This window comes from Kitasatospora sp. NPDC085895 (assembly GCF_040702125.1).
Classification (GTDB): domain Bacteria; phylum Actinomycetota; class Actinomycetes; order Streptomycetales; family Streptomycetaceae; genus Kitasatospora; species Kitasatospora arboriphila.
On record NZ_JBFBJY010000010.1, the window covers coordinates 1 to 114970 of the forward strand.

Here is a 114970-nt window from a genome sequence, read left to right on the forward strand (position 1 = left end):
ACGGCAACTCCAAGATGAGCCGCAACATCGTCGTCGAAGCCCTCTGGCGCGTCACCACCTGGGGCATCGGCTCCCGCATCGACAAGATCACCGGCGCGGTCTCCGGTGCGGTCGCCGGCGGAGCGAAGAACGCGGGCGGGAGCGCGGGCGGGAGCGCGGGCGGGAGCGCGCGCAGCAAGGCGGACGCGAACTAGTGCCGCATCAGGCAACGTTCGCCCTGGTGACGACTTCGCGTAGCCGTTCGTCGGCGGCGTGCTTGTTCCGCCAGATGATGTAGCGGCGGATCATGCTGCCCTGCTCCTTGTGGCTGGAGTGGTCGGTGCCGTCGAGGGCGAAGTAGCGCAGGGCGGTGAACTGGGCCTCGATCCGGTTGAGCCAGGAGCTGTTGGTCGGGGTGTAGGCGATCTCCACGTTGTTCGCCACCGCCCACGCCCCGACCCGCTGGCAGCGCTTGGTCGTCAGGTGCGGCGAGTAGTTGTCGCAGATGATCGCGATGTGCATGTCCGCCGGGTGCAGCGATCGCAGGTAGCGGCAGAATTCCAGGAACTTGGAGCGGTTCTTGGTCTTCTTGACGTGGCCGTAGAGCTGGTCCTTGCCGAGGTCATAGGCGGCGAACAGGTGCCGGACCCCGTGCGGTCGGGTGTAGGTCGCCCGTCTTCGGGGCCTGGGATCACGGTCGGGGTCTTTGTGGCGGCCGCCTCGCTCCGCCCACTGCCGGCCGGGGTGGGGCTGGAGGTTGAGCGGCCCGAACTCGTCGAGACAGAAGACGACTTCGGGCTCACCTTCTTCGGGTATGACCTCGCCGTCGGCGATCGCGTAGAGGTGTTCGACGCGGGCCTTCTTGGCCGCGTAGTCGGGATCCTTCGAGGTCTTCCAGGTCTTCACGCGTTGAAAGGAGACGCCCTCCTCGCGGAGCAGGACCCGAAGGCCCTCGTGGCTGATGTCGTCGACCACCCCCTCGGCGACCAGGAAGTCGGCCAGCTTGGCCAGGCTCCAGGTCGAGAACGGCAGGCCGTGCTCGGCCGCCTGGACCTGGCGATCTTCTTGATCTCCCGGCGTTCGGGCAGCGTGAAGGTCCTCGGCCGACCGCCCCGGTACTTCGGATAGAGCGAGTCGAAGCCGTCGGCGTTGAAGTTGTGGATCACGTCGCGGACCCGGTCGGGGCTGGTGAACGTCACCTCGGCGATCTTCGCCACGGGCATGCGCTGGGCGGAGAGCAACACCATCTGGGCCCGCCGCCAGGTGACCACCGAACCGGTGCCCCGGCGGACGATCCGCAGCAGTCGTCTGCCCTCGTCGTCATCGATCTCCCGGACCTGTACGCGTTCAGCCACGTGATCATTCTGACCGCCCGGAGCCACCAGCCGCAGCATCCGGGCGCCTCGTCACAAGAGGGCGAAGGTTGTCTGATGCGGCACTAGGCCCTCGCCCGTCGGAGCGGGTGCGGGGCACCACCGGCGGGGCGAGCATGGGGCTGGGTCACGCAGGGTGCCCGCTCGCGGAGGGAGCCGGTGTGGCAGCGTCGCAGCAACCGGGGATGCGGGCCAGGGCGGCCGAGAAGGCCAGGTCGCTCAAGGCGGTACCCGACCGCGTGCCGCTGATCGGCCGCGCGCTGCACCAGGTCGTCCGGGTCAATCTGCTGGACTGCGCCACCCGTCTGGCCGCACAGGCCTTCCTGAGTGCGCTGCCCGCGCTGATGGCACTGGCGGTGTTCGCCCCGGCCTCGATCAAGGAGGGCGTGGTCTCGTCCCTGCGCGAGCAGCTCGGCCTGAAGGGGGCGGCGCAGCAGCAGGTGGCGCAGTTCCTGGACACCGGGCACGACGACGGGGTCTCGCAGAGCTTCGGCGCGGTGGGCGTGATCATCACCCTGCTGTCCGCGACCGCGCTGAGCCGCGCCGTGCAGCGGGTGTGCGAACGCTGCTGGGAGCTGCCGAAGGCCTCGCACCGGATCACCGCCTGGCGCTGGCTGACCTGGCTGCTGGTGTGGCTGGTCGTGCTGGTGTTCCAGCACGCGCTGCACGACGGCTTCGGCGCGGGTCTGTGGCTGGGCATCCCGCTGACCTTCGTGATGGACGCCGCGCTCTGGTGGTGGACGCAGCACCTGCTGCTCGCCGGGCGGATCGCCTGGCGGCTGCTGCTGCCGGGCGCGCTGCTGTGCGGGGTGGCCGTGGTGGGGGTGGCCGCGGCGGCCGCGGTGTACCTGCCGCACGCGGTGACGCAGAGCGTCAGCCGGTTCGGCCCGTACGGGGTGGTGTTCACGCTGCTGTCCTGGCTGATCGTGATGTTCACCGCGGTGACGTTCGCGATCGCGCTGGGCCGGGTGCTGACGCAGGAGCCGGGGGTGGCGGCGCTGCTGGGCGTCGAGCCGACCGCCCCACCGGGGTCCCTGGCGGGCACCGGGACGGCGGGAGCACCGGCGGGCGCGGGGTCGGCCGGAGGGGCCGGAGGGGCCGGCACGACGGGTACGGCGGGAACGGCCGGAGCCGGGCCGGGGGCCGCGGGGGAACAGAACGGCGGCTCCCCGCCGGGCTCCGCGGCGGGCCCGGCCCCCGGTTGAGGCGCCGGACACGGCGAGGCCCCGCCGTTCCCGCCACGAGGGCGGGGACGGCGGGGCCTCGGTTCCGGTCCGCGGGTGTCCGGTCCGCAGGTGTCAGAGGATGCGGGTCAGCCTCGACAGGATGGACGGCGGGGCCAGGTCGCCCTGCAGGGTGACGGGCACCTCGATCCGGCCCTCGCCCTCGCCCGCGGAGAGGGTGCCGACCTGGGTGCCTGCCTTCACGGTGTGGCCGAGCTTGGTGGCGTCCAGGGTCAGCGTGGCGGTGATGCCCGACCAGCCGGCGACGGTGAGCTCCTTGGCCGCGACGATCGGCACCGAGCCGCCGAGTCCGTCTTCGACCCGGCCCACGACCTGGCCCTGCTTGGCGAGGGTCTCGCCCCGGAGGCCGTTCTGCACCGACTTGATGATCTTCAGGCTGGGCGCCTGGGCGACCTTGGCCAGGTCGACGCCGGCGACGGCCGGCTGCCGCAGGGTGACGCCGATGATCGTCCGCTTGGTGCCGCCGATCTCCTTGACCGCGGCCCACATCAGCGCGGACTGCGCCGCGGTGGAGGAGCCCGTCTTCACGCCGATGACGCTGCCGCGCTCGGTGAAGACCAGGTCGTTGGTGTTCGGGATGCGCACGTTGTTGTACCGCATCTCCGGCTCGGCGACGATCTGCCGGAAGACGTCGTCCTGCATGGCCTTCTCGGCCAGCTTGAGCTGGTCGGTCGCGGTGCTCTTGGTGTCGTCGTTGTAGCCGGCCGGGTCGGCGTAGGTGGTGCTGCCCATGCCGAGCTTGGCGGCCTCGGCGTTCATCTTGGCGACGAAGGCCTCCTCCGAGCCGGCGTCCCACCGCGCCAGCAGCCGGGCGACGTTGTTGGCCGAGGGCAGCATCAGCAGCTCCAGCGCCTGGTACTGGCTGAGCTCCTGTCCCTCGGTCAGCTGGGCGCGCGACTGGTCCTTGTCGGTGGACTCGGTGGCGGCCGCCTTGTCGACCTTGATCTTCGGGCCGCTCTCGCCCTTCTTGAGCGGGTGCGCCTTGAGGATCAGGTAGGCGTTCATCACCTTGGTGACACTGGCGATGGACACCGGCGTCTGCTCGCCGGAGGTGCCGACGGTGCCGACCCCGATCACCGCGGCGGCGGACTGGCCCTTGGCCGGCCAGTCCACGGCGAGCTGGTCGCCCTGGAAGGTGAAACCGGTGGGCAGGCCGAGCTCGGTCTCCGGGTCCGGGAGCGGGCGCAGCAGTTGGACGACCACCAGGATGCCGAGCACGAAGGCGAGGAAGACGCTCCAGATCGCCGTCCGCTTGGCGGCGCGGCGCAGCGGGCTGGCCGGACGGGCGCTGAGGGTGGCGAGCACCTCCATCGCCTCGATGGTGTTCTCCGGCAGCGGGACAGGCGCCGGCACGGGGGCCGGGTCCGGCGCGGACAGCGGAGGCGGAGGCGGCGGCGGGGTCGGGGTCGGCCGGGACTCCGGACGTGCCGGGGCGGGGCGGGGCTCCGGCTCGGCCGCAGGGGCCGAGGCCGGGCTGCCGGCCGGCTTGCGGGTGTCCTTGAGGGCGGCACCGGCCACCTCGCGGCTGTCCCGCATGGCGAGGCGCGGGTCGGTGGACTTCCCCGAGGGCTTGTCGGGGTCCTCGGCCGGGGCGGCGGGAGAGGCGCCTGCGGGCGTACGGGCCTCGGGAGGCAGGCGGAGCGCGCGGGTCGCGTTGTCGACGCGGAGGCGCAGCGCGCGGGTCGCGTTGTCGACGGGGGCGGCGGCCTCCGGGCCCTTCGCGGGCTCCTTCTCGCTCTCGCCCTCGGCCGCACCGGCGTCGGTGCCGGCGTCGCCGTCAGTGCCGGTGCCGGTGTCGGTGTCCTTGTCGGCGGCCGGGGCAGCGGTCTTCTCGCCGGCGGTCTTCTCGCCGGCGGCCGGCGCCGACGGGGCGTCGGCGGCCTTGCGGGCCTCGGCGGGGAGCCGGAGCGCGGTGGTGGCGTCCGGGGCGGGCGTCGCCGCGGACGCCTTCCCGGCGGCGCTCTTCTCCGCGCCGTTCTTGTCGGCGCCGTTCCCCTCCACACCGCTCTTCTCCGCGCCGCTCTTCTCGGCGGGCTTGCGGGTCGCGTCGGCGGGGAGCCTCAGCATGGTGGTCACGTCGCTCGGCGGCTGGTCGCCGACCCCGGCGACCTCGGCGGCCTTGGCGGAGCCGGCGGCGGGGGCGGGGGCGGCGGCCTTCCGGACCTCCGGGGGGAGACGCAGTGCGGTGGTGGCGTTGTCCACCGGCAGCCGGAGCGTGGTGGTGGCCTTGTCCCCGGCCGGAAGGCGGAGGTGGACGGTGGAGCCGCCCGCAGCGGCCGCCGCGACGGCGACCTCCTCGTCGGAGTCGGAGTTGGAGTCGGAGTCGGAGTCGGCACCGGAGTCGGCGTCACTGTCGGCGTCCGCGTCCCCGTCGGACGCGCCGTCGTCCTCTGCTTCCCCGTCGGACACCGCTTCCCCGTCGGACGCTTCCTCGCCCTCGGACGCTGCGTCGCCGTCCTCGTCCTCCGGCCGGTCGGCCGCGGCGTCACCGGCGTCCGGCTCCGCAGCCTCCGGCTCGGCGGCGTCGGACCCGGCAGCCTCCGGCTCGGCGGTGGCCGCGGGCTCGGTCCGGTCCGCGGACTCGGGAGCCTTCGCCGGCTCGGTGCTGCGCACCGGTGCGGTCCCCTCCTTCGTCTCCGAACCCTCGGCCGCCCCGTCGCGCCGCCCTGTGTCGGGGGACTCGCCCACTGACCCTCTCCTCCTCGTCCGCCCGGCGGACCGGCTGCCCGCCTCGGCCGGCGGGCCGAGGGCCGCGCCGATCCTTCATTTTTTCCTACGGGTTCTCGTCCCGTCGGGATGTCTGTACAGTCTCCGCCACCGGTGGCGCGTCAGTCGCGCACACCCCGCCCGACCGGCCGTTTTTCTGCCCGTCCGGGCCCGTCCCCGGCTCAGACGCCGGGCCGCGGGGCACCGGTTCCAGCCTGCCGTGCCAAGGTCACGATTCGGAGGCGTACTCGACAAGCCTGTGTGAGAGGCGTCACGCTGTCTGTCATCCACGCGGGGAGGCTTGGATGGGCAGGAGCCGCAGAACAATTCCCGAGGAGCTGTTGCTGCTCGCACTGGACCCGGCCACGGGTACCACTGCGCAGCCCCAGACCCTCGACCTCGGACTCGCCGGGGCACAGCTGGTCGAGCTGTCCCTGGCCGGACGCATCGCCCCGGACGGGGACCGGATCGCCGTGGTTCTCGCACGGCCGACCGGTGATCCGACCCTCGACCACGCCCTGGAACTGCTGCGACGGCGCGGCAGTGCGGTCCGGGCGTCGCACTGGATCGGCGGGCCCCGGTTGGGCCTGCGGCAGACGTACCTGGCGCACCTGGAGCGCTGCGGCATGGTGACCGCCGTGGCGGGCCAGATGTGCGGAGTGCTGCCGACGACGCGTTACCAGGCGTCGGACGACTGCACCAACGCCGCGATCAAGCAGCGTCTGGACACCGCGATCCGCACCGGCGTGCCGCCGGACCCGCGGACGGCCGCGCTGGCCGCGCTGGCGCACGCGGTGGGTCTGGGCAAGCACCTCTACCCCGGCAACGAGGGCCGTTCCTCGCGGTCCCGGCTGCGGGACCTGATCCGCTACGACCCGCTCGGCGGGATGGTGGCGCACGCGGTGATGGACGTGCAGAACGGTCTGCCGGCCCAGCAGAACCGCGGTGCGGCCCCGGCGGCGGGCGGGCGTCCTGCGCCGGCGAGGCCGGCCGCGGGCGGGCACCCGGTCGTCACCCGGGTGGGCGCGCGTTGATCGGCCCGCGCCGTAGGTGAGTGCGTGAGGGGCGGCCCGTCCGGCAGGAAGACTGCCGGACGGGCCGCCCCTCCGCGTGTCACCCGCCGTCCGGGCGTTCGGGGCGCCGTGGCGGGGTAGGAGTGCGGACACCGCGCCGGGGCGGGCTTTTACCGCGCGCGACGACCAAGTGCAAGGCATGCCATCCCGATTACACACTTTTCCGATGATCTGTTCTAGTCCGCTGGGAGGATTCGCCCGCATGGAGCAGAGACAAGATGGCATGCTCTCCACGTCAGGGGGGGTTGGTACCAATTTCCACACTGTTCCGAGGCGCAGCGCTGCCGTCTGTGCCAGAGGTCCGGCCGGAGGTCGATGTGTCCGCCAGCGTCAATCCCACCGTGCGCCGCCGCAGGCTCGGCGCCGAACTCCGGCGCCTGCGCGAGCTCAAGGGCATGACCGCGGAGGAGGTGGCGGGCCGCCTGATGGTCTCCCAGTCGAAGATCAGCCGGCTGGAGAACGGTCGGCGCAGCATCAGCCAACGTGACGTCAGGGACCTGTGCGACGTGTACGAGGTGACCGACGAGCGGGTCCGCGCCGGGCTGATGGAGATGGCCCGCGAGTCCCGCCAGCGCGGCTGGTGGCACGAGTTCGGCGACATCCCGTACAGCGTCTACATCGGTCTGGAGGCGGAGGCCTCCTCGATCCGGGCGTACGAGTCCTCGTTCGTGCCGGGACTGCTGCAGACCCGGGAGTACGCGGCGGCCGTGGTCGCCGGCACCTTCCCGGACTACGACGCCCAGGCGGTGCAGCGCCGGGTGGAGGTCCGGATGAAGCGTCAGCTGCGGATAGACGGCGACAGCGAGGACCGGCTCGGCAGCCTGTGGGTCGTCATAGACGAGGCGGTGCTGCGCCGCGAGGTCGGCAGCCGGGCGGTCATGGCGGACCAGCTGTGCCAGCTGCTGGTGCTCAGCGAGCGGCCGTACATCAACCTTCAGGTGATCCCGTTCAGCCACGGGGCGCATCCGGGCATGAGCGGCACATTCTCCCTGATGGAGTTCCCCGAGTCTGCCGATTCGACCGTTGTCTACTTCGAAGGGGTGACGAGCGATCTCTACCTGGAGAAGGAGGCCGACGTGCGCCGCTATACCAATCTGTATGACCACCTGCGGGCCGCGGCGCTCAGTGTCGCGGACAGTCGGTCACTGATGCACACCATTGCAGAGGGGTTCAAGCAATGACCACCACGTCCACGACCAATCTGACCTGGCGCAAGAGCAGCCACAGCGGCGGCAACGGCGCCTGTGTGGAGATCGCCGTCCCGGACACCCGCTCGATCGCGGTACGCGACTCCAAGGACCCTGAGGGCCCCCGACTGGAGTTCTCGAACGCCGCCTGGGCCGCCTTCACCACGGCCGTCGCGGCGGGTGCCTTCGGCGAGGTCTGACGGCGGTGCCGCGACGCGCTACCCGGCGGTCCTCACCCGACCGGGTAGCGCTCCGCCCAGCCCGCGGTGCCGTGCAGTTCGGGCCCGTGCACCAGTTCCAGCGCGAAGTCGTCCGCCATCTCCAGGATCGTGCCGCGTCCCTCCAGCTCCGCCACCAGATCGGCGGGCAGCGCCGTCTCCCCGTGCAGCGCGCCCAGCAGGTTCCCGCAGATCGACCCGGTGGAGTCGCTGTCGCCGGAGTGGTTGACGGCCAGCAGCAGCCCTGACCGCACGTCCTCCGCCACCAGCGCGCAGTAGACGCCGATGGCCAGTGCCTCCTCCGCGACCCAGCCCTCGCCGAGCGCCTCGACCCGCTCCGCGGTGGGCTCGCCGGCCCGGACGGCGTCCAGGGCGGCCCGCAGGGCCGCGGTGGTCTCCTCGTGCGCGGGCCGCTCGGAGAGCAGCGCCAGTGCGAGGTGCACGCCCTCCTCCGGGGTGCCGCCGCGGGCCACCGTGTGGACGATCACCGCGAAGGCGCCGGCCGCCAGGTAGCCGGTCGGGTGGCCGTGCGTCAGGACGGAGCACTCCACCGCGAGCTGGAAGACCAGGCCGGGGTCCCAGGCGGTCAGCAGGCCGAACGGCGCCGCCCGCATGACCGTGCCGCAGCCCTTGGAGTGCGGGTTGCGGGGCGCCTCGACGGTGCCCAGCTGGTCGGTGTCGGGCCCGGAGAGCCCGGTGAGGCAGGCCTGGCCGGGCGCCCGCTGGGCGTAGAGCCACTCCTGGCGGCCCAGCCAGCCGAGGTCTCCCCGGCGCTCGTCCGGGCCCCAGTCCTGCTGGGTGGCGTACCAGCGCCGGTAGGCCTTGTGGACGTCGGTCGGCGGGTGCCAGGTGCCGGCGTCCCGGCCGATGTGCGCGCGGATCAGGCCGTCCAGGGTGAACAGGCTCATCTGGGTGTCGTCGGTGACCGCGCCGCGCCGCCCGTACGCGGGCACGTAGCCGGTCACGCCGAGCGGTCCGTGCGCGGAGCGGATCTTCTCCAGGGAGTCGAACTCGATCCCGGCCCCGAGCGCGTCGCCGACCGCCCCGCCGAGCAGGCAGCCCCGGACCCGGCTGCGGAAGTCCTGCTGCTGCGCACGTGACCACAGGGGCATCACGGGTCTTCGCCTTTCGTCCGGGGCGGGCCAGCGGCCGCGGCGGGCCGGGAGCCTGCACTGTATTCGAAGAACCGTAGGGGCAGGCGCCGGGGTGGCGGACCTCCACGCCTCCGGCACCAGCCCTCCGGCCGTCCCGTGTCCGTCCCGCGGCCGCGCACGGTCCTGCCGCGCGCCGCCGCGCGCCGCCGCGGACGGGCTACGACCGGGGGCCGATCCGACCCTGAGACCGCCTCAGGGTCGGGTGCGACGACGGGCGTACCCGGATCCAGCCCTGCGGGGCGATGCCCGGACGGCCCGCAGCGCCTCTAATGGAAGGGCAAGCAAGCGACGACTCGGAGGGGTTGAACGAGATGGCGGAGCAGGAGCAGGGGGCGCCGAACCGGTCCGGCCGCAGGACGCTGGTGCGGGTGGCCGTTCCGGTCGCGGTGGTGGCGGCGGTGGCCGCCGGTGTCGGCCTGGTGCCGGCGCTGGCCAGCGACTCCGGCCCGAACCTGCCGTCGGTGACGGCGGAGCAGCTGGTGGCGAAGGCGCTGGGTTCGGACACCGAGGCGCTCTCCGGCACCGTCCAGATGAAGGCCGACCTGGGGGTCCCGTCCCAGCTGCTCGGCGCGGCGGGCGGGTTCGCGCAGGGCGCGGGCGGCTCCGGTGCGCCCGGCGGTTCCTCGGGTTCCGGCGGCGCGCAGCCGCAGGCGAAGCTGGCGGAGCTACTGGCCGGCCAGCACACCCTGCAGGTCGCGGTGGACGGACCGGACCGGCAGCGGATCGGCCTGGTGGAGGACCTGGCCGGCTACGAGCTGGTGCACAACGGCACGGACGTCTGGGCGTGGGACAGCTCCTCCAACGAGGCCGTGCACCTGACGGCCCCGCAGGGTGCCGCCGGGAAGCGGTCCGAGCGGCCGTCGGTGGCTCCGGTGACCCCGCAGGACGCGGCGAAGCGGTTCCTGGCCTTCGCCTCGGGCAGCACGACGGTCGCGGTGGACGGCACCATGACGGTCGCCGGCCGGGACGCGTACCGGCTGACGCTGACCCCGAAGGGGCAGGGCTCGACGATCGCCCGGGTGCGGATCGCGGTGGACGCGGAGCACGGGGTGCCGCTCTCGGTGCAGGCGACGGCCGCCTCCGGCGGTCCGGTGCTGGACGTGCACTACAGCAAGGTGTCGTTCGACCGGCCGGCCGCCTCGGTCTTCGCCTTCACCCCGCCGAAGGGCGCCAAGGTGACGGAGCACCGGGCCGGCGACGGGCCGGCCGGGCACGGCCTGCCGGACGGCACGTCGCTCGGCAAGCCGTCCGGGAAGCCGGCCGGCGGCGCGCCGGACGTGCAGGTGACGGGCGAGGGCTGGACGACCGTGGTGTCGACCCGGCTGCCGCTCGACGAGGTGTCCGGGCAGGCCGGCGGCCACGGCGCCAAGGGCGGGCCGCAGGGCGCGCTGTCCCTGGTGAAGGCGTTCGGCAAGCCGGTCGGCGGCGGCACGCTGATCGGCACCAAGGTGGTGAACGTCCTGGTGACGGACGACGGCCGGGTGTTCGCCGGTGCGGTGACGCTGCCGGTGCTGCAGCACGCGGCCGGGGTGAAGTAGCCGTGGCCGGCGCCCCTTCTGCGGAGCGGTCGGGCCCGGCGGAGCGGTCGGGGGGTCGGGCCTTCGCGGGCCCGGCCCCCGCCGGCGCGTCCGGGGACGTGATCCGCACCCGCGGCCTGACCAAGCGCTTCGGCGACCGGACGGCGGTGGACGGGCTGGACCTGGTGGTGCCGCGCGGCAGCGTGTTCGGCTTCCTCGGCCCGAACGGCTCCGGCAAGACGACGACGATCCGGATGCTGATGGGCCTGATCGCGCCGTCGGCGGGGTCGGCGTCGGTGCTGGGGGCGCCGATGCCGCAGTCGGTCGGCGCGGTGCTGCCCCGGGTGGGGGCGCTGATCGAGGGCCCGGCGCTGTACGGGTTCCTGTCCGGGCGGGCCAACCTGGTGCGCTTCGACGCGGCCGATCCGACCGCCGATCCGCGGACGAGGGAGCAGCGGGTGGCCTCCGCGCTGGAGCGGGTCGGGCTGTCGGCCGCGGCGGGCCGCAAGGCGCGCGGCTACTCGCTGGGGATGAAGCAGCGGCTCGGGCTGGCGGCGGCGCTGCTGCGGCCGCGGGAGCTGCTGGTGCTGGACGAGCCGACCAACGGCCTGGACCCGCAGGGCATGCGGGAGATCCGCGCGCTGGTGCGGGAGCTGGCGGCGGACGGCACGACGGTGTTCCTCTCCTCGCACCTGCTGGACGAGATCGAGCAGGTCTGCACGCACGCCGCGGTGATGTCGCGCGGCCGGCTGGTGGTGCAGGGCACGGTGGCCGAGCTGGCCGCCCGGGCGCAGGGCCGCCTGGTCGTGCGGACGGCCGACGTCGAGGAGGCCGTCCGGGTGCTGAAGGAGCACGGGGTGACGGACCTGCGGCCGGCCGACGGGTCGGTGGACGGTCTCCCGCCGGAGGGCGAGGACGCGCTGCCGGCGGTGTGCGCGGCCCTCGTCGGTGCGGGGGTGCGGGTGCGCGGCTTCGCGGTGGAGCGGGGCACGCTGGAGGACGCCTTCGTGGCGCTGACCGGGGAGGGTTTCGATGTCGCGGGCTGAGACGGTGCCGCAGGGTGCCGCGGTGGCGGCGGGCCGGCCCCGGGCGGGAGCGGCGGGGTACGCGGCGCTGTTCACCAGTGAACTGGCGATGACCTTCCGCCGGGCGCGGACGATCGCGATGCTGGGCGTCCTGGCGGCGCTGCCGGTGCTGATCGGCGTCGTGGTGCGGGTGCACACCGGCGGCAGCCGCGGCGAGGGGCCGGCGTTCGTCGCCCAGGTGACCCAGAACGGGCTTTTCCTGGTCTTTACGGCCTTGGCCGTCACTTTGCCCGTCTTCCTGCCGATGACGGTGGGCGTGGTGGCGGGGGACGCGATCGCCGGCGAGGCGGCCACCGGGACGCTGCGCTACCTGCTGGTCGCGCCGGCCGGGCGGACGCGGCTGCTGGCGGCGAAGTTCACCGCGGCGCTGGTGTTCTGCCTGGCGGCCACCGGGGTGGTGGCCCTGTCGGCGCTGGCCACCGGGGCGGCGCTGTTCCCGCTGGGCGAGGTGACGCTGCTGTCGGGGGACGCGATCGGGGTCGGCGAGGCGCTGCTGCGGGCGGCGCTGGTGGCCGGGGTGGTCGCGCTGTCGCTGGCCGGGCTGGTGGCGGTCGGCCTGTTCGTGTCGACGCTGACGGGCAGTGGCATCGCCGCGATGGCGACCACGGTGGTGCTGGTCATCACGGTGCAGATCCTGGACGGCTTCCCGCAGTTGCACGCGGTGCAGCCGTTCCTGTTCACCCACCGGTGGCTGAGCTTCTCGGACCTGCTGCGCGAGCGCATGTACTGGGACGGCGTGCTGGAGAACCTGGGGCTGCAGGCGGTCTACGTGGCGGTGTTCGGCTCGGCGGCGTGGGCGCGCTTCACCGGACGGGACATCACGGTCTGATCCGGCCGGCCCGGCCGGACCGGGGCCGACGGCCCGTCAGCGGACGGGGACCATCCGGGAGGCGGCGGCCGCGCAGGCCAGCACCGGCAGCTGGGCGGGGGCGATCAGGAAGAGCGGCGACCACTCGGGGCAGACCAGGCGGACGCCGGCGGTCAGGCCGTACAGCCGGGCGCGGTGGGAGCCCTTGAGGTCGACCCGGTCGAGCCGGTACGGGCCGTCGAGGGTTATCGCGGGGCGGCCGTGGCGCTGCCACTCGATGCGGACGGTGCCGCCGCTGGGGGTGCCGGTGACCAGCAGGTCGCCGCTCTCGGCGGCGTCGAGCTCCCGTCGGACGGCGGGCAGGCGCAGGGCCGCGCCGCGGGCGAGGAGGTCGTCGGCGGCGTCGTGCAGCGTCTGGGCGGCGCGTCCTGGACTCGTGGCGACACGGCGGAACGGCCGGGCGAGCTGCCCTGTGAGTTGACCCGTGAGGTGGACCATCACAACCCTCCTGTGGCCGTGCGGGCGCCCGCACAGAACGGGGTTTCCGTCGGCCGGCGGCGGTGGCACCCCGGACGTTAGCAGTCCGAGACCTGGGTTGAGGAGATCCGGCGGGGACTTCTTCACAGCGGGATTCCCGGTGCGAACGACCCCTGCGCGGAGCGCGTTCGAACGGTCTCAGCGGGTGACGGCCGAGGCCGTTCCGGGGGTGGTTCCGGGGGTCTCGGGGACGCCGTCCGCGGGCAGTGCGGCGGCTGCCGCGGCCGCTGCGGCGAGGGCGGCCCGGTCGGCCCGGATCCGGCGCAGCGCGTCGAAGGTGAGGACGGCGAGGGCGGCCCAGACGAGGGCGAAGCCGGCCCAGCGGGCGGGCGGCATCGACTCGTGGAAGACGGCGATCCCGATGAGGAACTGGAAGACCGGTGCGAGGTACTGCAGCAGGCCGAGGGTGGTGAGCGGGACGCGGACGGCGGCGGCGCCGAAGCACAGCAGCGGGACGGCGGTGATGAGGCCGCTGATCATGAGCAGCCCGGAGTGCGCCCAGGCGGAGCTGCCGTCGACGGCGTGGCCGAAGCTGCCCTCGCCGCGCACCTGCAGCCAGATCAGGAAGCCGAGGGCGAAGGGGAACATCGCGGCGCTCTCGAGCGCGAAGCCCTCCATGCCGCCGAGGGCGACCTTCTTCTTCAGCAGGCCGTAGGTGGCGAAGCTGAGGGCGAGGGCGAGGGCGATCCACGGGGGCCGGCCGTAGCCGACGGCGAGGACGACGACGGCGAGGACGCCGATCCCGACGGCGGCCCACTGGGCGCGGCGCAGCCGCTCGCGCAGCAGCAGGACGCCGAAGGCGATGGTGACGAGCGGGTTGATGAAGTAGCCGAGGCTGGTCTCGACGACGTGGCCGGAGTTGACGCCCCAGATGTAGACGCCCCAGTTGACGGAGACCACCGCGGCGGCCAGGCCGACCATGGCGAGGCGGCGGGGCTGGGCGAGCAGCGGGCGGATCCACGCCCAGCGGCGCTGGACGAGCAGCATCAGGAGCACGGCGACGAGCGACCAGACCATCCGGTTGGCGAGGATGTCGACGGCCCCGGCGGGCTCCAGCAGGGGCCAGAAGAGCGGGAAGAGGCCCCACATGCCGTAGGCGGCGGCGCCGTACCAGAATCCGCGGCCGGTGTCGTGCTCGTCCTTCATGCCGCTCCGTCCCTCACGCGCGCAAGTACCGGCTCGACGGTAGCGGCGGAAGCGGAAGATGTCACGCCCGTATCCACACTTTGGTCATGACAGTTGCCTTACGCACCCGGTTCCGGGCCGGGGTCTCCCCCGCGGCCGCCCGCGGGGTCGAGCGCGGCCAGCCCGTCGAGCACCCGTTGCAGGCCGAAGGCGTAGGCGTGGGCCGCGCTGGAGGCGGCGCCGTGGGCCTCGCCGGCCGCGGTGCCGATCCGGGCGGCGGTCGGGAAGCGCCCGGGGTCGAAGACCTTGGCGAGCAGGTCGGCGTTGCCGGCCCACCACTGCTCGTCGCTCATCGCGCTCTCCTGCTCGGCGGCCCGCTCGTCGGCGGCGGCCCGGGCACAGCTGTGCACGAAGCCGAGCACGAAGGAGAGGGCGGCGTCCGTCTCGACGTCGCCGAGGCCGAGCCCTTCGAGGGCGCACAGCTCGTACTCGTACTTGGCCATCAGGCCGGGGCCGAGCGGGGGGCGGCCGGTGGCGACCTCCGCGACCCAGGGGTGGGCGGCGAACAGGGCGGCGTTGTCGTCGGCGACGGCGGCCGTCCGGGCCCGCCAGCCGCCGTCGGCGGGGGTGCGGCGGGGCATGGCGGCGTAGACGGTGTCGAGCATGAGGTCGAGGAGTTCGGCCTTGCCCGGCACGTAGGTGTAGAGCGCCATCGGGGAGAGGCCGAGCCGCTGGGCGACGGCGCGCATGGTGACGGCGGCGACGCCCTCGGCGTCGGCGAGGGCGATCGCGGCGGCGGCGATCTCGGGCACCGTCCTGGCCTGCCGGGGGCCGCGGCGGCCGGGCCGCTCCTCACCCCCGCCCCAGAGCAGCGCGAGGGTGCGCGCCGGATCACCTGCACTGCTGCGGTCGCTCGACATGGCCGGAATTCTCCCACCGCTTTTCTCCGTACTATGTATAGTGTACGTCGTACGGAGAATGGGAGGCGCATGACTGCGTTCGACGGAGAGTTCGACGGAGAGTTCGACGGCGGGGTCGACGGAGAGTTCGACCGACAGGTGCGGCGGCTGACCGCCCTGGGCTACCCGGCCCTGGCCGGGCTGCCGGAGGAGGGCTTCACCGCCCTGCTGGAGCCGCTGCGCGCGGCCGCCGGCCCCGGCGCACCGCCGGAGGGCGGCCGGGTGCCGTTCGTCCTGGTGGTGACCGGGGAGGTGGTGCCGATCGAGAAGGTGGTACCGCTGACCACGCTCGCCGGCCGCAAGCGCCCGGGGGTCGTGGACCGGCACTACCCCGAGGGCGACCTCGCCCGCTTCGCCCCGACCGTGGCGCTGCCGAACGGCCGGGCCTACCTGCTGCTGGACGTCGACCGCGGCGAGGAGTTCTGCGGCGCCGTTCCGCGGGACGCGATGGCCGTGGTCGCCGACCGCGGCCGCACCCCGCTGACGATCGAGGAGGGCCTCGCCCTGGTCGTCCAGTACCCGGAGCTGCTCGCCACCAACAAGTGCTTCTCGCTCGGCGCCTCGCGCTGCGGCGACCGCCGGGTGCCCGCGCTGTGGATCAGCAAGGGCGCCCCCAAGCTCGGCTGGTGCTGGGAGGGCAACCCGCACAGCTGGCTCGGCATGGCCTCCGCGGGCGGCCGGGCCTGAGGCCGGAGGGGCGCACCGCGGGCCCCGGGGGTGCACCCCCGGGGCCCGCGCCGACGTGCGGTCAGACCACCGTCCAGGTGTCGTTGCCGGTGAGCAGGGCGCCCAGGTCGCCGGGGCCGCGGTCGGCGGCGGCCCGCTCCAGCTGTTCGGCCATCAGGTCGTCGTAGACCGGCCGCTCGACGGAGCGGAGCACCCCGATCGGGGTGTGGTGCAGGGTGTCGGCGTCGGCGAGCCGGGTGAGGGCGAAGGCGGTGGCGGGGCCTGGGGTGTGCGCGTCGTGGACGAGCACCTCGGCCTCGTCCTCCGGGGTGACGGCGGCGACGGCGAGTTCGCCGCCGGGGCCGCGGAAGACGCCCTGGTCGGTGCCGAAGCGGATCGGCCGGCCGTGTTCGAGGCGGATCAGCGCCTCGTCGCGGGTGCCGGGCTCCTTGAGGACCTCGAAGGCGCCGTCGTTGAAGATGTTGCAGTTCTGGTAGATCTCCACGAGGGCGGTGCCCTGGTGCTCGGCGGCGGCGCGCAGCACGGACTGCAGGTGCTGGCGGTCGGAGTCGATGGTGCGGGCGACGAAGGTGGCCTCGGCGCCGATCGCCAGCGAGAGCGGGTTGAACGGCGCGTCCAGGGAGCCCATCGGCGTGGACTTGGTGATCTTCCCGACCTCGCTGGTGGGCGAGTACTGGCCCTTGGTGAGGCCGTAGATCCGGTTGTTGAACAGCAGGATCTTCAGGTTGACGTTGCGCCGCAGGGCGTGGATCAGGTGGTTGCCGCCGATGGAGAGCGCGTCGCCGTCGCCGGTGACCACCCAGACGCTGAGGTCGCGCCGGGAGGTGGCGAGGCCGGTGGCGATCGCCGGCGCTCTGCCGTGGATGGAGTGCATCCCGTAGGTGTTCATGTAGTACGGGAAGCGTGAGGAGCAGCCGATGCCGGAGACGAAGACGGTGTTCTCGCGGCGGACGCCGAGTTCGGGCATGAAGGACTGGACGGCGGCGAGGATCGCGTAGTCGCCGCAGCCGGGGCACCAGCGGACTTCCTGGTCGGTCTTGAAGTCCTTGGCGCTCTGCGGACCGTCGGCCTTGGGCACCAGGGAGAGCGATCGGAATTCGGTCATCGCTGGTCCTCCGCGTCGAGGGTGCCGATCGCCGCGTGCAGCACATCGGCCAACTGGGCGGCCTTGAAAGGAAGTCCGCGGACCTGGTTGTAGGACTGGGCGTCCACGAGGTACTTGGCGCGCAGCAGCAGCGCGAGCTGGCCGAGGTTCATCTCGGGGACGATGACCTTGTCGTAGCCGTGCAGCACTTGGCCCAGGTTGGCCGGGAAGGGGTTGAGGTGGCGCAGGTGGGCCTGGGCGATGCGGCCGCCGTCGGCGCGGACCCGGCGCACGGCGGCGGTGATCGGCCCGTAGGTGGAGCCCCAGCCGAGGACCAGGACCCGGGCGTCGCCGTGCGGGTCGTCGACGTCCAGCGGCGGGACCTCGATGCCGTCGACCTTGGCCTGCCGGGTGCGGACCATGAAGTCGTGGTTGGCCGGGTCGTAGGAGATGTTGCCGGTGCCGTCCTGCTTCTCGATGCCGCCGATCCGGTGCTCCAGGCCGGGGGTGCCGGGCACCGCCCAGGGGCGGGCCAGGGTGCGCGCATCGCGCTTGTAGGGCCAGAAGGCGCGGCTGCCGTCGGGCAGTTCGTGGTTCGGCTCGGTGGCGAAGTCGACGGCGAGGTCGGGCAGTTCGTCGACGGCGGGGATGCGCCAGGGTTCGGAGCCGTTGGCGAGGTAGCCGTCGGAGAGCAGGAAGACCGGGGTGCGGTAGGTCAGCGCGATCCGGGCCGCCTCCAGGGCGGCGGTGAAGCACTCGGCGGGGGTGGCCGGGGCGACGACGGGCACGGGTGCCTCGCCGTTGCGGCCGAACATCGCCTGCAGCAGGTCGGCCTGCTCGGTCTTGGTGGGCAGGCCGGTGGACGGGCCGCCGCGCTGGATGTCCACGACCAGCAGCGGCAGTTCGAGGGAGACGGCCAGGCCGATGGTCTCCGACTTGAGGGCGACGCCGGGGCCGGAGGTGGTGGTGACGCCGAGCGCGCCGCCGAAGGCCGCGCCGAGGGCGGCGCCGATGCCGGCGATCTCGTCCTCGGCCTGGAAGGTCCGCACGCCGAAGTTCTTGTGCTTGGACAGCTCGTGCAGGATGTCCGAGGCCGGGGTGATCGGGTAGGACCCGAGGAACAGCGGCAGGCCCGAGCGTGTCGAGGCGGCGATCAGACCGTAGGAGAGCGCCAGGTTGCCGGAGATGTTGCGGTAGGTGCCCGAGGGCAGTGCGGCCGGGGCGATCTCGTAGGAGACCGCGAAGTCCTCGGTGGTCTCGCCGAAGTTCCAGCCTGCACGGAAGGCCAGGATGTTGGCCTCGGCGATGTCCGGCTTCTTGGCGAACTTCTGCCGCAGGAAGGTCTCGGTGCCGCCGGTCGGGCGGTGGTACATCCAGGAGAGCAGGCCGAGCGCGAACATGTTCTTGGCGCGTTCGGCGTCCTTGCGGGCCAGGCCGCTCTCCTTGAGCGCCTCCAGCGTCAGGGTGGTCAGCGGCACCTTGTGCAGCCGGAAGGCGTCCAGCGAGCCGTCGGCGAGCGGGTCGGCGGCGTAGCCGACCTTCGCCAGGGCCCGCTTGGTGAACTCGTCGGTGTTGACGATGATCTCGGCGCCGTGCGGCACGTCGGGCAGGTTGGCCTTGAGCGCGGCCGGGTTCATCGCCACCAGCACGTTGGGGGCGTCGCCGGGGGTCAGGATGTCGTGGTCGGCGAAGTGCAGTTGGAAGCTGGAGACGCCCGGCAGGGTGCCGGCGGGTGCCCGGATCTCGGCCGGGAAGTTCGGCAGGGTGGAGAGGTCGTTGCCGAAGGACGCCGTCTCCGAGGTGAAGCGGTCACCGGTGAGCTGCATGCCGTCGCCGGAGTCCCCGGCGAACCGGATGATCACCCGGTCGAGCCGCTGGGTGGGCTTGACGGGACGCCCCTGCCTGGCCGAAGGAGGCGCCGAGCCGGCCCGGCCCTCGCCCCCGTCCGAGCCGTCCACTGCCTCTGACTGATCGACCTGACTGGTCACTGCCGCGGACCTCCTCGTGGGCGCCAGCCGCGGGCGTGAGCCGTGTGCCCCGTCCGCCTGGTGCACCACTCGCATCCTAAGGCGGACGGGGATCACCGGACCGGAACTCGGGCACGTGGAGTCGCTCGATGCGCCATCTTCGATCGCCGGGCAACCGGGAGCGGACGGGTGCGGTCAGGAGTTCAGGTAGGTGAGCACCGCGAGCACCCGGCGGTGGTCCTCGGGGCTCTGGCCGAGGCCGAGCTTGAGGAAGATGTTGCTGACGTGCTTCTCCACGGCGCCGTCGGAGACCACCAGCTGCCGGGCGATCGCCGCGTTGGTGCGGCCCTCGGCCATCAGCCCGAGCACCTCGCGTTCGCGCGGCGTGAGGCCCTCCAGGACGTCCCCGCGGCGGCTGCGGATGAGCAGCTGCTGGACGACCTCCGGGTCGAGCGCGGTGCCGCCGCCGGCCACCCGGACGACCGCGTCCACGAACTCGCGGACGTCGGCGACCCGGTCCTTCAGCAGGTAGCCCACGCCGCGGGTGGAGCCGGCCAGCAGCTCGCCGGCGTACCGCTCCTCCACGAACTGCGAGAAGACCAGCACCCCGACCCCCGGGTACAGCCCGCGCAGGGTGACGCAGGCGCGCACGCCCTCGTCGGTGTGGGTGGGGGGCATCCGCACGTCGGCCACGACCACGTCCGGCAGGGCCTCGGCCTGCGCGAGGTCGTGGAGGGTCTTCAGCAGCGCCTCGCCGTCGCCGACGCCGGCGACCACCTCCAGCCCCCGGTCGGTGAGCAGCCTGGTGAGGCCCTCCCGCAGCAGGACGGAATCCTCGGCGATCACGACGCGCAGCATTGGTGACGAGCCCCCTTCGACACGGTGGGCCGCCCCCGTGACCGGCCCTCCCACCCGAAACTCACATGGTACGGATCGCGACCGCGTCGCAGAGCCCCTGCAGGGCGGCCTTGGCCGGGCACTCCGGCAGCGGGCCGAGCAGCGCGCGGGCCTCCTCGGCGTACCGCAGGGTCTCCCGGCGGGCACGCTCCAGGGCGGGGTGGCGGCGCAGCAGGCGCAGCGCTTCGCCGTGCAGCTCGTCGTCCTCGGCGAGGTCGCGGTCCAGGAGCTCGCGCAGCCGCAGGTCGGCGGGGTCGTCCTCGTCCACCGGGGTCTGCTTCAGCAGCAGCACCGGCAGGGTGGGGACGCCCTCGCGCAGGTCGGTGCCCGGGGTCTTGCCGGACTCGTGGCTGTCGCTGGCGATGTCGAGCACGTCGTCGGCGAGCTGGAAGGCGGTGCCCATGCGCTCGCCGTACTGGGTGAGGATGTCGACCATCCACGGCTCGGCGCCGGACATCAGGGCGCCGAAGCGGCAGGAGACGGCGACCAGCGAGCCGGTCTTGCCGGCGATGACGTCCAGGTAGTGCTGCAGCGGGTCGTCGGCCGGGCGGGGGCCGGCGGTCTCCAGGATCTGGCCGGTGACGAGGCGCTCGAAGGCGTCGGCCTGGATCCGGACGGCCTCCGGGCCGAGGTCGGCGAGGACCTGGGAGGCGCGGGAGAAGAGGAAGTCGCCGGTGAGGATGGCGACCGAGTTGTCCCAGCGGGAGTTGGCGCTGGGGGCGCCGCGGCGGACGGGGGCCTCGTCCATGACGTCGTCGTGGTACAGCGTGGCGAGGTGGGTGAGCTCGACGACGACCGCGGCCGGCACCACGCCGGGCGCGTACGGGTCGCCGAACTGGGCGGCGAGCATGACCAGCAGCGGGCGGAAGCGCTTGCCGCCGGCCTCGATGAGGTGGCTGGCGGTGACGGTGATGAACGGAACCTCGCTCTTCACCGCCTCGGCGAGCGCGGTCTCGACCGCGTCCATCCCGGTCTGGACGTCACGGGTCAGATCGCGGTCCTGCACGCTCAGCCCGAAGGGCCCCACGACGGTCACGAAGACCACTCCTGTCCCTGGTCGTTCCCAGCGGCCTGGTCCCCCTGGTCGCCGCCTCTGCGCGTACTGCTGCACGCACTAGGCAGCGTATCCGGTCACGAGTGGATCACAGCACGGGCATGTCCCCAAGCAGCGCGTCGGGGTGCTCGGGAGGGCCGTCCGGAAGACCGTTCGGGCGCCCGGACGGACACGGGCGGGTACGGACGCGCCCGGCCCCCGCCGAGCGGCGGGGGCCGGGCGTCGGTTGCCGGGCAGGGGGCCGGGCGACCTAGCGGACGAAGAGCGAGGCCTTCGACGCCAGGTCGAGGAAGTACTGCGGCAGCAGGCCGAGGCCGAGGGTGACCAGCACGCCGACGCCGATGGCGGTGGCGGTGAGCGGGCTGGGCACGGCCACCGAGGGGCCCTGCGGCTGCGGGTCGGAGAAGAACATCAGCACGATGACGCGGATGTAGAAGAACGCCGCGACGGCCGAGCTGAGCACGCCGACGATCACCAGCGGGGTGGCGCCGCCGGCCGCCGCGGCCTGGAAGACCGCGAACTTGCCGGTGAAGCCGCTGGTCAGCGGGATGCCGGCGAAGGCCAGCAGGAACAGTGCGAAGACCGCCGCGACCAGCGGGGAGCGCCGGCCGAGGCCGGCCCAGCTGGACAGGTGGGTGGCCTCGCCCTTGGAGTCCCGCACCAGGGTGACCACGGCGAAGGCGCCGAGCGTCACGAAGGAGTAGGCGAGCAGGTAGAAGAGGACGGCGCTCAGGCCCTGCCGGTTGGTGGCGATCACACCGGTGAGGATGAAGCCGGCGTGGGCGATCGAGGAGTAGGCGAGCAGCCGCTTCACGTCCTGCTGGGTGACCGCCAGGATCGCGCCCGCCACCATGGTGAGGATGGCGACGCCCCACATGACCGGCCGCCAGTCCCACTTCAGGCCGGGGAAGGCCACGTAGAAGAGGCGCAGGAACGCACCGAAGGCGGCGGTCTTGGTGGCCGCGGCCATGAAGCCGGTGACCGGGGTCGGGGCGCCCTGGTAGACGTCCGGGGTCCAGGCGTGGAACGGCACGGCGCCGACCTTGAACAGCAGGCCGACGGCCAGCATGGCCAGGCCGATCAGCAGCAGCGCGTCGTTCTGGGTGGTGACGGTGAGCGCCGGGGTGACCGGGGCGACCCCGGAGACCACGTCGGCGATGTCGCCGAGCTGGACGCTGCCCGCGTAGCCGTACAGCAGGGCGGTGCCGAAGAGGAAGAACGCCGAGGCGAACGCGCCGAGCAGGAAGTACTTGAGCGCCGCCTCCTGGGAGAGCAGCCGGCGCCGCCGGGCGAGACCGCACAGCAGGTAGAGCGGGAGGGAGAGCACCTCCAGCGCCACGAACATGGTCAGCAGGTCGTTGGCGGCGGGGAAGAGCAGCATGCCGCCGACGGCGAAGAGGGTGAGCGGGAAGACCTCGGTGGTGGTGAAGCCGGCCCGGGTGGCCTCGCGCTCCTGGTCGCCGCCGGGGACGGCGCCGCCCTGGGCGGTGAAGGAGTCGACGCCGTGCCCGCCCCGGCGCGGCTCCAGCCGGCGCTCGGCGTAGGTGAGGACGGCCATCACCGCGGTCAGCAGGATGACGCCCTGCAGGAAGAGCGCCGGGCCGTCGATCGCGACGGAGCCCATCGCGAGCAGGCCGGCCTCGGTGGTGGCGTGGCCCTGGGCGGCCAGCACGACCACCGCGGCGAAGGCGCCGACGAGGCCGAGCAGCGAGACGCCGATCTGGACGCCGTAGCGGGCCCGGCGGGGCACGAAGGCCTCGGCGAGGATGCCCACGACCGCGGCGGCGAAGACGATCAGCATCGGGGAGAGCTGGCCGTACTCGATGTGCGGGGCGGGGATGCTCGCGCTGTTGCCGCCCGCGGCGGCGAGCCACAGGGTGGGGCTCATTCGTGCTCACCTCCGGTGGTGGCGGCGACCGGGTGGGCCGGTGCCGGGTCGGTCTGGTGGACCTGGGAGAGCGTGGCGTCCACGGCCGGGTTCACCATGTCGGTGAGCGGCTTGGGGTACACGCCGAGCAGCAGGGTGAGCGCCACCAGCGGTGCCACGACGGCGAGTTCGCGGACCTTGAGGTCCGGCATGCCCTCCATCCGGGGCTTCACCGGGCCGGTCATGGTGCGCTGGTACAGCAGCAGGGCGTACAGCGCGGCCAGCACGATGCCGAAGGTGGCGGCGATGCCGATGGCCGGGTACCGGCTGAACGTGCCGACCAGCACCAGGAACTCGCTGACGAACGGCGCCATGCCGGGCAGCGACAAGGTGGCGAGTCCGCCGATCAGGAAGGTTCCGGCGAGCACCGGGGCGACCTTCTGCACGCCGCCGTAGTCGGCGATCAGGCGCGAGCCGCGGCGGGAGATCAGGAAGCCGGCGACGAGCATCCATGCGGCGGTGGAGATGCCGTGGTTGACCATGTAGAGGGTGGCTCCGGTCTGGCCCTGGCTGGTCAGCGCGAAGATGCCCATGATGATGAAGCCGAAGTGCGAGATGGAGGCGTAGGCCACCAGCCGCTTGATGTCCTTCTGGCCGATGGCCACCAGGGCGCCGTAGACGATGCCGATCAGCGAGAGCACGAGGATCGCCGGGGCGAAGGTCTTGGAGGCGTCCGGGAAGAGGCCGAGGCAGTACCGCAGCATCGCGAAGGTGCCGACCTTGTCGACGACCGCGGTGATCAGGACGGCCGTTCCGGCGGTGGACTCGCCCATCGCGTTCGGCAGCCAGGTGTGCAGCGGCCAGAGCGGCGCCTTCACCGCGAAGGCGAAGAAGAAGCCGAGGAAGAGCGCCTTCTCCGCGGTCGGGTCGATCGCCAGCTTGCCGTCGGCGATCGCGCCCGTGAGCGTCGGCAGGTCGAAGGTGGCGAGGTCCTGGTCGGCGGCGACGACGTACAGCCCGATCACCGCGGCCAGCATGACCAGGCCGCCGAGCAGGTTGTACAGCAGGAACTTCACCGCGGCGTAGGAGCGCTGCTTCCCGGCGTCGGGCCCGCCCGCCCGGTCGCCGAAGCCGCCGATCAGGAAGTACATCGGGATCAGCATGGCTTCGAAGAAGACGTAGAAGACGAAGACGTCGGTGGCCAGGAAGGACACCAGCACCATCGCCTCGACCGCCAGGATCAGGGCGAAGAAGCCCTGGGTACGGCGCTTGGCCTCGAAGCTGCCCTCGGGGGCGGGGGCCGGGTCGGGGTCGTGCCAGGAGGCGAGCATCACCAGCGGCACCAGGACGGCGGTGAGCAGGACGAGGACGGCGCCGATGCCGTCCACGCCGAGCGAGAAGGAGATGCCGAAGGAGCGGATCCAGCTGTGGGACTCGGTCAGCTGGTAGCGGGGGCCGCCCGGTTCGAACCGGGCGGCGACGACGGCGGTCAGCGCGAGGGTGGCCGCCGAGACGGCCAGGGCCACGGCCTTGGTGGTGCGCCGGCGGGCCTCGCTGTTGCCCGCCGGCAGCGCGGCGGTGACCACCGCGCCCGCGGCGGGCACGGCACAGGTCGCGGTCAGCAGGTAGCTCATGGCCGGCCTCCCCGCAGAGCCTCAGCAGTCATGGTGTGACCTTCCATCAGACCGACCTCATGAGCAGGGTGGTGGCGACCAGCACGAGCGTGCCGCCGAACATGGAGAGCGCGTACGTGCGGACGTAGCCCGTCTGCACCCGCCGCAGCCGGCTGGAGACGCCGCCGATGGTGGCGGCGAGGCCGTTGACGAAGCCGTCCAGGCCGCGGCTGTCGAACCAGACCAGGGTCGCGGCGAGCGCCGAACCGGGACGGACCAGGACGGCGTGGTTGAAGTCGTCCTGGAGCAGGTCGCGGCGGGCGGCCCGGGTGAGCGCGGAGCCCACCGGCGGGGTGACCGGGATCCGGCTGCGGCCGTACATCGCGTAGGCCAGGCCGACGCCGGCCAGCATGCAGACGGTGGTGAGCACGGTGACGGCGGCCGCCGGGATCGGCGGGTGGCCCTCCTCGAAACCGGTGACCGGCTCCAGCCACTTCAGGAAGGCGTCGCCATAGGTGAACAGCGCACCGGCGAAGACCGAGCCGACCGCGAGGACCACCATCGGCAGCGTCATGACCTTGGGCGACTCGTGCGGGTGCGGCTCCTCGCCGGTCTCCGGGTCGGCCTGCCAGCGCTTCTCGCCGAAGAAGGTCATCATCATCACGCGGGTCATGTAGAACGCGGTGACGGCCGCGCCGACCAGGGCGCACAGGCCGAGGATCCAGCCCTCCGTGCCGCCCCTGGAGAACGCCGCCTCGATGATCTTGTCCTTGGAGAAGAAGCCGGACAGGCCGGGGAAGCCGATGATCGCCAGGTAGCCGAGGCCGAAGGTGGCGAAGGTGATCGGCATGTACTTCCGCAGGCCCCCGTAGTGGCGCATGTTCACCTCGTCGTTCATGCCGTGCATGACCGATCCGGCGCCGAGGAAGAGCCCGGCCTTGAAGAAGCCGTGGGTGACCAGGTGCATGATCGCGAAGACGTAGCCGATCGGGCCGAGGCCCGCGGCCAGCACCATGTAGCCGATCTGCGACATCGTCGAGCCGGCCAGCGCCTTCTTGATGTCGTCCTTGGCGCAACCGACGATCGCACCGAAGAGCAGGGTGACCGCGCCGACGACCGTCACCACGAGCTGGGCGTCGGGCGCCAGGTTGAAGATGTCCGCCGAGCGCACGATCAGGTAGACGCCGGCGGTCACCATGGTCGCCGCGTGGATCAGTGCGGAGACCGGGGTCGGGCCCTCCATGGCGTCGCCGAGCCAGGACTGCAGCGGCACCTGGGCGGACTTGCCGCACGCGGCGAGCAGCAGCATCAGCGCGATCGCGGTGAGCTTGCCCTCGCTCGCGCCGTCGGCGGCCCCGAACACCGGGCCGAAGGCGAAGGAGCCGAACTCGACGAACATCAGCATGATCGCGATCGACAGCCCGAGGTCGCCGACGCGGTTGACGATGAACGCCTTCTTGGCGGCCGTCGCCGCGCTCGGCTTGTGCTGCCAGAAGCCGATCAGCAGGTACGAGGCGAGGCCCACGCCCTCCCAGCCGACGTACAGCAGCAGGTAGTTGTCGGCCAGCACCAGCAGCAGCATGGCGGCCAGGAACAGGTTGAGGTAGCCGAAGAACCGGCGGCGGCGCTCGTCGTGCGCCATGTAGCCCGTCGAGTACACGTGGATCAGCGTGCCGACGCCGGTGATCAGCAGGACGAAGGTCATGGACAACTGGTCGAGCTGGAAGGCGACGTCGGCCTGGAAGCCGTTCACCGGGATCCAGCTGTAGAGGAATTCGCGGACGGGGCGCTGGTCGGTGGGCCGGCCGAGCATCTCGGCGAAGAGGACCAGGCCGATCACGAAGGACGCGGCCGCCGCGAGGGTGCCGAGCCAGTGGCCGAACCGGTCGAGCGCGCGCCCGCCGAGCAGCAGCAGGGCGGCGCCGGCCAGCGGGACCGCGACCAGCAGCGGAATGAGTGAGTTCACCGTGGGCCCTCCGCCTACAGCTTCATCAGGTTGCTGTCGTCGACCGAGGCGGTGTGCCTGGTCCGGAAGATGCTCACGATGATGGCGAGGCCGACCACGACCTCCGCCGCCGCGACCACCATGGTGAAGAAGGCGATGATCTGGCCGTCCAGGTTGCCGTGCATCCGGGAGAAGGTGACCAGCGCCAGGTTCGAGGCGTTGAGCATCAGCTCGACGCACATGAACAGCACGATCGCGTTCCGCCGGATCAGCACACCGGACGCGCCGATGGTGAACAACAGGGCGGAGAGGTAGAGGTAGTTGACCGGGTTCACGCCTCGTCCTCCTTCTTCTCCTTCGTCGGTACCGTCTCCAGCGCGGCGCGCTGCTCGGGCGTCGCCGGGCGGGCGGAGGACGGGCGGCCCAGCCAGTCGGCGGTGGACTCCTCCAGCTCCGCCATCCGCTGCAGCATCTCCTGGCTGACGTCGCGGACCTGGCCGCGCTCGCGCAGGGTGCCCATCACCGAGTCCTCGGCGACGGTGCCGTCCGGCAGCAGGCCGGGGACGTCGACCGCGTTGTGCCGGGCGTAGACCCCGGGCGCGGGCATCGGCGGCACCTGCAGGTTGTCCTTGACCCGCTGGGCGGCCAGCTCGCGCTGGGTCTTCGGCTTCTGCACGTACTCGCGGTGGGTCAGCACCATCGCGCCGATCGCCGCGGTGATCAGCAGGGCGCCGGTGACCTCGAAGGCCCACACGTACTTGGTGAAGATCAGCCGGGCCAGGCCCTGCACGTTGCCCTCGGCGTTGGCCCCGGAGAGGCCGGTGAAGCTGTGCAGCTTCGCGTTGGCGAGGCCGGCGATCAGCAGTACGCCGAAGCCGAGCCCGCAGAGCACCGCGGCGAACCGCTGGCCCTTGAGCTGCTCCTTCAGCGAGTCCGCGCTGGTGACGCCGACCAGCATGACCACGAACAGGAAGAGCATCATGATCGCGCCGGTGTAGACGACGATCTGCACCACGCCCAGGAACACCGCGCCCTGGGCCATGTAGCAGACCGCGAGCGCCAGCATCGTCGCCGCCAGGCAGAGCGCGCTGTGCACCGCCTTCTTCATCAGCAGCATGCCGAGCGCACCGCCGACGGCGATCACCGCGAGGATCCAGAACTGGACGGCCTCTCCGGTGGAGGTCATGGCTGCACCTCCTTCTCGTGCTGGTGCCGCTCCTGCTGCACGGTGCCGGGCGCGGCCTGGGTGATCTCGCCCCGGTAGTAGGCCTGTTCGTCGGCCCCGGGGTAGATGGCGTGCGGGCTGTCGACCATGCCCTCGGTGAGGCCGACGAGCAGCTGCTCCTTGGTGAAGATCAGGTCGGCCCGGGTGGAGTCGGCGAGCTCGTACTCGTTGGTCATGGTGAGCGCGCGGGTCGGGCAGGCCTCGATGCACAGCCCGCAGAGGATGCAGCGGGCGTAGTTGATCTGGTAGACCGCGCCGTACCGCTCGCCGGGCGAGTAGCGCTCGTCGTCCCGGTTGTCGGCGCCCTCGACGTAGATGGCGTCGGCCGGGCAGGCCCAGGCGCACAGCTCGCAGCCGACGCACTTCTCCAGGCCGTCGGGGTGCCGGTTCAGCTGGTGGCGGCCGTGGAAGCGCGGGGCGGTGGGCTTCTTCTGCTCCGGGTACTGCTCGGTGAGCCGCTTCTTGAACATGGCCTTGAAGGTCACGCCGAAGCCGGCGGCCGGGCCGAGGATCGACGGCCTGGCTGTCGCGTCGTGCCCTGAGGTGTCGTCCGATGACACGTCGGCTCAGCTCCCTTCGGTGTGGTCGGCCCCGTTGAGGGCGTCCTGGAGTTGCGGGGCGCGGCTGCGCCGGCGCGGGACGGGCGGCAGTTCCTGGCCGGGCAGCGGAGGCACCGGGTAGCCGCCGGCCATCGGGTCGAACGCGGCGGGCGGGGCGGGCTCGGCCGCGGCGGGCTTCTTCCGCAGCAGGTCCCAGACCAGGGCCAGCAGCAGGACGGCGGCGATCGGGGCGCCGACGTACAGCACCACGTTGGCGAAGTCGTAGCCCTCGTTGCGCAGGGCCCGGACGCTGGCCACCATCACCAGCCAGACCAGCGAGACCGGGATGAGGACCTTCCAGCCGAGCTTCATGAACTGGTCGTAGCGCAGGCGGGGCAGCGTGCCTCGGAGCCAGATGAAGAAGAAGAGCAGCAGCTGGATCTTGACGATGATCCAGAGCATCGGCCACCAGCCGTGGTTGGCGCCCTCCCAGAAGGTCGAGATCGGCCAGGGGGCGCGCCAGCCGCCGAGGAAGAGCGTCGAGGCGACGGCCGAGACGGTCACCATGTTGACGTACTCGGCGAGCATGAACATCGCGAACTTCAGCGAGGAGTACTCGGTGTTGAAGCCGCCGACCAGCTCGCCCTCGGCCTCCGGGAGGTCGAACGGCGCCCGGTTGGTCTCGCCGACCATCGCGACGATGTAGACGATGAACGACACCGGCAGCAGTACCGCGAACCAGGTCGGCTGCTGGGAGGCGACGATCTCCGAGGTCGACATCGAGCCGGAGTAGATGAAGACCGCGGCGAAGGACAGGCCCATCGCGATCTCGTAGCTGATCATCTGGGCGGAGGAGCGGATGCCGCCGAGCAGCGGGTAGGTCGAGCCGGAGGACCAGCCGGCCAGCACGATGCCGTAGATGCCGACGGAGGCGGTCGCCAGGATGTAGAGCAGGGCGATCGGCAGGTCGGTGAGCTGCAGCGGGGTGCGGGTGCCGAAGATCGACACCTGGTCGTCGGCCGGCCCGAAGGGGATCACCGCGAAGGCCATGAACGCCGGGATCGCGCTGACGATCGGGGCGAGGACGTAGACCGCCTTGTCGGCCCCGGTGACGACCAGGTCCTCCTTGAGGGCCAGCTTCACGCCGTCGGCGAGCGACTGGAGCATGCCCCAGGGGCCGTGCCGGTTGGGGCCGATCCGCAGCTGCATCCAGGCGACGACCTTGCGCTCCCACACGATCGCGATCAGCACGGTGCCGACCAGGAACGCGAAGACGAAGACCGCCTTGAGCAGCACCAGCCACCAGGGGTCGCGGCCGAAGAAGACGAGCGTGTCGTAGGCGGCGAGCATCTGGGGCTCGGCGAGGGTTCGCATCACGCCTCCTGTGCCGGTGCGATGGTGACCAGGTGGCCGACGGTGGTGCCCAGGGCGCGGTGCGCGCCGCCGGGGGTGGAGTTGAGGGGCAGCCAGACGGTGCGGTCGGGCATGTCCTCGGTGACCTCCAGCGGCAGGACGACCGAGCCGGCCGGGCCGGTGACCCGCAGCGCGGCTGCGGCGCCGATCTCGGCGGCGGTGGCCGCGGAGAGCCGGGCGACGGCCGGGTGCCGGGTGCCGGCGAGGTGCTCGTCGCCCTCCTGGAGGGTGCCGTTGTCGAGCAGCAACCGGTGGCCCGCCAGCACGGCCTGGCCGGTGGCCGGGCGGGGCAGCGGCGCCGGGTGCGCGGAGGGGGCGGCCGGGCGGTCGCCCGTCCACGGGGTGAAGCCGTCGAGCTCGCGGCGGGCCGCGGTGACGTCCGGCAGGCCGAGCGGCCGGCCGAGCGCGTCGGCCAGCATGTGCAGCACCCGCACGTCCGGGTGCAGGTGGCGCTGCATCAGCTGGTCGGCCTTGAGCGCGGGCTCGAACAGCCGGACCCGGCCCTCCCAGTCGAGGAAGGTGCCGGCCTTCTCGGCGACCGCGGCGACCGGCAGCACCACGTCGGCGTGCGCGGTGACGGCGGAGGGCCGCAGCTCCAGCGAGACCACGAACGCGGCCCGGGCGAGCGCCTCCTCGGCGAGCGCCGGGTCGGCGAGGTCCTCGACGCCGACGCCGCCGACCAGCAGCGCGTCCAGGTCGCCGGCCGCGGTGGCGGCGAGGATCTGGTCGGTGTCGCGGCCGAGCCGGGACGGCAGGTCGGGCACGCCCCACGCGGCGGCGGCCTCGGCGCGGGCGGCGAGCACGGTGACCGGGCGGCCGCCGGGCAGCAGGCCGGGCAGCGCGCCGGCCTCGACGGCGCCGCGCTCACCGGCCCGGCGCGGCACCCAGGCGAGCGAGGCGCCGGTGGCATGCGCGAGCCGCAGGGCGGCGGTGAGGCCGCCGGCGGTGGTGGCGAGCCGCTCGCCGACGAGGATCACCGAGCCGGGCGAGCGCAGCGCGTCGGCGGCCCGGCCGGCGTCGTCGGCGAGCACCTCGTCGCCCGCGAGGGCGGCCAGCCACTCGGCCTCGGTGCCGGGGGCGGCGGGCAGGAGCGCACCGCGCAGCTTGCCGAGGCCGCGGGTGGCGTGGGAGGCGATCGCGTAGACGCGCTGGCCCTTGTCGCGGACGGCCTTGCGCAGCCGCAGGAAGACGATCGGCGACTCCTCCTCGGGCTCCAGGCCCGCGAGCAGGACGGCCGGGGCGTCCTCCAGCTGCTGGTAGGTGGGGCCGGTGCCGTCCAGGTCGGTGCCGCGGCCGGCGACGGCGGCGGCCAGGAAGTCCGCCTCCTCGCTGCTGTGCGGGCGGGCCCGGAAGTCCACGTCGTTGGTGCCGAGCACCAGGCGGGCGAACTTGGCGTAGGCGTAGGCGTCCTCGACGGTGGCGCGGCCGCCGGCGAGCACGCCGGTGCGGGCGCCGCGCAGTCCCTCGGCGGCCCGGGCGAGCGCCTCGGGCCAGGAGGCGGGGGCGAGTTCGCCGTCCTCGCCGCGGACCAGCGGGGTGGCGATCCGGTCGCGCTGCTGGGCGTAGCGGAAGGCGAAGCGGCCCTTGTCGCAGCTCCACTCCTCGTTGACCTGCGGCTCCTCGCCGGCGAGGCGGCGCATGACCTTGCCGCGGCGGTGGTCGGTGCGCAGCGAGCAGCCGGAGGAGCAGTGTTCGCAGACGCCGGGTGAGGAGACCAGGTCGAACGGGCGGGAGCGGAAGCGGTAGGCAGCGGAGGTGAGTGCGCCGACCGGGCAGATCTGGATGGTGTTGCCGGAGAAGTAGGAGCGGAAGTCGTCGCCCTCGCCGGTGCCGACCTGCTGGAGGGCGCCGCGTTCGACGAGGTCGATGAAGGGGTCTCCGGCGATCTGCTGGGAGAAGCGGGTGCAGCGGGCGCAGAGCACGCAGCGTTCGCGGTCGAGCAGGACCTGGGTGGAGATCGGGACGGGCTTGGGGTACGTCCGCTTGACGCCGTCGAACCGGGTGTCGGCGTCGCCGGTGGACATCGCCTGGTTCTGCAGCGGGCACTCGCCGCCCTTGTCGCAGACCGGGCAGTCCAGCGGGTGGTTGATGAGCAGCAGCTCCATCACGCCGCGCTGCGCCTTCTCGGCGACGGGCGAGCTGAGCTGGGTGTGGACGACCATGCCCTCGGCGACGGGGATGGTGCAGGAGGCGACCGGCTTGCGCTGGCCCTCGATCTCGACGATGCACTGGCGGCAGGCGCCGGCCGGGTCGAGCAGCGGGTGGTCGCAGAAGCGCGGGATCTGGGTGCCGATCTGCTCGGCGGCGCGGATGACCAGGGTGCCCTTGGGCACCTGGACCTCGACGCCGTCGATGGTGAGCGTGACGAGGTCGGTGGCCGTGGACGAACCCGCGGCGGAGTCGCCGGTCGTTGCAGTGGTCACGCGTGCACCTCCCTCTCGGTGGCGGACTCGTGGGCGTGGTGCCGGCCTGCCCAGACGGTGGAGGCGGCGGGGTCGAGCGGGCAGCGCCGCTCGGTGAGGTGCTGCTCGTACTCCTCGCGGAAGTACTGGAGCGAGGAGACGATCGGGCTGGCGGCGCCGTCGCCGAGGGCGCAGAAGGACTTGCCGTTGATGTTGTCGGCGATGTCGAGGAGCTTCTCCAGGTCGCCGCTCTCGCCCTGGCCGGCCTCGATCCGCTTGAGCAGCTGGACGAGCCAGTAGGTGCCCTCGCGGCAGGGGGTGCACTTGCCGCAGGACTCGTGGGCGTAGAACTCCGTCCAGCGGGTGACGGCGCGCACCACGCAGGTGGTCTCGTCGAAGACCTGGAGGGCCTTGGTGCCGAGCATGGAGCCTGCGGCGCCGACGCCCTCGTAGTCGAGCGGGACGTCGAGGTGCTGGTCGGTGAACATCGGGGTGGAGGAGCCGCCCGGGGTCCAGAACTTGAGGCGGTGGCCGGCCCGGATGCCGCCGCTGATCTCCAGCAGCTGGCGCAGCGTGATGCCGAGCGGTGCCTCGTACTGGCCGGGGTTGGTGACGTGCCCGGACAGCGAGTAGAGGGTGAAGCCGGGGGACTTCTCGGTGCCGAGGCCCTTGAACCACTCCTTGCCGCGGCTGAGGATCGGCGGCACGGAGGCGATCGACTCGACGTTGTTCACCACGGTCGGGCAGGCGTAGAGGCCGGCGATCGCGGGGAACGGCGGCCGGAGCCGGGGCTGGCCGCGGCGGCCCTCCAGGGAGTCGAGGAGGGCGGTCTCCTCGCCGCAGATGTAGGCGCCGGCGCCGGCGTGCACGGTGATGTCGAGGTCGATGCCGGAGCCGAGGACGTCCTTGCCGAGGTAGCCGGCCTCGTAGGCCTCGGCGACGGCGGCCTGCAGCCGACGCAGCACCGGGACGACCTCGCCGCGCAGGTAGACGAAGGCGTGGCTGCAGCGGATCGCGTAGGAGGCGATCACCATGCCCTCGATCAGCGAGTGCGGGTTGGCGAAGAGCAGCGGGATGTCCTTGCAGGTGCCCGGCTCGGACTCGTCCGCGTTGACGACGAGGTAGTGCGGCTTGCCGTCGTTCTGCGGGATGAACTGCCACTTCATGCCGGTGGGGAAGCCGGCGCCGCCGCGGCCGCGCAGTCCGGCGTCCTTGACGAGGGCGATGACGTCGTCGGGCGGCATGGCGAGGGCGTTGCGCAGGCCGGTGTAGCCGTCGTGGCGGAGGTAGGTCTCCAGCGTCCACGGGCGGTCGTCGTCCCAGCTGGCGGAGAGGACCGGCGTCAGGAGCTTCTCGGCCGGTTCGGCGGAGGTCATCACGCTTCGGTCCCTTCGTGGCGGGGGGCGACCACCTTGGTGCCCGGGGTGCCGGGCAGGGCCTCGCCCTTGGCGAGCTTGAGGCCCGCGAGGGAGGGGGTGCCGCCGGCGCCGGACTCGTCGACGGCGCCGGGGCGCTCGTCGGGGAAGCCGGCGAGGATGCGGGCGGTCTCCTTGAAGGAGCAGAGCTTAGCGCCGCGGGTGGGGTGGACCTCCCGGCCGGCGCGCAGGTCGTCGACGAGCTGCTTGGCGCTCTCGGGGGTCTGGTTGTCGAAGAACTCCCAGTTGACCATCACCACGGGGGCGTAGTCGCAGGCGGCGTTGCACTCGATGTGCTCGATGGAGATCTTGCCGTCGTCGGTGGTCTGGTTGTTCTCGATGCCGAGGTGCTGCTTGAGCTCGTCGAAGATCTGGTCGCCGCCGAGGACGGCGCACAGGGTGTTGGTGCAGACGCCGACGTGGTGCTCGCCGGCCGGCCGGCGGCGGTACATGGTGTAGAAGGTGGCGACCGCGGTGACCTCCGCGGTGGTGAGGTCGAGCTGTTCGGCGCAGAAGCGGATGCCCGTCGGGGTGACGCAGCCCTCCTCGGCCTGGACGAGGTGGAGCAGCGGCAGCAGCGCGGAGCGGGCGACCGGGTACCGGCCGATCAGTTCGCGGGCGTCGGCGGCGAGCCGCTCGTGGACGTCCTGCGGGTACGGCTTGGCCGGCAGTGCCGGCAGTCCGAGTTCGACGTTGGTCACCGGTCCACGCCTCCCATCACCGGGTCGATCCCGGCCACCGCGACGATGACGTCGGCGACCTGGCCGCCCTCGCACATCGCCGCCATCGTCTGCAGGTTGGTGAACGAGGGGTCGCGGAAGTGGACCCGGTAGGGCCGGGTGCCTCCGTCGCTGACCACGTGCACCCCGAGTTCGCCCTTGGCCGACTCGACGGCCGCGTAGGCCTGGCCGACGGGCACCCGGAAGCCCTCGGTGACCAGCTTGAAGTGGTGGATCAGGGCCTCCATCGAGGTGCCCATGATCTTCCGGATGTGGTCGAGGGAGTTGCCCATGCCGTCGGGGCCGACGGCGAGCTGGGCGGGCCAGGCGATCTTCTTGTCGCCGACCATGACCGGGCCGGGCTTCAGCCGGTCGAGGCACTGCTCGACGATCCGCAGGGACTGCTTCATCTCCTCCAGCCGGATCAGGAACCGGCCGTAGGAGTCCGCGGTGTCGGCGGTGGCGACCTCGAAGTCGTAGTCCTCGTAACCGCAGTAGGGGTCGGTCTTGCGCAGGTCGTGCGGCAGGCCGGTGGCGCGCAGGATCGGGCCGGTGGCGCCGAGGGCGAGGCAGCCGGCCAGGTCGAGGTGGCCGACGTCGACCAGGCGGGCCTTGAACACCGGGTTGGTGGTGGCGAGTTTGTCGTACTCGTGCATCCGGGAGCGGAACAGCGCGACCGCTTCGCGGATCTTGTCGACGGCGCCGGGCGGGAGGTCCTGGGCGAGGCCGCCGGGGCGGATGTAGGCGTGGTTCATCCGCAGGCCGGTGACCAGCTCGAAGACGTCCAGGATGAGTTCGCGGTCGCGGAAGCCGTAGATCATCAGCGTGGTGGAGCCGATCTCCATGCCGCCGGTGGCGAGCGCCACGAGGTGCGAGGAGATGCGGTTGAGCTCCATCATGAGGACACGGACCACGTTGGCGCGGTCGGGGACGTCGTCGGTGATGCCGAGCAGCTTCTCGACGGCCAGGCAGTAGGCGGTCTCGTTGAACAGCGGCGTCAGGTAGTCCATGCGGGTCACGAAGGTGGTGCCCTGGACCCAGGTCCTGAACTCCATGTTCTTCTCGATGCCGGTGTGGAGGTAGCCGATGCCGCAGCGGGCCTCCGTCACCGTCTCGCCGTCGATCTCCAGGATCAGCCGCAGCACGCCGTGGGTGGACGGGTGCTGGGGGCCCATGTTGACGATGATCCGCTCGTCGTCGGCGCGGGCGACGGACTCGACGACCTCGCCCCAGTCGCCGCCGGTGACGGTGAAGACGCGCCCTTCGGTGGTCTCGCGGGCGCCGGCCTCTTCGTAGTGGTGAGTGGTCATCAGCTGTACGACCTCCGCTGGTCGGGCGCCGGGATCTGGGCGCCCTTGTACTCGACGGGGATGCCGCCGAGCGGGTAGTCCTTGCGCTGCGGGTGGCCCAGCCAGTCGTCCGGCATCATGATCCGGGTGAGGGCGGGGTGGCCGTCGAAGACCAGGCCGAAGAAGTCGTAGGTCTCGCGCTCGTGCCAGTCGTTGGTCGGGTAGACGCTGACGACGGACGGGATGTGCGGGTCGGTGTCCGGTGCGGTGACCTCCAGCCGGATCAGCCGGGTGTGGGTGATCGACCGCAGGTGGTAGACGGCGTGCAGCTCGCGGCCCTTGTCGGTCGGGTAGTGGACGCCGCTCACGCCGAGGCAGAGCTCGAAGCGGAGCGCCGGATCGTCGCGCAGGGTGCGGACGGCCTTCAGCAGGTGCTCGCGGGCGACGTGGAAGGTGAGTTCGCCGCGGTCGACGACGGTCTTCTCGACCACCTCGGCCACGTCGAGGCCCTGCTCCTCCAGGGCGCCCTCGAACTCGTCGGCGACCTCGTCGAACCAGCCGCCGTAGGGGCGGGTGCTCGCGGGCGGCAGCGCGACGGGGCGGGTGAGGCCGCCGAAGCCGGAGGTGTCACCGGTGCCCTGGGCGCCGAACATGCCCTGGCGCTTGCCGATCACCTCGACGGGGATCTCCTTGCGGGTGGCGGGCACGTCGTTCTGCTCGGTCATCGCAGCAGCCCCCGCATCTCGCTGACCGGGGTGGCCTGCAGCGCGACCTGCTCGGCCTGCTCCTCGGCGCGGCGGCGGTTCACGCCGAGCTTCTCGTGCTGGATCTTCTCGTGCAGCTTGAGGATCGCGTCCATCAGCATCTCCGGGCGGGGCGGGCAGCCCGGCAGGTAGATGTCGACCGGGACGATGTGGTCCACGCCCTGGACGATCGCGTAGTTGTTGAACATGCCGCCGGAGGAGGCGCACACGCCCATCGAGATGACCCACTTCGGGTTGGCCATCTGGTCGTAGACCTGGCGCAGCACCGGGGCCATCTTCTGGCTGACCCGGCCGGCCACGATCATCAGGTCGGCCTGCCGCGGGGAGCCGCGGAACACCTCCATGCCGAACCGGGCCAGGTCGTAGCGGCCGGCGCCGGTCGTCATCATCTCGATCGCGCAGCAGGCCAGGCCGAAGGTGGCGGGGAAGAGCGACGCCTTCCGCACCCACCCTGCGGCGGCCTCCACGCTGGTGAGCAGGAAGCCGCTCGGCAGCTTCTCCTCGATACCCATCAGATCCCTCTCAATGCCCTCGAGTCCGGTGGCTTGTCCGCCCGTTCACAAAGTCAGCGGTCAGTCCCACTCCAGACCGCCACGGCGCCAGACGTAGGCGTACGCGACGAAGACGGTGGCGATGAACAGGAGCATCTCGACCAGCCCGAAGATCCCGAGGGCGTCGAAGCTGACCGCCCACGGGTAGAGGAAGACGATCTCGATGTCGAAGACGATGAAGAGCATCGCCGTCAGGTAGTACTTGATCGGGAACCGCCCGCCGCCCACCGGCTGCGGGGTCGGCTCGATACCGCACTCGTACGCCTCCAACTTGGCCCGGTTGTAGCGCTTCGGGCCGGTGAGCGAGGCCATCACGACGGAGCCGACCGCGAACGCCGCCGCGATGGCACCGAGTACGAGGATCGGCGCGTAGGCATTCATAGCCCCCGCTCCCTCCGTCCAGTCGTCCTTGACTGCAGATAGGAACTGCCGGGTCACGCTGGGGTGATCCGGTGATCCGAACCATGAGATCACCCCCATGTGAGGCAGTTCACAAAGCCCGGATCGAGCGCATCCTATGCCCGTCGGCTTGTGATCTGCGACACGCGGTTCTGAACGATCTTTGTGATCTGCGCCACCTCGCAAACGACCATCAACCGACCGAAGCCACGGCCCATCCACGCAATGAAGGCAAATGGTCACAAACAGTCGCATTCACTTCTGAAGCGACTGGTCAGAGGCTTGCGCCTATATCAATCATGCCGCCGCCGGAGCAAATTTCTGAGCACTCCGTCGGGCGTGATATAGGCACCTCACCCGCCCGGGTGCGGGGGCGGTGCGGTCGATTGACCTTTCTTTCACAAGCTCACGAATGCCCGCCGCGCACCCGTTCAGCGGCTGGCCGCCCGGCCCGCCGCCCGCCACCCTTGGTCCATGCCCCTCCCCCGGTACGGCGTGGCCGCCGGCACCTTCCACGACTTCACCCGCGACCCCTCGCACGACTTCGGCCACTGGTACCACGGCCACCTCACCCTGACGACGCCAGAAGGCCCGTACCACGCGGCCCTCGACGTGGACTCGCCGGACGACAACGGGGTCGCCTACCGGGTCGTGGACGGCCTCACCACCGCCGACGTCGCGGCCGTCCGCGCCCTGCCCGACGGCTTCCACCCGCTCGCCTCCACCCCGGCCTCCGGCGCCCTCGACTACGTGCGCAGCCCGCAGCTGCAGGACGCCGCCTGGCTCGCCGCCCCCGCCGCACTCGCCCGCAGGCTGCGGCGGCTCGTCGCCCGCCCCGCCCCCGGGGCCGCCGCCTTCGGCCCCGACCTCCTCGACCGGCTCGCCGGACCGCTGCCCGGGCGGACCTTCCCCTGGGTGCCCAGCGACGGCGACAACGCGCTCGACGTGCTGCAGCCGTACCTCCACGCGGCGAGCCGGATCTACGTCTTCGGCCAGCGCTTCGACGGCGGCGCGGGCGGGCCCGGCGTGCACGACGTCCACCTCAACCAGGGCGACCCGTACGGCAGTCAGTGGTGGCCCGACAACGGCACCTGGCAGGACGGCGCCGTGGTCTGCGAGCACCCCACGGGCACGGTCGCGGTCTGGCAGATCAAGTTCGACACCCAGGTCCTCACCACCGACGACGCCGGGCACCCCCGCTGAGGCCCTGCCCGGGGCGGGCGGGCTCCCGTACGGTGGAGGACCGTCCGTCCACCGCCGCACAGGAGCCGCCCGCATGGAGACCAGCAGCTGGGACAGCATCGACCGCCTGGTGGGCTGGCTGGACGGGGCGAGCACGCTGCCCGCCGGGGAGGAGAGGCTGCTGCGGCTGCTCAAGCTCACCGAGGAGGTCGGCGAGGTGGGGCAGGCGGTGATCGGCGCGACCGGGCAGAATCCGCGCAAGGGCGTCACGCACGGCTGGGAGGACGTCCAGGCCGAACTGTGCGACGTGGTGGTCAGCGCCCTGGTCGCCCTGCGCACCCTGACCCCGGACGCCCGCACCGTCTTCGAGGACCGCCTCGCCCGCATCGAGGCCCGCTCCCTGGCGGTTCGCCGGGAGGGCTGAAACCTCCGGGGCAGCACGCAAGAAGAAGCATCCAGAGGCAGCAGGTCAGGGGCGCGGGGAACTGCGCAGTCCGGGAGTGGGCGTGACGGCAGTACGGGCCGACCCCTGATTGCGCAGTGACCCGCATCCGGATTGCGCAGTTCCCCGCGCCCCTGAGGTGGCCCCGCCTCCTACCCGCCGGTGAGGCGGAAGGCGGTGCGGCCGAAGCCGACCTGGTCGCCCGGGGAGACCCGGACCGGGCCGGTCACCCGGCGGCCGTTGACGAAGGTGCCGTTGGCCGAGCCGAGGTCGTGCAGCACCCAGCCGCCGTCCTGGTAGCGGAGTTCGGCGTGGGTGCGGGACACGGTCGAGTCCGACAGCCGCAGGCCGCTGCCGTGGTTGCGGCCGATCAGCAGCGGCTGCGGTCCGGGCTGCGGCAGGCCGAGTTCGGGCAGCTGCTGGTTGCGCCAGGTGCGCCGCAGCCGGACGTGGAAGGCGGAGACGCCGCCGACCGCGCGCAGCACGATGCGGGAGACCGGCCCGCCGGTGGGTAGGCCGGCCAGTGCCTGGTCGATCTCGGCGCGGGTGCGGGCGACCAGCACCAGCTCCATCCGCCGCATGAAGGTGTCGTGGGACAGCCGACCGTTGCCGACCCCGTCGCGCAGCGCTCCGAGCGCCCGCTCGCGGTCGGCCTCGGACGGCCGGGCCACCTCTGCCCCGAACTCTGCTGACGCCATGGAAGGGATTGTCCGACCAGCGGAAGTTCCCTGTCCAGCGGCGCTGCGCGGCCGGGCCGTCAGGCGCGGGGCGCGACCTTGGTGAGGCCGTTGATGATGCGGTCCATGGCGTCGCCGCCCTGCGGGTCCGTCAGGTTGGCGAGCAGCTTCAGCAGGAACTTCATCAGGACGGGGTGGGTGAGGCCGCGTTCGGCCGCGGTCTGCATGATCTTCGGGTGGCCGAGCAGCTTCACGAAGACCCGGCCCATCGAGTAGTAGCCGCCGTAGACCTCCTTGAGGATCTGCGGGTAGCGCTGCAGGGCGCGCTCGCGGCCGGCGTCGGTGACCCGGGCCGTCGCCTGGACGATGACGCCCGCGGCGATCTGGCCGGACTCCATGGCGTAGGCGATGCCCTCGCCGTTGAACGGGTTGACCATGCCGGCGGCGTCGCCGACCAGCAGCAGTCCGCGGGTGTAGTGCGGCTGCCGGTTGAAGGCCATCGGCAGGGCGGCCCCGCGGATCGGGTCGGTCATGTTCTCGGGGGTGTAGCCCCACTCCTCGGGCATGCTCGCGCACCAGCTCTTCAGCACCTCGCGCCAGTTGAGGTCGCCGAAGGCGGGCGAGGAGTCGAGGATGCCGAGGCCGACGTTGCTGGTGCCGTCGCCCATGCCGAAGATCCAGCCGTAGCCGGGCAGCAGCTTGCGCTGGCCGTGCCGGGTGTCCCAGAGCTCCAGCCAGGACTCCAGGTAGTCGTCGTCGTGCCGGGGCGAGGTGAAGTACGTCCGGTAGGCGACGCCCATCGGGCGGTCCTCGCGGCGGTGCAGGCCCATCGCGACCGACAGCCGGGTGGAGTTGCCGTCCGCGGCGACGACCAGCGGGGCGCGGAAGACGACCGGGCGCTTCTCGTCGCCGAGCTTGGCGGTGACGCCGGTGATCCGGCCGGTGCGCTCGTCCAGCACCGGGCCGGTGACGTTGCAGTTCTCGTACAGCCGGGCGCCGGCCTTGGAGGCCTGACGGGCCAGCAGCTCGTCGAAGTCGGCGCGCTTGCGGACGAGGCCGTAGTCCGGGAAGGCGGAGAGCTCCGGCCAGTCGAGCTCCAGCCGGACGCCGCCGCCGATGATCCGCAGGCCCTTGTTGTGCAGCCAGCCGTTCCCGGTGGAGACGTCGATGCCCATGTCGACGAGCTGCTTGGTGGCGCGCGGGGTCAGGCCGTCGCCGCAGACCTTCTCCCGCGGGAACTCGGTCTTCTCCAGCAGCAGGACGTCCAGTCCGGCCTGCGCCAGGTAGTACGCGGTGGTGGAGCCGGCCGGGCCCGCGCCGACCACGATGACGTCGGCGGTGGCCTCGACGGTGCCGCTCAGGTCGATGGCGGTCTCGGACACGGGCACACTCCTGCGCTGGAACGGCGGACGGCTGGCTGGACTGAGTGTAGCCAGCGCTTACGCGCGGAAACCCCGGTGCAGGGCCACGATGCCGCCGGTGAGGTTGCGCCAGGCGACCTTCGACCAGCCGGCCTGCTGCAGCTTGGCGGCCAGCTCGGGCTGGTCGGGCCAGGAGCGGATGGACTCGGCGAGGTAGACGTAGGCGTCCGGGTTGCTGCTGACGGCGGAGGCGACCGGCGGCAGGGCGCGCATCAGGTACTCGGTGTAGACCGTGCGGAAGGGCGTCCAGGTCGGCGTGGAGAACTCGCAGATGACGATCTTTCCGCCGGGCTTGGTGACCCGGTGCATCTCGCGCAGCGCCGCGTCGGTGTCCTGCACGTTGCGCAGCGCGAAGGAGATGGTGACGGCGTCGAAGGTGGCGTCGGCGAAGGGCAGCTTGGTCGCGTCGCCCGCGGTCATCGCCAGCTCCGGGTGGCGCTGCTTGCCCTCGGCGAGCATGCCGGTGGAGAAGTCGCAGGGCACCACCTTGGCGCCGGCCTCGGCGAACGGCAGCGAGGAGGTGCCGGTGCCGGCCCCCAGGTCGAGGACCAGCTGGCCGGGCTCGGCCGCGACCGCGTCGGCGACCGCCCGCCGCCAGGCCCGGGCCTGGCCGAGCGAGAGCACGTCGTTGGTGCGGTCGTACTTGGCCGCGACGTCGTCGAACATGGCGGCGACTTCGTGGGGCTGCTTGTCCAGGGAGGCTCGGGTCACGCCCCCATTGTTCACCCTGGTGGCACCGGCCCGGGCAACGGGTGCACGTCGGAGTGCCGTGCCCCCGGCGGCGGCCGGGTGCTTCGCGGCGGAACGGACCGGCACGAGGGCCCGCCGGTGCCGTCGGCGCCCCTCGGGGTCACCCCTGGGGCCGGCCCCGGCGGCCGCCCTTGCGGCGGCGGCGGGACCGCTTGCCGTGGGTGAGGGCGGGCATGCCCTCGGCGGCCAGCACCACGGTGGTGCGGACCCGGGCGCCGCCCTCCCGGGCCGGGCGGGTGCGGCGGTGGCGCAGGATGCGGACCAGGCACAGGCCGAGGAGGAGCAGGGCGACCGGCACGCTGGTGCGGGCCAGGGTGATGCCGACCGGCTGCGGGTAGCGGTTGCCGCAGACCCGGACGGCGGCCGGGTCGTCCGCGGCGTGCTCCAGGCAGACCCGGTCGCCGACCACGGCGCCCTCCGGCAGCCACAGGTCGGCGGCGCTGAGGCGGCGGCCCTCGGCGGTGTAGACGACCTCGCTGTAGCTGCCGCTGCCGCCGGGCAGCTGGGTGACGGTGCCCTGGACGCGGACGGGGTTGGCGGTGATCCGGTCGGCCTGGTCGGCCTGCCGCCAGCCGAGCAGGCACATGCCGAGGGCGAGCACGGCGCTCAGCACGGCCCCGAGGTACCAGCCTCGGCCCAGCCGGGGGGCTGGCTGGTGGGGGGCGGTGGCGGGTCGCATCGGTCCTGTCCTGGCGGCCGGGGCCCGGTGGGGGCCCGGTGGTGAGGGGCGCCCCTGGGACGGTGCCTGAGGGGCTGTCCGGGATCGTAGCCGCTGGCGGTGCCTCAGGTCACGGCGGGATGTGTGCGGTTTGTACGACCTTTGCCGGGGCATGGCACTGCGGGAGGGACGGCGGCGTGTCAGCGGCCGCGGTGGAGCAGCCGTCCGCCGAGCACGGTGGCCAGGCAGCAGCCGGCGCCGGAGCGTTCCAGTTCGGCGGCCGAGCCGGCGGCGAAGACGGCGAAGTCGGCCGGGCCGCCCGCCCGCAGCGGGCGGTGGACGGCCTCGGCGAGGCTGCGGCCGGCGAGCGGGTCGAGCCCGCCGTCGGCGCCGTCGCCGGGGACGGCGGCCAGCCCGGAGCGGGCCACCGCGGTGCGCACGGCGGGGTGGGCGAAGGGCCCTGCGACGGCGGTGGTGCCGTGGCCGAGCATCCGCTGCAGGCCGCGCCGGGCGGAGCCGCCGCGCCGTTCGTCGGAGACGTTGAGGACGAGCGGCTCCGCACCGAGCTCCTCGCGCGGGTCGGGGTGGTAGCGCCGCTCCAGCTGGCAGGCCCCGTACGGGTTGAGCAGGCCGGGCACGAGCAGGCCCGGCCACTCGCGCTGCCGGGCGGCGGCGTCCGGCCGGTCGGCGTAGGGGCCGACCCAGGCGACCAGGGCGCCGTCGACCAGCACCGCGCCGTCGGCGGTCGCCGGGGCCGCGGGGGCGGCCGGGTCGGCGATCAGCAGGGCGGCGCGGTGCAGGGTCAGCATCAGTTGGCCGAGAGGATCTTCAGCTCGGGGTGGGCGGTGCCGCCCTCGATCGCGGTGGAGGCGATGTGCGAGGCGACCCGGGGGTCGACCGGGTCGTTCGCCGGGTCGTCGAGCACGCGCAGGTGCTGGTAGGTGGTGGAGCGCTGCGCGGGGGTGCGGCCGGCCGCCCGGATGAGGTGGATCAGCTCGGTGAGGTTGGAGCGGTGCTTGGCGCCGGCCGCGGAGACGACGTTCTCCTCCAGCATCACGGAGCCGAGGTCGTCGGCGCCGTAGTGCAGCGAGAGCTGGCCGGCCTCCTTGCCGGTGGTGAGCCAGGAGCCCTGGATGTGGGCGACGTTGTCGAGGAAGAGCCGGGCGACGGCGATCATCCGCAGGTACTCGAAGACGGTGGCCTGGGTGCGGCCCTTCAGGTGGTTGTTCTGCGGCTGGTAGGTGTACGGGATGAAGGCGCGGAAGCCGCCGGTGCGGTCCTGCACGTCGCGGATCATCCGCAGGTGCTCGATGCGCTCGGCGTTGGTCTCGCCGGTGCCCATCAGCATGGTGGAGGTGGACTCCACGCCGAGGCCGTGCGCGGCCTCCATGATCTCCAGCCAGCGCTCGCCGGACTCCTTGAGCGGGGCGATCGCCTTGCGGGGGCGCTCCGGCAGCAGTTCGGCGCCGGCGCCGGCGAAGGAGTCCAGGCCCGCCCGGTGGATCCGGGTGATGGCCTCCTCGATCGTCACTCCGGAGATCCGGGCCATGTGCTCGACCTCGGAGGCGCCCAGCGAGTGGATGACCAGCTCGGGGAACTCGCCCTTGATCGCCGAGAAGGCCCGCTCGTAGTACTCCACGCCGTAGTCCGGGTGGTGGCCGCCCTGGAACATGATCTGGGTGCCGCCCAGCTCGACCGTCTCCGCGCAGCGGCGCAGGATCTCGTCGAGGTCGCGCGACCAGCCCTTGTCGCTCTTCGGCGGGACGTAGAAGGCGCAGAACTTGCAGGCCGTCACGCAGACGTTGGTGTAGTTGATGTTCCGTTCGATGATGTACGTCGCGATGTGCTCGACGCCGGCGTAGCGGCGGCGGCGCACGGCGTCCGCGGCGGCACCGAGGGCGTGCAGCGGCGCGGAGCGGTAGAGCTCCAGCGCCTCCTCGGGGGTGATCCGGCCGCCCGCGGCCGCACGGTCGAGGACGGCCTGCAGGTCGGCGGCGGGGGAGTCGAGGGTCTGCTCGGACACCTTGCGGGCCTACTTTCTTTCCAACGGCGGGCTGTCCGACGGCGGCACCGGCGGGCGGCGGGGCGTCTCCGGGACGGGAGGGCGCCCGGACGGCAGGACCGAACCAGCCTACGCCAGCCCTTTTCTGCGGCCCGTCACCCCTGCTTGGCCAGGTCGCCGGAGGGGTCCATGCCGAGCGGCGCGCCGCTCACCTGCAGGTGCAGCGAACCGCCGCCCGCCGGGGTGTAGGTCTGCTTCTCGGGTTCGCCGGTGCACCGCGGATCGTCGCCCACCGGGCGCTCCTGCAGCTCGATCCGGTCGGCAGAGGCCGTGAGCAGGGTGAGTTCGCCGCGGCAGACGGTGTCGCTGAAGGCGGACGCGTTGCTGGTGCGGCCGACCACCTCGCCGACCTTGCCCCGGCCGAACTCGACCCGGAAGGTGCTGGGCAGGCCGCCGACGCGGGTGGTGATGGTGCCCTGCCAGGTCCCGAGGTAGCCGGCCGGGAGGGTACCGGAGCCGCTGGCCCAGGCGGCCGGGGAGGACGGCGCCCCGGCCGGGGAGGACGGCTGCCCGCCGGAGGCGCCGCTCGCGCCGCCGGTGTCGGCGGGTCTGCTGGTGGCGGCGTCCTGGCTGCCGCGGTCCGGCTTCCCGGAGCCGGGCAGCGCCGCCCACAGGCCGCCGCCCGCGGCGAGCACCGCCAGCACGGCGAGCGGCACCGCCCGGCGGCGGCGCGGGCGGGCGGCGGCGGGCCGGTCGAGGGTGGTCGGGGTGCGGTCGTAGGGCGGGCCGTCCGGACCCGGCGGGCCGGGCGGGGGCACGGGGGCGGGGGCCGCGGCGGGGGCGGCCGGCTCGTCCGGGTCGTGCGCCTCCAGGTCGAGCAGTTCGACGGCGCTGCGGGCGACGGCGGCGGAGACGGCGGGCGGCAGCCAGTCCCCGGCGGCGGGGGACGCTGCGGGGGCCAGCAGGGCGCGCAGCGCGGCCGGGGTGGGCCGGTCGGCGGCGTCCTTGCGGAGGCAGGCCCGGACGGCCTCGCGCAGCGGGCCGGTGATCCCGCCGAGGTCGGGCTCCTCGTGCAGGACGCGGTAGAGCAGGACGGCGGCGCTGACGCCCTCGCCGAAGGGGGCGGTGCCGGTGGCGGCGAAGGCGAGCACGGCGCCGAGCGAGAAGACGTCCCCGGCGGGGCCGGCCGCCTCGCCGGCGGCCTGTTCGGGCGAGAGGTAGCCGGGCGAGCCGACCACGTACCCGGAGCGGGTGAGGGCGGTGGCGGCGTCCAGGGCGCGGGCGATGCCGAAGTCGATCAGGCGCGGGCCGTCCAGGGCGAGCAGCACGTTGGACGGCTTGACGTCGCGGTGCACCAGGCCGAGGGCGTGCACCTGCTCCAGGGCCTCGGCGAGGGCGGCGCCGAGGGTGTGCACGGCCGGGACGGGCAGCGGGCCGTGCCGGCGGACGGCGGCGTCCAGCGAGGGCCCGGCGACGTAGCCGCTGGCCACCCAGGGGTGGTCGCCCTCGGTGTCGGCGTCCAGCACCGGGGCCGTCCAGCGACCGCCGACCAGCCGGGCGGCCGCGACCTCCTGGCGGAACCTGGCCCGGAACTCGGGGTCGTCGGCGAGTTCGCCGCGCACCACCTTGACCGCGACCGTCCGGCCGCCGGCCGTGCGGCCCAGGTAGACCCGTCCCATGCCGCCCGCGCCGAGCCGGCGCAGCAGCCGGTACGAGCCGACCCGTGCCGGGTCCGAAGCACCCAGTGGTTCCATCCGCCCCCGCCTCCCGTCGGGCCCGGTGGGCCCCGCCGGACAGTACCAACCGGGGCCACCGCACGCCCGGTGTTACCCGGCGGCGGACACGGACTCCAGCAGGCGCACCGTCACGTCCGCGGCGAAGCCGCTGTCGTGGGCCACCCGGCGGGCGAACTCGGCGATGCCGGCGAGCTGGCGGCCGCCGAGCGAGTAGTCCAGGGCCTCGGTGAAGTACCGCTCCAGCAGCGGCGCTTCGAAGGACTCCCAGCGGGCGGCCTGCTCGGCGACCTTGCCGGCCTCGGTGAGGGAGAGGTCGCGGGACTCCAGGAAGGCGCGGTGCACGGCGGCGACGGTGCCGGGCTGCTGCTCGGCGTAGTCGCGGCGGGCGGCCCAGACGGCGAAGACGAAGGGCAGGCCCGTCCACTCCTTCCACATGGCGCCGAGGTCGTGGACGGCGAGGCCCTGGCGGGGGGCCTGTTCCAGGGAGGCGCGCAGGGCGGGGTCGCCGATGAGGACGGCGGCGTCGGCGCGGGCGAGCATCGCGTCGAGGTCGGGCGGGCTGGAGAAGTACTCGGGCCGGACGCCCTCGCGCTCCTCCAGCAGCAGGCGGGCGAGCCGGACGGAGGTGCGGCTGGTGGAGCCGAGGGCGACCGGGCGGCCGTCGAGGTCGGCGAGCGGGACCTTGCTGACGATCACGCAGGACATCACCGGGCCGTCGCTGCCCACGGCGATGTCGGGCAGCACGACCAGGTCCTCGGCGTGCCGCAGGTATTCGACGCAGGTGATCGGGCCGATGTCGAGGTCACCGGCGACCAGGCGGTCGCTGAGCTTCTCGGGGGTGTCCCTGGTGAGGTCGAGATCGAGGAGGTTGCCGGTCCGCGCGAGCCCCCAGTAGAGGGGCAAACAGTTGAGGAACTGAATATGTCCGACCCGGGGCCTTACCGCCGCCGAGCTGCCCGCTTCGCTACCGGTCACCGTGCGCTCCCTCTGATGTTCGTACTCTCCCCGCAGCGTATGCCTGCCGCGTTCAGGTCCCGACACCAGGCGGGCGACACACCGGCGCGCCCTTCGGTCACCCCTGGTCGGGGTCGCGCCCGCGTGCTAACGTCTCTTCCAGTTGCAGTTTGATTCCCCTTGCAGTACTTGAAGCCTGCGGAGCATGTAACCGCGGGCTTTTCGTAGTTTTTCAGCAGTTTCAGCGCAATTGAGCATTGATTGAGCACTGTGCGAAAAACTCCGGACCATACCGGAGGCAGGGCGATCAGCGCAGCGGACCGGAGGTCACACGGTGTGGCCTCCAATACGTCCCTCGCAAGGAGAACGGCATGGCTCAGGGAACCGTCAAGTGGTTCAACGCTGAGAAGGGCTTCGGCTTCATCGCCCAGGAGGGCGGCGGCCCCGACGTCTTCGTCCACTACTCCGCCATCAACTCGACCGGCTTCCGGTCGCTCGAGGAGAACCAGGCGGTCACCTTCGACGTCACCCAGGGCCCGAAGGGCCCGCAGGCGGAGAACGTCACCGCAGTCTGACGATCCTCTGATGATCTGATCGCTCCGGACCTCCGGGTCCGCCGGTGGCCACCCGGGCCGCCACACGAGCACGAAGCGCAGTACCAAGGGGGCCCGCCACGTCGTGGCGGGCCCCCTGCCTGTTCCGGCCCCGCTCCGCCCCGGCCCCGGCCGCGCGGTCCCGGACGCCGGGACCCGCACGGACGGGCGCACCCGCCCGTGCGGGAGCACTGCTCCGTCAGCCACCGGGCATCGCTCGATCGGGTGATCCTCGCCACGCTGCCGGGGCTGTTGTCGATTCGTGACCGGACGGTCTCCGCGGTGCGAAACTGCCGGGGCCCTTCGCGCGTCTATCGAAGGGAACACGGCGAAGGGGTGTGGCAGTGAAGCGGGCGGCAGGCAGGGTCGTGGCGGCAGCGGTGCTCGGTGGGGCTCTGGTGCTCACCACCGCGTGCAGCAGCGGCGGCGGTGGGGGTTCGTCCTCGGGCGCCGACAAGCAGGAGCAGAAGAAGTCCCAGGCCCAGCTGACCATCGAGCCGGCCAACGGCGCCACCAAGGTGAAGCCGTCCGGCGCGCTCAAGGTCGCGGTGGCCAACGGCAGGCTCACCACGGTCAAGGTGACGGGCAAGGACGGCAAGGAGGTCCCGGGCACGATCACCCCCGACGGCCTCGGCTGGACGCCCGCGCAGAACCTCGCCGTCTCCACCGAGTACAAGGTGACCGCCCAGGCCGCGGACGCCGCCGGCGTGGCCGCCACCTCGGAGAGCAGCTTCACCACCCTGACGCCCGCCAAGGGCGCCGGCCCGTACGACAACATCTCGGACAAGCAGACGTACGGCGTCGGCATGATCGTCTCGCTGAGCTTCAAGAAGGCCGTCGAGAACAAGGCGGCCGTCGAGAAGGCCGTCACCTTCGAGGCGTCCGACGGCACCGTGGTCAAGCCGCACTGGTTCGGCAACAACCGGGTGGACTTCCGCCCGGAGCAGTTCTGGAAGCCGCAGACCAAGGTCACCGTGCACTACCGGCTGAAGAGCGTCGAGACCTCCCCGGACGTGTACGGCGAGGTCGACAGCGACCAGAGCTTCACCATCGGCCGCTCCCGGGTCAGCGTCGCCGACGCCTCCACCCACCAGATGGTGGTCAAGGAGGACGGCAAGCCGGACGCCACCATCCCGATCAGCGCCGGCGCCAGCTCGCCCGCCTCGCAGAACACCTTCAACGGCACGATGGTGGTCATGGCCAAGGAGGGGACGACCGTCATGGACTCCTCCACCGTGGTCAACCACGAGGGCCCGGCCTACAAGGTCGAGATGCCGCACGCCCTGCGGCTCACCCCCACCGGCACCTACGTGCACGGCAAGTACGCCCCGGGCGTCTTCGGCCGCACCAACACCAGCCACGGCTGCATCGGTCTGGAGGACACCTCCGCCAAGGACGGCTCGCCGGGCTCGTCCGCCGGCCAGTTCTACGACGCCGCGATCGTCGGCGACCCGGTCACCGTGCAGAACTCGGTCGGTCAGCAGGTCCGGCCGGACAACGGCCTGAGCGGCTGGAACATCAGCTGGGACAAGTGGTGACGCGCTGACCCGAACGCCGTCGGGGCGTCCGTCCGGAGGGGGGATCCGGACGGGCGCCCCGATGTCGTCTCAGGGGTGGTTCCCGCGCTTCGTCACCAGGCGGACGGCGCCGGCGGGGCGACCACCGGCGGGCGGTCGTCGCAGGTGATGGTGTTGGGCAGCTCCCAGGGGGCGAGCCAGGCGCCGGTGGTGCCGCCGCCGTCGTTGCCGCCGAGGTCGGTCACCGAGAACTCGGAGCCGGCCGGGGTGAAGTGGAAACTGCCGCAGTTGTTCACGCCGACCGCGCCGACGTTGCGGGCGTCCACGTTCTCGAAGTCGGCGGAGCCGGCCGCCCGGGCGCTGAGCACCGAGGTGCCGGTGCCGTCGACCCGGATGTCCTTGAAGTGCAGGCCGGTGACCTCGTAGAGGTCCTTGACCGGCCAGTCGGCCACCACCGTCACCGCGTTGTAGGTGCTGTCGAGGAAGTGGTCGCCGGTCACCCGGACGTCCGCGGCGATGTCCTTCTCCAGCGCGTAGAACCAGATCGCGCCGAGGCCGATCTTCCAGTTCAGCTCGTAGGTGCCGGAGCGGACGGTGGTGTTGTCGGTGATCCACAGGTGCCCGGCGAACGGCTCGGCGCCGAACCGGGAGCCGACGTGGATCGCGCTCCCCTCGCGGACCGGGTCGGCGACCAGGTTCCCGGAGACGGTGTTGTCGGTGCCGCCGTAGATCGCGATGCCGTTGGCCAGCACCGGCGACTGCACGGTGTTGTGGTCGAAGGTGTTGCGGGCGTCCGCGGTCTTCTCGGACCACATGGCGAGGCCGTCGTCGCCGGTGTTGCGGACGAGGTTGTGGGAGACCACCGAGTCGGTGACGCCGGTGTGGAAGTTCAGGCCGTCGGCGATCTGGTCGGTGATCACGTTGCGGGTCACCTCGAGGTTCTTCATCGGCCCGTCGAACCAGAGGCCCACCTTGGTGTGGTGGATGTACAGGCCCTCGATCACCGAGTCGCTCATCGCGCCGCCGATGCCGTTCACCTGGTCGGTGTCGATCCGCTCGCGGACGTCGCCCTCGATCGCGAAGCCGGACAGGTGGACGTTGCGGCTGCCGCCCGCGGCGGCGTCCTTGCCGTAGAAGCCGACGCCGGTGTGCACCGATCCGTCGGGCGCCTGGGTCGCCAGGTCGACCTGGTGCCCCTTGACGATCGTGTACCAGCTGCCGGCGCCCTCGATCGTCACGTCGTCGACCACGATGTGCCGGTTGACCTGGTAGGTGCCCGGCGGCAGGTAGACCGGCAGGCGGACCCGGCGGGCGAAGGCGATCGCCCGGTCCAGCGCGTCCGCGGAGTCGCGGCGGCCCGTCGGGTCGGCGCCGAAGGCGAGCACGTCGGCGGCGGCGAGGTTCACGTGCGGGGCGGCGACGAGCTCGGAGTCGAGCAGGTCGACCACCGTCCAGGCGGCCTTGCTGCCCTGCGGCACCGTCAGCCGCACGGTCTCGCCGGCCTTGTGGGTGCGGCCGAGCAGCAGGCGCTGCTCGTCGTAGAAGCGGGTGGGCCGGAAGGGCTCGGCGATCTCCGGGGCCGGGGTGGTGGCGCTCGGCACGCAGGAGCACTCGGTGATCCACCAGTCCGGGTGCAGCAACCCGGCCTGCGGGTCGTTGCTGAACGGGTACTGGTTGTAGAGCCAGGAGTACTGCGAGGTCAGCGTCATGGTGCTGTGCTTGCGGCCGTTCACCGCGACGTCCAGCGGCGCGGTGGTGCCGCCGCCGCCCGGGGCGTCCGGGATGCTGTAGCGCACGGTGATCGCGTTGGCCGCGGCGGGCAGGGTGAACTCGACGTACTGGCCGGGCGTCAGCTTCACCGCGGACCGGCCGGAGGCCTCCGAGGGCAGGGTGTAGGCGGTGCGGTCCGGGCCGATCACCGTGCCGGTGCTCCGCGCGTTCTCGGCCTCCTGCTCGGCCGCGCCCAGGTCGGCGCCGCGGCCCGCGACCAGTGCGGGTGCCAGGCCCGCCCGCGTCACGACGGCCCCGGCGGCGGGCCTCCCGGTGTCGGCGGCGGCCGGCCCGGCGTAACCGACGGTGGCCGCGGTCACCGCCGCCAGCACGGCCGCGGCACGTCGCGGCGGCCCGCCGGCCCGGTGCGTCGCAGCTCCTCTGATGCTCCGTGACATCGCTTGCTCGTTTCTCTCGGGGTGGTGGCGGCCGTGGTCGCCCGCGGCGGAGCGTAGGGCTGCGGCACTCCACCCCACAAGATGAGTGCAAGTAATTTTCGAAGATCTGTTGATTTGATGCAGAACAGGAGATCAATTCTTGCGGCCGCCCGAGGGCGCCGAGAGAACGCCCCGAGCAGGCCGAGGCCCCTCCCCCGGTGCGGGGAAGGGGCCTGGGCGGGAGGCGGGCGGTGTTCGGCGTCAGGCCGCGGCGGCCACCGGCTCGGCGGACCGGGCGGGCTCCGGCTCGGCCAGCAGGTCACCGGTGGGGTTGTCGTACGCCGTGCGGTCCAGCGTCTTCTCGCGGGCCGCGACCAGGATCGGCACGACCGCCTGGCCGGCCACGTTGGTGGCGGTGCGGACCATGTCGAGGATCGGGTCGATCGCCAGCAGCAGTCCGACGCCCTCCAGCGGCAGGCCGACCGTCGACAGGGTGAGGGTCAGCATGACGATCGCGCCGGTCAGGCCGGCCGTCGCGGCGGAGCCGATCACCGAGACGAAGGCGATCAGCAGGTAGTCGCCGATGCCGAGGTGGATGCCGTACACCTGGGCCACGAAGATCGCGGCCAGCGAGGGGTAGATCGCGGCGCAGCCGTCCATCTTGGTCGTGGCCCCGAACGGAACGGCGAACGACGCGTACTCGCTCGGGACGCCGAGGCGCTCGGTGACCCGGCGGGTGACCGGCAGGGTGCCGACCGAGGAGCGGGAGACGAAGGCCAGCTGGATGGCCGGCCAGGCGCCGCGGAAGAAGTGCACCGGGTTGAGGCCGCCGGCGAAGCGCAGCAGCAGCGGGTACACGGCGAACAGCACGATCGCGCAGCCGACGTAGACGTCGGCGGTGAGCGTGGCGAACGGGGCGAGCAGGTCCCAGCCGTACTTGGCGACGGACTTGCCGATCAGGCCGAGGGTGCCGAGCGGCGCCAGTCTGATGACCCACCAGAGCGCGGTCTGGGTGAGGTCGAGGACGGACTCGGCGAGCCGGCGGACGGGCTCGGCCTTCTCCCCGATCTTCAGCACGGCGGCGCCGGTGACGACGCCGAGGAAGACGATCTGGAGGACGTTCACCTCGACGAACGAGGTGGCGATGTTCGTCGGGACGATGCCGGTGAGGAAGTCCACCCAGCTGCCGGCCTCCTCCGGGGCCTTGAGGCCCTCGGTGGAGAGGCCGGCGCCGCGGCCGGGGTCGGTGAGCAGGCCGAGGCCGAGGCCGACCGCGACCGCGATCAGCGAGGTGGCGAGGAACCAGAGGAGGGTGCGGACGGCGAGCCGGGCGGCGTTGGCGACGTTCCGCAGGTTGGCGACGCTGACCACGATGGCGGTGAAGACCAGCGGCGGGACGGCCAGTTTCAGCAGCTGGACGAAGGTCTTGCCGATGGTGTCGAGGGTGGTGGTGAGCCAGGCGACGTCGCCGGCGCGGGCGATCCAGCCGAGCAGCAGGCCGAGGGCGAGGCCTCCGGCGATCTGCGCCCAGAAGGGGGTGCGGCGGACTGCGGACAGGGGTCCGGGCATGGGATGCGACTCCGGGGGTCGGGTGGCAGACGGGGGAGGTCGGACACGGCGGCACGCGCGGGGTCCGTCCGGGCGGGGGCCGCGGAGGAACCGTCAGGAGAGGCGTGCCGCCCCGGTACAGCCGCAGGCGCGGCGGGCGCGCGGGCAGGCGCAGCGGCGGACGGGCGGGGTGCCCGGTCCGTCCTGGAGTGCGCCTGCGGTGGTCATGGCCGGAACGTTAGCAGTAAACATTTGAGATGTTCAAAGTATTGGTTTGAGCTATGGCCGCGAACCAGCCAGACCGGACGGGGGCCGGGCCCGCCGCGGATTGACCGAGCGGAGTGGTTATACGTATAACTTCAGGTATGGGCTACATCGCGCTGCTCCGCGCCCCGCACGTCACCCGGCTGCTCCTCGGCACCCTGCTCGGCCGGCTCCCCGCCGGCATGACCGGCCTGGTGATCGCCCTCGCCCTGCGCGAGGCCGGCGCGCCGTACAGCCGGATCGGCCTCGCCACCGCCGCCTACGCCGTCTCCGCCGCGATCGGCGGCCCGGTGCTCGGACGGATCGTCGACCGCACCGGCCAGCCCCGGGTGCTGCTCACCACGGCCCTGGTCGCCGGCCTCGGCTACGCCCTGCTCGCCCTCGCCCCCGGCTCCGCGGTCGCCGCACCGGCCGGCGCCGCGCTCGCCGGGCTCGCCATGCCGCCGCTCGAACCCTGCCTGCGGGCCCTGTGGCCCTCCGTGGTGGAGGAGGAGCAGCTCGACACCGCGTACGCCTTCGACTCCGCCTCCCAGCAGATCCTCTACGTGGCCGGTCCGCTCGCGGTGGCCGGGATCGCCGCCGGCTTCGGTCCGTCCACAGCCCTGTGGACGGCGGCCGCGCTCGGCCTGCTCGGCTCGCTGGTCGTCGCCACCGCCGCACCCGCCCGGGCCTGGCGGGCGCCCGCCCGCAGCGCCTCCGCCGGGCTCCTCGGACCGCTGCGCTCCCCCGGCCTCGTCCTGCTGCTGATCGGCCTGGCCGGCGCCGGCTGGACGGTCGGCGCCCAGAGCGTGCTGTTCATCGCCTACGCCGAGCAGCACCCCGGCGCACTGCCCGGCGGGGCCGGCCTGATGCTGGCCCTCGCGGCCCTCGGCGGCCTGCTCGGCGCGCTCGGCTACGGCGCCGTCCGCTGGCGGAGCACCACCGCCACCCGCACCTGGGTGATCGCGCTGCTGATGGCGGCCTCCTACCTGCCGCTGCTCGCGCTGCCTGGGCCGTGGGCGATGGCCGGGCTGTCGCTGCTCTCCGGGATCGGTCTGGCGCCGCTGCTGGCGGCTGCCTTCGTGCTGATCGCCGAACTGGCGCCGACCGGGACGGTCACCGAGGCCTTCGCCTGGCTGATCACGCTGTTCGCGACCGGCAACGCGGCGGGCTACGCGGTGTCCGGCGCCCTGGTCGAGGGCTCGCTGCTGCGGGTCGCGGTGTGCGCGGCGGCCGGGATCGGGGTCGGCGGGGTACTGCTGTTCGCCTGCCGCGGATGGTTCCGGCCCGCCGCGGCCGACGCCCCGGCCCGTACGGTCCTGGCGGCCTGACGGACCCTCACGCCGCCCCGCCCGGTGCGGGTGCACCGGGCGGGGCGGCGGTCAGACCGGGCGGGTGGAGGCGCGGACGACCAGGGTGGTGGGGAGTGGCGGGACGGCGCTGACCGGTTCTCCGGCGAGCAGCGCGGCGAGGGCGGCGACACCGGTGCGGCCGAGTTCCTCGCCGGGCAGGTCGACGGTGGTGAGCGGCGGGACGAGCAGGCCGGCCACCGGGATGTTGTCGATGCCGACCACCGACACGTCCTCGGGGATCCGCAGGCCCAGTTCGGCGGCGGCCTGGTACAGGCCGGAGGCGACCACGTCGTCGTCGCAGATCACCGCGGCCGGCCGGTCGGGCCGCTCCAGCAGCGTACGGGCGACCGCGCGGGCGGCCTCGGCGCCCTCGTTCAGGCTGACCCCGGCCTCGACGACCTCCAGGTCCGCGGCGGCGGCCTCGAAGCCGGCCTGGCGGGTGCGGAAGGTGTGCGCGGACAGGGTGGAGCGCAGATGGCCGATCCGGCGGTGGCCGCGGGCGGCGAGGTGTTCCACCGCGGCCCGCATGCCGGCCGCGACGTCGAGTTCGACGGTCGGGCGGCCCGGGCTGCGGGCCGGGTCGGCGTCGAGGAAGACCGCGGGGGTGTCGGCGGGGAGTTCACCGAGCTGGCTGTCGTCCGGCGAGCAGATCAGCAGGCCGTCGAAGCGGCCGGCGGTGGCGGCCTCGGCGAGGGTGGCGCCGTCCCAGCCGGAGGAGACGACCACGGCGAGGCCGCGCCGGTGGGCCTCCTCGTGAACACCGGAGAGCACCCGGCCGAAGAAGGGGCCGAGCAGGTTGGGCACCGCGAGCATCACCATGCCGCTGCGGCCGAGCCGCAGTTGGCGGCCGGCGGCCTGCGGCTGGTAGCCGAGGGTGCGGGCGGCCTCGCGGACGCGCTCGCGGGTGGCGTCGGAGACGCGGTGGCCGCCGGTACCGGAGAACACCAGGGAGACGGTGGCCTGCGAGACGCCGGCCAGCCGGGCCACGTCCCGCCCGGTGGGGCGGCGCGGCGGCGCGGGTTCGGCCAAGGTCAGTCCCGGACGGCGGCGCGGGCGGCGTCGTCGGCCGCGTCCTCCTCGGCGTTCTGGTCGGCGATCCGCTGCGCGGTGCGGGTGCGCATGCCGCCGACCTTGTCGACGATCTGCTCGGACATCGCGTCGCGCTGCTTGCTGAGCACGACGTAGCTGATCGGGGCGGACACCAGGAGCGCGAGCAGGATGAGGAAGACGACACCGCTGCTGCCGGCGACCGGGATCACGCCGAAGCGGCCGAGCAGCACGGCCACCAGCAGGCAGCCGAGGAAGATACTCGCCCGCAGGGAGGTGTAGCGGAGCGTGGCGTGCGACTTGCGGCTGCTCACGGGTGGCGTCCTTCGCGGCTGGGGTACGACGGGTGGCGCGGCGGGCCGCCGGGGGCGGCCTCCGCCGGGTGCCGGTCTCCCAGTGAAGCATGCCGGACGCCGGCGCCCGCACGGGGTCAGCCGATGTCGGGGCGGAGGTCCAGCCACATGGTGACGTCGTCCCGCTCGTCGCCGGACCCGACCCGGATCGCCCCGGGCACCCGGCCGACCTCCCGGTAACCGGAGCGGCCGTAGAAGGCCTCCAGGCCCTGGCCGCCGCGCAGGGTGAGCCGGAGCCCGGCGAGGCCCTCGGCGCGGGCGGTGCGCTCGGCCTCGGCGAGCAGGTCGGCGCCGTAGCCGCGGCCCTGCAGCCCGGGGTGGACCATGACCCGCTGGAGCATCCGCCAGTGGTCCATGAGGTCGAAGCGCACGGAGGTGAGGAAGAGGGCGGCGGCGAGCCGGCCGGTCGTGCGCCCCCGGCCGATCAGCAGCCGGTCGGGCCCGGCCGGGCGGAGCCCGGCGAACTGCTCCTCCTCGGCGGGCCGCACCCGGTCGGCGGTGACCGGGGGGACGAAGCCGACCGCGCCTCCGGCGTTGCTGACGTCCGTCCACAGCGCCACGAGCTCGGCGCGCAGCCCGGGGGGAGGGCGGGGTCCAGCGTGAAGGACAGTGTCATAGCCGAAGAGGCTATCCGCTCCTTACGACTGCCGCTCCTCGCTCCTCACGACGGTCGGCCGCGTCCTCAGGCGGCCGCGGCGACCGGCGCACCGCCCGTCCGGGCACCGCCGCGCAGGGCCAGGCAGAGCACCACGGCGACGGCGCACAGCCCGCCCGCCGCGTACCAGGCAAGGTCGTAGTCGCCGAACCGGTCGCGGACGACGCCGGCCAGCCCGGCGACCACGGCGGCGCCGATCTGGTGGGCCGCGAGCACCCAGCCGAAGACGATCGGCGCGTCGGCCCCGAAGTGGCGGCGGCAGAGCGCCACGGTGGGCGGCACCGTGGCGACCCAGTCCAGCCCGTAGAAGATCACGAAGGCCAGGATCGGGGGCTGCAGCGAGTGGCCGAACAGCTGCGGCAGGAAGAGCAGCGACAGGCCGCGCAGGCCGTAGTAGACGACCAGCAGCCGCCGGGAGTCGAAGCGGTCGGTGAACCAACCGCTGGCGATGGTGCCGGCCACGTCGAAGACGCCGACCAGGGCGAGCAGGCTCGCGCCGGTGGTCACCGGCATCCCGTGGTCGTGCGCGGCCGGGATGAAGTGCGTGCCGACCAGGCCGGCGGTGGTCGCACCGCAGATCGCGAAGGAGCCGGCCAGCAGCCAGAAGGCCCGCGACCGGGCGGCCTCCCGCAGCACCCGCAGCGAGCGGGCCAGCGCGCTGCCGTCGGTCACCGGCTCGGGCGGCTGCTCGGTGGCGCCGTACGGGAGCAGGCCGACGTCGGCCGGACGCTCGCGCATCAGCAGCAGGACGGGCACCGCGACGGCGGTCGCCGCCAGCGAGACCACGACGACAGCGGTGCGCCAGCCCTGGTGCTCGACCAGCGCGGCGAGCACCGGCATGAAGACCAGGTTGCCGGCCGCCCCGGCGGCGGTCAGCACACCGGTGACCAGTCCCTGCCGGGCCTGGAACCAGCGGCCGGTGACGGTGGTGGCGAAGGCGCCGGCCATCGACCCGCTGCCGAGGCCGACCAGCACGCCCCAGCAGAGGATCAGCTGCCAGCTCTCCGTCATCAGGACGGTGAGGCCGGCGCCGGTGGCGATGGTCAGCAGGGCGCTGACCACGATCAGGCGGATGCCGAAGCGGTCCATCAGCGCCGCGGCGAACGGCGCGGTCAGGCCGTACAGCGTGAGGTTGACCGAGACCGCGCTGCCGATGGTGGCGTGCGACCAGCCGAACTCGGCGTTCAGGGCGTCCATCATCAGGCCGGGCGCGGAGCGGAAGCCGGCCGAGCCGAGCAGGACGACCAGGGCGACGCCGGCCACCACCCAGGCGTAGTGCAGGCGGGGCGGGCGGGCGCCGGCGGGGGCGGCGGGTCTGCGGGTGCTCAGATCGGTCACCGGACGAGTGTCCCGGGCGGGGACGGCCGCGAACGAGTGGCCTGACTGCCAGCTTTCGTCAGGATCGGGCCAAACGGCCGGCCGCCCCGCCCCGGCTCAGCGGTCGGCCACCCGGCGCAGGTTCCGGATCGGCCGGACGAGCAGCAGTGTGGCGACCACCAGCACCGCGACCGCCGCACCCGTGAACAGCACCGCCCGCGGGCCGAAGGCCCCGGAGGCGGGGCCGGCCAGGGCGGAGCCGACCGGCGCCATGCAGACCGACCCGGCGACCTCGTAGGCGTGGATCCGGTTGAGCACCTCGGCCGGCACCTGGGTCTGCACGCTGGTGGCCCACATGACGCTCCAGAAGGTGGCGCCGACGCCGGTGACCAGGAAGCACACCGCGAGCACCGGCACGGGCAGCCCGAGGGCGATGCCGAGCGGGGTGAGCGGGAAGGCCAGCATCGCCAGCGCCCCGCCGCGCAGCGGGTGCTGCGGCCGGACGCGGATGGCGAGCAGTCCGCCGAGCACGGTGCCGGCCCCGAAGACGGCGTTCAGCACGCCGTACGCCGTGGAGCCGTGCGCGGGGACGATCAGGCCGGCGGCGATCGGCTGCAGCGGGCCGAAGCAGATCGCGCTGTGGAAGAACCAGATCACGATGACGCCCCACATCCAGGTGCGGGCGCGGAACTCGTGCCAGCCCTCGACCAGGTTCCGCCAGAGGCTGTCGCCGGGCGGCGGCGCCGGTGCCGGGCCGAGCCGCAGCGCGAGCAGGCAGCCGGCGCTCAGGGCGTAGGCGCAGGCGGCGACCACCATCACCCAGCCGGTGGCGGCGGCCCCCGCCAGCAGGCCGGCCACCGCCGGGCCGAGCAGGACGGTGAGCGCCTCGGAGGTGCGCAGCACCCCGTTGGCGCCGTGCACGTCGCGGGCGGTCAGCGGGACGGTGGAGGCGGCGCCGGGCTGGAACATCGCGGCGGCGGTGCCGGCCACCGCGAGCAGGGCGTACAGCTGCCAGAGCCGGTCGACGCCGGTGAAGAACAGCCAGGCCATCAGCACCCGGGTGGTCAGGTTGAGCAGGTCGGCGGCGATCATCAGCCGGCGCGCGGTGAAGCGGTCGGCGAGCACCCCGCCGATCAGCACCAGGCCGGCGAAGGGGGCCATCAGGAAGGCCATGGCGTAGCCGACGCTGCCGAGCGGGTGGCCGGCGCCGATCAGGCCGGCCGCGACGGCGACCGGGAGCATGGCATCGCTGAGCAGGCCGGAGCTGCGGGCGGTGAAGTAGAGCCGGAAGTTGCGGGTCCAGATGGCCGGTCCGGCATCCGGTGCGGGGGTGGTGACGGCCGGGGCGGGCGCGGGTCTCAGTTCGGGCACGACAGCAGTTTTGGTCCAGACCACTTCCGCGGGCCAGTGGTTTCCGGGTCACAATGTGGCACCGCCCCGCGCGAAGGGAGACCAGGATGGCAGGGGCCGCGCGGCAGCACCGGGTGGCGGTGCTCGCACTGGACCGGGTGATCGCCTTCGAACTGGCCATCCCGGCAAGGATCTTCGAGTCGGCCAAGGGCCCGGACGGAGTCCCGCTGTACCGGGTGGCCACCTGCACCGTGGACGGCGGGCCGGTCGCCACCAGCACCGACTTCCGGGTCGCGGTCGACCACGGCCCCGAACTCCTCGCCGAGGCCGACACCGTGGTCGTCCCGGCGCAGCAGGACGGTCCCGGCGACGTGGTGGACGGTGTCCTCGACCCGCGGATCGCCGCCGCCCTGGCGGTGATCCGCCCCGGCACCCGGCTGGTGTCGATCTGCACCGGCGCCTTCGTGCTGGCCGCGGCCGGCCTGCTCGACGGCCGCCCGGCCACCACCCACTGGGCGTACACCGAGCGCTTCGCCCGGATGTTCCCGCAGGTGCGGCTGGACCCGGACGTGCTCTTCACCGACGACGGCGACGTGCTGACCTCCGGCGGGGTCGCCGCGGGCGTCGACGTCTGCCTGCACCTGGTGCGCCGCGACCACGGCAGCGCGGTCGCCAACGCGGTGGCCAGGACCTGCCTGGTGCCGCCGTGGCGGGAGGGCGGGCAGAAGCAGTACGTGGCGACGCCCGGGCCCGACCCGCTGCAGGGCGGGTCCGGCACGGCCGCCGTCCGCGCCTGGGCGCTGGAGCACCTGGACCGGCCGCTGCCGCTGGGCGAACTGGCCGCCCGGGCGGGCACCAGCGTGCGGACCTTCACCCGGCGCTTCCGCGAGGAGACCGGGAGCAGCCCGGGCGAGTGGCTGGCGCTGCAGCGCACCGACCTGGCCCGGCGGCTGCTGGAGGAGACCGACCTGTCGGTGGACCAGGTGGCCCGGCGGGCCGGGTTCGGCACCGCGGCCTCGATGCGGCTGCACCTGCGCGGCCGGCTCGACGTCGCACCGAGCGCCTACCGGCGGACCTTCCGCACCACGGAGCCCGCGCCGCGCCGCTCGCCGGACGGTGCCCCGCCGCGCACGCCCCGAGCACGGCACGCCGGGACACCGCCCGAGCGGACGCGCGAGCCCTGAACCCGCGCGCCTGCGCTCCGCACTCGCCGAGGAGGCCTGCGGGCGGTCGGCAGCCGGTCCCCCTGATGTGCTGGCACCACCCGGGCTCCCCTCGGCGTCCCCTCGCGACGGAGCTGCACCCAAGCGTGATCAGTCGGATACGTCACGTCAATGGCTTGTCGTAAATTCGGCGAGGTTGCGGCGCATCGGCCGGAATGCGGAGCACGGCCGGGTCGGTGCGGGCGGCCCGTGCGCCCCGGGTGCACCGGTGCGGACGGCGGTCCCGGGCGGGGGCGCGGCCCGCGGACGCCGGGCGGTCAGAGCTGCCGGACGAGTGCGTCGAAGACGGGCACCGCGGCCGGGACGGGCGCCTCGGCGCCCGGGTCGATCTCGCACCAGACCCGCTTGCCGGAGCCCTCCGGGTACCAGCCCCAGCGCACGCAGAGCAGCTCGACCAGCTCCAGGCCGCGGCCGTTGGTGGCGTCCCGGCCGGCGTGCCTCGGGGCGGGCGCCGTCCGGCTGGCGTCGGCGACCTCGACCCGCACCGGCGATGAGGAGGCGTCAGGCGACGCGGCGTCGGCCACCGGCATGGTGAGTCTCAGCACGGCCGGACAGCCGGTGTGCACCACGGCGTTGGTGACGAGTTCGGAGACGACCAGCACCAGGGTCTCGGCGATCGGCGCGTCCGGGTCGAGCCCGTGCCCCTGAAGCCTGGTCCGTACCCACCGGCGCGCCCTGCCGACCTCCGCCGGGTCCGCCTGGACCGCCAGCTGCACCTGAAGTACCTGCACCGCTCCACCACCCGCACTCGGTAATCGGCCACCCACACCCTGCCGCCCGGCCCGGGCGGCAGCGCCTTCATCACACCGGTCGGCCGGCCGCGCTCGGCCGGTCTGCCTGGTCGGATTACCCATGGCTTCGACACGAATACGCCTCAGGATGATTCGACCGGGTGGTCGCAGCAAGCGCTTCGGGCATATTCCAGCGATCGGGGGACAGCTCGGTGCATACTGTCCCGCTCACCCTGACGAGCGTCGCACCGACGATCGTCCGGCCGGGTCGGGGCCTGTGCACGAGCACAACGACGGTACCGCCAGAGCGGCCGTCCGGGGCGCCCGCCACGAGCGAACCACCCTTCCCACATCTGTCCGAACCCGCCGTCGCCGCCGGGGTACCGGCAGGATCTGACGGGGTGGAACTTCCCGGCCCCTCATTTCCGCATTTCACCCGGCGGGTGCGCGGTCTTGGATACCGTGGTCGCAGGCATGGCCCGTCGGCCGGCGTGCCCGGGCGGGCGCGGTGCGGCCGGCGCCGGCGACACGCCGGGGAGAGCGGGGAGGGACACCCTCGTGAGCAGGGAGCGCGGCACCGCATGAGCAGTTCCGACGAACGTCTCGCGCTCCGCCTCGTCCGCGGCGAGGAGACGGCGCTCGGCGAGCTGTACGACCGGTTCGCGCCGCTCGTGCACGGCCTCGCGCTGCGCGTCCTCGACGACCAGGACGCCGCCGAACAGCTCACCCGCGACGTCTTCGCCCAGGTCTGGACGGACCCGGACCGCTGGCACCCCGAACAGGGCACCCTGCGCTCCTGGCTGGGCCGGCTCACCCACCGCGGCGCGGTGGCGCGGCTGCGCGAGGGCTGCGGCGACGAGCACGAGATCGCCGCCCGGTCCGCCGCCGCCGGCGCCCACCACGCCGTCGCCTCGCTGCCCGACCCGCTGCGCGAGGCCATCGCCCCCGGCCACCACGAGGGCCGCACCTACCGGGACACCGCCCGCCGGCTCGGGATCGGCGAGAGCGCGGCCAAGCACCGGATGCGGCTCGGCCTGCAACTGGTGGCCGGCGAACTCGCGGCCTCCCACGACGTGGCCCGCGACGGCCGCCACGGCGCCGTCCGCGGCGTCCGCGGCGCCGTCCGCACGGGCAGCCACGCGGACGCCCTGGACGGCGCCCGTCCGGAGCCGGTCCCGGAGCCCGTACCGGCGGCCGGACGGCCGGGACCGTGACGGCGCCCGGGCGGCACGAGGCGCTGCGCTCCCTGCTGGGGGCGTGGGCGCTCGGGGCCTGCCCGCGGGAGGAGGCCGCCGAGGTCGACCGGCACCTCGCCGGCTGCCCGGAGTGCGCCGAGGAGGCGGCCCGGCTGAGCCGTGCCGCCGCCGAACTCACCCCCGACGAACCGCTCGACCTCTCGGCGACGCTGCGCCGCCAGGTGCTCGACTGGTGCCTGGCCCGCCGCCCGGCGGAGCTGCCGATCCCGGCCTGGGCGGCCCCGTACGCCGCGGAGAGCGCCAAGCTGGACGCCCTGCTGAGCGACCTCGGCCCGGCCGAGTGGCAGGAGGTCGCCGAACTGCCGTGGCACGGCGGGGTGCAGCGCTGGCGGGCGGCCGAGGTGGTCTGCCACCTGACCGCGGTGGACGGCTACCTCGCCCGCACGGTCGGCCTGCCCGACCCGCTGGGCGGCGCCCGTCCGCCGGTGGTCGGGCGGCGTCCGCCGGCGCCCCGGGTGCCCGGGCAGGGCGGGCCCGCCGACGTGCTGGACCGCACCCTGGCCCTGATCACCGCGGCCGGCGGCGACGACCCGGAGCAGGTGCGCCTGCGCTGGCGGGGGCAGAGCCGTGAGCTGCTGCGGGCCGCCTCGGCGGGCGGCGGCGACGGCGGCGCTCCGGTGGACTACGGCTTCGCCGTGCTGCCGCTGCGCGACGCCTTCCTGGACCGCGCCTTCGAGTGCTGGATCCACGGCGACGACATCGCCCGCGCGGTGGACTACCCCTATCCGCCGCCCGCTCCGGCGCACCTGCACCGGCTGATCGACCTCGGGGCGCGGATACTCCCCCGGCTGTTCGCCGCCCGCCGGGCGCAGCCCGTCCCGGCCGGCTCGCCGGGACGCTCGCTGCGGCTGGTCATCGACGGGCCGGCGGCCGGCGAGTGGCTGATCCCGCTGGACGGGCCGGGCGGGCCCGCCGAGCCGGTCGCGGAGATGGCCCTGGACGGCCTGGAGTTCTGCTACCTGGCGGCGGCCCACCGCGACCCGGACCTGATCCCGGTCGGGCGGGAGGGCGACCGGGAGGCGATCCGGCAGGTGCTGCACGCGCTGCCGCTGCTCTCCCGGCCCTGACGGGCGCCGGGGTCGCGGGCCGGGCGCCCGGGCGGGCTCAGGCGAAGACGACCGTGCGGCTGCCGTTGAGCAGGACCCGCCGCTCGCTGTGCCACTTGACGGCCCGGGCGAGCGCCTGGCACTCGACGTCCCGGCCGATCGCGACGAGCTGCTCCGGGGTCACGTCGTGGGTCACCCGGGCCACCTCCTGCTCGATGATCGGGCCCTCGTCGAGGTCGGCGGTGACGTAGTGCGCGGTGGCGCCGATCAGCTTCACCCCGCGGGTGTGCGCCTGGTGGTACGGCTTGGCGCCCTTGAAGCTCGGCAGGAAGGAGTGGTGGATGTTGATCACCCGGCCGGAGAGCTCCTTGCAGAGGTCGTCCGAGAGCACCTGCATGTAGCGGGCGAGCACCACCAGGTCGACGTTCTCCTCGGCGACCAGGTCCAGCAGCCGGCGCTCGGCCTCGGCCTTGGTGTCCCGGGTGACCGGGACGTGGTGGAACGGGATCCCGTAGGACTCGGTGAGCTCGCGGAAGTCCGTGTGGTTGGAGACCACGGCGGCGATCTCCACCGGGAGGGCTCCGATCCGGGTGCGGAAGAGCAGGTCGTTCAGGCAGTGGCCGAACTTCGACACCATGAGCACGACACGCATCCGCTCGGCGGTCGAGTGGATGTGCCAGTCCATGTGGAAGGAGGCGCCCACGGCGGCGAAGCTGGCCCGCAGCTTCTCCGCGGTGACCTGCCCGGCGGCGGAGAAGTGCACCCGCATGAAGAACAGCCCGCTGTCGGCGTCGCCGAACTGCTGGCTGTCGATGATGTTGCACCCGGTCATGAAGAGGTAGCTGGAGACCGCGTGCACGATCCCCTGCTTGTCCGGACAGGACAGCGTGAGGACGTACTGGGCGCCGGCCTTCTGCTCTTCCACGTGCGGGTTCCTCCACTCGCTCACGACGGACGGCCAAGCGTGTCACATTCCGGACGCCCGGCGCGCCGCTGACCGGACTGCGGGACGCCGCCGCGCGCCGGGCGGCCCGGTCAGGCCGCCTGCGTCATGATCCGCAGCACCTCCAGGCTGCGCGGCGGGGTGTCCGGGTCCTCGCCGTCGTTGACCGCGAACAGGACGTGGGCCTCCCGGGCGGCCGCGACCGCCTCGGGCCACAGCTGGTGCCCGAGGTAGGAGACGGCGGGGGCGTCCGCACCGACCTGGTGCAGCACCCGCAGGACCCGGAGCACCGCGGCGTCCAGGGCGGCGGCCTCGGCGGCGTCCCGGACGACGGTGCCGATGTACTTCTCGGCGGACCAGCGGTCCAGCCAGCTGTCCTCGACCAGGCGGTAGACGGCGTCGGTGACGTCGCCGTAGCCGTCCAGGCCGGCCAGCCAGGTGTGCTGCTGGAAGGGCGGGTCGGAGAGCATGTGGAGCGCCGAGCGGATGCGGGCCCGCCAGCGCCACCACGGGAGATCGTTGAGCGGCATGCGGCCCATCGTGCTGGAGCGGCGGCCGCCACGAGAAGAGGTGTTGGCGGACCGATACGAAGAATCTGTGGAGTCGGACATCGTGCCTCGATCGTACGTGCCGCCACCGACCGCCGGGTCTACACGCGTCACCCCCCGGAGTTCCGCCCCCGTTGGCCTCGCGTTCGCTTTTCGTCCCTCTCGGCGTGCGAACCGAGGTCAAGGCTTGATTTCGGCCGAATCACAGTGCGGCCGTGGGTGTGTACCCGGGAGGGGAGAGTCACCATGAGGCGGAACGGATCGCCCGACGACCATCGGCCCGCCGGCCGGCAGAGCACCGGACTCCGGCGGACCCGCCGCAGAGCGGGCGTCCTGGCCGCGGCGGCGGCCCTCGTCCCCGCGGTCTTCGCCACCTCCGCCTGCGGCGGACCGGCGGACGCCGCCTCCGCCTCGGGCGACCTGACCGTGATGACCTGGGCGCCCTCCGACACGGGCTCGGCGGACCGGCCCGGCATGACCGCGCTCGCCGAGGCGATCGGGCGCGAGATCAACGCCAAGGGGGGCCTGCACGGCCGCACGCTGCGCGTGCTGACCTGCAACGAGCACAACACCGCCGACGGCGTCACCGCCTGCGCCCGGCAGGCGATCGACGCGAAGGCCGTCGCGGTGGTCGGCTCCTACAGCCAGTACGGCGGCAGCTTCGTCTCCACGCTGGAGCAGGCCGGCATCCCCTACCTGGGCGGCTACGGCCTGTCGACGCCGGAGTTCAGCAGCCCGCTGTCCTACCCGGTGGCCGGCGGCACTCCCGCGCTGATCGCCGGCAGCGGCCGCCAGCTGGTCGAGGCGGGCTGCAAGTCGGTCGCGCTGATCCGCCCGGACACCCGGGCCGGCGACACCCTGGTCGGCTACCTGGACGCCGCGCTGCGGCCCGCCGGGATCCGGCTGACCGACGTCAAGGCGCCCGAGCGGTCCAACGACTACACGCCGATCGCCCAGAAGGCCATCGGCGACGACCGGAACGGCAACTGCGTCACGGTCGCGCTCGGCCCCGAGCCGACCTCCAACCTGCTCGACCCGTTCCGCCGGCTCGGCCCCAAGCACACCGTGCTGGCCTCGGTGATCGGCAGCTTCCAGCAGTCCGTGGTGGACTCCACCGGCGGCGACGGCGGACCGCTCGGCGGCGCCTACGCCACCGGCTGGTTCCCGCCCGAGTCCTCGCCCGTGTGGGACGCGCTGCGCGGCACCGTCCGCAGCTACGGCAGCGGCGACACCGCGATCGACGTCGCCGACCCCGGCGTGCAGACCACCTGGGTCGCCTACGAGGTGCTGCGGGCCGCCGCCAACCGGGTCGAGGCCGGCAAGCCGCTCACCGCCAAGACGCTGCGCGGCGTGCTGGACGGCGGCGACCCGATCGAGACCAACGGCGCCACCCCCCCGCTCAGCTGGGGCATGACCAACATGCTCGCCAGCGCGGACTCGCCGCGGCTGGTGAACACCTCGGTCACCTTCCAGCACGTGCAGGGCGGCCGCCTGGTCGAGCAGCACAAGGGCTTCGTCGACGTCCGCTGGGTCCTCGCCGGGGGCAAGGCCCCGTCCTGACGGCGGCGGGCACCCCGGCGGACGGCGAGGGGCGGACGGGATCACTCCCGTCCGCCCCTCGGCGCTCTGCGGCCTCCGGCCGCGGCCCGCGGCCCGCGGGGCTCAGAGCTCCGTCTTGTCCTTGTTCGGCAGCCCGGCCTGGCCCGCGATCGCGTTCCACAGCGAGGAGGCCTTCTCCTTCGCCCCGGTCGCCGTGCTACTGGCCTCGGTGGCCGTCTTCAGATGCTGGTTGTTCTTGATCGCCGCCGGGTCGCAGCCCGCCGCGGCGTCGCCCGCCCAGGCCGCGTACTCGGTGTCCGCGGTGGCCGAGGCCTGCCAGGCCCGCTGCAGCTGGGAGGTCAGCTCCGCGCCGCCGGTCAGCTTGTCGACCTTCAGCGCGCCGAGCTTGGTCACCAGGTCCTGTCGCTGCGCGGCCGCGTCGGTCAGTGCCGCCCGCGACTCCGGCAGCTTGTCGCACTTGCCGACGGCCGCCACCGCGCCGACCACGGCCTGCCGGCTGGCACTGGCGGTGCCCAGCAGGTCGGAGAGCGCCTTGGCCTGCTCCTTGGCCTCGGGGGTCATGCCACCGGTGCCGGCGGTCGCCGGGGCGCCGCTGGACGCCTTGGCCACCGGCGTCGTCCCGGTGCCGGACGGGTCGTCGTCGCCACCGCTCATCAGCACCGCGACGAGGATGCCCGCCGCCGCGCAGCCCGCGATCACACCACCGATGACGATCTTGTTGGACGGCCGGTTGGAGCGGGCGGCCGCCCGGCCGCCCGGCTCGCCGTGGCCGGGGACGGCCGGCGGCGCGGCCGGGGCCCCGGGGAAGGACTGGCCGCCGAAGGTCTGCTGGCCGCCGTAGCCGGGCTGCGGCACGGCCTGCTGCGGCTGCGCCTCCGCCGGGAAGCCCCCGCCGAAGGTCTGGCCGCCGTACGGCTGCTGCTGCCCGCCGAAGGCCTGCTGGCCGCCGTAGGACTGCCCGCCGTAGCCGGGCTGACCCGGCGTCGCCTGACCCGGCGTCTGCGGGGCCCCGCCGACCGAGGGGTCCGTGGTCGGGTACGGCGGCAGGTACTGCGTCTCCGGCGCGTGCTCGACCGGGGCCGCGGGCTGGGCGGCGCCGGACGGCGGCCCCCAGTACTCGGGGCCGCCCTGGCCCGGCACCGGCGGTGCGGCCTGCGGCACCGGCTGCTGGACGGGCGGCGCCTGCTGTGCGGGCACGCCCGGCTGACCCTGCTCCCCTCCGGACTCCGGCCTGAACAGATCGTCCAGATTGAAGTCGCTGGAGGAATGGGAGTGGGAGAAGCGGCGCTGGCTCAACGCGATTCCTCACCTGTGCCGCGCGCTCGCTGACGGCGGACCACAACTGCTCGACGACCTGGGTAACGCTGCATAGCACGCCCACGCTACCCGGTCACCTGCACGGGTGACTACGCAGGGAGGGCGTTCCTCACCCGCTCCTCACGAAGCGAGGGGGCCCGCCGCCCCCTCCGCCGCTACGCCGCCTCCCCCGCGAGTCTCGCCTGGAACTCCCGGACGACCCGGTGCTCCCGGTACGGCTCCAGCCTGCTGCGGAAGTCGTGCAGGTACTCCACCCCGCGGTTCGAGCGCAGACCGCTCAGCAGCCGCACGGCCTGCGTGCCCGTCTCGCAGGCCCGCTCGACCTCGCGCTGCTGCAACTGCGCCGTCGCCAGCAGGACGAGGTCCACCGCGCGCCGGCGCACCCGGCTCACCGGATGCAGTTCCAGCGCGGTGCGGGCGTACGCCTCCGCCTTCGCGCCCTGTTCGAGGTCCCGGTGGCAGTGCGCGAGCTCGTCGGCGAGGTAGGCCTCGTCGAAGTGCACGATCCAGTCCGGGTCGTCCGCCGGGTTGCGGTGCGTCATCGCCTCCTGGGCCTTGGCCGCCACCGCCTCGCAGGACCGGGCGTCGCCGAGCAGCGCGTGGCCGCGCGCCTCGGCGGCGTAGAACATCGCCATCGCGGTCGGGGTGGCGACCGCACGGGCGCCCTCCTGGGCGGCCCGGGCGAGCTGGGCGATCTCCCGCGGGTTGCCGAGGGTGGCCGCCAGGTGGCTCATGGAGGCGGCGAGCACGTAGCCGCCGTAGCCGCGGTCGTCGGCCGCCTGGGCCAGCCGCAGCGCCTGGATGTAGTAGCGCTGGGCCAGCCCCGGCTGACCGGTGTCGACCGCCATGTAGCCGGCCAGCTCGGTCAGCCGCGCGACGGCGGCGAAGAGCTGACGTCCCGTCTCGTCCCGGTAGCCGCCGGAGAGCAGGTTGGACACCACGCTGTTGAGGTAGTGCACCACGACCGGGCGGACGTGGCCGCTGCCGAAGCGGTGGTCCAGCTCGACCAGCATCTGGGTGGTGGCCCGGACGGCGGCGACGTCGGTCGGGCCGACCCGGGTGGCGCCGGCCCGGGCGACCACCGGGTCCGGCGGGGTGATCAGCCAGTCCCGGCTGGGCTCCACCAGGGCGGAGGCCGCCACCGCGGCCCCGGCCAGGAAGTCCCGCCGGCCGACGTCGCTGCGCCACAGCTCGCAGACCTGCTCCAGCGCGGCGTTCAGGTTGGGTGCGAACTGCAGGCCCACGGCGGAGCTGAGGCCCTTGCCGTCGGCCATGCCGATCTCGTCCACGGTGACGCCGCGGCCGAGCTTGCGGCCGAGCGCCTCGGCGATGACGGCGGGCGCCTGGCCGCGCGGCTGCTGGCCGCGGAGCCAGCGGGCCACCGAGGTCTTGTCGTAGCGCAGGTCCAGGCCGTGCTCCGCGCCGCAGAGGTTGACCCGGCGGGCCAGGCCCGCGTTCGAGCAGCCCGCCTCCTGGATCAGCTGCTGCAAGCGCTCGTTGGGCTCTCGTGCGACGAGTGGTCTCGCGGCCATGGACTTCGCCTCCCCAACGCCCCCGGCCCTGACCGCGGGGCGACGATTCTGCTGCTGGTGCGTGCGCCGGCGGCGGGAGCGCGACCTGCCCCCGGCCGGCAACCCGGCGACACCAGCGGAATACCCAGGGTGACGCATCCACTCCCCACGCGCCCTGATGAATGCCCCTGTGCGCCCCCATTGCGCCCGTTACCGCCCCCGGAACGGCGGTCGACACGACGGCCGGCTCACCGTCGAGGGTGACATCGGCGGCGCCCTGCTGACCACCCGCCGTCCGGCCGTAACCGCCTTCACGCACGGTAGTTGAGCACCACGTGGACAACAGCCCAGGAGCCCGCGAGCAGGGTCCGCCCCCGCTCCTCATCGAAGCCGTCAGTTACGCGGAGGACCGCCACTGGGAGGTCGTCCCCGGCACGTGGCTGGTCGACGGCGACGGACCGGCGCACTGCTCGTGCGGCGACCTCCGGTGCGCGCTGCCCGGCGCCCACCCGGCGGAGGAGGACTGGCGCCGCCGGGCCAGCGCGGGCCCGGGCGTGGTGCGCCGCTGGTGGACGGAGCGCCCCGAGGCCTCCGTCCTGCTGCCCACCGGGAGCTCCTTCGACGTGCTGGACGTGCCGGAGGTGGCGGGCTGCCTGGCGCTGGCCCGGATGGAGCGGATGGGGCTCCAGCTCGGCCCGGTGGTGGCCGTCCCGGCGGCGGCCGGGCGGGCCGGCCGCCGGCTGCACTTCCTGGTGCTGCCCGGGGTGGCGGCCAAGGTCCCGGAGATGCTCGGCAAGCTGGGCTGGGCACCCGGCCGGCTCGACCTGGTGGCCCGCGGCGAGGGCGACCACGTGGTGGCGCCGCCGTCCCGGATCGGCCCCTACGGCTTCGCCCAGTGGGCGCGCCCGCCGTCCGCGATGAACCGCTGGCTCCCGGACGCCGCCGAACTGATCAATCCGCTCGCCTACGCCTGCGGACGGGAGGCCCTGCAGCCGCTCCGGCCGCAGCCGGGGCCGGCCGTGGCGGCCGTCCGCTGAACCGGGCCTGACGGGAATTCACCCGTCCGCCGATCGCCGCCCTGCTCCTATCGGGTGAGGGCGGGAACCGCGCGACACCCTCGCGCGCATCCGGCGGGCCCCGCCCCTCACAGGGGGCGGGGCCCGCCTGACGCGTCTGTGCCCTGAGGCGGGGGTGTACCCGCTGGTCAGCGCGGCAAGCCTGCTCGTTCGGGTGACGACTCTCAAGGATTGGCGGGACCTGCCGAGGGGAGAAATTCCGGCGGGAGGACGCACGGCGGCAGCACGAGAGGGGGCACGGACCCGGGGGGCCGGGAGGGGCGTTCGGTCGGGGAAGCCGGACGCGGGGAAGGGGGATCGGGGGGCTGCGGCACCGTCCCGGCTCGGGGTGGCCGGTGCCGTGGTCGTTCGGGGAACAGGGAGGGGACCGGGGGGACGGGTGGGGCGCAACAGGGGCCCGGTGCCGGGGAGCACCGGGCCCCTGACGCGGCGAGGAACCGCGGGCACGCCGAAGGCCGGCCCGGCGCACGGGGCGCGGCCGGGTCGCGGACCGGAGCCCGGGAACGGGCCCGGGGTCTAGGCCTGGGCGACGAAGACGTGGGCGGCGATGTCCTTGCCGAGTTCGGCCGCGCCCTCGCCGGCGCCGACCAGGACGCCGCCGGCGGCCGGGGCGACCTGGACGGTGGCGCCCGGACGGACACCGGCGCGGCGCAGGGTGCGCATCAGCTCCTCGTCGGTCTGGATCGGCTCGCCGATCCGGCGGACGACCACGCTGGCGCTGCCGCTGCCGGCCACCGAGTCGAGGGTGAGCAGGGCCGCGTCGAAGCCCTCCCCCTCGGCCTTGGTGTCGCCGAGCTCGTCCAGTCCGGGGATCGGGTTGCCGTACGGGGACTGGGTCGGGTGGCCGAGCATGGCGAGCACCTTGCGCTCGACCGTCTCGCTCATCACGTGCTCCCAGCGACAGGCCTCCTCGTGGACCTGCTCCCACTCCAGGCCGATCACGTCGACCAGCAGGCACTCCGCGATCCGGTGCTTGCGCATGACGCGGACGGCGAGCCGGCGGCCCTCCTCGGTGAGTTCCAGGTGGCGGTCGCCCGCGACCCGCAGGAGGCCGTCACGCTCCATCCGCCCGACGGTCTGGCTGACCGTGGGACCGCTCTGCTCCAGGCGCTCCGCGATGCGGGCGCGCATCGGGGTGATGCCCTCCTCCTCCAGTTCGAGGATGGTGCGGAGGTACATCTCCGTGGTGTCGATCAGGCCAGACATCGCCGCTGGTCTCCGTTCTTCGGTGTCCTCACCGCCAATTCTGGCGTACCGCAGTGTCAACAGGGGCCGGTCGTGGTACATGCCCGGCTCTTTTCATCGCTGTTGACAGCGGACCGCCGCAGGCAGCACCGTGCTCGCCGTATCTTCCTCCATGAGCGGTCTGGACCACCGGGCCCCGCACAGATTCGGAGATTTCGATGACCGACCTGGTCGGGCAGTACTTCGACGCCGCCGTGGCCCATCTGGAGCGGGTCCGCCGCGAGGAGGCGGCCTCGATCGGGGCCGCGGCCGAGCTGCTCGCCGACGCGGTCGCGGAGGGTCGCCGGATCTTCGCGTTCGGTGCCGGGCACTCCTCGCTGGCCGCCCAGGACGTGGTGTACCGGGCCGGCGGCCTGGTGGTGGTCAACCTGCTGAACGTGCCGGGGATGACCGGGGTGAACGTGATGCCGGCGCCGCTGGGCAGTGCGCTGGAGCGGGTCTCCGGGCTGGCCACCGCCACCCTGGACCTCACCCCGGCGACCGCCGGCGACCTGCTGTTCGTGATCTCGCTCTCCGGCCGCCAGGTGATGCCGGTCGAGCTGGCCCGGCACGCCCGCGAGCGCGGGATGAACGTGGTCGGGGTGACCTCGCTCGCCTACCCGGGGGCGGTCTCCTCCCACCACCCGTCCGGGACGTACCTCAAGGACAACTGCGACGTGGTGCTGGACAACAAGATCGCGGTCGGCGACGGGGAGCTGTCCTGCGCGGGGGCACGGACGAGCTTCGGCCCGGTCTCCACGATCGTGACCAGCGCGCTGATGCAGGCCGTCGTGGTCTCGGCGGTCGGCCGGCTGACCGAGCGGGGGATCACCCCGCCGCTGTTCCGGTCCGGCAACGTGGACGGCGGGACGGAGTGGAACGCCAAGGTCATGGCGGACAACCGGGAGCGCATCTACTACGCCTTCTGACGGCCCGGCGGTCGGACCGGCCCTGTCCGTGGCCGGTCCGTGGCCGGTCCGGGTACGGCTTCTGTCCGAACTGTGCCTGTCCGTCCGGGACGGTCCGCACCCATACTGGCCGTTCCCCAGGCGTACCGCGTGGGCGGGCGGGGCAGAACAGCTGCTGCCGGGGGCTGCTCGGGCTGCTGGGGTTCGAGCGACGGTGGGGGGCCGACATGACGACGGGACCGGCACGTTCGATCGGCTGGGTGCGCGAGGAGGACCTGCTGCCCGAGCTGTTCTGGGCCGCCGACTCCTCCTCGCTGCAGGGCCAGCGGCGGGCCGTGCTGCTCGCCCGGTGGGAGCTGGTGCTGCTGGTCGGTGCCGCCGCGACCGGATCGGCCGACGGCACCGGCTGGGCCTGGGTCGCCGCCGCCGCGTACCTGTGCACCGTGCTGATGGCCGCGCTGGTCAGCGTGCAGAACCCGCAGGGCCTCTGGTACGAGGGCCGGGCGGTCGCCGAGTCGGTGAAGACGCTGTCCTGGAAGTACGCGGTGCGCGCCGACTCCTACCGGCCGCCGCCCAAGAAGCTGCCGGACGCCGAGCGGCTCTACGCGATCCAGCTGGACGGCATCCTCGGCGAGTTCGAGACCGACCGGGTGATCCCGCAGATGGCCCGGGTCCGGACGGAGCTGCAGGGCTGGCGGGCGCCGGCCCGACACCCGCAGATCACCGAGAAGATGGAGCAGCTGCGCGGGCAGCCGCTCACCGTGCGCCGGGACATCTACCTGCGCGAGCGGGTCCACGCCCAGCGCACCTGGTACCAGAACAAGGCCCGGCAGTGCGCCAACGCGGGCCGGTGGGCCGGGCGGCTGGGGATCGCCCTGCCGATGCTCGGCCTGGTGCTGGCGGTGCTGCGGGCGCTCGGCTGGTTCAGCTACGACGCGCTGGGCACGGTCTCCGCGGTGGCCGCCTCGGTGGCCGCCTGGGCCCAGCTGCGGCAGTACCGGCCGCAGGCGGCCGCCTATTCGCTGGCCGCGTCCGAACTCGTCCTGGTGGAGCGCCAGCTGGACCAGCTCCGGCCGGACTCCGAGGACGCCGAGGAGACCTGGGCCCGGCTGGCCCGGGACGCCGAGGACGCCATCTCGCGGGAACACACCACCTGGCAGGCCCGCCGCGAGGTGCGCAGCCTGGACGTGCCCAACTGACCTGGAGGAACTGCGTGGTACGACGACTGGTCGAGGCCGAGGGGGGGCGGAGGCTGGCGGTCGAGACCACCGGTGATCCGTACGGGAAGCCGGTGTTCCTGTTGCACGGCACGCCGGGCAGCAGGGTGGGGCCCGTGCCGCGCAGCAGTGTGCTGGCACGGCTCGGGATGCGGCTGATCTCCTTCGACCGGCCGGGTTACGGCGAGTCGACCCGCCGACCGGGCCGGCTGGTGGCCGCGGCGGCCGAGGACGTGGTGGCGATCGCGGACGCCTTCGGGCTGGACGGCTTCGCGGTGCTCGGCCGGTCCGGCGGTGGGCCGCACGCGCTGGCCTGCGCGGCGCTGCTGCCGGAGCGGGTGGCACGGGTGGCCGCGCTGGTGAGCCTGGCGCCTCGGCACGCCGAGGGGCTGGACTGGTACGGCGGGATGACGGCGTCCAACGTGCGGGAGTACACGGACGTGGAGCGCGGGGAGGAGCACTTCGCCGACACCTTCCGCTTCCGCTCCGGGCTGATCCGGGACGACCCGCACGCGCTGATCAACGACCTGGTGCCGGAGCTGCCGCCGACCGACCGGGCGCTGGTCTCCGACGCGGGCATCCGGCGGATGCTGCTGGCCACGTACCAGGAGGCGTTCCGGCACGGCGCGGACGGCTGGATCGACGACGTGCTGGCGTTCACCGGGCCGTGGGGCTTCGAGGTCTCGTCGATCCGGGTGCCGACCCGGCTCTGGCACGGTGCGGACGACCAGTTCTCCCCGGTCGACCACTCCCGCTGGCTGGCGGACCAGATCCCGGGGGCCGACCTCTACCTGGAGCCGGGGGCGGCGCACTTCGGTGCGCTCAAGGTCATGACCGAGGCGCTGCAGTGGGCGGCGGCGGGCTGACCCTGGTCGGCGGCTCGGCCCCGGCGAGGACGGCGAGCACGTTGTCGACGGCCAGGTCGCCCATGGCCTGCCGGGTGCGGACGGTGGCGCTGCCGAGGTGCGGGGCGAGCACGGCGCGCTCCTGGGCGAGCAGCGCGGCCGGGACGGCGGGCTCGTGCTCGAAGTTGTCGACGGCGGCGGCGAACAGGTGCCCGGAGGCGAGGCCCGCGGCCACCGCCTCCTCGTCGACCACGCCGGCGGTCATGCTGACCAGGACGGCTCCGGCGGGCATCCGCGCGATCCGCTCGGCATCGACCAGGTGGCGGGTGGCGGCGGTCAGCGGGGCGGTGACCACCAGGACGGGGGAGCTCGCCAGCAGGTCGTCGAGCGGCAGGTGGCGGGCGCCCCGTTCGAGGTCGGCGGGGAGCCGGTTGCGGTTGTGGTAGCCGACCGGCATGCCGAAGCCGGCGGCCCGCCGGGCGACGGCCCGCCCGATCCGGCCCATGCCGAGGATGCCGAGCGGGGTGCCGGAGAGCTCCACGCCGAGCAGGAAGGTCGGTGCCCAGACCCAGGGCCGGCCGGAGCGCAGCAGCCGCTCGCCCTCGCCGAGCCGGCGGGTGGCGGCGAGCAGCAGGGCCCAGGCCATGTCGGCGGTGGACTCGGTGAGCACGCCTGGGGTGTGGGAGACGGCGACGCCGCGGGCGGCGCAGGCGGCGTGGTCGATGTTGTGGGTGCCGACCGCGTGGTTCGCCACCAGCCGCAGGCCGGGGCCGGCCGCGTCGAGGAGTTCGGTGTCGACGGTGTCGTCGAGGGTGGTGAGCAGGGCGGTGCAGCCGGCCGCGGTGGCGAGCAGTTCGGCGCGGGGCAGGGGCTGTTCGCTGTCGTGGTACCGCAGGTCGCAGGCGGTGGCGAGGCGGTCCGCCACCCCCGGCGCGAGCCGGCGGGTGACCAGGACGGCGGGCCGGGGTGCGTGCTCGTTCACCCGCCGCACGCTACACCCCGGCCGGGCCGGCCGCCGGTGCGGCCGGCCCGGGGCCGTCAGAGCGGCTGGGGTTCGAGGTCGCGGTTGATCCGCTGCCAGCCGCGGGCGGAGACGATCGTCGGGTGGTCGTCGCCGAAGAGTTCGATCAGGGCGGTGATCGACTGCCGCCGCAGGGCCTCGGCCTCCTCCTGGCGGCCGGAGGTGCGCAGGGTGATGGCGAGGTTGAGCCAGCAGACCACGGCGTCGGGGTGGCCGGGGCCGTAGCGGTTGTGCAGGCCCGCGTAGGCGGAGCGGCCGAGTTCCTCGGCCCGGCCGAGCTGGTGGTCGTCGGCGTAGGCGTTGGCGAGGTTGATGGTGGCGTTGAGGGTGTAGGGGTGGTCGGGGGCGAGGGAGTGGGCGAGGCCGGCGACGGCCTCCTCGTTGTGCCGGATGGCTCCGGCGATGTCGCCGCTGCCGCGCAGGTAGATGGCGAGGTTGTTCTGGCAGACGGCGGTGAAGGGGTGCTGGTCGCCGTGCAGCCGCCGGTAGCCGTCGTAGGCGGCGGCGGCGATGTCGCGGGCGGTCTCCTTGTCGCCGGCGGCACTGTGGTCGGCGGCGAGGTTGAGCCGGCAGGCGAGGGCGTCCGCGTTGTCCGGGCCGTACCGGTCGACGTACCGCTCGTAGGTCTGCTCGGTGAGGCGGCGCGCCTCGCGGACCTCGCCGGCCCGGCGCAGCGAGACGGCGAGGGACTTGGCGTTGCGGAGGTTCTCCGGGGCGTCGGGCTGGAGGATCTCGTCGAGGACCTCGGTGACCTCGCGGAGCAGTTCGACGGAGCCCTTGTAGTCGCCCATCTCGCGCAGGTCGCGGGCGAGGTTGGACTTGCTGGAGAGGGTGTAGGGGTGGCGCGGGCCGAGCACCGCGGCGCGCCGGTCGAAGGTCTCCTGGTCGAGGTCGCGGGCGAGCTGGGAGTTGCCGACCAGCCGGTGGTCGATGGCGAGGTTGTTGGCCACCGACAGGGTCCGCGGGTTGTCGTCGCCGAACAGGTCGCGGAACTGGTTGTAGGTGTCGATGTCCAGGATCAGCGCCTCCTGGAACCGGCCGAGGTTGCGCAGGTCGGCGCCGAGCGAGCCGGCCGTCATCAGGGTGAAGGCGTTGTGGTCGCCGAGGAGTTCCTTCTGGCCGGCGAGGGTGGCGCGGTCGAGTTCCAGCGCCTCGCTGTACGCGCCCTGCGAGCGCAGCACGTTGGCGAGCTGGAAGTTGAGGCTGAGCATCTGGCGGCGCAGGAAGCGGCGTTCGGCGTTGTTGGCCTCGGCGGCGTAGCGGGCCGTCCAGGTGGCGTCGAGGGTGCGGGCGAGGGTCATCGCACGGTCGAGGTCGACGCGCTTCCAGAGGTAGCGGACGCGGTCGATGAGCAGTTCGCGGGTCTCCCGCTCGTCGCAGTCCTGGGCGCGGGAGGGGGTGAGGTGGGGCCAGATCTTCTCGAAGGCGGGCCAGTTGCCGGGGTCGTCGGTGTCGCCGAGCGAGGGCCGGGCGCTGACCAGGATGCGGTGCACGTCGTGCATGGCGTCCTGGCGTTCGACCTCCGTCATGCCGCTGCGGACGACGGCCTGGACGAGCCGGTGCACCTGGAAGCTGTTGCTGGCCGCGTCGGTCTTGGCGAGGGCGTAGCGGCTGACCGCCTGGATGACCTTGCCGAGCATGAAGCTGTCGGTCAGCTCGTCGTCGTAGGGGGCGAGCGCCCGGGTCATCTGCTCGTTGTAGAAGAGCGTGAGCGAGATCGGCTCGGGGGCGAAGAAGGCGCACAGCTGCAGCAGCCGGACGGCGGCCGGGGACTGCTCGCGCAGCCGGGTGATGGAGACGTTCCAGGTGGCGCCGACCGGCGTCGGGTAGTCGACCGGGGTCTCGCCGGCGGCGAGCGCCTTGGTGGCCTCGGCCTGCAGCTGGGCGACGTAGGTGTCGACCGGGGTGCGGGTGGTCTCCAGCCAGGCGGCGGCGACCTCGACGGCGAGCGGCAGGTCGCCGACGGCCTCGGCGACCCGGTCGGCGTCCTGGCGGGTGAGCCCGCGGACCCTGCGGCGCAGGTGGTCGATGCTCTCGCCGCGGGTGAAGACGTCGACGCCGAGCACCCCGGCCTGGCCGGACCAGCCCTGGTTGCGCGAGGTGATGAGGATGTGGCCGGAGCCGCCGGGGAAGTACCGGCGGACCTCGGAGGGCTCGTCGGCGTTGTCGAAGATCAGCAGCCAGCGCGAGGTGGGGGCGCCGCGGCGCAGCGCCTCGCGGGCGGACTCGGCGGCCTCGTTGACGCTCTCGCCGACGCGCAGGCCCAGTCTGTCGGCGAGTTCGGCGAGCGAGAGGACGACGGACTCGGCCTGCTCGGCGTCGATCCACCAGACCAGGTCGTAGTGGGACATGAAGCGGTGGGCGTACTCCAGGGCGACCTGGGTCTTGCCGACGCCGCCGAGGCCGTACAGGGTCTGCGGGGTGGGCAGCACGGCGGTGGGGCCGCCGACGAGCTGCTCGCGCAGGTCGTCGAGGACCTTGGCGCGGCCGGTGAAGGACGGGTTGCGCTGCGGCACCGACCAGTAGGTGGGCCGGGTGCCGGGGAAGCGCGGGCTGCCGGGGCTGCGCTCGACCGGTGCGGGGTCGGTGTGCCCGAGGGCGCGCAGCAGGGTGACGGCGGCCTGGGTCTCGTCGCGGCCGACCAGGTCGACGGGGTTGCGGTTGTTGAACGGCGCGGTGAGCCGGACGTCGCCGACCCGGACGGGGATGACCTGGCGGCGGGTGCCGGCCGGGTCGCCGCCGACGGCGCGCTCCCACAGCGCCTGGGCCTGCGGCGAGACGAGGTACGCGGAGGAGAGCACGGCGACGGTGCGGTAGGCGGCGTCGATGCCCTGCTCGGTGGAGGAGCGCGGGTCTGCGCCGACGCCGAGGTCGCGGGAGACCACCCGGAAGCCGGCGTCGGAGAGCACGGAGGCGATCCAGTCGGCCCAGACGCGGTCCTCGGGCACGAAGCTGAGGTAGAGGTCGGCGGGGGCGGTGGGCCTGCGCCGGATGAACGAGTCGAGGTTGCGGAGCCGTTCGAGCTCGTCCATGGGCGGCAGCGCGGTGACCCGGTCGCGGGTGAGCACGGCGGTGAGCCGTTCGCAGGCGGAGAGCAGCGAGGCGGGCTGGCCGGGTGCGTCGCCGAACGGGGCGAGGATCTCCTCGTAGGAGTAGAACGGCCGGTACGGGATCTCCACGGAGGCCCAGTACTGGGCGAGTTCGGGCTCGGGGAGGCCGGCGGGCAGGCCGGAGAAGCGGATCCGGGCGTGCGCGCGGCCCGCGTCGGCCTTCTCCTTCTCGTTCTCGTCGATGCGCATCGGCACCGGCAGGATGCGGATCCCGCGGTCGGCGTACCGGCCGTCGACGGTGTGGGCGATCCGGGCGGCGCCGTCGATGCTCTGGTCGCTGAGGGTGAAGCAGACGACCAGGTCGTCGGGCATCTCGACGGTGCAGATGTCGGCGGTGTCGGTGAGGCCGGTGCGGCTGTCGATCAGGACGTAGTCGTAGTGGTGCTTCATGTCCTGGCGCAGCGACTGCAGGAACCGCTGGCCGTCGTAGCGCTCGTAGAAGTCGTCCCAGTCGATCCGGTTGGCGGAGTAGTCCCGGTTCACCTGGCCGGCCGGCACGTAGTCGAGGCCGCCGGTGCCGGGGAAGCGCCAGGAGAGCGAGATGGCGTGCGGGTGGATCCGGGCGAAGTCCTCGTGCCAGTCGACGGCGCGCTCGACGGGTCGGCGGGCCTCGTCGTAGTAGTCGGCGAAGAGGTCCATCATGCCGGTGGTGCCGTCGACGGCGGCCTGGTTGAGGAACGGGTGGAAGAACCGGCCGAGGCCGGGCGCCTCCAGGTCCCAGTCGACGGTCAGCACCCGGAACCCGTTGGCCGCGAGGATCCAGGCGGTGTTCGCCAGCGCCATGGTGCGGCCGGTGCCGCCCTTGTACGAGTAGAAGGTGACGATCCGGCCCTGGCGGTCCTCGTCGGAGCGGGTCTCGGCGGACGGTTCGGGCCCGGTGCGGCGGACCGCCGCGGCGGGCCAGGTCCGGCTGTTGCTCATGGCTGTCCTCCCTCCGGCGCGGCCCTTCCGGTGCCTCCGCCGTCCTCGTCGTCCCCTGGTAAGTCGAGCGGCACGGTGCGGGGCCGTTGCCCGGTGTCGAAGTCGCCCCGCAGGCTGGGTCTGCGCGGGGTCGGCAGGTGCTGGGTCTTGGGCCCGTCCCGGCGTTCGAAGCCCTGGTTGGCGCGGATCACCGCCCACTCCATCTCGCCGCGGAAGGCCTCCAGGCTGCCGGGCGCGCCGGAGCCGCCGCCGCGGAGGGTGGGCCGCCGGGCGCGGGCGGCGCGCAGCACGTCGTCGCTGAGGCGGGTGAGCTCCTCGTCCTGCGCGGTGCTCTCCTCGTCCTCGGTGTTCCACGGTTCGAGGGTGGTGATCCAGGCCGGATTGCGCTGGTCGAGGCGGCGGACGGTCTCGCGCCGGCGGCCGTCGTAGAGGGCCCAGCGGTCGATCAGGACGATGCCGGGCGAGGTCGGCTCGGCGCCGCCGAGCAGTGCGGTGGCCTCGGTCTCGAACTCGTGGACGGAGGCCTGGAAGCCCATGCTGCGGGCGACGTCCACGGCGTCGTCGGCGAGCGGGCGGCGGGACTCCGGCCGGTAGGGCTGCCAGTCGGTGCGCCGGGCGCCGTAGAACTCGGGGCTGCGGCCCGGCGGTTGTTCGCCGCGGCGGTAGGAGTACACCGAGATCCGCAGGGTGTTGGCGGGCGGTTCGGTGCCGGCGAAGGCGCTCGGCTGGTCCTCGAACGCGGCGGGACGGGTGACCGGGATGATGGTGCGCTCGGCGACCTCGACGATGCGTTGCGCGAGCCGGTGGACGGCGAGTTCGTACTGGGCCCGGTACGCGGTGAGCTTCATCAGCGCGTACAGGCCCTCGGCGGCGTAGTCGGGGCCGAAGCTGCCGTGGTTGAACTGGAGTTCACTGGCGCAGCGGGGCAGCGTGTAGTGGTCCATGGCGACCCAGAGCACCGGGACGATGCCGCTGGTCACCTCGCCGTCCTGCCAGCGCTGGTAGACCGGCCGCTGGCTGAAGATGTGCCACTCCTGGCCGCAGGCGTGGCTCTTGAAGTAGCGGGGCGAGTAGAGCGGCACGAAGACCCGGCAGGCGCCGAGCTCGCGGGAGAGGCGTTCGGCCCAGAACTGCCCCTGGTGCATGGACTGGTCCATGAAGCCGACCGGCACCCCCTCGGGGACGTCGGTCAGCTCGGTGATGGCCTCGCAGAGGTCGTCGTAGAGCTTGGCCACCCAGTGGTTGGGGTCGCCGGCCTTGCCGGTGGCACGCGGGGTGTGCGCGTAGCTGAGGAAGAAGTACGGCCGCGAGGCGTCCTTCCCCCATCCCCCCGGGCTGTTCACACGCGCCTCCCCCGAGACCGTCCGTACCTCGACCCCCGAACGGGATCAGTCTAGGAAGGTGACCTTCCCCGGCGGAACAGCGCGCGAACGTGTCAACGGGCGCACGTTTCGATGTAGTTGCGCGCCGCATCGACACCGGCGCGCACGGGCACCAGCCAGCACTGCGCGTCGCCGAGGGTGCCGCGGACGAGCCCGGCGACGGTCTTCTCCAGCACCGGCCCCATCGGCATGAAGTGCTCGTCGACCAGCCTGACGGCGTTGAAGTGCTCCCAGTGGTGTCCGCCGTCCCCGTCGGGCACCACGCAGCCGTAGACCTGCGAGGGCGGGTGCGGCAGCTGGTACTCGGCGAGGTGGAAGGCGGTGCAGCACCACACCGGCAGGCCGATCAGCAGTGCGCGGGCCGCCGGGTCGTCGTACAGCTTGCGGGTGGGCGAGTGGTGCCCGAGGTGGCTCTCCAGCCGGTGGTCGGCCATGAGTTCGACCGCCCGGGCGCCGACGGCGGTGAACGAGGTCTGCGGGTGGTCGCTGCGGACGGCCTTGGCGTGCGAGCGGACGTGCTCGGGGAACCAGCCGAGCACCGGCGAGGTCCGGGTGGTCGCCGGGTCGTACGGCGGCATCGCCCGCTTGTGCGCCGCCTCCTCCTCCAGCGTCATGCCGGCGGTCAGCTCGCGGGCCAGCCGGGAGGTGTCGCTGTTCTCCGGGGAGGCGGTGTAGACGACCACCGTGCCGGTGTCCGGGCCGACGGTCTCCAACAGGGCGTCCAGCAGGGTGGCGGCGCCGTCGGCGAGCTCGCCGAGCCGCCGCAGCGAGGACTGCACCAGGACGGTGTCCCCCAGGCCCAGGCCCATCGCGCGGAGCTGGCCGGTCAGGTCGGCGGCCGTCCACGGGTCGCGCTGCGACCCGCCGGCCGGCCGTTCGACCCGTTCGACCACCGGTGGCCCGCCGGCCACGGGGAGGGTCGGCGGTGCCGGCGTGCCCGGTTCGGCGACGGTGGTGGACACGGCGGGGGTTCCTCCTGGGATGCGGCGGACGTCAGCGGACTGCGGTGGGCGGTGCGGCCGTCTCGTCCCGGACGGCGGCCTCGGCGGCGGCCCCGACCGGCACGGAGAGCCACGGGGTGACGGCCTCCCGCATGCCGGCCACCAGGCGCTCGCCGAGCGGGGTGAGCGAGCCGGAGCCGGCGAGGTCCTCGACCGCGGCGGCGGTGTGCGCCCGCCAGCGGGCCAGCTGGAGCCGGGCGTGCTCGGCGGCCGCACCGGGCAGGCCGTCGTAGGCGCGGACCCGGCCGGCCCAGAACTCGGTCACGGCGAGGTGCGCGTAGGTGCCCTGGAGCAGGCCCTCCAGCGGACGCGGGTCGGGCCGCCACGGGGCGTGGTACAGCCGGTCGTCCGCGGGGTCGTACAGCTCGTGCCGGTCGAGCACCGCACCCAGCTTGACGTGCTGGAACTCGTGCACCAGCAGCAGCGCGAGGATCGGCGCCGTCGCGGGCCGGGCGATGCCGACGGCGCCGAAGGCCTGCCGGGCGGCGGCGCTCACGTCGCGGCCGGGCGGGCCGGGCCGCAGCGGGGTGACGGTCGACAGGCCCGCGGCGAGCCCCGGCGCGTACCCCGGCAGGTCGCGGCCGATCAGCTCCCAGGCCTCGCGCAGCGCGCCCGTCCAGCCGAGCAGCTCGTCCTCGGGGAGCCGGTCCGCGGCGGGCCACTGGTGGCTGTCGCGCTGCGGGTCGGTGTCCTCCAGGGCGACCGTCCAGCCGGGCAGCGCGACCCGGCGGACGGGCTGCCAGGCGGCGCCGGACGGGGTGTCCCGGCCGACCTGCAGGCCGCGCACCGAGAAGCCCCCGGCGGTGGTGGTCAGCCGGGCCTCGCCGGCCCCGCCGACGACCAGCCGGCCGAGCGTGGGCAGGTGGACGGCGCCCGCCCGGACGGGGACGGGCAGGTCCGCCTCCACTCCGGCGCGGATCGCGGCGGCGGCGGCCAGCTCGGCGAGCCCGCCGAGGTCGGCGCCGGGCTCGCCGCGCAGGCAGCGGGCGGCCCAGGCCCGGACGTAGGGGTGGGCGAGGACGGCGTCCAGGGCGTGCGGGGCGCGGCCGTCCAGCTCGGTGAGCAGCTGCCAGGCGTCCGGGCGGCCGTCCGCGAGGGCGGCCGTCATGCGCCGGGTGAGGCCGAGCTGGGCGGCGGCGAGGGCTTCGACGGTGGCGCGGTCGCCGTGGCCGGCGGCCAGCTGGTCGAACTGCTCCGCCGTCAGGTCGGGTTCGACCGGGGCGGCCTGGGCGGGCACGGTGGCCGCCGGGCCGATGCGGTCACGGACGGTGGTGATGAGGTGCATCAGGTCTCCGCAGAAGACCGAGGGGTTGGCGAAACCGCTGCCGCCGGTGCGCCAGCGGTGTGCATAGAGGCCGCCGCCGCAGGAGCGGACGACGGGACAACCGCGGCACTGCTCGGCCAGACCGGCGAGGCCGGACTGGCGCATCCGCATGCCGGGGTGGTCGGCGACCTGGTCGAGGGTGTGCTCGAACACGGTGAAGCCGGTGGCCGGGGCGCCGTCGTAGGCGGTCTTGAGGCTGTCGGCCTGCTCGAAGCTGCCGTCGGTGTCGATCACCACGAGGTCGGCGGGGTCGAGGCCGAGGGACTCGGTGAGGCTGGAGCGGCCGCGCAGGGTGCGGTGGATCGAGTCGAAGGTCCGCACCGGCACCGGGCGGCCGTCGGCGCTCCACCGCTCGTGGACGGTGAGCAGCCAGTCGGCGTAGGGGTGCGGGCCCAGGCGTCCGGGGCGCGGGGGCGGGGTGTCCCAGGTGGCGTGCGGGAGCAGGAAGTCGATCCGCGGCGGCGCCAGGGCGGTGAGCGCCTCGTAGACGGCGATCGGGTCGTTCTCGACGTCGATCGTGCAGAGCAGCCCGGCGTAGAGGTGCCGGTACTCGGGGCGGCGCAGCAGGTCCAGGGCCTTGAGGACCTTGGTGTGGCTGGAGCGGCCGTCGGCGAAGCGGCGGTGCCGGTCGTTGGCGGCCCGGTCCCCGTCCAGGGAGACGCCGACCTTGATCCCGTACTCGGCGAAGAGGTCGAGGAAGGCGGTGCTCAGCAGCACCGCGTTGGTGTGGATCCGCAGGTCCAGGGCGCAGCCCTCGGGCAGCGCCCGGTGCAGTTCCTCGGCGGCCCGGCGCAGCACCGCGGGGCCCGCCAGGAGGGGTTCCCCGCCGTGCAGCACGACGTGCACGGCGGGGAGGGTGTGGGTGCGGGCGTGCTCGGCGATCCGGTCGGCCGTCCGGGTGAGGACCTCCCCCGTGACGGCCTTCGGCTTCCCCCGCCAGCTGGTGTCCGCGTGCTCGTAGACGTAGCAGTGGTCACAGGCCAGGTCGCAGCGACTGTGGACCTTGACCACGAACTGCGAGAACGGCACCACCGGCGCGGCAGCCGCGTCGTGCGGGCTGCCGGACGCTGCCACGCCCGGTCAGATGGACGAGTTGAACGCGGCCACGGCCACCTGGCCGGCATCCGCGCCGGGCAGCGCGCGGTGCAGCTGTGCGGTCAGTTCGTCCGTTCCCAGAGCGGCGAGCGCGGCAAGGGAGGGCCGGATGACGGCTTCCTCGGCGGACGTGTCGTCGACAGGCCGGGTGGCGAGTGCAGCGACCATGGGAAGTCTCGATTCTGCGAGGTCAAAGCGCCAATGGGGAAAACGGCATGAGCTCGCGGCCCGACCTTGGCGGGAAGGGCCCGTGGCCCGACCCTATTATGCAGGGACTTTGACGTGCCATCAGCGTTTCGACTGCTCCGAATCGGGCATCCCAATCGTTTGGGGCATCCCCGGTCGACAGGATGCCCGATCAGGGGCACAGTCGCTCGACGCGCCAGCCGTCACCCTCCGCGACGAAGATCAGGCGGTCGTGGAGGCGGTTCTCGCGGCCCTGCCAGAACTCGACCGTCTCCGGGACGACGCGGTAGCCGCCCCAGAAGGGGGGCACCGGCACGCCCTCGCCCTCGGGGTAGCGGGCGGCGAGGTCGGCGTACCGCTGTTCCAGGACCTCGCGGCCGGCGACCGGGCTGGACTGCTCGCTGGCCCAGGCGCCGAGCTGGGAGCCGTGCGGGCGGGTGCGGAAGTAGGCGGCGGTCTCGTCCCGGCCGACCTTCTCGACCCGGCCGCAGACGATCACCTGGCGGGCCAGTTCGATCCAGGGGAAGAGCAGCGAGGCCCGCGGGTTGACGGCGAGTTCGGCGCCCTTGCGCGAGCCGTAGTTGGTGTAGAAGACGAAGCCGCGGAGGTCGTACCCCTTGAGCAGCACGGTGCGCGAGCTGGGCCGGCCGGCCGCGTCCGCGGTGGAGACCACCATGGCGTTGGGCTCGGCGACGCCCGCCTCGTCCGCCTCGTGGAACCACGTGGTGAACTGGGTCACCGGGTCGGCGGCCAGGTCGCCCTCGGACAGTCCCTCGTGCTGGTAGTGCTTGCGCATGACGGCGAGGTCCGGGCCCGGCCGGGGTTCGGCCGGCGTGGTCAGGGCAGTCGGGGGTCGTTCCGCGGTAGGCACGGCAACATCATCCCGTACGACAAGCGTTGCGGGCTGCTACGTCCCGGCAAACCCCGGGGGGAGTTAAGGTGTCACGCCACCGCTTGGGCGGGGGCCGCCCCGGGAACCGTCCGGTATGGACCGGTTTTCTCCCGGGTGTCCGCCGATGACGCCGGGCGCCCGCACCGTCGGGCGTCGCCTGGGGCAAACATCACCGTCGCGGTGTATGGCGCAATGCACGCCGTGCCTGCCAGGCTGACACCGAGTGCCAACCACCCACGGTCACCCGGCCCGTCGCACCACTCGCCGCGGCGCGCCGGATCGGATCACTGAAGGAGCCGTCTGATGTCCGACTTCGTACCCGGGCTCGAAGGTGTCGTCGCCTTCGAGAGCGAGATCGCCGAACCCGACCGTGAGGGCGGCGCCCTGCGCTACCGCGGCGTGGACATCGACGACCTGGTGGGCCACGTCTCCTTCGGCCACGTCTGGGGCCTGCTGGTCGACGGCAAGTTCAACCCCGGCCTGCCCGCCGCCGAGCCGTTCCCGATCCCGGTGCACTCCGGCGACATCCGGGTGGACGTGCAGTCCGCCCTCGCCATGCTCGCCCCGGTCTGGGGCCTCAAGCCGCTGCTCGACATCTCCGCCGACCAGGCCCGCGACGACCTCGCCCGGGCCGCCGTGATGGCGCTGTCGTACGTCGCCCAGTCCGCCCGCGGCCAGGGCCTGCCGATGGTGCCGCAGCGCGAGATCGACAAGGCCGAGACGGTCGTCGAGCGGTTCATGATCCGCTGGCGCGGCGAGCCCGACCCGCGCCACGTCAAGGCCGTCGACGCCTACTGGACGTCCGCCGCCGAGCACGGCATGAACGCCTCCACCTTCACCGCCCGTGTCATCGCCTCCACCGGCGCCGACGTCGCGGCCGCGCTCTCCGGCGCGGTCGGCGCGATGTCCGGCCCGCTGCACGGCGGCGCCCCGTCCCGCGTGCTCGGCATGATCGAGGAGATCGAGCGCACCGGCGACGCGGCCGGCTACGTCAAGAAGGCGCTGGACAAGGGCGAGCGCCTGATGGGCTTCGGCCACCGCGTCTACCGCGCCGAGGACCCGCGCGCCCGCGTGCTGCGCCGCACCGCCAAGGAGCTCGGCGCGCCGCGCTTCGAGATCGCCGAGGCGCTGGAGAAGGCCGCGCTGGAGGAGCTGCACAACCGCCGTCCCGACCGCGTGCTCGCCACCAACGTGGAGTTCTGGGCCGCGATCATGCTGGACTTCGCCGAGGTCCCGGCGCACATGTTCACCTCGATGTTCACCTGTGCCCGCACCGCCGGCTGGTCGGCGCACATCCTGGAGCAGAAGCGCACCGGTCGCCTCGTGCGCCCCTCCGCGCGCTACATCGGCCCGGGCCCGCGCAGCCCGCGCGAGATCGAGGGCTACGACTCGATCGCGCACTGACGCTTCGCTCTTCCGGGCGGGTCCGGGCGTGCCCGGACCCGCCCGTTCCGTACGTGGATCACATCTCAGCGGGCGGACGACCGCCCCCGCGGCACCACCCGGGGCAGTAGGCTGCCGCCGTGGCCCAGATCCAGATCCCCGCTGACATCAAGCCCGCCGACGGCCGCTTCGGCTGCGGCCCGTCCAAGGTGCGCCCCGAGGCCCTGAGTGCCCTCGCCGCCACCGGAACCTCCCTGCTGGGTACCTCCCACCGCCAGGCCCCGGTCAAGAACGTGGTCAAGCGCGTGCGCGAGGGCGTGAGCAGCCTGTTCTCCCTCCCCGAGGGCTACCAGGTGGTGCTCGGCAACGGCGGCTCCACCGCCTTCTGGGACATCGCCGCCTTCGGTCTGGTGCGCGAGAAGTCCCAGCACCTGAACTTCGGCGAGTTCTCGTCCAAGTTCGCCTCCTCGGTGAAGGCGGCCCCGTGGCTGTCCGAGCCGTCGGTGATCAAGACCGAGCCGGGCACCCACCCGCTGCCGGTCGCCGAGGCGGGCGTGGACGTCTACGCGCTGACCCACAACGAGACCTCCACCGGTGTCGCCATGCCGATCCGCCGTCCCGAGGGCGCGGACGCCGGCTCGCTGGTCCTGGTCGACGCCACCTCGGGCGCCGGCGGCCTGCCGGTCGACATCACCGAGACCGACGTCTACTACTTCGCCCCGCAGAAGTCCTTCGCCAGCGAGGGCGGCCTCTGGCTGGCCACCTTCTCGCCGGCCGCGCTGGAGCGCGCCGCGGAGATCGCCGGCTCCGGCCGCTACATCCCGCCGTTCTTCGACCTGCCGACGGCGATCGACAACTCGTCGAAGGACCAGACGTACAACACCCCGGCGATCAGCACGCTCTTCCTGCTCGCCGAGCAGCTGGAGTGGCTGAACGGCAACGGCGGCCTGGAGTGGGCGGTGGCCCGCACCGCGGAGTCCTCCTCGATCCTGTACTCCTGGGCCGAGAAGTCCTCCTTCGCGCAGCCGTTCGTCGCCAGGGCCGAGGAGCGCTCGCAGGTCGTCGGCACCATCGACTTCGACGACTCGATCGACGCCGCGGCGATCGCCAAGGCGCTGCGCGCCAACGGCATCGTCGACACCGAGCCCTACCGCAAGCTGGGCCGCAACCAGCTGCGGATCGCGATGTTCCCGGCCGTGGAGCCGTCGGACGTCCAGGCGCTCACCGCCTGCATCGACTACGTGGTCGACCGGCTCTGACGTCCACGGACGCACCGAAGGGCCACCGCCTCCGGGCGGTGGCCCTTCGCAGTCCGGTGCCGGGCGGGCCCGGCTCCGGTCACTTGCCCACGAGCGAGCTGACGACCACCACCACGAGCAGCAGCACCAGCGCGCCGGTCACGATCCGCATGCGAGTCTTCGGGTCCACGCTTCGAGGTTAGTCGGTCGCCGCCCCGGCCCCGGCACTGCCCCGTGGCGGGAGCTCCCCCCGCTGCTCGCGCTCCCGGAAGACCGAGGGGGCGACGCCGACCCGGCGGGTGAACAGCCGGGTGAAGTACGCCGGGTCCTCGTAGCCCACCCGGCGGGCCACCGCCGCCACCGGCAGCTCCCCGGCGGCGAGCAGCAGCTTGGCCTCGCTGAGCCGCACCGCCAGCAGGTACTCCTTCGGGCCGGTCTCGCCCACCGCGCGGACGGCCCGGCGCAGCCCAGCCACCGTCAGCCCGGCCCGGCGGGCGTGCTCGGTCACCGGCAGCGGCAGGAAGGCGTCCCGGCGCAGCGCCTCCAGCACGGTCCCGCCGCGCGGGTCCAGGTCGGCGCGCTGGCGGTGCAGCTCGACCAGCAGCTCGTGGACCGCCGCGGCGGCCTCGGTGTCCACCAGCGGTCCGCCGCGGCGGCACGCGCCGGCGATCCGGGCGATCACCCGCTGGGCGCGGTCCGCGGCGAGCAGCGGCACCACCGCCTCGTCCGGCAGCAGGCCGAGCTCGGCGTAACCGGCCAGGGCCGGGCCGGTGAAGTCGACGAAGGACTCCGACCAGCCGCCGGCGTCCGGCGCGTAGTGGTGCGGCACGCCCGGCCTGAGCCAGACCACCGCGGGGGCGGCCACCGGGCGGCGGGAGCCGTCCGGCACGGCGTACCAGCCGCGGCCCGCGGTGACCACCACGGCCACCCAGCGGTCCAGGGTGCGCGGCCCGACCACCGGCAACCGGCCGCGCTGCATGCCGACGCCCAGGCACGCGAGCCCGGTGGCCAGCTGGGCCGGACCGGGGGTCAGGTAGTGCCACCAGCGCTGCACGGCTCACCTCCGGGAACGGGCGGTCGGGGACGACAGTCCAACACCCGTCCGGGGTTTGTCCATGGCCGCGGCCGGGTCGCCCCGGCAGGCTGGGGGCATGCTGACCTACGACTCCGCGGGCTTCCGGCTGGACGGGCGCCCGCTGCGCATCCTGTCCGGCGCCGTGCACCACTTCCGCACCCGCCCCGAGCAGTGGCCCGCCCGGCTGGCCGCCGTCCGCGCGATGGGCCTGAACACCGTCGAGACGTACGTCGCCTGGAACCTGCACGAACCGGCGCCGGGCCGGTACGAGCGGACGGCGGAACTCGGCGCCTTCCTCGACGAGGCGGCCCGGCAGGGGCTGTGGGCGATCGTCCGGCCGGGCCCGTACATCTGCGCCGAGTGGGACAACGGCGGGCTGCCCGGCTGGCTGACCGCACGGGTCGGACGGCGAGCGCGGACGTCCGACCCGGAGTACCTGGCGGCCGTGGACGCCTTCCTCGACGAGCTGATGCCCGGCGTGGTCTCCCGGCAGGTCGACCGGGGCGGGAACGTGCTGATGGTGCAGGTCGAGAACGAGTACGGCTCCTTCGGCAGCGACACCGGCTACCTGCGGCACATCGCGGACGGCCTGCTGCGGCGCGGCGTCACCGTCCCGCTGTTCACCTCCGACGGACCGGAGGACCACATGCTCACCGGCGGGACGCTGCCCGGCGTGCTCGCCACCGTGAACTTCGGCTCCGCCCCGGAGGACGGCTTCGCGGCACTGCGCCGGCACCGGCCCGAGGACCCGCCGTTCTGCATGGAGTTCTGGAACGGCTGGTTCGACCACTGGGGCCGCCCGCACCACACCCGCGACGCGCAGGACGCCGCCGACACCCTGCGTCGCGTCCTCGCCGCCGGCGCCTCGGTCAACCTCTACATGGCGCACGGCGGCACCAACTTCGGCACCGGCGCGGGCGCCAACCACGCCGACCCGCCGTTCAACTCCACCGCCTGGACCCACTCGCCCTACCAACCGGTCACCACCTCCTACGACTACGACGCGCCCCTGGACGAGCGCGGCGCACCGACCGCGAAGTACGCGCTCTTCCGCGGGGTGCTGGCCGACTTCGCCGCGGCCCACCCCGACGAGGCGCGCTTCCTCGACGACCGGGAACCGGCACTGCCCGAACTGCCGCCGGTGCTGGAGGCACCGCCCGTCGCCCTCACCGAATCGGCCGCACTGCCGTTCGGCCCGGCCGTCCACGCGCCGGTGCCGCCGCGCTTCGAGGAACTCGGACTGGAACACGGGCTCGTCCGCTACACCGCCCGGGTGCCGGCCGGCCGGCCGGACCTGCCGCTCACCGTCGAAGGGCTGCGGGACCGGGCCGTGCTCCGGGTGGACGGCGTCCGGGTGGCCGACCTGGAACGCGGCGTGGCCCCGCCGGAGCTCGCGGTGCCGGGCGGCGTCGCGGTCGAGCTGCTGGCGGAATCGCTCGGCCGGGTCAACTACGGGCCGCTGGTGGGCGAGACCAAGGGCGTCGACGGCGTCCGGCACGAACGGCAGTACCTGCACGGGTGGCGGGCCGAACCGCTGCGGCTCGACCCGCTGCCGCCGGCGGACTTCGGGCCGGAACCGACGGACGGGACGGGGGACGCGGCACGCCTCGCCCGCGGGGTGCTCGACCTGACGGACACCGGGGACGCGTTCCTCGCGGTGCCGGGGGGCGTGCGCGGATACCTCTGGGTCAACGGATTCCTGCTGGGCCGCTACGACGCCCGGGGCCCACAGACCACGCTCTACTGCCCGCAGCCCCTCCTCCGTCCCGGCCGCAACGAGCTCACCCTCCTCGAACTCGGCGACGCCCACCCCCGCAAGATCGAACTCCGCCCCGCCCCCGCCCTGGGCTGAACGGGGAAACCCCCAGGGGCGCGTGGGGGTACTCCGTTCTACTCCGCCTGCCAGTGGGCGAGGGGCCAGGTGGTGAGGGTGCGGTAGTGGGAGGGGCCGAAGCCGGTCTCGCTGAGGACGAGGTGGATCTCCCCCGCCTCCCACTCCAGCCCGCGGAACCCGTCCAGCCCCGCCGCGAGGTGCTGCAGCTCGGCCGCGGCGACCCGCTGCTCCGCCCGCCGACGCCCGCGGCCGGACCCCGCGCGGGCGAGCGTGAGGTGGGGGTGGAAGCCGTACTGGTCGGTCTCCACGCCGACCTCGCCGACGGCGCCCCGGACGGCCTCGGCGAGCCGCCGCAGTGCCCAGACCTCGCCGTCCACGCCGGCCCAGAGCACCCGGTCGCCGAAGGTGCCGCCGCCGGCGATGCGGAGCCGGTGGGCGCCGTTCTCGCCGGCCGTGCGGGCGAGGACGGCCTCCAGGGCGGGCACCTCGGTGACCGGGATCTCGCCCAGGAAGGCCAGGGTGAGGTGCCAGCCGTCGACCCCGCTCCACCGCAGCCGGTCCGCGCCGGGCCGTTCGCGGAGCGCGGCCGCGGCGTCGACCAGTTCCTGGACCGCCTCGCTCGGCGGGTTGACCGCCACAAAGAGCCTCATGGCCCCATCTTCCCCGTCGGCCTTCCCGGTCGGAGCCCTTCCGCCGGCCGGATCGGAACCGGGGGCTCGAGGACGGTGACGACCGTGACGGCGCCCCGGCCGGCCCCGGTGGACGGGGGCCGGCCGGGCCGGGCCTCAGCAGGCGGTGGCCAGGTCCTTCTTGGGCAGGGTGCGCGGCACCACCGCGACCACCCGGCGGCCGGCGCCCGGGTGCAGGTCGACCCGGACCTTCAGGTCGGCGGCTCGGGCCAGCACCACGGCGATCACGGCCGCGGCGGCGGCCGAGACCAGGCCGCAGGCGAGCAGGCCGAGCCGGGGCCCGTAGGCGGCGGTGACCCAGCCGACGAGCGGGGCGCCGATCGGGGTGCCGCCGGTGAAGACCAGCACCAGCAGGCCCATCACCCGGCCGCGCACGGCGGGGTCGGTGCCCAGCTGGAGCGCCGAGTTGACCGAGGTGTTGAAGGTCAGGCCGAAGACGCCGATCAGGGTGAGCAGCGCGGCGAAGGTCCAGTAGCCGGGGGCGAGCGCGGCCAGCACCTCCAGCGTGCCGAAGGCGACCGCCGCGCCGACCAGCCGGCGCAGCCTGGGGGCGCCGCGGCGGGCGGCGAGCAGGGCGCCCGCCAGCGAGCCGACGGCCATCGCGGTGTTCAGCAGCCCGTACTCGCCGGCGCCGACCTTGAAGGTGTCGTAGGCGAAGCCGGAGAGCAGCGTCGGGAAGTTGAAGCCGAAGGTGCCGATGAACCCGGCCAGCACCATCGGCCAGAGCAGCTCGGGCCGCTCGCGGACGTAGCGCAGGCCCTCGCGCAGCTGGCCGCGCTGCCGGGCGACCGGGGTGGAGGGGCGCAGCTCGCTCTCGCGCATGGCGAGCAGGCCGCCGAGGACGGCGGCGAAGGAGAGCGCGTTGACCGCGAAGGCCCAGCCGCTGCCGACCGCGGCGATCAGCAGGCCGGCGACGGCCGGTCCGACCAGCCGGGCGGTCTGGAAGTTGGCGGCGTTCAGGCTGACCGCGTTGGCTAGGTCCTTGGCGGGCACCATCTCGCTGACGAAGGCCTGCCGGGTCGGGTTGTCGACGACGGTGACCAGGCCGAGCAGCAGCGCGAAGACGTAGACGTACCCGGCCGTGACGGCGCCGGTGACGGTGAGCACGGCCAGCCCGGCGGCGAGCAGGCCCATCGCGCCCTGGGTGGCGAGCAGCAGCCGGCGCTTGGGCAGCCGGTCGGCGAGCACGCCGCCCCACAGGCCCAGCAGCAGCATCGGCAGGAACTGCATGGCGGTGGTCACGCCGACCGCGAAGGGGCTGCCGGTGAGGCTCAGCACCAGCCAGTCCTGGGCGATGCGCTGCATCCAGGTGCCGGTGTTGGAGACGACCTGGCCGGCGAAGTAGTACCGGTAGTTGCGGATCCGGAGGGAGGAGAACATCCCTCCGGGCCGGGTGAAGCGGGCCCCGGTGGGGCCGTCCCCCGCTCGGGTGGCGGCGGGGGCGGATGCGGCGGGGGTGACCGCCGCGGGGCGTTCGTCGGGGTCGTCGTCGCCGGTGCCGGGCAGGCCCACGGGGGCGGGCGCCTGGCTCTCGGCGGTGGCAGCGCGGTCGGCTGCGGGGTCTGCGGCGAGGTCGTCGGTGCGGGTGGCGGCGGCGCTGGCTGCGGCCGGCGGTGTCAAGGTGGTCTCCCCTCGGGGCGCGGCGACGGGCAGGTTCGTCGCCGCGCGGCTGTTCTCTCGGATGTGTCCTGCGGTGATGCGGTGCTCCTTCGTTCGGTTGCCGTGAGACGTCGTGCCGGCCGGGGTGCGCGTCAGAGGTGGGCGAGTTTGTAGAGGGCCGGTGCCGCTGCGCGGATCAGCGCCCACTCCTCCTCGCTCAGCCCTTCGGCCAGTTCGGCCAGCCAGGCGTTCCGCCGGCGTCGGCTCTCCGTGAGGATCGCCTCGGCCTGCTCGGTGCTGCTGACGACCACCTGGCGGCGGTCGTCCGGGTGCGGCTCGCGCCGCACCAGCCCCTTCTCCTCCAGCATCGCGATGATCCGCGTCATCGACGGAGGCTGGACGTGCTCGCGGCGGGCGAGCTCGCCGGGGGTGGCCTTGCCGCAGCGTGCCAGGGTGCCGAGGACCCCCATTTCGGTGGGGCTCAGCGACTCCTCGACGCGCTGGTGTCTCAGCCGGCGGGCAAGGCGCATCGTGGACGACCGCAGCTGGCTGACGGCTGCGAGATCGTCCTCGGACATCTCGGGCATGGTCCTTAGCCTATGTCATTACTCTCGCTAAGGAAAATCCTTTACCATCGGCGTCGCCGCAGCACCCGTCGCGGTGCGAAGACCGGCGGGACATCGTGTCGACCTCCGGTGACAAGATCTTGGGCCAAACGTGAAGTACCGCTACTGACCTGCGAGTTCACTGAATCTCCCGGCGTTGCCCACGAGCGGAGCAGGTCGCTATGGTTCGAACTTGTCAGGAACACAGCACGCCGGCACTGTGCACCCCTACTCCGCCCCGGGAGTCCTCTTGGGTCACATCCACCACGCTGTCTACGGCTGGGTGACACCGGCGTTCTCGTACCTCGTCGCATGTCTCGGCGCCCTGGTGGCGCTGCGCAGCACCCGCTGGGCGCTGATCACCGAAGGCCGCTCGCGGCGCAACTGGCTGCTGCTCGGCACGATCTCCCTCGGCGGCGGCATCTGGAGCATGCACTTCGTCGCCATGCTCGGCTTCGCCGTGAGCGGCGTCGAGATCCACTACGACGTCCCGCTGACCCTGGTCAGCCTGCTGGTCGCCATCGGCTTCGTCGGCATCGGCATCTTCACCGTGGGCCAGAGCACCCACCGGCGCACCGCCCTGCTGGTGGGCGGCGTCGCCACCGGGCTCGGCGTGGCCGCCATGCACTACCTGGGCATGGCCGCGATGCGGCTGCCCGGCCGGATCGGTTACGACCCGGTGCTGGTCGGCGCCTCGATCGGCATCGCCGTCCTCGCCGCCACGGCGGCGCTCTGGGCCGCCCTCAACATCCGGGGCACCGGGGCGGTGCTGGCCGCCTCCCCGGTGATGGGCGTGGCCGTGTGCGCCATGCACTACACCGGCATGATGGCGGTCTCCGTCCGGCTCTCGGACACCGAGCACGCCCCGCCCGGCCCGGTCGCGCTGCAGTTCGTCTTCCCGCTCGCGGTCGGCTTCGGCACGTACGTCTTCATCAGTGCGCTGGCCTTCGCGGTGGCGCCGAGCAAGCACCGCCCGGTGGTGACCGGGCCGGCCGCACCGTTGCCGCCCCGTCCCGCCGCTGCGCGGCGCGCGCCGGACGACTGGCCGCAGTGGCCGCTGCGGGACGGCGGCGCCGGGCCGGACCTGTTCGCCCCGGGTGCCGGGCAGACCGCGCAGAGCGGCCGCCGCCGGGCCCGTCCGGCGCAGTCCGCGCCGGTGAGCGGCCGGGTCGTGCCCGCCTGGTCGGGTCCGCAGGCCGACGGGCAGTCGCAGTACTGAGCGCGCAGCACCCACGGCCGGGGGCCGGTCCGCCACGGGGGCGGGCCGGCCCCCGGCCGTTCGCCGGGTCAGCCGCGCAGGTGCTCCGGGGTCGCGGCCGGGCAGACCTTGTGCACGAAGTCGCGGCGCAGCCGGTGGTACGGCTCGTCGGGGGCGGTGAAGTTGCGCCGCATCCGGGCCAGCTCCTCGGCGCGGTAGGCGGAGAGCGGCTTGGCGGCCTCGTCGGCGGCCCGGCGGCGCTTCTTCTCCAGCAGCCGGGCGCCCAGCTCGGGCGCGTCGGCGAGCGCGGCGGCCTCCCGTTCGACCCAGCGGCGGAACTCGGCCGCGCTGCCGCGGCGCGCCCGGTCGACCAGTCCGACCGCCTCGGCCTCCCGGGCGCCGACCGGCAGCGCGGCCGTGGTGAGCCGGTGGGCGGTCTCCTCGCCGACCCGGCGGGGCAGCGTGTACGTCCAGTACTCGGAGCCGTACAGGCCCATCAGCCGGTAGTGCGGGTTGAGCACGGCGGAGGCCCGGCACCAGACCTCGTCCGCGGCGGCGGCCAGCATCAGGCCGCCGGCCGCGGCGTTGCCGGCCAGGGCCGCGACGGTGAGCTTGTCGGTGGTGGTCAGGACCGCCTCGACCAGGTCGTCCATGGCGTTGATGTTCTGCCAGGACTCCTCGGCGGGGTCGGCGGCCGCCTCGATGGTGTTGAGGTGGATGCCGTTGGAGAAGAAGTCCCGGGCCGGACCGAGCACCAGCACCGCGGTGGGCCGGGCGCAGGCCTCCCGGTAGGCGGCGAGCAACCGGCGGCACTGCCCGGTGCTCATCGCCCCGCCGGGGAAGGCGAACTCCAGGTACCCGACGCCGGCCTCCTCGCGGTAGCGCAGCTCGGACCAGGTGCGGCGGCGGGCGGCGTCGTAGGGGGTGACGGGCACCTCGGGCACGCCGTCGAGGAGGCTGCCGAGCACCTGCGCGGCGGGCAGCTTGAAGGTGGCCGGGCCGCCGGGGGTGCGGCGCGGACGCAGCTGCGGGATCCAGACGGCGCCGTCGGTGGTGGCCCGGCAGATCGCGCCCTCGCGGGTGGCGAGGACGGCGCCGGGGGCGCCGCGCAGCAGGTCCTCGGGGTGGCCGCCGTGCAGGAAGTGCTCGCGGCCGTACAGCTCGTCGAGGACGCCGGGCTGGGAGTCGCCGGAGCGCAGCTTGCGCAGCACGGTGGCGGTGTCGTCGGCGGCCCAGTCGATCCGCCGGTACTCCTGGGCGTGGTACGGCCGCGGCCTCCCGCGGACGTCCCAGCGGGCGTAGTCGAGCGGCTCGGGTTCGAACCAGCCGCTCCCGTACCGCTCGACGGCGAGCAGCACGGCCTCCACGGCGGCGTCGGCCACCTCGGTGCGGTACGCCTCGCTCTTGCCGCAGGCGGGCAGGGTGAAGGGGACGGACGCCCAGATCGGCCCGGCGTCCATCTCGGCGACGGCCTGCAGGACGGTCACGCCCCACTCCTCGGCGCCCTCGTGGATGGCCCAGTCGAGCGAGGACGGCCCGCGGTCGCCCTTGGGGCCGGGGTGGACGATCAGGACGGGGATCCTGCGCCAGACGTCCTCCGGCACCGCCCGGGTCAGCATGGGCGCGAGGACGAGGTCGGGCCCGAACCGTCCGACGGCGGCGCGGACGGGCTCGTCACCGAGGGCGAGCTCGACGGCCACGGTGTGGCCGCGGTCGCGCAGCTCGGTGTGGACACGCTGGGTGAGGCTGTTGAAAGCGCTGGCGACCAGCAGGATGCGCAAGGTGGCCCTCCGACGACATGTCACGGTGGTGGGGGTGTCCCGACCGGTCGGCTCCGAATGCCGCAGATGCCTACCCGGGAGCGCTGCCGGCGTCACCGGGTCGGGGCCACGGGGTCGGCCGAACGGGCCGCCGCCGGGCGGGGTCGGGCCATCCAAGCATGGTCATGCACACGCAACATGCCAGATCGGGGCGGGTCTACGGCCCCTGCACAACACCCGCCCGGAACGGCCGACCCCTCCGTCGAATCGGCGCCGGATCGCCACCCGTACGCCCCCTTGTGCGCCGGTCCGCTCCCCCACCCGGACATGCCGAGGGCCCTCCCCCGGGGATCCGGTGGGAGGGCCCGTACGGCGGTGGCGGTCAGAGCAGGCCGAGCGCCGGCATCAGGTAGTAGAAGGCGAACACCGCGGACACCGCGTACATCGCCGCGGGCACCTCGCGGCCGCGGCCGGCCGCCAGGCGCAGCACGCAGAAGGCGATGAAGCCCATGCCCAGCCCGTTGGTGATCGAGTAGGTGAACGGCATCAGGACGATGGTCAGGAACGCCGGGATCGCGATGGTGTGGTCGGCCCAGTCGATCTCCTTGATCGAGTTGGCCAGGATCAGGAAGCCGACCGCGACCAGCGCCGGGGTGGCGGCCTGCGCGGGCACCATGGTGGCCACCGGGGTCAGGAACAGCGCGAACAGGAACAGCACGCCGGTGACGACCGAGGCGAAGCCCGTCCGGGCGCCCTCGCCGACGCCCGCGGTGGACTCCACGTAGCAGGTGTTGGCCGAGCAGGAGGTGGCGCCGCCGGCCGCGGTGGCGATGCCGTCCACCATGAGGATCTTGTTGATGCCCGGCAGGTCGCCCTTCTCGTCGAGCAGGTGCGCCTCGTCGGCGACGCCGAGGATGGTGCCCATCGCGTCGAAGAAGCAGGACATCAGCACGGTGAAGACGAACAGCACACCGGTGAGCGCACCGGCGTGGTGGAAGCCGCCGACCAGGTCGACCTCGCCGATCAGGCCGAAGTCCGGGGCGGCGACCGGGCTGCCCGGCCAGGTCGGGACGGTCAGGCCCCAGCCCTGCCCGAGGCCGACGACCTGCTCGATCACCAGGGCGGCGACGGTGGCGACGACGATGCCGATCAGGATCGCGCCGGGCACCTTGCGGACCAGCAGCACCAGGGTGAGCAGCAGGCCGAGCACGAAGACCAGCACCGGCCAGCCGAGCAGGTGGCCGCTGCCGCCGAGCTGCAGCGGGACGGTGGTGTGCGCGGCGTCCGGGATCCGGCTGACGAAGCCGGCGTCGACCAGGCCGATCAGGGCGATGAACAGGCCGATGCCGATCGCGATGGCCTTGCGCAGGCCGAGCGGCACGGCGTTCATCACGCGCTCGCGCAGGCCGGTGGCGACCAGCAGCAGGATCGCGAAGCCGGCCAGCACGACCATGCCCATCGCCTCGGCCCAGGTCATCCGGGGGGCGAGCTGGAGGGCGACGATGCTGTTGACGCCGAGGCCGGCCGCGAGTGCGATCGGCACGTTGCCGATGACGCCCATCAGCAGGGTGGTGAGGCCCGCGGTGAGCGCGGTGGCGGTGACCAGCTGCCCGCTGTCGAGGTGCGCGCCGGTCATGTCCGTGGCGTTGGCCAGGATGATCGGGTTCAGCACCAGGATGTAGGCCATGGTGAAGAAGGTGGCGACGCCGCCTCGGATCTCCCGGGGCAGCGTGGAGCCGCGCTCGGTGATCCGGAAGAAGCGGTCGAGCACACCGGTGGGGGGCTGCGGTGCGGCGGAGGGCGCGGACGGCGCGTCGAGCGCGGACGTCGGCTGGGCCTGCGGAGACATGCGGGGTCCTCGTCGGGTGGGGGCACGGACGGGGGTGGTGACGGCGGGACCCGGGGCTGCACTGACCCGGTCCACCGGCGGCCTGCCGGACGGGCGGAATGACGCGCGTAGCAGCAACCGGAAGCCCAAGTATGAGTTTTCGCTCGTTCGCACGCCATCTTCGCGCGTAGAAGAAGGCCCTTACGGCCATCCGCCCGCAGAATCGGTCGTAGGGCGCCCGCCACCCCTGCACCGGAGGCTCCTCGTCCCCGTACCCTAGGGGCCATGCCCAAGACCCCGCTGCGCCCCTCGCCCCCGCCGCTGGAGGCCAACGACGTCGCCATCGTCGGCGGCGGCACGGCGCTGTGGTTCGTCGCCTTCCTCGCCCTGCTGCCCTTCAAGGGCACCCTGGAGCAGCACGGCCACGGCACCTGGCCGTGGATCTGCCTCTCCGGCGGCCTGCTCGGCCTGATCGGACTCTGGTACTGCCGCGCACGCCGGGACGCCATCCGCCGCGCCCGGGCCGCCGAGGCCGCGACCGGGGCCGGGACGGGCGCGGAGAGCCCCGAGGGCCCCGCCACTCGTCTGGACTGACCGCCCCCTCGGCGGAGCGGCACCGGTCCGGGGCCCCACCTAGAGTCGGACCCATGACGCATCCCGCGGAGGGCACGGCCGAGGCAGGACACCCGGGGCCGTCCGGGCGTCGGGGCGGGCTGACGGCGGCCGAGGTCGCCGAGCGGGTCGCCCGCGGACAGGTCAACGACGTCCCGGTGCGCTCCAGCCGCTCCGTCCGCGAGATCGTCCGGGCCAACGTCCTCACGCGCTTCAACGCCATCATCGGCGTGATGTTCGCGATCATCCTGGTGGTCGGCCCGATCCAGGACGGTCTGTTCGGCCTGGTCATCGTGGCCAACACGGCGATCGGCATCGTCCAGGAGCTGCGGGCCAAGCGCACCCTCGACAGCCTCGCGCTGATCGGCGAGGCCAAGCCGCAGGTCCGCCGGGGCGGCGCCGCGCTGGCCGTGGCCACCTCCGCGGTCGTGCTCGACGACACCGTGCTGCTCGGCATCGGCGACAAGGTCGTCGTCGACGGCACCGTCACCGAGGCCGACGGTCTGGAGATCGACGAGTCGCTGCTCACCGGCGAACCCGACTCCGTCCTCAAGCGCCCCGGCGACCAGGTCATGTCCGGCAGCTTCGTCGTCGCCGGCGCGGGCGCGTTCACCGCCACCAAGGTCGGCCGGGAGGCCTACGCCGCCCGGCTCTCCGAGGAGGCCGCCAAGTTCACCCTCGTCCGCTCCGAGCTGCGCAGCGGCATCGACGAGATCCTCAAGTTCATCACCTGGCTGCTGGTGCCGACCGCGCTCGGCCTGATCGTCAGCCAGCTCGCGGTGGAGCGCAACGACTGGCAGGAGGCCGTCCGCCGGATGGTGGCCGGGATCGTGCCGATGGTGCCCGAGGGCCTGGTGCTGCTGACCTCGGTCGCCTTCGCGATCGGAGTGATCCGCCTCGGCCGCCGCCAGTGCCTGGTGCAGGAGCTGCCCGCGATCGAGGGGCTCGCCCGGGTCGACACCGTCTGCCTGGACAAGACCGGCACCCTCACCGAGGGCGGGATGGACCTGCTGGAGCTGCGGCCGCTCGCCGACGGCCGGGCCCGGCACGGCGCGCCGGAGACCCTCCGCGAGGCGCTCGGCGCGCTCGGCACCGCGGACGCCCGCCCCAACGCCTCCATGCAGGCCGTCATCGAGGCCTACGGCCCCCCGCCGGACGGCCGCTGGCGGGTGGTCGAGTCCGTGCCGTTCTCGTCCGCCCGCAAGTGGAGCGCGGCCCGGCTCGCCGAACCGCAGGGCGGCGAGGGCAGCTGGCTGCTCGGCGCCCCCGAGGTCCTGCTGCCGGCCGGGCACCCGGCGCTGGCCGAATCCGACGGGCTCGGCGCCCGCGGGCTGCGGGTGCTGCTGCTCGGCCGCTCACCCGTGCCGCTGGACGACCCCGACCCGGCGGCCGGGCTGGAGCCGCTCGCCCTGGTGGTGCTCCGGCAGCGGCTGCGCGCGGACGCCGCCGACACCCTGCGCTACTTCGAGCGGCAGCGGGTCCGGGCCAAGGTGATCTCCGGCGACGCCGCGGTGGCGGTCGGCGCGGTCGCCGGCCACCTCGGCCTGCCCGGCGCCGACCAGCCGGTGGACGCCCGCACCCTCCCGCACGACGACCAGGCCGCGTTCGCCGACGCCGCCGACGTGGCGTCCGTCTTCGGGCGGGTCACCCCGCAGCAGAAGCGCGACCTGGTCGGCGCGCTGCAGTCCCGCGGGCACACCGTGGCGATGACCGGCGACGGCGTCAACGACGTGCTGGCGCTGAAGGACGCCGACATCGGCGTCGCCATGGGCACCGGCAGCGACGCCACCCGCGCGGTCGCCCAGATCGTGCTGCTCGACGACTCCTTCGCCACCCTGCCCTCGGTGGTCGCCGAGGGCCGCCGGGTGATCGGCAACATCGAGCGGGTCGCCACCCTCTTCCTGGTGAAGACCGTCTACTCGGTGCTGCTCGCCCTGCTGGTCGTCTTCACCCACGTGCCGTACCCGTTCCTGCCCCGGCACTCCACCGTGCTCTCCACCCTCACCATCGGCGTGCCGGCCTTCTTCCTCGCGCTGGCGCCCAACAACGAGCGGGCCAGGACGGGCTTCGTCCGGCGGGTGCTGCGGTTCGCCGTCCCCGGCGGGGTGATCGCCGGCGCCGCCACCTTCACCTCGTACATGCTCGCCCGGGCCGACGACGGCACCGACCTGAAGGCGGACACCAGCGTGGCGACGCTGACGCTCTTCCTGGTGGCGATGTGGGTGCTGGCGATCGTCGCCCGGCCGTACTCCTGGTGGCGGATCCTGCTGATCGCGGCGATGGGCGGGGCGTTCGCGCTGGTGCTGACGGTGCCCTGGCTCTCCGACTTCTTCCAGCTCGAACTGGCCGGTGTCCGCGACCCCTGGACCGGGGTCCTGATCGCCGGGACCGCGGGCGTGCTGCTGGAGATCGGCTGGCGGGTGATCGTGCTCCGCTCCGAGCCCGCCGAGAACGGCGTGGACTGAGGCCCGTCCGGGCCGGCCGGGGCGCGCGGGTGCGGCCCCGGCACGGGGCGCGGTCAGGACTCGTAGTCGCGGGCGTTCAGCAGCTCGTAGGCGCGGTCCGGCTCGGCCAGCGCGGCGAGGACCTCGAACCGGCGGTGCCACTGGCCGACCGACCAGGCGAGGCCGGCCGCCAGGCCCTCCGGGGTGGCCGCGTGCAGCAGGCCCGGTACCGGCGGCACCTCGAACTCGTCGTCCTCGTCGCCCGCCTCGGCGTCCTCCGGGGCGTACGGCACCTCCGGCGTGCCGGCGGCCGCGTCCCAGCGCCAGTCGACGTGCGCCTCCCCGCCGTCCGGGCCGACCACCAGCAGCTCCTCGTGCTCCTCGTAGGCGGCCGGGCAGCCCGGCAGCAGCTCGCGGACCACGGCCGGCACCCGGTGCAGCACGCCGTCGGAGAGCACCCGGCCGCCCGCCACCTCGCTGGCCAGCGACACGTGCAGCCGCTCGGCGAGGGCCGCGGCCAGCTCCGGGGCGACCGGCAGCACCGGGTGGTCGTGCAGCAGCTCGACCAGGTCCGGCGCGTCGGCGACGACCGCCTGCGCGGCGTCCACGATCACCGTGGTGTCGGGGCGGCGGCCGGTCTCCGGGTCCAGCGGGGCGAGCGCCCGGACGACGTCCAGCGGCTCGACCCGCCCGGCCGGCAGCGCGGCGAGCTGGGTGTGGATGCCGTGCAGCTGGCGGTGGGTCACGTCGGAGGCGTCGTCCACCAGGCGGTCGAGCAGCTCCTCCGGGCCGTGCGGCTCGGCGAGCAGCGCGGCCAGCGTGGTGCGCACCCCGAGGGCGTGCAGGAACTGCTCGTCCAGGTCGGTGCGGGCCTCGTCGTACAGGCCGCGCAGCAGCGGGTCGGCGCCGGCCGCGCGCAGGCCGGCCGGCTCCCGGCCGTCCAGCACCGGGTGGTCGCGCAGCCACCACGCCGTGTACGGCGGCAGGTCGACGTAGCGGCCGTCCGGCAGCAGGGTGCGCACCGGGTTCACCACGGCGTCCCGGTACGGCGGGCGGGCGAGCACCTTCAGCGCCTGCGGCCAGGCCGCGTCGTCGACCAGGTCGAGGTCGCGGACGGCGAGCAGCTCGGCGGCGACCGGCGGCACGCCGATCTCCCCGCTGTCGTCGGCGTACAGCACCTCCAGGGTGTCCTCGCACCACTCGGCGAGGCCGTCCGGGGCCTCGTCGACCAGGCCCGTGGGGGAGCCGCCGGCGGCCCGGTCGGCGGGCACCGTCGGGTCGAGCCGCTCCAGGTCGTCCGGGTCGAGCACCACGTCCTCGGCGCGGACCAGCACGAAGCCGGCCAGTGCACCGGCGGCGGCCAGCACGTCCGGGCCCCAGCGCTCCAGCAGGTCATCGTCGACGTAGGCGGCGTCGCCCTCCCGGGCCAGGTCGGCGAACGGGGAGTCCGGGATGATCAGCTCGCCGGCCCGGGTCAGCTCGCCCTCGTCGTCCGGGAGCGCCAGGCGGGCCAGCCACGGGTGGTCGCCCGGGCCGGCCTCGGCGGCCTTCACCAGCGCGAGCACCGCGTCGGCCAGGTCGACCGCGGCGTCGAAGTCGTCCTCGCCGACCTCCAGCGAGCGGGCGACGGCGGCCCGCACCTCCGGGGTGTCCAGCACGCCGGCCGGGGTCGCCGTCACGGCGCCGAGCTTGGCCAGCAGCGGGTGGGCGGCCTCCGGGTGGGCGAGCCGCAGGTCGAGCAGGCCGAGCGCCTCGGCCAGCGAGTCGGGGTACCCCTCGTAGCCGGCCCAGTCCGCCGGGTCGGAGGGCAGCAGGACCCGGCGCGGGCCGGTCACCGTCCGGCCGTCGGCCAGCGGAACCGGCAGGGCGCCCAGCGCCTCCGGGTCGGCCCCGGCCAGCGCCGCGTACAGGTTGCGCCACCAGGCGGGCTCCCGGTCCAGGCCGCCGAGCTGGTCGACCACCTCGGCCAGCGGCACCCGGCGGACGTCCAGCGCCCGCAGCTCGGGGCGGCGCTCCAGGCCGGCCGGCAGCAGGCCGGGGAAGATCGGCGCCAGCGCGGACACCACCGAGCCGTCCGCGCCCTCCAACAGCGTCGCGTCGCGCGGCCGCAGCGCCGGGGTGCCCTCCTCGACCGGGCCCGGGTGCGGCAGGAACGGCGTGCCGGGCAGCCGGTCCAGGATCGCTGCGCGCAGCGCGTTGTCCAGCGCGCCGTGGCCGAGGCGGCCGGGCACCAGGGAGAGCGAGCCGAGGTCCGCCCCGCGGGCCCTCAGCAGCTCGGCGTAGGCGTCCGCGGCGCGTTCGGTGAGGAAGTCGGTGAGCGGGCCGGGGGCGACGTGGCGGCGGGTGGAGTCCAGCGGGTAGCCGGCGATCAGCAGCGCGGGCACGCCGAGCGGCTCGTCGCTGGGCGTCGGCGCGTGCACCACCGCGGTGGTCCGCAGCGGCTGCGGCACGCCGGTGTCGGAGACCGGCACCGCCCAGACCACCGACCAGTACGGGCGGGCGCGCTCCTCGGTCGTCCGGTCGGCCAGCAGCGGGGCGGCGACGGTGCCCTCGGCGCCGACCGTCTGCCAGACGGTGGCCCGGTCCCCGTCGGTGATGGTGACGGTGGTGATGCCGTCCGGACGCGGGGCGTCCGCGGACCGGGTCAGCGTGCGGACGCCCTCCGGCGTCTCCACCACGATCTCGGCGAGGCCGGGCAGGGTCAGCAGCAGCGCGTCGTCGATCTCGGCGAGCAGACGGCGGGTCAGGTCCTCGGCGGCGGCGTCCCGCAGCGGCAGCACCACCACCGTGTCGTAGCCGTCCGGGGCGGCCCCCTCGGCGGGGAACGGCAGGCGCAGCAGCGGGACGTGGCCCTCGCGGCGGCGCAGCTCATCGGCGAGCTGCGGGCGGGCGCCGACCAGTGCGGAGGCCTCGGACAGCGACCAGCGGACGGACCCGTGCGTGGACAGCACCGCGGGCTCGTCGGCGACCGCCAGCACGGCCGAGAAGCCGACGCCGAAGCGGCCGACGGTGGGGACGTCCTCGGGGCGCTTGGCCGAGGCGCGGAGGGTGGAGAGCGACTCCACCGCGGTGGCGTCCAGCGGGGCGCCGGTGTTGGCGGCGGCCAGCACGCCGTCGCGGAGGATCAACCGCAGCCGGCCCGGGGCGGTGCCGTTGCGGGCGGCGGCGTCGGCGGCGTTCTGGGCGAGCTCGACGATCAGGCGGTCGCGGTAGCCGCCGAGGGCGAGCTCCTCCTCGGCGTTGGCGTCCTCCCGGAAGCGTGCGGGCGCGGCCGTCCACGCGTCCAGGACGCGGTGGCGCAGGCCCGCCGTGTCGAAGACGTCCGCCGCCTGCCCGTCCGTACCGCCGATGATCCGAGGCTCCACTGGCCCTGCCGCCTTCCGCCGTCCGCACCCTGCGTACGTCCGCATTCTCCCCTGCCGGACGGACAGTTCCGACCGCAGGGGACGGCGCACGCGGGGCGGGTGCCCGCTCCGTCAGGAGTGGCCGAGCTCCTCGGCGGGGGCGTCGGGCTCGACGGAGCCGCCGGTGCGGTCGGGATGGAGGGTGAGCGGCTCGACGACGGTCTCGTCGAGGATCAGCTCGGAGGGGGTGGGCGGAGCGGGCAGCACCGCGGCCTCGGAGTGGCCGCCGCAGCCGTACCCGAAGGCGACGACCTGGCCGTCGGCGGGGCCGAACTCGTTGCCGCACACGCCGAACGCCTGGCCGAGCGAGCCGCCGATCGGGATCAGGAAGCCGCAGGTGTCGCAGTTGGCCGGGGCGGCCTGCGCCATCGGCGTCTGCGGGCCGAAGGCGGAGTCCCAGCGTTCCGCGGCGAGGTGCAGGCCGAGCCGGGAGAGCACCCGGGGCCGGGCGAGGCCGAGCTCCTCGGCGACGGCGCCGATCCGTGCGCGGGCCGGGGCGGGCTGGACGTGCGGATCGGTGAGGACGACGTCCTCCTCCGCGGCCTCGCTCATCGCGGAGTTGGGGGCGGGCTCGTCCTCGCCGCTCCAGCCGGGCTCCAGCCGGAGGTCGTCGGCGCCGGTGGGCAGCAGGTCGCCGGGGCCCATGTCGCCGGGGCGCAGGCGCTCGCTCCACGGCACCCACTGCGGGGCGAGGACGGCGTCGTCGCCGGGCAGCAGGACGACCTCGTCGAGGGTGACGTTCTTGGCGCGCGGTGCACGGGCCACGGTGACCGCCCAGTGCCAGCCGCGGTAGGCGGCGTCGAGGCACTCGAAGGTGTGGGTGACCACGCGGTCGGCCTCGGCGCGGACGCCGAGGTGGGCACCGACGGTCTCCGGTCCGACCATCTCGACGGCGGCCTGGCGGGCGAGTTCGACGGCTTCGGCACAGAGCCGGTCGGGGGTACGGCTTCGCATCGCAGCGCTCACGGCGTCGATTCTCTCCCAGTCCTGTTGTCCGGCGGCGGTCCCGCGCACGGCCGGGGCCGTCCGGGGGCGGTGCCCCGCCCGCCGAAGCTGTACGAGGGGCACTTCCTATTCTGCGCGACCCGGGTCCGTCCCCGGCACCGGCCGCGCCGCCCCGCCCGGTCCGTCCCAACCCCGTGCGCGTAGTGCAGGCTACCCGCCGGTCGGCGTCCGGGCACAGTCCGGGGCCGCGCGCGGCGCTCCGCGGAAGCCGCACCGGGTCAACAGTCGTACGGTCGCTGATTCTCGGGCAGGATGGCGTATGTGGCGGACGAGACCCCCTCGCAGCACGGCGTGGACGCTCCGCAGCCGGAGGGTCCCTCGGGAGTGAGGGCTGTGCCGCCGCAGGATCCGGACACCGGCGCCGGAGCTGCCGGGGAGCAGACGCCGCCGAAGGCCGGCAGGCCGAAGAACGCACTGGTCAGGGGAGCTTCCGCGGCGGGTGTGCGGACCGGCCGGATGGTGCACGGCACCGGCCGGCGGATCCGGCGGGCGACGTCGGCGGAGGGCGCCGGCGAGTCGGGGCTGGCGAAGCTGATCGAGCTGCACGCGCTGAACTCCTTCGGCGACATGCTCATCACCGTCGCGCTGGCCTCCACCATCTTCTTCTCGGTGCCGACCGGCGAGGCCCGCGGCCGGGTCGCGCTCTACCTGCTGATCACCATGGCGCCGTTCGCGCTGCTGGCACCGGTGATCGGTCCGCTGCTGGACAAGCTGCCGCACGGCCGCCGTTCGGCGATGGCGATGTCGATGCTGGCCCGGGCGATCCTGGCCTGGACGATGGCCGGGTCGATCGCCGGAGGGGGGATCGCCCTCTATCCCGAAGCGCTGGGCGTGCTGGTCGCCTCGAAGTCGTACGGGGTGGTGCGCAGCGTGGTGGTGCCGCGGCTGCTGCCGCCGCAGTTGTCGCTGGTGAAGGCGAACTCCCGGGTGACGCTGGCCGGCCTGCTGGCGACGATGGTCGCGGCCGGGGTGGGCGGGCTGCTGCACCTGGCCGGTCCGGGGTGGCCGCTGCGCGGCGCGTTCCTGGTCTTCGTGATCGGCACGCTGATGGCGTTTCACCTGCCGCACAAGGTGGACTCGGCCAAGGGCGAGCAGCGTGCGGTGATGCACGCCGAGGGGCACGGCGCCCGGTCGTCGAAGGCGATCCTGCGGACGGTCGGCCCGTCGGTGATCCTGGCGCTGCGGGCGGTGTCCTCACTGCGGTGGCTGGTGGGCTTCCTGGTGATGTTCCTGGCGTTCCTGGTCCGCAAGGAGCCGGTGAGCGGGGTGCCGGAGACGGCGGCGCTGGGCATCGTGGCCGCGTCGGCGGGGGTGGGCAACGCGCTGGGGTCGGTGTTCGGCTCCTGGCTGAAGACCCGTGGCTCGGAGGCGACGGTCGCCGCGATGCTGCTGCTGGCGGCGCTGGCCTCGGCCGCGGCGGCGATCTGGTACAGCCTGCTGACGATCGCCGTGGTGGCGGCGGCCTCGGGCATGGCGGCCTCGCTGGGGAAGCTGGCGCTGGACGCGGTGATCCAGCGGGACGTGCCGGAGGCGGTGCGGACGTCCGCCTTCGCGCGGTCGGAGACGCTCCTTCAGCTGTGCTGGGTCGCGGGCGGCGTGGTCGGCATCTCGCTGCCGCTGAACGCGACGCTGGGCCTGGCGCTGGCGGCGGCGGTGATGACGGTGATGCTGCTGTGGACGCTGCGCTCGCTGTTCAAGGTGGGGTTGCGCGGGACGGCCACTCGGCCACGGGTGGCATAGCCGCGGCGACTCGGCCACCCCCGCGTCGCGTGATCGCGAAAGCCCGGTAGCCTCTTGCCCATGAGCCTCAGCACCCGTGCAATCGCCGCCATCGGCGCCGTGGTCGTGATCGGCGCCGGCACGGTCGGCATCTCCATCGCGCACGCTGCCGACCAGGGCAAGCCCGACGAGCACGTCGTGACCCTGACGGTCGGCCGTTCGTCGATCACCTCGGCGCCGTTCTGCTACAACGACGGCAAGGCGCTGCCGCAGGACGTCCTCGCCAAGTGCCAGGTGGACGCGAAGAAGGCCCGCGAGGCCAACACGCTGCCGTCGACCGACGTGCAGGCCAGCGACCGGATCGGCGTGGGTGTGCCGCCGTCCGTCGCGGACCGCGGCTGGTTCGCCTTCACCGACGGCGGCGCCCAGGGCCAGACCCCGCTCGCGCAGGACACCCGCGGCACCACCTGGTCCGGCTCGGTGGCGGCCTCGCAGGTGCTGAACTCCTCGGGCACCACCACCGTGACGGTCGTCGAGGCCGACCAGAAGACCCAGGAGATCCTGGGCATCTGGTACTTCGACATGAAGACCCAGGACTGACCCTCCGGCGATGAGCCCCAGGTACGACGACGAGCAGTCCGGCCGCCCGGCCGGGCTGCTCGTCGTCGTCGCCGTGCAGGCCGAGGCCGACGCGGTGCTGCGCGGGCTCGCGCGCGCCGGGGCGCCGGGCGTGCCGGTCGAGGTGCTGGCCGGCGGGGTCGGCCCGGCCGCGGCGGCCGCGGCGACGGCGGCGGCCCTGGCCACCGGCCGGTTCCGGCTGGTGGTGTCGGCCGGCATCGCGGGCGGCTTCGCCCCGCACGCGCCGGTCGGCGCGACGGTGGTCGCCTCGGAGATCCTGGCGGCCGACCTCGGCGCCGAGACCCCGGAGGGCTTCCGGGACGTCACCGAGCTGGGCTTCGGCAGCGTGCGGCACCGGCCCGCACCGGGCGCGGTCGCCCTGGCGGCGAAGGTCCTGGACGCGGTGGTCGGCCCGGTGCTCACCGTCTCCACGGTGACCGGCAGCGCAGAGCGGGCCGCCGCGCTGGCGGCCCGTCATCCGGGTGCGGCCGCGGAGGCGATGGAGGGCTTCGGCGTGGCCGAGGCCGCCGCCCGGTCCGGCCTGCCCGTCCTGGAGATCAGGACCGTGTCCAACCCCGTCGGCCCGCGCGACCGCGCCGCCTGGCGGATCGGCGAGGCGCTCGGGGCCCTGGAGCGGGCCTTCGCGGCGCTGCCGTACCCCGAACTGCTCCAGGAGGCCGCTGATGGCTGAGCCGCTGCGGGTCGCGTACTCGCCGTGCCCCAACGACACCTTCGTCTTCCACGCCTGGGCGCACGGCCTGGTGCCCGGCGCCGACGCGCCCGAGGTGCTGTTCGCCGACATCGACGTCACCAACGGCATGGCCGAGCGCGGCGAGCTCGACCTGCTGAAGATCAGCTACGGGCAGCTGCCCTGGGTGCTGGAGGAGTACGCGCTGCTGCCCTGCGGCGGGGCGCTGGGGCGCGGCTGCGGCCCGCTGGTGCTGACCCGGGAGCCGGACGCCGACCTGACGGGCGGCACGGTGGCGGTGCCGAGCGAGCGCTCGACGGCCTACCTGCTGTTCCGGCTCTGGGCCGCGAAGGCCGTGCCCGGCGGCTTCGGGAGGATCGTCGTGATGCCCTTCCACGAGATCATGCCCGCGGTGCGGGACGGCCGGGTGGACGCCGGACTGGTGATCCACGAGGCCCGCTTCACGTACGGGCGGTACGGGCTGCACCGCCTCGCCGACATGGGCGAGGCCTGGGAGCGGGAGACCGGGCTGCCGATCCCGCTCGGCGCGATCGTGGCCCGGCGCTCGCTCGGCGCCGACCGGCTGAAGGAGCTCGCCGACGCCCTGCGCGCCTCGGTGCGGGCCGCTTGGGACGCCCCGGAGGCCTCCCGGGCGTACGTGCTGGAGCACGCGCAGGAGATGGACCCGGCGGTGGCCGACCAGCACATCGGCCTCTACGTCAACGCGTTCACCGAGGACCTCGGCGCGGAGGGGTACGCGGCGGTCGAGACGCTGCTCACCCGGGCCGCCGCGGAGGGGCTGGTGCCCTCGGTCGACCCGGGTGCGCTGCGCTTCTGAGGTCCTGACGCCCTGGTGCGGGCGGTGCGGGCGGTCCGGTCAGACGTCGAACTGGTCCGCGACCGCCCGCAGCAGCACGGCGAGCTTCTGGCCGGCCGGCTTGGCCGGGTAGCGGCCGCGCTGCAGGCCCGGCAGGACGGCGTCCAGCGTGGTGATCAGGTCCTGCACGATCGGTGCCATGTCGTCGGGGCTGCGGCGCTGGGCGGCGGCGACCGACGGCAGGGCGTCGAGCAGCGTGACGCCCATCGCCTGGTCGCCGCGGTGGCCCGCGACGATCCCGAACTCGACGCGCTGGCCCGGCCTCAGCGTGGTGACCCCGGCGGGCAGCGCCTTGGTGTGGACGAAGACGTCGCCCCCGTCGTCGCGCGACAGGAAGCCGAATCCCTTCGTCTCGTTGAACCACTTGACCTGGCCGGTGGGCATCTCGAACTGTCCTCGTTGTGGGTGTGGGCGGGACCGGCGGTGACCGGATCCCGTCGGGTGGACGGCGAGCCGACCACCCTACGCGGGCGGTCGGCGACGCTCAGCGGATTAATGATCCCTCAGCCGCTCACTCCCGAGCGGCACGTCCGGACGGGGGCACGGCCGGGCAGGGACGCGGCGCGGCGCGATCCACAGGCAGACACCCCCCGGAGACGAAGCGGGGTGATCGACCACCCCGTGCGAGGGCTGCATACCCGGCCGGGCCCGCGGTCGAAACTTTGGGTCCCCGGGGAACTGCGGGCAGTGACGGAGAGCACGTGGCGGGGGGTCCGCGCGGCGGCCGGAGGACGGCCGGCACGGCCTGACGCGACACTAGGCTGGCGGGCATGGCTCTCACCGTCGGCTTCGACCTCGACATGACGCTGCTGGACACCCGGCCCGGGATCAAGGCCACCTACGACGCGCTCGCCGCCGAGACCGGCACCTGGATCGACAGCGAGCTGGCGGTCAGCCGGCTCGGGCCGCCGCTGCTGCACGAGCTCGCCAACTGGTTCCCGGCCGAGCGGCTGGACGCGATCGCCGACCGCTACCGCGAGATGTACCGGGAGCACGCCGTGGCCGCGACCCTGGTGCTGCCCGGCGCCCGGGAGGCGGTCGCCGCCGTCCGGGCCCGCGGCGGCCGGGTCGCGGTGATCACCGGCAAGTACGAGCGGAACGCGCGGCTGCACCTGGAGCACTCCGGTCTGGAGGCGGACGTCCTGATCGGCGACCTGTGGGCGGAGACCAAGGGCGACGCGCTGCGCGAGCACGGCGCCGGCATCTACGTGGGCGACCACCTCGGCGACATCGTCGGCGCCCGGGCGGCGGGCGCCGTCGCGGTCGCGGTGGCCACCGGGCCGTACACCGCCGAGGAGCTCCGCGCGGCCGGCGCGGACGCCGTCCTGGACGACCTCACGGCCTTCCCGGCCTGGCTGGCGGACGCCCTGTAGGGACGGCGTCCACGGGGCGCCCGGCCGACGGGTCCGGGGGCGCGGGGAACTGTTCCCACGGGCCCGTGAGGCACCCGTGAGCCCTTTGAGCGCGGGACCCGGCCGCGTCGGCCCCAGCTGCGTCAGTCCCGGGCGCGGCGGCGCTCGGCGCGGGCGGTGGCGAGCAGGCCGGCCAGCGACAGCAGGAAGCCGAGCGGCATCAGCATGCAGATCCAGTAGGCCGCGGTGGGCAGCCTGGTCAGGTCGAAGAACAGCGGGACGAAGGTGACCAGGGTCGCCACCGCGCCGACGGCGAACACGATCGCCCCGGCGCGGACCAGGGCGTCGCCACGGTCGGCGGTCTGCTTGCTCACAGCGGGCTCCTCCCAGCACGGACCCCATCAGTCTCCCAGCACTCCGCCCCCCGCCGTTCGGCGGGGGACGATTCACCCTGCGCGCCGAGTCCTCCCAGGAATCTCCCAGCGATCCTTGACACTGAGACCGGAATCGGGGCTTACGGGGGAGCGGAGAATGGGACTCACCAGCCACAAAGTGCTGGCGCTGTCCGCCCTGGTGGCGGTGGCGGCGATCGCGGGCACGGTCTGGCTCTGGCCACGGCTGGCCGAGCGGACGTGGGCTGCCGTGCTGGGGCGGATCGGCACCATCGTCGGCACGCAGCTGGCGGTGATGTGCACCCTCGGCCTGCTGGCCAACAACTACTTCGCCTTCTACAGCAGCTGGGACGACCTGCTGGGCACCGGCGACCAGGGCCCGGTGACGATCCAGAACCGGCTGGACGGCCGGGCGCACGGGGTGCAGCGGCTGTCCGCGGAGAACGTCCGCGGCACCAACACCGTCGGCCGGGACGCGGCGCAGGTCGGCAAGCTGGAGCGGATCCGCATCCCCGGCGCCTCCACTGGCCTGGCCACCGACGGCTACGTGTACCTGCCGCCGCAGTACTTCCAGCCGGAGTACAAGGACAAGCGCTTCCCCGCCGCGATCGCCATCACCGGCTTCCCCGGCGACGCCAAGAACCTGATCACCAAGCTGAACTACCCCGGCACCGAGCTGCAGCTGATCCGCGAGGGCAGGATGAAGCCGACGGTGCTGGTGCTGATGCGGCCCTCGCCGGCGATGCCGCGGGACACCGAGTGCGAGGACGTGCCGGGCGGTCCGAAGGCGGCGACCTACTTCACCGCCGACGTGCCCGCCGCGATCCGGGCCGCCTACCGGGTGGCCGACGGCCCCGGCAGCTTCGGTGCGATCGGCAACTCCACCGGCGGCTACTGCGCCCTCAAGCTGGCGCTGCGCAGCCCGGACGTGTTCTCCGCCGCGGTCTCCCTCTCCGGGTACTACAAGGCGGCCGAGGACGCCACGACCGGGGACCTCTTCGGCGGCGACGCCCACCGCCGCGAGGACGCCGACCTGACCTGGCGGCTCACCCACCGGCCCCGGCCTGCGGTCTCGCTGCTCGTCGGCGGCAGCCGCGAGGGCGACGGCGACTACTACGCCGGCACCGAGAAGTTCGTCGCCGCCGCCAAGGGCGGGCAGACGAAGGTCTCCTCGATCACCCTGGCCACCGGCGGCCACAACTTCAACACCTGGTCGCGGATGCTCCCGGCCTCGCTGGGCTGGCTGGGCGAACACCTCACCGACCCGCGCTGATCCCGGCCGCGACTGGGTGACGGCTCCTCAGAAGGATCGGGCATTCCGTTCATAATCGGACGCACATGCCCGACCTCCGGGAGGTCCCGATGCCCCACCGGCCGACCCGCCGGGCGGTCCTGACCGCGATCGCCGCGAGCGTCGGCACCGCCGTGGCCGGGTGCACCCGGCCCGCCGTCCGCGGTGCCGCCCCCGCCGCGTCCGGCGCCGAGGGCTCGGCGACCGGCAGCCCCGTCCCGCGGCCCACCCCGAGCACCACGGTGACCACCGCGACCGGGCCGGTCACCGTACCGGGCGGCCCGATCCGCGTGGTGGTGCTCGGCACCCCCGAGCTGGACTCGGCGATGACCCTCGGCATCACCCCGGTCGGCGCCACCCGCTCAGCGCTCGACCAGGGCCTGCCGGACTACTGGCCGGCCTCCCGCCTCGGCGGCATCGCCTACGTCGGCGACACCGGCAGCCCCGACCCGGAGCGGATCCGCGCGGTCGAGCCGCAGGTCGTCCTCGGCAGCCAGGCCCGGGACGGCGCCCGGCTGGCCGAGCTGCAGCGGATCGCCCCGACCGTGTTCAGCCGCGCGCCCGGCCCGCCCTGGAAGGACAACTTCCAGCTGCACGCCCAGACGCTGGGCCGCCAGGAGCAGGCCGCCGCCGTCACCGCCGAGTACCGCCGGCACACCGAGCGCGCCACCAAGGCGATCCGGGACGCCGGGTCGGGCGGCCGCCGGATCAGCGTGCTGCGCTTCGTCGAGGGCCCGCCGCCGGGCATCCGCACCTGCGGGCGGCAGAGCTGGCTCGGCAGCGTCCTCGCCGACGTCGGCCTCGGGCGCCCCGACGCGCAGAACACCGACCAGGACGAGATCGACCTACCGCTCGACCAGCTCGCCCGCGCCGACGCCGACTTCCTCTTCTACGCCACCTACGGCGACCGGGACCGGGCCGGGACGGCGGCGGTGCTGCGCAGCCCGGCCTGGCTCGCGCTGGGCGCCGTCCGGGCGCACCGGGCCTTCCCGGTGGAGGACGGGCTGTGGTTCCAGGGCGTCGGCTACACCGGGGCCAACCTGGTGCTCGGCGAGCTGCAGCGCTTCCTCGGCGGCTGAGCGCCGCGGCGGCCGGTCAGCCGGCCGCCTTGCGGCGGCGCAGCGTCACCACGAGGAGGGCGGCCGCGGTGATCACGGCGGCGGCCCGGAGCACGTCGGGGGCGGCCGTCCAGACCGCGTGGTTCATCGCCGCGCCCTCGGCGAGCGGCTGCCCCCAGCGGCCCTTGGTACGGCCCCAGTACCAGACCGCGGAGCCGAACATGGTGGCCAGCGGGATGCCGAGCACCACGGTCTTGCGGACGAGGTCGGAGAACTGCCGGGAGAGGTAGGCGGCGCCCCAGCCGAGCAGCATCGCCAGCAGCTGCCCGGTCGCGGCGCCGGCCAGCAGGGCGGCCGCGGCGAACAGCAGCAGCGGGGAGGGGCGGCGGCCGGCGAGCAGGCCGTCCTTCCCGGCCGGGTCCGCCTTCGGGGCGGCGCCGGCGGCGGGGTCCGTGCCTCCGCCTCCCCCGGCGTCCCCGGCGTCCTTGCGGCCGCGGCCCTTGCGGAGCTTGACCCGGGCCGGGGCGGCGGGCGCCTCCGGTGCCGGGGCGGCGGCCGCCGCCGCGGCCTCGGCCTCGGCGCGCGGGGCGGGGAGGTCGGCCGTCCGATGGCCGAGCAGGTCGACGCCGTCCGGGTACTGCACCACCTCCCAGCCGGGGAGGTTGAGCCCGCCGCCGGGGCCGCCGGGCAGCAGGCCGTCCGCGGGGCCGGCCGGTGCGGCCCGCGGCGGCTCCGCGGCGGGCGTGCCGTCGGCGGCGTAGACGCTCTGCTCGTCGGCCGGGCCGGCGGTCGCGGCCGGGGTGTCGTCGGCGGCCGGACGCGGCGGGCCGATCACCCGCCACGGCTGCTCGGACCGCCACCATTCGCCGCCGGCCCGGCGGCCGCCCCCGCCGCCCCGTCCGGCGCCGTCCGCCGTTCCGCCCGTCCCGCCGTCCGCCCCGACGTCCGCCATGTCCCGCACCCCACTCGCTCACCGGCCCGCCCACCGCTGACGGTACCGACTGGCGGGCCGCGCGGGCGAGAGGCGCCGCCGTCGCCGGACACCGGCCGGCCGCCGTCATGCTCCGGCCCTCCCCGGACCGGGCGCCGTTCGGCACTGGGCCCGGGTGAGGAGGGCGGACTAGTCTGGGTCGGATGACCACCCAGCAGAGCGGACCGTCCCGCGCCCGGGCCGCCGCCGCACCCCGCACGCTCGCCGAGGAGCTCCGCGCCAGCAGCGACGAGG

Annotated in this window: 97 protein-coding genes and 2 pseudogenes (1 of these 99 cut by a window edge); 36 read left to right on the forward strand and 63 right to left on the reverse strand. The window is 73.8% G+C overall.

The features are described 5' to 3' along the window. Positions 1-194, forward strand: a pseudogene (locus AB0442_RS08740) (dolichol-phosphate mannosyltransferase); the annotation flags it as partial. A 7-nt stretch (positions 195-201) separates the two neighbouring features. Here the strand turns inward: AB0442_RS08740 and AB0442_RS08745 are convergent. After that, positions 202-1334: pseudogene (locus tag AB0442_RS08745) on the reverse strand (IS630 family transposase). Between the two features lie 179 nt (positions 1335-1513). Between AB0442_RS08745 and AB0442_RS08750 the strand changes: the two are divergent. Further along, positions 1514-2557: a YhjD/YihY/BrkB family envelope integrity protein gene (locus AB0442_RS08750; RefSeq protein ID WP_366161675.1), complete on the forward strand. Its 1044-nt coding sequence runs from the start codon at positions 1514-1516 to the stop codon at positions 2555-2557. Positions 2558-2650: 93 nt separating this feature from the next. Here the strand turns inward: AB0442_RS08750 and AB0442_RS08755 are convergent, their stop codons facing one another. Next, positions 2651-5209 (reverse strand): hypothetical protein, encoded by a 2559-nt coding sequence (locus tag AB0442_RS08755; protein ID WP_366161676.1) that lies wholly within the window; start codon positions 5207-5209, stop codon positions 2651-2653. Between the two features lie 398 nt (positions 5210-5607). Between AB0442_RS08755 and AB0442_RS08760 the strand changes: the two genes are divergently transcribed. The 3 genes from AB0442_RS08760 (at position 5608) to AB0442_RS08770 (ending at position 7762) form a co-directional block, all read left to right on the forward strand. Then, on the forward strand, positions 5608-6336 hold the full coding sequence (locus AB0442_RS08760) for a GPP34 family phosphoprotein (protein WP_366161678.1): 729 nt from the start codon (positions 5608-5610) through the stop codon (positions 6334-6336). 356 nt (positions 6337-6692) lie between these two features. After that, positions 6693-7556, forward strand: a complete 864-nt coding sequence (locus AB0442_RS08765; protein ID WP_366161679.1) for a helix-turn-helix transcriptional regulator — start codon at positions 6693-6695, stop codon at positions 7554-7556. Next, positions 7553-7762 (forward strand): DUF397 domain-containing protein, encoded by a 210-nt coding sequence (locus AB0442_RS08770; protein ID WP_344626388.1) that lies wholly within the window; start codon positions 7553-7555, stop codon positions 7760-7762. The genes AB0442_RS08765 and AB0442_RS08770 overlap by 4 nt, the downstream gene beginning before the upstream one ends. A 32-nt stretch (positions 7763-7794) precedes the next feature. Here AB0442_RS08770 and AB0442_RS08775 read toward each other — a convergent pair whose 3' ends face one another. Then, positions 7795-8892 (reverse strand): ADP-ribosylglycohydrolase family protein, encoded by a 1098-nt coding sequence (locus AB0442_RS08775; protein WP_366161681.1) that lies wholly within the window; start codon positions 8890-8892, stop codon positions 7795-7797. 353 nt (positions 8893-9245) lie between these two features. Between AB0442_RS08775 and AB0442_RS08780 the strand changes: the two genes are divergently transcribed. From AB0442_RS08780 to AB0442_RS08790, 3 genes are all read left to right on the forward strand, one after another. Beyond that, positions 9246-10472 (forward strand): DUF2092 domain-containing protein, encoded by a 1227-nt coding sequence (locus AB0442_RS08780; protein WP_366161682.1) that lies wholly within the window; start codon positions 9246-9248, stop codon positions 10470-10472. Positions 10473-10570: 98 nt separating this feature from the next. Next, positions 10571-11497 (forward strand): ABC transporter ATP-binding protein, encoded by a 927-nt coding sequence (locus AB0442_RS08785; protein WP_344626390.1) that lies wholly within the window; start codon positions 10571-10573, stop codon positions 11495-11497. Next, positions 11484-12365, forward strand: a complete 882-nt coding sequence (locus tag AB0442_RS08790) for an ABC transporter permease (protein ID WP_366161683.1) — start codon at positions 11484-11486, stop codon at positions 12363-12365. Before AB0442_RS08785 ends, AB0442_RS08790 begins: the two co-directional genes overlap by 14 nt. 36 nt (positions 12366-12401) lie before the next feature. Here the strand turns inward: AB0442_RS08790 and AB0442_RS08795 are convergent, their stop codons facing one another. The 3 genes from AB0442_RS08795 to AB0442_RS08805 form a co-directional block, all read right to left on the reverse strand. After that, complete coding sequence (locus AB0442_RS08795; RefSeq protein ID WP_366161684.1) at positions 12402-12842, reverse strand: hypothetical protein; 441 nt, start codon at positions 12840-12842, stop codon at positions 12402-12404. Positions 12843-13019: 177 nt separating this feature from the next. Continuing rightward, the gene (gene rarD / locus AB0442_RS08800; RefSeq protein WP_366161685.1) at positions 13020-14027 is read right to left on the reverse strand and encodes an EamA family transporter RarD; all 1008 of its coding nucleotides are present in this window, start codon (positions 14025-14027) and stop codon (positions 13020-13022) included. Between the two features lie 98 nt (positions 14028-14125). Next, positions 14126-14926 carry a TetR/AcrR family transcriptional regulator gene (locus tag AB0442_RS08805; RefSeq protein WP_366161686.1) on the reverse strand — a complete coding sequence of 267 codons (801 nt, stop codon included), beginning with the start codon at positions 14924-14926 and terminating at the stop codon, positions 14126-14128. A 69-nt stretch (positions 14927-14995) separates the two neighbouring features. Between AB0442_RS08805 and AB0442_RS08810 the strand changes: the two genes are divergently transcribed. Next, positions 14996-15652 carry a DUF5701 family protein gene (locus tag AB0442_RS08810; protein WP_366161687.1) on the forward strand — a complete coding sequence of 219 codons (657 nt, stop codon included), beginning with the start codon at positions 14996-14998 and terminating at the stop codon, positions 15650-15652. 61 nt (positions 15653-15713) lie between these two features. On the opposite strand, the gene AB0442_RS08815 is transcribed toward AB0442_RS08810, so the two are convergent. The 18 genes from AB0442_RS08815 to AB0442_RS08900 all read right to left on the reverse strand — a co-directional run bounded on the left by AB0442_RS08815 (position 15714) and on the right by AB0442_RS08900 (position 36777). Next, a complete protein-coding gene (locus AB0442_RS08815) occupies positions 15714-16757 on the reverse strand; it encodes a 2-oxoacid:ferredoxin oxidoreductase subunit beta (RefSeq protein ID WP_366161688.1) in 1044 nt (347 codons plus the stop codon). Further along, positions 16754-18724 carry a 2-oxoacid:acceptor oxidoreductase subunit alpha gene (locus AB0442_RS08820; RefSeq protein WP_366161689.1) on the reverse strand — a complete coding sequence of 657 codons (1971 nt, stop codon included), beginning with the start codon at positions 18722-18724 and terminating at the stop codon, positions 16754-16756. Before AB0442_RS08820 ends, AB0442_RS08815 begins: the two co-directional genes overlap by 4 nt. Positions 18725-18898: 174 nt before the next feature. Further along, the gene (locus AB0442_RS08825; RefSeq protein ID WP_366161690.1) at positions 18899-19561 is read right to left on the reverse strand and encodes a response regulator transcription factor; all 663 of its coding nucleotides are present in this window, start codon (positions 19559-19561) and stop codon (positions 18899-18901) included. A 61-nt stretch (positions 19562-19622) separates the two neighbouring features. After that, a complete protein-coding gene (locus tag AB0442_RS08830; protein WP_366161691.1) occupies positions 19623-20636 on the reverse strand; it encodes a polyprenyl synthetase family protein in 1014 nt (337 codons plus the stop codon). Positions 20637-20904: 268 nt separating this feature from the next. Beyond that, positions 20905-22542 carry an NADH-quinone oxidoreductase subunit NuoN gene (gene nuoN / locus AB0442_RS08835; RefSeq protein WP_366161692.1) on the reverse strand — a complete coding sequence of 546 codons (1638 nt, stop codon included), beginning with the start codon at positions 22540-22542 and terminating at the stop codon, positions 20905-20907. Continuing rightward, positions 22539-24155, reverse strand: a complete 1617-nt coding sequence (locus AB0442_RS08840; protein WP_366161693.1) for an NADH-quinone oxidoreductase subunit M — start codon at positions 24153-24155, stop codon at positions 22539-22541. Before AB0442_RS08840 ends, nuoN begins: the two co-directional genes overlap by 4 nt. 46 nt (positions 24156-24201) lie before the next feature. Beyond that, positions 24202-26100: an NADH-quinone oxidoreductase subunit L gene (nuoL, locus tag AB0442_RS08845; RefSeq protein ID WP_366161694.1), complete on the reverse strand. Its 1899-nt coding sequence runs from the start codon at positions 26098-26100 to the stop codon at positions 24202-24204. A gap of 14 nt (positions 26101-26114) precedes the next feature. Further along, positions 26115-26414, reverse strand: coding sequence for an NADH-quinone oxidoreductase subunit NuoK (gene nuoK, locus AB0442_RS08850; protein ID WP_030268988.1), 300 nt, complete (start codon positions 26412-26414; stop codon positions 26115-26117). Then, the gene (locus tag AB0442_RS08855) at positions 26411-27265 is read right to left on the reverse strand and encodes an NADH-quinone oxidoreductase subunit J (protein WP_366161695.1); all 855 of its coding nucleotides are present in this window, start codon (positions 27263-27265) and stop codon (positions 26411-26413) included. The genes nuoK and AB0442_RS08855 overlap by 4 nt, the downstream gene beginning before the upstream one ends. Further along, positions 27262-27864, reverse strand: a complete 603-nt coding sequence (nuoI, locus tag AB0442_RS08860; protein WP_363540874.1) for an NADH-quinone oxidoreductase subunit NuoI — start codon at positions 27862-27864, stop codon at positions 27262-27264. The genes AB0442_RS08855 and nuoI overlap by 4 nt, the downstream gene beginning before the upstream one ends. A 6-nt stretch (positions 27865-27870) precedes the next feature. Further along, complete coding sequence (gene nuoH, locus AB0442_RS08865; RefSeq protein WP_366161697.1) at positions 27871-29217, reverse strand: NADH-quinone oxidoreductase subunit NuoH; 1347 nt, start codon at positions 29215-29217, stop codon at positions 27871-27873. Continuing rightward, positions 29217-31679, reverse strand: coding sequence for an NADH-quinone oxidoreductase subunit G (locus tag AB0442_RS08870; protein ID WP_366161698.1), 2463 nt, complete (start codon positions 31677-31679; stop codon positions 29217-29219). The genes nuoH and AB0442_RS08870 overlap by 1 nt, the downstream gene beginning before the upstream one ends. Further along, on the reverse strand, positions 31676-33034 hold the full coding sequence (nuoF, locus tag AB0442_RS08875; protein ID WP_344626407.1) for an NADH-quinone oxidoreductase subunit NuoF: 1359 nt from the start codon (positions 33032-33034) through the stop codon (positions 31676-31678). The genes AB0442_RS08870 and nuoF overlap by 4 nt, the downstream gene beginning before the upstream one ends. Further along, positions 33034-33774 (reverse strand): NADH-quinone oxidoreductase subunit NuoE, encoded by a 741-nt coding sequence (gene nuoE, locus AB0442_RS08880; protein ID WP_363540871.1) that lies wholly within the window; start codon positions 33772-33774, stop codon positions 33034-33036. The genes nuoF and nuoE overlap by 1 nt, the downstream gene beginning before the upstream one ends. After that, entirely contained in the window at positions 33771-35102 is a 1332-nt protein-coding gene (locus AB0442_RS08885; protein ID WP_366161700.1) for an NADH-quinone oxidoreductase subunit D, read from the reverse strand. The genes nuoE and AB0442_RS08885 overlap by 4 nt, the downstream gene beginning before the upstream one ends. Further along, the gene (locus AB0442_RS08890) at positions 35102-35806 is read right to left on the reverse strand and encodes an NADH-quinone oxidoreductase subunit C (RefSeq protein WP_366161701.1); all 705 of its coding nucleotides are present in this window, start codon (positions 35804-35806) and stop codon (positions 35102-35104) included. Before AB0442_RS08890 ends, AB0442_RS08885 begins: the two co-directional genes overlap by 1 nt. Continuing rightward, positions 35803-36357 carry an NADH-quinone oxidoreductase subunit B family protein gene (locus tag AB0442_RS08895; protein ID WP_263104039.1) on the reverse strand — a complete coding sequence of 185 codons (555 nt, stop codon included), beginning with the start codon at positions 36355-36357 and terminating at the stop codon, positions 35803-35805. The genes AB0442_RS08890 and AB0442_RS08895 overlap by 4 nt, the downstream gene beginning before the upstream one ends. A gap of 60 nt (positions 36358-36417) precedes the next feature. Next, entirely contained in the window at positions 36418-36777 is a 360-nt protein-coding gene (locus AB0442_RS08900) for an NADH-quinone oxidoreductase subunit A (RefSeq protein ID WP_014137597.1), read from the reverse strand. A gap of 492 nt (positions 36778-37269) precedes the next feature. Here AB0442_RS08900 and AB0442_RS08905 point away from each other — a divergent pair, with 492 nt between their 5' ends. Together AB0442_RS08905 and AB0442_RS08910 are read left to right on the forward strand one after the other, a co-directional pair. Then, positions 37270-37998, forward strand: a complete 729-nt coding sequence (locus tag AB0442_RS08905) for a DUF2278 family protein (RefSeq protein ID WP_366161702.1) — start codon at positions 37270-37272, stop codon at positions 37996-37998. Between the two features lie 73 nt (positions 37999-38071). Continuing rightward, positions 38072-38401 carry a MazG-like family protein gene (locus tag AB0442_RS08910; protein WP_366161703.1) on the forward strand — a complete coding sequence of 110 codons (330 nt, stop codon included), beginning with the start codon at positions 38072-38074 and terminating at the stop codon, positions 38399-38401. A gap of 170 nt (positions 38402-38571) precedes the next feature. On the opposite strand, the gene AB0442_RS08915 is transcribed toward AB0442_RS08910, so the two are convergent. The 8 genes from AB0442_RS08915 to AB0442_RS08950 form a co-directional block, all read right to left on the reverse strand. Beyond that, a complete protein-coding gene (locus AB0442_RS08915; RefSeq protein WP_344626414.1) occupies positions 38572-39117 on the reverse strand; it encodes a DUF1707 and FHA domain-containing protein in 546 nt (181 codons plus the stop codon). A gap of 59 nt (positions 39118-39176) precedes the next feature. Then, positions 39177-40457, reverse strand: a complete 1281-nt coding sequence (locus AB0442_RS08920; RefSeq protein ID WP_363540902.1) for a geranylgeranyl reductase family protein — start codon at positions 40455-40457, stop codon at positions 39177-39179. A 78-nt stretch (positions 40458-40535) separates the two neighbouring features. After that, positions 40536-41228 carry a demethylmenaquinone methyltransferase gene (locus AB0442_RS08925; protein ID WP_030268961.1) on the reverse strand — a complete coding sequence of 231 codons (693 nt, stop codon included), beginning with the start codon at positions 41226-41228 and terminating at the stop codon, positions 40536-40538. Positions 41229-41367: 139 nt separating this feature from the next. After that, positions 41368-41946, reverse strand: a complete 579-nt coding sequence (locus AB0442_RS08930) for a hypothetical protein (RefSeq protein WP_363540866.1) — start codon at positions 41944-41946, stop codon at positions 41368-41370. Between the two features lie 179 nt (positions 41947-42125). Next, complete coding sequence (locus tag AB0442_RS08935; RefSeq protein WP_366161705.1) at positions 42126-42734, reverse strand: hypothetical protein; 609 nt, start codon at positions 42732-42734, stop codon at positions 42126-42128. After that, positions 42734-43948 (reverse strand): cyclic dehypoxanthinyl futalosine synthase, encoded by a 1215-nt coding sequence (gene mqnC / locus AB0442_RS08940; RefSeq protein WP_344626418.1) that lies wholly within the window; start codon positions 43946-43948, stop codon positions 42734-42736. Before mqnC ends, AB0442_RS08935 begins: the two co-directional genes overlap by 1 nt. A gap of 134 nt (positions 43949-44082) precedes the next feature. Next, positions 44083-45681, reverse strand: a complete 1599-nt coding sequence (locus tag AB0442_RS08945; RefSeq protein ID WP_366161706.1) for a serine/threonine-protein kinase — start codon at positions 45679-45681, stop codon at positions 44083-44085. A 72-nt stretch (positions 45682-45753) separates the two neighbouring features. Further along, positions 45754-46638, reverse strand: a complete 885-nt coding sequence (locus tag AB0442_RS08950; RefSeq protein ID WP_366161707.1) for a menaquinone biosynthesis protein — start codon at positions 46636-46638, stop codon at positions 45754-45756. Positions 46639-46988: 350 nt separating this feature from the next. Between AB0442_RS08950 and AB0442_RS08955 the strand changes: the two genes are divergently transcribed. Then, positions 46989-47192: a cold-shock protein gene (locus AB0442_RS08955; protein ID WP_030268950.1), complete on the forward strand. Its 204-nt coding sequence runs from the start codon at positions 46989-46991 to the stop codon at positions 47190-47192. A gap of 416 nt (positions 47193-47608) precedes the next feature. Then, positions 47609-48748 carry an Ig-like domain-containing protein gene (locus AB0442_RS08960; RefSeq protein ID WP_366161708.1) on the forward strand — a complete coding sequence of 380 codons (1140 nt, stop codon included), beginning with the start codon at positions 47609-47611 and terminating at the stop codon, positions 48746-48748. A 92-nt stretch (positions 48749-48840) separates the two neighbouring features. Here the strand turns inward: AB0442_RS08960 and AB0442_RS08965 are convergent, their stop codons facing one another. Next, positions 48841-50895: a glycosyl hydrolase family 28-related protein gene (locus AB0442_RS08965; RefSeq protein ID WP_366161709.1), complete on the reverse strand. Its 2055-nt coding sequence runs from the start codon at positions 50893-50895 to the stop codon at positions 48841-48843. A 240-nt stretch (positions 50896-51135) separates the two neighbouring features. Beyond that, the gene (locus AB0442_RS08970) at positions 51136-52443 is read right to left on the reverse strand and encodes a dicarboxylate/amino acid:cation symporter (RefSeq protein WP_366161711.1); all 1308 of its coding nucleotides are present in this window, start codon (positions 52441-52443) and stop codon (positions 51136-51138) included. A gap of 344 nt (positions 52444-52787) precedes the next feature. On the opposite strand from AB0442_RS08970, the gene AB0442_RS08975 reads away from it, so the two are divergent. Continuing rightward, complete coding sequence (locus tag AB0442_RS08975) at positions 52788-53996, forward strand: MFS transporter (RefSeq protein ID WP_344622491.1); 1209 nt, start codon at positions 52788-52790, stop codon at positions 53994-53996. 51 nt (positions 53997-54047) lie between these two features. Here AB0442_RS08975 and AB0442_RS08980 read toward each other — a convergent pair whose 3' ends face one another. From AB0442_RS08980 to AB0442_RS09000, 5 genes are all read right to left on the reverse strand, one after another. After that, positions 54048-55046 carry a LacI family DNA-binding transcriptional regulator gene (locus tag AB0442_RS08980; protein WP_366161712.1) on the reverse strand — a complete coding sequence of 333 codons (999 nt, stop codon included), beginning with the start codon at positions 55044-55046 and terminating at the stop codon, positions 54048-54050. Between the two features lie 2 nt (positions 55047-55048). Continuing rightward, positions 55049-55378 (reverse strand): DUF4229 domain-containing protein, encoded by a 330-nt coding sequence (locus AB0442_RS08985; protein ID WP_366161714.1) that lies wholly within the window; start codon positions 55376-55378, stop codon positions 55049-55051. 116 nt (positions 55379-55494) lie between these two features. Beyond that, positions 55495-55977 (reverse strand): GNAT family N-acetyltransferase, encoded by a 483-nt coding sequence (locus tag AB0442_RS08990; RefSeq protein ID WP_366161716.1) that lies wholly within the window; start codon positions 55975-55977, stop codon positions 55495-55497. A 122-nt stretch (positions 55978-56099) separates the two neighbouring features. Further along, complete coding sequence (locus tag AB0442_RS08995) at positions 56100-57410, reverse strand: MFS transporter (protein WP_363540856.1); 1311 nt, start codon at positions 57408-57410, stop codon at positions 56100-56102. A gap of 96 nt (positions 57411-57506) precedes the next feature. Next, positions 57507-58760: an MFS transporter gene (locus tag AB0442_RS09000; protein ID WP_366161717.1), complete on the reverse strand. Its 1254-nt coding sequence runs from the start codon at positions 58758-58760 to the stop codon at positions 57507-57509. Positions 58761-58846: 86 nt separating this feature from the next. Between AB0442_RS09000 and AB0442_RS09005 the strand changes: the two genes are divergently transcribed. Continuing rightward, positions 58847-59923: a helix-turn-helix domain-containing protein gene (locus AB0442_RS09005; protein WP_366161718.1), complete on the forward strand. Its 1077-nt coding sequence runs from the start codon at positions 58847-58849 to the stop codon at positions 59921-59923. Positions 59924-60219: 296 nt separating this feature from the next. On the opposite strand, the gene AB0442_RS09010 is transcribed toward AB0442_RS09005, so the two are convergent. Then, on the reverse strand, positions 60220-60693 hold the full coding sequence (locus AB0442_RS09010) for an ATP-binding protein (RefSeq protein ID WP_366161720.1): 474 nt from the start codon (positions 60691-60693) through the stop codon (positions 60220-60222). Between the two features lie 581 nt (positions 60694-61274). On the opposite strand from AB0442_RS09010, the gene AB0442_RS09015 reads away from it, so the two are divergent. Together AB0442_RS09015 and AB0442_RS09020 are read left to right on the forward strand one after the other, a co-directional pair. Continuing rightward, complete coding sequence (locus AB0442_RS09015) at positions 61275-61907, forward strand: sigma factor (RefSeq protein WP_366161722.1); 633 nt, start codon at positions 61275-61277, stop codon at positions 61905-61907. After that, a complete protein-coding gene (locus AB0442_RS09020) occupies positions 61904-63016 on the forward strand; it encodes a zf-HC2 domain-containing protein (protein WP_366161724.1) in 1113 nt (370 codons plus the stop codon). Before AB0442_RS09015 ends, AB0442_RS09020 begins: the two co-directional genes overlap by 4 nt. A 37-nt stretch (positions 63017-63053) precedes the next feature. On the opposite strand, the gene purU is transcribed toward AB0442_RS09020, so the two are convergent. Together purU and AB0442_RS09030 are read right to left on the reverse strand one after the other, a co-directional pair. Further along, entirely contained in the window at positions 63054-63920 is an 867-nt protein-coding gene (gene purU / locus AB0442_RS09025) for a formyltetrahydrofolate deformylase (RefSeq protein ID WP_344622501.1), read from the reverse strand. A gap of 110 nt (positions 63921-64030) precedes the next feature. Then, positions 64031-64468, reverse strand: a complete 438-nt coding sequence (locus AB0442_RS09030; RefSeq protein ID WP_366161725.1) for a hypothetical protein — start codon at positions 64466-64468, stop codon at positions 64031-64033. 264 nt (positions 64469-64732) lie between these two features. On the opposite strand from AB0442_RS09030, the gene AB0442_RS09035 reads away from it, so the two are divergent. Beyond that, positions 64733-66046 (forward strand): ABC transporter substrate-binding protein, encoded by a 1314-nt coding sequence (locus AB0442_RS09035; protein ID WP_366161727.1) that lies wholly within the window; start codon positions 64733-64735, stop codon positions 66044-66046. A gap of 102 nt (positions 66047-66148) precedes the next feature. On the opposite strand, the gene AB0442_RS09040 is transcribed toward AB0442_RS09035, so the two are convergent. Further along, complete coding sequence (locus tag AB0442_RS09040; protein WP_366161728.1) at positions 66149-67243, reverse strand: hypothetical protein; 1095 nt, start codon at positions 67241-67243, stop codon at positions 66149-66151. Between the two features lie 275 nt (positions 67244-67518). Further along, entirely contained in the window at positions 67519-68895 is a 1377-nt protein-coding gene (locus tag AB0442_RS09045; RefSeq protein WP_363540848.1) for a transcriptional regulator, read from the reverse strand. A 314-nt stretch (positions 68896-69209) separates the two neighbouring features. Here AB0442_RS09045 and AB0442_RS09050 point away from each other — a divergent pair, with 314 nt between their 5' ends. Then, entirely contained in the window at positions 69210-69911 is a 702-nt protein-coding gene (locus AB0442_RS09050) for a bifunctional DNA primase/polymerase (RefSeq protein WP_366161730.1), read from the forward strand. Positions 69912-70466: 555 nt separating this feature from the next. On the opposite strand, the gene AB0442_RS09055 is transcribed toward AB0442_RS09050, so the two are convergent. Next, positions 70467-71156, reverse strand: a complete 690-nt coding sequence (locus AB0442_RS09055; RefSeq protein WP_030268918.1) for a metal-dependent transcriptional regulator — start codon at positions 71154-71156, stop codon at positions 70467-70469. Between the two features lie 191 nt (positions 71157-71347). Between AB0442_RS09055 and AB0442_RS09060 the strand changes: the two genes are divergently transcribed. From AB0442_RS09060 to AB0442_RS09070, 3 genes are all read left to right on the forward strand, one after another. Further along, positions 71348-72103, forward strand: coding sequence for an SIS domain-containing protein (locus tag AB0442_RS09060; RefSeq protein WP_366161790.1), 756 nt, complete (start codon positions 71348-71350; stop codon positions 72101-72103). A 206-nt stretch (positions 72104-72309) separates the two neighbouring features. Continuing rightward, a complete protein-coding gene (locus AB0442_RS09065) occupies positions 72310-73281 on the forward strand; it encodes a DUF4231 domain-containing protein (RefSeq protein ID WP_363540845.1) in 972 nt (323 codons plus the stop codon). A gap of 14 nt (positions 73282-73295) precedes the next feature. Further along, entirely contained in the window at positions 73296-74165 is an 870-nt protein-coding gene (locus tag AB0442_RS09070; RefSeq protein WP_366161731.1) for an alpha/beta fold hydrolase, read from the forward strand. On the opposite strand, the gene AB0442_RS09075 is transcribed toward AB0442_RS09070, so the two are convergent. The 7 genes from AB0442_RS09075 to pdxH form a co-directional block, all read right to left on the reverse strand. Further along, a complete protein-coding gene (locus AB0442_RS09075) occupies positions 74128-75126 on the reverse strand; it encodes a D-glycerate dehydrogenase (RefSeq protein WP_366161732.1) in 999 nt (332 codons plus the stop codon). The genes AB0442_RS09070 and AB0442_RS09075 overlap by 38 nt on opposite strands. A gap of 56 nt (positions 75127-75182) precedes the next feature. Beyond that, positions 75183-79058 carry an FxSxx-COOH system tetratricopeptide repeat protein gene (fxsT, locus tag AB0442_RS09080; protein ID WP_366161791.1) on the reverse strand — a complete coding sequence of 1292 codons (3876 nt, stop codon included), beginning with the start codon at positions 79056-79058 and terminating at the stop codon, positions 75183-75185. Positions 79059-79192: 134 nt separating this feature from the next. Next, positions 79193-80539, reverse strand: a complete 1347-nt coding sequence (locus AB0442_RS09085) for a TIR-like protein FxsC (protein ID WP_366161733.1) — start codon at positions 80537-80539, stop codon at positions 79193-79195. Between the two features lie 92 nt (positions 80540-80631). After that, positions 80632-81540, reverse strand: a complete 909-nt coding sequence (locus tag AB0442_RS09090; protein WP_366161735.1) for an AAC(3) family N-acetyltransferase — start codon at positions 81538-81540, stop codon at positions 80632-80634. A gap of 31 nt (positions 81541-81571) precedes the next feature. Further along, positions 81572-83977 carry an FxsB family cyclophane-forming radical SAM/SPASM peptide maturase gene (locus AB0442_RS09095; protein WP_366161736.1) on the reverse strand — a complete coding sequence of 802 codons (2406 nt, stop codon included), beginning with the start codon at positions 83975-83977 and terminating at the stop codon, positions 81572-81574. Positions 83978-83983: 6 nt separating this feature from the next. Continuing rightward, positions 83984-84166 (reverse strand): FxSxx-COOH cyclophane-containing RiPP peptide, encoded by a 183-nt coding sequence (gene fxsA, locus AB0442_RS09100; RefSeq protein ID WP_344622512.1) that lies wholly within the window; start codon positions 84164-84166, stop codon positions 83984-83986. Between the two features lie 190 nt (positions 84167-84356). Continuing rightward, positions 84357-84980, reverse strand: coding sequence for a pyridoxamine 5'-phosphate oxidase (gene pdxH, locus AB0442_RS09105; protein WP_363540898.1), 624 nt, complete (start codon positions 84978-84980; stop codon positions 84357-84359). A gap of 399 nt (positions 84981-85379) precedes the next feature. On the opposite strand from pdxH, the gene AB0442_RS09110 reads away from it, so the two are divergent. Both AB0442_RS09110 and serC read left to right on the forward strand, forming a co-directional pair. Continuing rightward, positions 85380-86480, forward strand: a complete 1101-nt coding sequence (locus AB0442_RS09110; RefSeq protein ID WP_344622513.1) for a citrate synthase 2 — start codon at positions 85380-85382, stop codon at positions 86478-86480. A 119-nt stretch (positions 86481-86599) separates the two neighbouring features. Further along, complete coding sequence (gene serC / locus AB0442_RS09115) at positions 86600-87718, forward strand: phosphoserine transaminase (RefSeq protein WP_366161737.1); 1119 nt, start codon at positions 86600-86602, stop codon at positions 87716-87718. Positions 87719-87896: 178 nt separating this feature from the next. Here the strand turns inward: serC and AB0442_RS09120 are convergent, their stop codons facing one another. Further along, a complete protein-coding gene (locus tag AB0442_RS09120; RefSeq protein ID WP_366161738.1) occupies positions 87897-88751 on the reverse strand; it encodes an AraC family transcriptional regulator in 855 nt (284 codons plus the stop codon). A gap of 97 nt (positions 88752-88848) precedes the next feature. On the opposite strand from AB0442_RS09120, the gene AB0442_RS09125 reads away from it, so the two are divergent. Further along, the gene (locus AB0442_RS09125; protein WP_366161739.1) at positions 88849-90624 is read left to right on the forward strand and encodes a glycoside hydrolase family 35 protein; all 1776 of its coding nucleotides are present in this window, start codon (positions 88849-88851) and stop codon (positions 90622-90624) included. 38 nt (positions 90625-90662) lie between these two features. Here AB0442_RS09125 and thpR read toward each other — a convergent pair whose 3' ends face one another. The 3 genes from thpR to AB0442_RS09140 all read right to left on the reverse strand — a co-directional run bounded on the left by thpR (position 90663) and on the right by AB0442_RS09140 (position 93481). Further along, complete coding sequence (gene thpR / locus AB0442_RS09130) at positions 90663-91256, reverse strand: RNA 2',3'-cyclic phosphodiesterase (RefSeq protein WP_366161740.1); 594 nt, start codon at positions 91254-91256, stop codon at positions 90663-90665. A gap of 135 nt (positions 91257-91391) precedes the next feature. After that, entirely contained in the window at positions 91392-92915 is a 1524-nt protein-coding gene (locus tag AB0442_RS09135) for an MFS transporter (protein ID WP_363540831.1), read from the reverse strand. 131 nt (positions 92916-93046) lie between these two features. Continuing rightward, positions 93047-93481, reverse strand: a complete 435-nt coding sequence (locus tag AB0442_RS09140; RefSeq protein WP_366161741.1) for a MarR family transcriptional regulator — start codon at positions 93479-93481, stop codon at positions 93047-93049. Between the two features lie 268 nt (positions 93482-93749). Between AB0442_RS09140 and AB0442_RS09145 the strand changes: the two genes are divergently transcribed. Beyond that, positions 93750-94718, forward strand: coding sequence for an MHYT domain-containing protein (locus tag AB0442_RS09145; RefSeq protein WP_366161742.1), 969 nt, complete (start codon positions 93750-93752; stop codon positions 94716-94718). A 68-nt stretch (positions 94719-94786) separates the two neighbouring features. Here the strand turns inward: AB0442_RS09145 and AB0442_RS09150 are convergent, their stop codons facing one another. Then, positions 94787-96478, reverse strand: coding sequence for a hydrogenase maturation protein (locus tag AB0442_RS09150; protein WP_366161744.1), 1692 nt, complete (start codon positions 96476-96478; stop codon positions 94787-94789). Between the two features lie 361 nt (positions 96479-96839). Continuing rightward, entirely contained in the window at positions 96840-98306 is a 1467-nt protein-coding gene (locus AB0442_RS09155; RefSeq protein WP_363540827.1) for an NCS2 family permease, read from the reverse strand. A 264-nt stretch (positions 98307-98570) separates the two neighbouring features. Here AB0442_RS09155 and AB0442_RS09160 point away from each other — a divergent pair, with 264 nt between their 5' ends. Together AB0442_RS09160 and AB0442_RS09165 are read left to right on the forward strand one after the other, a co-directional pair. After that, the gene (locus AB0442_RS09160) at positions 98571-98879 is read left to right on the forward strand and encodes a DUF2530 domain-containing protein (RefSeq protein WP_366161745.1); all 309 of its coding nucleotides are present in this window, start codon (positions 98571-98573) and stop codon (positions 98877-98879) included. Positions 98880-98932: 53 nt separating this feature from the next. Beyond that, on the forward strand, positions 98933-101362 hold the full coding sequence (locus AB0442_RS09165; RefSeq protein ID WP_366161746.1) for an HAD-IC family P-type ATPase: 2430 nt from the start codon (positions 98933-98935) through the stop codon (positions 101360-101362). A gap of 53 nt (positions 101363-101415) precedes the next feature. Here the strand turns inward: AB0442_RS09165 and AB0442_RS09170 are convergent, their stop codons facing one another. Continuing rightward, positions 101416-104706: a molecular chaperone Hsp90 gene (locus AB0442_RS09170; RefSeq protein ID WP_366161747.1), complete on the reverse strand. Its 3291-nt coding sequence runs from the start codon at positions 104704-104706 to the stop codon at positions 101416-101418. 111 nt (positions 104707-104817) lie between these two features. Next, a complete protein-coding gene (locus tag AB0442_RS09175; RefSeq protein WP_344622612.1) occupies positions 104818-105699 on the reverse strand; it encodes a DUF3027 domain-containing protein in 882 nt (293 codons plus the stop codon). 507 nt (positions 105700-106206) lie between these two features. Between AB0442_RS09175 and AB0442_RS09180 the strand changes: the two genes are divergently transcribed. From AB0442_RS09180 to AB0442_RS09195, 4 genes are read left to right on the forward strand one after another with little or no spacing between them, the layout of a single operon-like run. Then, positions 106207-107490, forward strand: coding sequence for an MFS transporter (locus tag AB0442_RS09180; protein WP_363540823.1), 1284 nt, complete (start codon positions 106207-106209; stop codon positions 107488-107490). Positions 107491-107550: 60 nt separating this feature from the next. Then, positions 107551-108069 carry a hypothetical protein gene (locus AB0442_RS09185; RefSeq protein WP_344622527.1) on the forward strand — a complete coding sequence of 173 codons (519 nt, stop codon included), beginning with the start codon at positions 107551-107553 and terminating at the stop codon, positions 108067-108069. 10 nt (positions 108070-108079) lie between these two features. Next, positions 108080-108778: a futalosine hydrolase gene (locus AB0442_RS09190; RefSeq protein WP_366161748.1), complete on the forward strand. Its 699-nt coding sequence runs from the start codon at positions 108080-108082 to the stop codon at positions 108776-108778. Further along, on the forward strand, positions 108771-109613 hold the full coding sequence (locus AB0442_RS09195; protein WP_366161749.1) for a 1,4-dihydroxy-6-naphthoate synthase: 843 nt from the start codon (positions 108771-108773) through the stop codon (positions 109611-109613). The genes AB0442_RS09190 and AB0442_RS09195 overlap by 8 nt, the downstream gene beginning before the upstream one ends. Positions 109614-109652: 39 nt before the next feature. Here the strand turns inward: AB0442_RS09195 and AB0442_RS09200 are convergent, their stop codons facing one another. Continuing rightward, positions 109653-110036 (reverse strand): cold-shock protein, encoded by a 384-nt coding sequence (locus AB0442_RS09200; protein WP_363540821.1) that lies wholly within the window; start codon positions 110034-110036, stop codon positions 109653-109655. 386 nt (positions 110037-110422) lie between these two features. Here AB0442_RS09200 and AB0442_RS09205 point away from each other — a divergent pair, with 386 nt between their 5' ends. Beyond that, positions 110423-111025 carry an HAD hydrolase-like protein gene (locus AB0442_RS09205; protein ID WP_366161750.1) on the forward strand — a complete coding sequence of 201 codons (603 nt, stop codon included), beginning with the start codon at positions 110423-110425 and terminating at the stop codon, positions 111023-111025. 122 nt (positions 111026-111147) lie between these two features. Here the strand turns inward: AB0442_RS09205 and AB0442_RS09210 are convergent, their stop codons facing one another. Then, positions 111148-111378, reverse strand: a complete 231-nt coding sequence (locus AB0442_RS09210) for a hypothetical protein (RefSeq protein ID WP_344622531.1) — start codon at positions 111376-111378, stop codon at positions 111148-111150. 157 nt (positions 111379-111535) lie between these two features. Between AB0442_RS09210 and AB0442_RS09215 the strand changes: the two genes are divergently transcribed. Further along, the gene (locus AB0442_RS09215) at positions 111536-112669 is read left to right on the forward strand and encodes an alpha/beta hydrolase-fold protein (protein ID WP_366161753.1); all 1134 of its coding nucleotides are present in this window, start codon (positions 111536-111538) and stop codon (positions 112667-112669) included. A gap of 65 nt (positions 112670-112734) precedes the next feature. After that, on the forward strand, positions 112735-113766 hold the full coding sequence (locus AB0442_RS09220) for an iron-siderophore ABC transporter substrate-binding protein (RefSeq protein WP_366161754.1): 1032 nt from the start codon (positions 112735-112737) through the stop codon (positions 113764-113766). A 16-nt stretch (positions 113767-113782) separates the two neighbouring features. Here the strand turns inward: AB0442_RS09220 and AB0442_RS09225 are convergent, their stop codons facing one another. Further along, positions 113783-114697, reverse strand: a complete 915-nt coding sequence (locus tag AB0442_RS09225) for a hypothetical protein (protein WP_366161755.1) — start codon at positions 114695-114697, stop codon at positions 113783-113785. Positions 114698-114879: 182 nt separating this feature from the next. Here AB0442_RS09225 and AB0442_RS09230 point away from each other — a divergent pair, with 182 nt between their 5' ends. Next, positions 114880-114970, forward strand: the 5' end (the start) of a protein-coding gene (locus tag AB0442_RS09230) for a helicase C-terminal domain-containing protein (RefSeq protein ID WP_366161756.1). The gene runs 2444 nt beyond the window's last position; 91 of the gene's 2535 nt are visible here — the first part of the coding sequence; it begins with the start codon at positions 114880-114882; its stop codon lies beyond the right edge, outside the window.

Coding starts and splice junctions, on each gene's coding strand:
- AB0442_RS08810 (WP_366161687.1), top strand. CDS start 14,996: ATGACTGCGTTCGACGGAGAGTTCGACGGAGAGTTCGACGGCGGGGTC.
- AB0442_RS09110 (WP_344622513.1), top strand. CDS start 85,380: ATGTCCGACTTCGTACCCGGGCTCGAAGGTGTCGTCGCCTTCGAGAGC.
- fxsA (WP_344622512.1), bottom strand. CDS start 84,166: ATGGTCGCTGCACTCGCCACCCGGCCTGTCGACGACACGTCCGCCGAG.
- AB0442_RS08955 (WP_030268950.1), top strand. CDS start 46,989: ATGGCTCAGGGAACCGTCAAGTGGTTCAACGCTGAGAAGGGCTTCGGC.
- AB0442_RS08815 (WP_366161688.1), bottom strand. CDS start 16,757: ATGACCGAATTCCGATCGCTCTCCCTGGTGCCCAAGGCCGACGGTCCG.
- AB0442_RS08805 (WP_366161686.1), bottom strand. CDS start 14,926: ATGTCGAGCGACCGCAGCAGTGCAGGTGATCCGGCGCGCACCCTCGCG.
- AB0442_RS08895 (WP_263104039.1), bottom strand. CDS start 36,357: ATGGGTATCGAGGAGAAGCTGCCGAGCGGCTTCCTGCTCACCAGCGTG.
- nuoN (WP_366161692.1), bottom strand. CDS start 22,542: ATGAGCCCCACCCTGTGGCTCGCCGCCGCGGGCGGCAACAGCGCGAGC.
- AB0442_RS08965 (WP_366161709.1), bottom strand. CDS start 50,895: ATGTCACGGAGCATCAGAGGAGCTGCGACGCACCGGGCCGGCGGGCCG.
- AB0442_RS08840 (WP_366161693.1), bottom strand. CDS start 24,155: ATGAGCTACCTGCTGACCGCGACCTGTGCCGTGCCCGCCGCGGGCGCG.
- AB0442_RS09185 (WP_344622527.1), top strand. CDS start 107,551: ATGAGCCTCAGCACCCGTGCAATCGCCGCCATCGGCGCCGTGGTCGTG.
- AB0442_RS09190 (WP_366161748.1), top strand. CDS start 108,080: ATGAGCCCCAGGTACGACGACGAGCAGTCCGGCCGCCCGGCCGGGCTG.
- AB0442_RS09205 (WP_366161750.1), top strand. CDS start 110,423: ATGGCTCTCACCGTCGGCTTCGACCTCGACATGACGCTGCTGGACACC.
- AB0442_RS09200 (WP_363540821.1), bottom strand. CDS start 110,036: ATGCCCACCGGCCAGGTCAAGTGGTTCAACGAGACGAAGGGATTCGGC.
- AB0442_RS08760 (WP_366161678.1), top strand. CDS start 5,608: ATGGGCAGGAGCCGCAGAACAATTCCCGAGGAGCTGTTGCTGCTCGCA.
- AB0442_RS09195 (WP_366161749.1), top strand. CDS start 108,771: ATGGCTGAGCCGCTGCGGGTCGCGTACTCGCCGTGCCCCAACGACACC.
- AB0442_RS09165 (WP_366161746.1), top strand. CDS start 98,933: ATGACGCATCCCGCGGAGGGCACGGCCGAGGCAGGACACCCGGGGCCG.
- AB0442_RS09045 (WP_363540848.1), bottom strand. CDS start 68,895: ATGGCCGCGAGACCACTCGTCGCACGAGAGCCCAACGAGCGCTTGCAG.
- AB0442_RS08930 (WP_363540866.1), bottom strand. CDS start 41,946: ATGCGACCCGCCACCGCCCCCCACCAGCCAGCCCCCCGGCTGGGCCGA.
- AB0442_RS09220 (WP_366161754.1), top strand. CDS start 112,735: ATGCCCGACCTCCGGGAGGTCCCGATGCCCCACCGGCCGACCCGCCGG.
- pdxH (WP_363540898.1), bottom strand. CDS start 84,980: ATGCGCAAGCACTACCAGCACGAGGGACTGTCCGAGGGCGACCTGGCC.
- AB0442_RS08780 (WP_366161682.1), top strand. CDS start 9,246: ATGGCGGAGCAGGAGCAGGGGGCGCCGAACCGGTCCGGCCGCAGGACG.
- AB0442_RS09015 (WP_366161722.1), top strand. CDS start 61,275: ATGAGCAGTTCCGACGAACGTCTCGCGCTCCGCCTCGTCCGCGGCGAG.
- rarD (WP_366161685.1), bottom strand. CDS start 14,027: ATGAAGGACGAGCACGACACCGGCCGCGGATTCTGGTACGGCGCCGCC.
- nuoH (WP_366161697.1), bottom strand. CDS start 29,217: ATGCGAACCCTCGCCGAGCCCCAGATGCTCGCCGCCTACGACACGCTC.
- AB0442_RS08905 (WP_366161702.1), top strand. CDS start 37,270: ATGCCCCTCCCCCGGTACGGCGTGGCCGCCGGCACCTTCCACGACTTC.
- AB0442_RS09005 (WP_366161718.1), top strand. CDS start 58,847: ATGGCAGGGGCCGCGCGGCAGCACCGGGTGGCGGTGCTCGCACTGGAC.
- AB0442_RS08945 (WP_366161706.1), bottom strand. CDS start 45,681: ATGGAACCACTGGGTGCTTCGGACCCGGCACGGGTCGGCTCGTACCGG.
- AB0442_RS08970 (WP_366161711.1), bottom strand. CDS start 52,443: ATGCCCGGACCCCTGTCCGCAGTCCGCCGCACCCCCTTCTGGGCGCAG.
- AB0442_RS09035 (WP_366161727.1), top strand. CDS start 64,733: ATGAGGCGGAACGGATCGCCCGACGACCATCGGCCCGCCGGCCGGCAG.
- AB0442_RS09155 (WP_363540827.1), bottom strand. CDS start 98,306: ATGTCTCCGCAGGCCCAGCCGACGTCCGCGCTCGACGCGCCGTCCGCG.
- AB0442_RS08795 (WP_366161684.1), bottom strand. CDS start 12,842: ATGGTCCACCTCACGGGTCAACTCACAGGGCAGCTCGCCCGGCCGTTC.
- AB0442_RS08775 (WP_366161681.1), bottom strand. CDS start 8,892: ATGCCCCTGTGGTCACGTGCGCAGCAGCAGGACTTCCGCAGCCGGGTC.
- AB0442_RS08900 (WP_014137597.1), bottom strand. CDS start 36,777: ATGAATGCCTACGCGCCGATCCTCGTACTCGGTGCCATCGCGGCGGCG.
- AB0442_RS09140 (WP_366161741.1), bottom strand. CDS start 93,481: ATGCCCGAGATGTCCGAGGACGATCTCGCAGCCGTCAGCCAGCTGCGG.
- nuoF (WP_344626407.1), bottom strand. CDS start 33,034: ATGACCTCCGCCGAACCGGCCGAGAAGCTCCTGACGCCGGTCCTCTCC.
- AB0442_RS09180 (WP_363540823.1), top strand. CDS start 106,207: ATGGTGCACGGCACCGGCCGGCGGATCCGGCGGGCGACGTCGGCGGAG.
- AB0442_RS08790 (WP_366161683.1), top strand. CDS start 11,484: ATGTCGCGGGCTGAGACGGTGCCGCAGGGTGCCGCGGTGGCGGCGGGC.
- AB0442_RS08975 (WP_344622491.1), top strand. CDS start 52,788: ATGGGCTACATCGCGCTGCTCCGCGCCCCGCACGTCACCCGGCTGCTC.
- AB0442_RS09215 (WP_366161753.1), top strand. CDS start 111,536: ATGGGACTCACCAGCCACAAAGTGCTGGCGCTGTCCGCCCTGGTGGCG.
- AB0442_RS08915 (WP_344626414.1), bottom strand. CDS start 39,117: ATGGCGTCAGCAGAGTTCGGGGCAGAGGTGGCCCGGCCGTCCGAGGCC.
- AB0442_RS08855 (WP_366161695.1), bottom strand. CDS start 27,265: ATGACCTCCACCGGAGAGGCCGTCCAGTTCTGGATCCTCGCGGTGATC.
- AB0442_RS08890 (WP_366161701.1), bottom strand. CDS start 35,806: ATGACCGAGCAGAACGACGTGCCCGCCACCCGCAAGGAGATCCCCGTC.
- AB0442_RS09125 (WP_366161739.1), top strand. CDS start 88,849: ATGCTGACCTACGACTCCGCGGGCTTCCGGCTGGACGGGCGCCCGCTG.
- fxsT (WP_366161791.1), bottom strand. CDS start 79,058: ATGGCGCTGGCGAACACCGCCTGGATCCTCGCGGCCAACGGGTTCCGG.
- AB0442_RS09225 (WP_366161755.1), bottom strand. CDS start 114,697: ATGGCGGACGTCGGGGCGGACGGCGGGACGGGCGGAACGGCGGACGGC.
- AB0442_RS08935 (WP_366161705.1), bottom strand. CDS start 42,734: ATGCTGACCCTGCACCGCGCCGCCCTGCTGATCGCCGACCCGGCCGCC.
- AB0442_RS08885 (WP_366161700.1), bottom strand. CDS start 35,102: ATGACCACTCACCACTACGAAGAGGCCGGCGCCCGCGAGACCACCGAA.
- AB0442_RS09055 (WP_030268918.1), bottom strand. CDS start 71,156: ATGTCTGGCCTGATCGACACCACGGAGATGTACCTCCGCACCATCCTC.
- AB0442_RS08910 (WP_366161703.1), top strand. CDS start 38,072: ATGGAGACCAGCAGCTGGGACAGCATCGACCGCCTGGTGGGCTGGCTG.
- AB0442_RS09175 (WP_344622612.1), bottom strand. CDS start 105,699: ATGCGAAGCCGTACCCCCGACCGGCTCTGTGCCGAAGCCGTCGAACTC.
- thpR (WP_366161740.1), bottom strand. CDS start 91,256: ATGAGGCTCTTTGTGGCGGTCAACCCGCCGAGCGAGGCGGTCCAGGAA.
- AB0442_RS09160 (WP_366161745.1), top strand. CDS start 98,571: ATGCCCAAGACCCCGCTGCGCCCCTCGCCCCCGCCGCTGGAGGCCAAC.
- AB0442_RS08825 (WP_366161690.1), bottom strand. CDS start 19,561: ATGCTGCGCGTCGTGATCGCCGAGGATTCCGTCCTGCTGCGGGAGGGC.
- AB0442_RS08770 (WP_344626388.1), top strand. CDS start 7,553: ATGACCACCACGTCCACGACCAATCTGACCTGGCGCAAGAGCAGCCAC.
- AB0442_RS09065 (WP_363540845.1), top strand. CDS start 72,310: ATGACGACGGGACCGGCACGTTCGATCGGCTGGGTGCGCGAGGAGGAC.
- AB0442_RS09030 (WP_366161725.1), bottom strand. CDS start 64,468: ATGCCGCTCAACGATCTCCCGTGGTGGCGCTGGCGGGCCCGCATCCGC.